General features: G+C 37.9%; 112 protein-coding genes and 5 tRNA genes (1 of these 117 running past the window's edge). 48 read left to right on the top strand and 69 right to left on the bottom strand.

Annotated features, from left to right (window positions below; translation table 11 throughout):
- From mraY to AC4IFE_RS05905, 11 genes are all read left to right on the top strand, one after another.
- A protein-coding gene (gene mraY / locus AC4IFE_RS05955) for a phospho-N-acetylmuramoyl-pentapeptide-transferase (protein WP_490755589.1) crosses the window boundary here: on the top strand, nucleotides 1-390 show its 3' end. The gene continues 852 nt to the left of window position 1, outside the view; the window shows 390 of its 1242 coding nt (coding positions 853-1242); its start codon lies beyond the left edge, outside the window; its stop codon occupies nucleotides 388-390.
- A gap of 83 nt (nucleotides 391-473) precedes the next feature.
- The gene (gene murD / locus AC4IFE_RS05950; RefSeq protein ID WP_490755587.1) at nucleotides 474-1802 is read left to right on the top strand and encodes a UDP-N-acetylmuramoyl-L-alanine--D-glutamate ligase; all 1329 of its coding nucleotides are present in this window, start codon (nucleotides 474-476) and stop codon (nucleotides 1800-1802) included.
- A gap of 70 nt (nucleotides 1803-1872) precedes the next feature.
- On the top strand, nucleotides 1873-3111 hold the full coding sequence (locus AC4IFE_RS05945; protein WP_490755586.1) for an FtsW/RodA/SpoVE family cell cycle protein: 1239 nt from the start codon (nucleotides 1873-1875) through the stop codon (nucleotides 3109-3111).
- A 33-nt stretch (nucleotides 3112-3144) separates the two neighbouring features.
- Nucleotides 3145-4254, top strand: coding sequence for an undecaprenyldiphospho-muramoylpentapeptide beta-N-acetylglucosaminyltransferase (murG, locus tag AC4IFE_RS05940; RefSeq protein ID WP_490755585.1), 1110 nt, complete (start codon nucleotides 3145-3147; stop codon nucleotides 4252-4254).
- Between the two features lie 49 nt (nucleotides 4255-4303).
- A complete protein-coding gene (gene murC, locus AC4IFE_RS05935) occupies nucleotides 4304-5677 on the top strand; it encodes a UDP-N-acetylmuramate--L-alanine ligase (RefSeq protein ID WP_490755584.1) in 1374 nt (457 codons plus the stop codon).
- 85 nt (nucleotides 5678-5762) lie between these two features.
- Entirely contained in the window at nucleotides 5763-6728 is a 966-nt protein-coding gene (locus tag AC4IFE_RS05930; protein ID WP_490755583.1) for a cell division protein FtsQ/DivIB, read from the top strand.
- A gap of 92 nt (nucleotides 6729-6820) precedes the next feature.
- Nucleotides 6821-8203, top strand: coding sequence for a cell division protein FtsA (ftsA, locus tag AC4IFE_RS05925; protein ID WP_490755581.1), 1383 nt, complete (start codon nucleotides 6821-6823; stop codon nucleotides 8201-8203).
- 117 nt (nucleotides 8204-8320) lie between these two features.
- The gene (ftsZ, locus tag AC4IFE_RS05920) at nucleotides 8321-10234 is read left to right on the top strand and encodes a cell division protein FtsZ (protein WP_490755579.1); all 1914 of its coding nucleotides are present in this window, start codon (nucleotides 8321-8323) and stop codon (nucleotides 10232-10234) included.
- Between the two features lie 94 nt (nucleotides 10235-10328).
- Nucleotides 10329-10775, top strand: a complete 447-nt coding sequence (locus tag AC4IFE_RS05915) for a GatB/YqeY domain-containing protein (protein ID WP_490755578.1) — start codon at nucleotides 10329-10331, stop codon at nucleotides 10773-10775.
- Nucleotides 10776-11237: 462 nt separating this feature from the next.
- Nucleotides 11238-11648 (top strand): BrxA/BrxB family bacilliredoxin, encoded by a 411-nt coding sequence (locus AC4IFE_RS05910; protein ID WP_034701172.1) that lies wholly within the window; start codon nucleotides 11238-11240, stop codon nucleotides 11646-11648.
- Nucleotides 11649-11753: 105 nt separating this feature from the next.
- Nucleotides 11754-13268: a GH3 auxin-responsive promoter family protein gene (locus AC4IFE_RS05905; RefSeq protein WP_490755577.1), complete on the top strand. Its 1515-nt coding sequence runs from the start codon at nucleotides 11754-11756 to the stop codon at nucleotides 13266-13268.
- Between the two features lie 131 nt (nucleotides 13269-13399).
- Here the strand turns inward: AC4IFE_RS05905 and AC4IFE_RS05900 are convergent, their stop codons facing one another.
- The 13 genes from AC4IFE_RS05900 to AC4IFE_RS05840 form a co-directional block, all read right to left on the bottom strand.
- Complete coding sequence (locus tag AC4IFE_RS05900) at nucleotides 13400-13780, bottom strand: hypothetical protein (RefSeq protein WP_490755576.1); 381 nt, start codon at nucleotides 13778-13780, stop codon at nucleotides 13400-13402.
- Nucleotides 13781-13803: 23 nt separating this feature from the next.
- Nucleotides 13804-14166, bottom strand: a complete 363-nt coding sequence (locus AC4IFE_RS05895) for a hypothetical protein (RefSeq protein ID WP_490755575.1) — start codon at nucleotides 14164-14166, stop codon at nucleotides 13804-13806.
- Nucleotides 14167-14170: 4 nt separating this feature from the next.
- Entirely contained in the window at nucleotides 14171-15145 is a 975-nt protein-coding gene (locus AC4IFE_RS05890) for an endonuclease/exonuclease/phosphatase family protein (RefSeq protein WP_490755573.1), read from the bottom strand.
- A gap of 75 nt (nucleotides 15146-15220) precedes the next feature.
- The gene (locus AC4IFE_RS05885; protein ID WP_490755572.1) at nucleotides 15221-16210 is read right to left on the bottom strand and encodes an endonuclease/exonuclease/phosphatase family protein; all 990 of its coding nucleotides are present in this window, start codon (nucleotides 16208-16210) and stop codon (nucleotides 15221-15223) included.
- A gap of 7 nt (nucleotides 16211-16217) precedes the next feature.
- Nucleotides 16218-16946 carry a rhomboid family intramembrane serine protease gene (locus AC4IFE_RS05880; protein WP_490755570.1) on the bottom strand — a complete coding sequence of 243 codons (729 nt, stop codon included), beginning with the start codon at nucleotides 16944-16946 and terminating at the stop codon, nucleotides 16218-16220.
- Nucleotides 16947-16948: 2 nt separating this feature from the next.
- Nucleotides 16949-18739: a DNA mismatch repair endonuclease MutL gene (gene mutL / locus AC4IFE_RS05875; protein WP_490755569.1), complete on the bottom strand. Its 1791-nt coding sequence runs from the start codon at nucleotides 18737-18739 to the stop codon at nucleotides 16949-16951.
- Nucleotides 18740-19198: 459 nt separating this feature from the next.
- On the bottom strand, nucleotides 19199-20026 hold the full coding sequence (locus AC4IFE_RS05870) for a YoaK family protein (RefSeq protein ID WP_490755568.1): 828 nt from the start codon (nucleotides 20024-20026) through the stop codon (nucleotides 19199-19201).
- A 34-nt stretch (nucleotides 20027-20060) separates the two neighbouring features.
- The gene (locus AC4IFE_RS05865; RefSeq protein ID WP_490755567.1) at nucleotides 20061-20555 is read right to left on the bottom strand and encodes a hypothetical protein; all 495 of its coding nucleotides are present in this window, start codon (nucleotides 20553-20555) and stop codon (nucleotides 20061-20063) included.
- Nucleotides 20556-20960: 405 nt separating this feature from the next.
- Nucleotides 20961-22361, bottom strand: coding sequence for a HAMP domain-containing sensor histidine kinase (locus AC4IFE_RS05860; protein WP_490755565.1), 1401 nt, complete (start codon nucleotides 22359-22361; stop codon nucleotides 20961-20963).
- Nucleotides 22362-22364: 3 nt separating this feature from the next.
- Nucleotides 22365-23072, bottom strand: coding sequence for a response regulator transcription factor (locus tag AC4IFE_RS05855; RefSeq protein WP_490755563.1), 708 nt, complete (start codon nucleotides 23070-23072; stop codon nucleotides 22365-22367).
- A gap of 111 nt (nucleotides 23073-23183) precedes the next feature.
- Nucleotides 23184-23660: a GNAT family N-acetyltransferase gene (locus AC4IFE_RS05850; protein ID WP_490755561.1), complete on the bottom strand. Its 477-nt coding sequence runs from the start codon at nucleotides 23658-23660 to the stop codon at nucleotides 23184-23186.
- Between the two features lie 17 nt (nucleotides 23661-23677).
- On the bottom strand, nucleotides 23678-25093 hold the full coding sequence (locus tag AC4IFE_RS05845) for an aminotransferase-like domain-containing protein (protein ID WP_490755560.1): 1416 nt from the start codon (nucleotides 25091-25093) through the stop codon (nucleotides 23678-23680).
- A gap of 42 nt (nucleotides 25094-25135) precedes the next feature.
- Nucleotides 25136-25501, bottom strand: coding sequence for a hypothetical protein (locus tag AC4IFE_RS05840; RefSeq protein WP_490755559.1), 366 nt, complete (start codon nucleotides 25499-25501; stop codon nucleotides 25136-25138).
- 27 nt (nucleotides 25502-25528) lie between these two features.
- Here AC4IFE_RS05840 and AC4IFE_RS05835 point away from each other — a divergent pair, with 27 nt between their 5' ends.
- Nucleotides 25529-25687: a hypothetical protein gene (locus AC4IFE_RS05835; protein WP_490755558.1), complete on the top strand. Its 159-nt coding sequence runs from the start codon at nucleotides 25529-25531 to the stop codon at nucleotides 25685-25687.
- A gap of 40 nt (nucleotides 25688-25727) precedes the next feature.
- Here AC4IFE_RS05835 and AC4IFE_RS05830 read toward each other — a convergent pair.
- The 4 genes from AC4IFE_RS05830 to AC4IFE_RS05815 form a co-directional block, all read right to left on the bottom strand.
- A tRNA-Leu gene (locus tag AC4IFE_RS05830) sits at nucleotides 25728-25809 on the bottom strand.
- Nucleotides 25810-25984: 175 nt separating this feature from the next.
- Nucleotides 25985-26068 (bottom strand) — tRNA-Leu (locus tag AC4IFE_RS05825).
- A 5-nt stretch (nucleotides 26069-26073) separates the two neighbouring features.
- Nucleotides 26074-26149 (bottom strand) — tRNA-Gly (locus tag AC4IFE_RS05820).
- Between the two features lie 4 nt (nucleotides 26150-26153).
- Nucleotides 26154-26235: transfer RNA gene (locus AC4IFE_RS05815), tRNA-Leu, on the bottom strand.
- Nucleotides 26236-26410: 175 nt separating this feature from the next.
- Between AC4IFE_RS05815 and AC4IFE_RS05810 the strand changes: the two genes are divergently transcribed.
- From AC4IFE_RS05810 to AC4IFE_RS05800, 3 genes are read left to right on the top strand one after another with little or no spacing between them, the layout of a single operon-like run.
- Nucleotides 26411-26788 carry a DUF3127 domain-containing protein gene (locus AC4IFE_RS05810; RefSeq protein WP_436808516.1) on the top strand — a complete coding sequence of 126 codons (378 nt, stop codon included), beginning with the start codon at nucleotides 26411-26413 and terminating at the stop codon, nucleotides 26786-26788.
- Nucleotides 26789-26847: 59 nt separating this feature from the next.
- Nucleotides 26848-27501, top strand: a complete 654-nt coding sequence (aat, locus tag AC4IFE_RS05805; RefSeq protein WP_490755556.1) for a leucyl/phenylalanyl-tRNA--protein transferase — start codon at nucleotides 26848-26850, stop codon at nucleotides 27499-27501.
- Entirely contained in the window at nucleotides 27488-28378 is an 891-nt protein-coding gene (locus AC4IFE_RS05800; RefSeq protein ID WP_490755554.1) for a DMT family transporter, read from the top strand. Before aat ends, AC4IFE_RS05800 begins: the two co-directional genes overlap by 14 nt.
- A 73-nt stretch (nucleotides 28379-28451) precedes the next feature.
- Here AC4IFE_RS05800 and AC4IFE_RS05795 read toward each other — a convergent pair whose 3' ends face one another.
- The 6 genes from AC4IFE_RS05795 to AC4IFE_RS05770 form a co-directional block, all read right to left on the bottom strand.
- On the bottom strand, nucleotides 28452-29834 hold the full coding sequence (locus AC4IFE_RS05795) for a tetratricopeptide repeat protein (RefSeq protein ID WP_490755552.1): 1383 nt from the start codon (nucleotides 29832-29834) through the stop codon (nucleotides 28452-28454).
- A gap of 356 nt (nucleotides 29835-30190) precedes the next feature.
- Complete coding sequence (gene glmM / locus AC4IFE_RS05790) at nucleotides 30191-31573, bottom strand: phosphoglucosamine mutase (protein ID WP_490755551.1); 1383 nt, start codon at nucleotides 31571-31573, stop codon at nucleotides 30191-30193.
- A 57-nt stretch (nucleotides 31574-31630) separates the two neighbouring features.
- Nucleotides 31631-32656 carry a DUF4421 family protein gene (locus AC4IFE_RS05785; protein ID WP_490755550.1) on the bottom strand — a complete coding sequence of 342 codons (1026 nt, stop codon included), beginning with the start codon at nucleotides 32654-32656 and terminating at the stop codon, nucleotides 31631-31633.
- Between the two features lie 221 nt (nucleotides 32657-32877).
- Entirely contained in the window at nucleotides 32878-34911 is a 2034-nt protein-coding gene (gene feoB, locus AC4IFE_RS05780; RefSeq protein WP_490755548.1) for a ferrous iron transport protein B, read from the bottom strand.
- Nucleotides 34911-35165, bottom strand: coding sequence for a FeoA family protein (locus tag AC4IFE_RS05775; RefSeq protein WP_490755546.1), 255 nt, complete (start codon nucleotides 35163-35165; stop codon nucleotides 34911-34913). Before AC4IFE_RS05775 ends, feoB begins: the two co-directional genes overlap by 1 nt.
- A 135-nt stretch (nucleotides 35166-35300) precedes the next feature.
- Entirely contained in the window at nucleotides 35301-36218 is a 918-nt protein-coding gene (locus AC4IFE_RS05770; RefSeq protein WP_490755545.1) for a GLPGLI family protein, read from the bottom strand.
- Nucleotides 36219-36465: 247 nt separating this feature from the next.
- Here AC4IFE_RS05770 and AC4IFE_RS05765 point away from each other — a divergent pair, with 247 nt between their 5' ends.
- Nucleotides 36466-36963, top strand: coding sequence for a DinB family protein (locus tag AC4IFE_RS05765; protein ID WP_490755543.1), 498 nt, complete (start codon nucleotides 36466-36468; stop codon nucleotides 36961-36963).
- A gap of 63 nt (nucleotides 36964-37026) precedes the next feature.
- Here the strand turns inward: AC4IFE_RS05765 and AC4IFE_RS05760 are convergent, their stop codons facing one another.
- Nucleotides 37027-39702 (bottom strand): hypothetical protein, encoded by a 2676-nt coding sequence (locus tag AC4IFE_RS05760; RefSeq protein ID WP_490755541.1) that lies wholly within the window; start codon nucleotides 39700-39702, stop codon nucleotides 37027-37029.
- A gap of 416 nt (nucleotides 39703-40118) precedes the next feature.
- On the opposite strand from AC4IFE_RS05760, the gene AC4IFE_RS05755 reads away from it, so the two are divergent.
- Complete coding sequence (locus AC4IFE_RS05755) at nucleotides 40119-41000, top strand: cupin-like domain-containing protein (protein ID WP_490755539.1); 882 nt, start codon at nucleotides 40119-40121, stop codon at nucleotides 40998-41000.
- Between the two features lie 32 nt (nucleotides 41001-41032).
- Here AC4IFE_RS05755 and AC4IFE_RS05750 read toward each other — a convergent pair whose 3' ends face one another.
- The 15 genes from AC4IFE_RS05750 to AC4IFE_RS05680 all read right to left on the bottom strand — a co-directional run bounded on the left by AC4IFE_RS05750 (nucleotide 41033) and on the right by AC4IFE_RS05680 (nucleotide 52291).
- A complete protein-coding gene (locus AC4IFE_RS05750; RefSeq protein WP_490755537.1) occupies nucleotides 41033-41443 on the bottom strand; it encodes a hypothetical protein in 411 nt (136 codons plus the stop codon).
- Nucleotides 41433-41714: a hypothetical protein gene (locus AC4IFE_RS05745; RefSeq protein ID WP_307211833.1), complete on the bottom strand. Its 282-nt coding sequence runs from the start codon at nucleotides 41712-41714 to the stop codon at nucleotides 41433-41435. The genes AC4IFE_RS05750 and AC4IFE_RS05745 overlap by 11 nt, the downstream gene beginning before the upstream one ends.
- Nucleotides 41715-41856: 142 nt before the next feature.
- Entirely contained in the window at nucleotides 41857-43581 is a 1725-nt protein-coding gene (locus AC4IFE_RS05740) for a M14 family metallopeptidase (RefSeq protein WP_490755535.1), read from the bottom strand.
- 175 nt (nucleotides 43582-43756) lie between these two features.
- Complete coding sequence (locus AC4IFE_RS05735) at nucleotides 43757-44506, bottom strand: metallophosphoesterase (RefSeq protein ID WP_490755534.1); 750 nt, start codon at nucleotides 44504-44506, stop codon at nucleotides 43757-43759.
- 1 nt (nucleotide 44507) lies between these two features.
- Nucleotides 44508-45050 (bottom strand): RNA 2'-phosphotransferase, encoded by a 543-nt coding sequence (locus tag AC4IFE_RS05730; protein WP_490755533.1) that lies wholly within the window; start codon nucleotides 45048-45050, stop codon nucleotides 44508-44510.
- A gap of 10 nt (nucleotides 45051-45060) precedes the next feature.
- On the bottom strand, nucleotides 45061-46002 hold the full coding sequence (locus AC4IFE_RS05725; protein ID WP_490755532.1) for an ADP-ribosylglycohydrolase family protein: 942 nt from the start codon (nucleotides 46000-46002) through the stop codon (nucleotides 45061-45063).
- Complete coding sequence (locus AC4IFE_RS05720) at nucleotides 46002-46688, bottom strand: SIR2 family NAD-dependent protein deacylase (protein WP_490755531.1); 687 nt, start codon at nucleotides 46686-46688, stop codon at nucleotides 46002-46004. Before AC4IFE_RS05720 ends, AC4IFE_RS05725 begins: the two co-directional genes overlap by 1 nt.
- A 4-nt stretch (nucleotides 46689-46692) precedes the next feature.
- Entirely contained in the window at nucleotides 46693-47199 is a 507-nt protein-coding gene (locus AC4IFE_RS05715) for an O-acetyl-ADP-ribose deacetylase (RefSeq protein WP_490755529.1), read from the bottom strand.
- 6 nt (nucleotides 47200-47205) lie between these two features.
- Nucleotides 47206-47847: a DUF4291 domain-containing protein gene (locus tag AC4IFE_RS05710; protein WP_490755527.1), complete on the bottom strand. Its 642-nt coding sequence runs from the start codon at nucleotides 47845-47847 to the stop codon at nucleotides 47206-47208.
- A 45-nt stretch (nucleotides 47848-47892) separates the two neighbouring features.
- A complete protein-coding gene (locus AC4IFE_RS05705; RefSeq protein WP_490755950.1) occupies nucleotides 47893-48384 on the bottom strand; it encodes a macro domain-containing protein in 492 nt (163 codons plus the stop codon).
- 56 nt (nucleotides 48385-48440) lie between these two features.
- Nucleotides 48441-49511, bottom strand: coding sequence for an adenylosuccinate synthetase (locus AC4IFE_RS05700; protein ID WP_490755525.1), 1071 nt, complete (start codon nucleotides 49509-49511; stop codon nucleotides 48441-48443).
- Between the two features lie 3 nt (nucleotides 49512-49514).
- Nucleotides 49515-50369 (bottom strand): hypothetical protein, encoded by an 855-nt coding sequence (locus tag AC4IFE_RS05695; RefSeq protein ID WP_490755524.1) that lies wholly within the window; start codon nucleotides 50367-50369, stop codon nucleotides 49515-49517.
- 2 nt (nucleotides 50370-50371) lie between these two features.
- Entirely contained in the window at nucleotides 50372-50707 is a 336-nt protein-coding gene (locus AC4IFE_RS05690) for a hypothetical protein (RefSeq protein WP_490755522.1), read from the bottom strand.
- A 71-nt stretch (nucleotides 50708-50778) separates the two neighbouring features.
- Entirely contained in the window at nucleotides 50779-51327 is a 549-nt protein-coding gene (locus AC4IFE_RS05685) for a prolyl hydroxylase family protein (RefSeq protein WP_490755520.1), read from the bottom strand.
- Between the two features lie 286 nt (nucleotides 51328-51613).
- Nucleotides 51614-52291, bottom strand: a complete 678-nt coding sequence (locus AC4IFE_RS05680) for an NUDIX hydrolase (protein WP_490755948.1) — start codon at nucleotides 52289-52291, stop codon at nucleotides 51614-51616.
- A gap of 139 nt (nucleotides 52292-52430) precedes the next feature.
- Here AC4IFE_RS05680 and AC4IFE_RS05675 point away from each other — a divergent pair, with 139 nt between their 5' ends.
- The gene (locus tag AC4IFE_RS05675) at nucleotides 52431-53063 is read left to right on the top strand and encodes a DUF1579 domain-containing protein (RefSeq protein WP_490755519.1); all 633 of its coding nucleotides are present in this window, start codon (nucleotides 52431-52433) and stop codon (nucleotides 53061-53063) included.
- 97 nt (nucleotides 53064-53160) lie between these two features.
- The gene (locus tag AC4IFE_RS05670) at nucleotides 53161-53370 is read left to right on the top strand and encodes a hypothetical protein (protein WP_034724485.1); all 210 of its coding nucleotides are present in this window, start codon (nucleotides 53161-53163) and stop codon (nucleotides 53368-53370) included.
- Between the two features lie 36 nt (nucleotides 53371-53406).
- Here AC4IFE_RS05670 and lepA read toward each other — a convergent pair whose 3' ends face one another.
- The 6 genes from lepA to AC4IFE_RS05640 all read right to left on the bottom strand — a co-directional run bounded on the left by lepA (nucleotide 53407) and on the right by AC4IFE_RS05640 (nucleotide 59382).
- A complete protein-coding gene (gene lepA, locus AC4IFE_RS05665; protein WP_111953921.1) occupies nucleotides 53407-55203 on the bottom strand; it encodes a translation elongation factor 4 in 1797 nt (598 codons plus the stop codon).
- Between the two features lie 292 nt (nucleotides 55204-55495).
- Nucleotides 55496-56524 (bottom strand): hypothetical protein, encoded by a 1029-nt coding sequence (locus AC4IFE_RS05660; RefSeq protein WP_490755517.1) that lies wholly within the window; start codon nucleotides 56522-56524, stop codon nucleotides 55496-55498.
- A gap of 84 nt (nucleotides 56525-56608) precedes the next feature.
- Entirely contained in the window at nucleotides 56609-57652 is a 1044-nt protein-coding gene (locus tag AC4IFE_RS05655) for a hypothetical protein (protein WP_490755516.1), read from the bottom strand.
- Nucleotides 57653-57755: 103 nt separating this feature from the next.
- Entirely contained in the window at nucleotides 57756-58271 is a 516-nt protein-coding gene (locus AC4IFE_RS05650; protein WP_490755514.1) for a hypothetical protein, read from the bottom strand.
- A gap of 7 nt (nucleotides 58272-58278) precedes the next feature.
- Nucleotides 58279-58812, bottom strand: coding sequence for a hypothetical protein (locus AC4IFE_RS05645; protein ID WP_490755512.1), 534 nt, complete (start codon nucleotides 58810-58812; stop codon nucleotides 58279-58281).
- A gap of 18 nt (nucleotides 58813-58830) precedes the next feature.
- Nucleotides 58831-59382 carry an RNA polymerase sigma factor gene (locus AC4IFE_RS05640; protein ID WP_034701130.1) on the bottom strand — a complete coding sequence of 184 codons (552 nt, stop codon included), beginning with the start codon at nucleotides 59380-59382 and terminating at the stop codon, nucleotides 58831-58833.
- 190 nt (nucleotides 59383-59572) lie between these two features.
- Between AC4IFE_RS05640 and AC4IFE_RS05635 the strand changes: the two genes are divergently transcribed.
- From AC4IFE_RS05635 to porW, 4 genes are all read left to right on the top strand, one after another.
- Nucleotides 59573-60322 carry a Rossmann-like and DUF2520 domain-containing protein gene (locus AC4IFE_RS05635; protein WP_490755511.1) on the top strand — a complete coding sequence of 250 codons (750 nt, stop codon included), beginning with the start codon at nucleotides 59573-59575 and terminating at the stop codon, nucleotides 60320-60322.
- The gene (locus AC4IFE_RS05630; protein WP_490755509.1) at nucleotides 60312-60830 is read left to right on the top strand and encodes a KdsC family phosphatase; all 519 of its coding nucleotides are present in this window, start codon (nucleotides 60312-60314) and stop codon (nucleotides 60828-60830) included. The genes AC4IFE_RS05635 and AC4IFE_RS05630 overlap by 11 nt, the downstream gene beginning before the upstream one ends.
- Before the next feature lie 5 nt (nucleotides 60831-60835).
- On the top strand, nucleotides 60836-61390 hold the full coding sequence (locus AC4IFE_RS05625; protein WP_490755507.1) for a Maf family protein: 555 nt from the start codon (nucleotides 60836-60838) through the stop codon (nucleotides 61388-61390).
- An 86-nt stretch (nucleotides 61391-61476) separates the two neighbouring features.
- Entirely contained in the window at nucleotides 61477-64050 is a 2574-nt protein-coding gene (gene porW / locus AC4IFE_RS05620; protein ID WP_490755506.1) for a type IX secretion system periplasmic lipoprotein PorW/SprE, read from the top strand.
- 39 nt (nucleotides 64051-64089) lie between these two features.
- Here porW and tsaB read toward each other — a convergent pair whose 3' ends face one another.
- The 8 genes from tsaB to rpiB all read right to left on the bottom strand — a co-directional run bounded on the left by tsaB (nucleotide 64090) and on the right by rpiB (nucleotide 71185).
- Nucleotides 64090-64776, bottom strand: coding sequence for a tRNA (adenosine(37)-N6)-threonylcarbamoyltransferase complex dimerization subunit type 1 TsaB (tsaB, locus tag AC4IFE_RS05615; RefSeq protein ID WP_490755504.1), 687 nt, complete (start codon nucleotides 64774-64776; stop codon nucleotides 64090-64092).
- A gap of 61 nt (nucleotides 64777-64837) precedes the next feature.
- Complete coding sequence (locus tag AC4IFE_RS05610) at nucleotides 64838-65278, bottom strand: nuclear transport factor 2 family protein (RefSeq protein ID WP_490755502.1); 441 nt, start codon at nucleotides 65276-65278, stop codon at nucleotides 64838-64840.
- Between the two features lies 1 nt (nucleotide 65279).
- Nucleotides 65280-66029: an SDR family NAD(P)-dependent oxidoreductase gene (locus tag AC4IFE_RS05605; RefSeq protein WP_490755500.1), complete on the bottom strand. Its 750-nt coding sequence runs from the start codon at nucleotides 66027-66029 to the stop codon at nucleotides 65280-65282.
- 50 nt (nucleotides 66030-66079) lie between these two features.
- Complete coding sequence (locus AC4IFE_RS05600) at nucleotides 66080-66451, bottom strand: YraN family protein (protein ID WP_490755499.1); 372 nt, start codon at nucleotides 66449-66451, stop codon at nucleotides 66080-66082.
- Between the two features lie 51 nt (nucleotides 66452-66502).
- Nucleotides 66503-67435 (bottom strand): S66 peptidase family protein, encoded by a 933-nt coding sequence (locus AC4IFE_RS05595; protein WP_490755498.1) that lies wholly within the window; start codon nucleotides 67433-67435, stop codon nucleotides 66503-66505.
- Nucleotides 67432-68118 carry a LysE family translocator gene (locus tag AC4IFE_RS05590; protein WP_111953945.1) on the bottom strand — a complete coding sequence of 229 codons (687 nt, stop codon included), beginning with the start codon at nucleotides 68116-68118 and terminating at the stop codon, nucleotides 67432-67434. The genes AC4IFE_RS05595 and AC4IFE_RS05590 overlap by 4 nt, the downstream gene beginning before the upstream one ends.
- 64 nt (nucleotides 68119-68182) lie before the next feature.
- Nucleotides 68183-70336 (bottom strand): ribonuclease R, encoded by a 2154-nt coding sequence (rnr, locus tag AC4IFE_RS05585; protein WP_490755497.1) that lies wholly within the window; start codon nucleotides 70334-70336, stop codon nucleotides 68183-68185.
- A gap of 414 nt (nucleotides 70337-70750) precedes the next feature.
- Nucleotides 70751-71185 (bottom strand): ribose 5-phosphate isomerase B, encoded by a 435-nt coding sequence (rpiB, locus tag AC4IFE_RS05580; protein WP_426048222.1) that lies wholly within the window; start codon nucleotides 71183-71185, stop codon nucleotides 70751-70753.
- 554 nt (nucleotides 71186-71739) lie between these two features.
- Between rpiB and AC4IFE_RS05575 the strand changes: the two genes are divergently transcribed.
- On the top strand, nucleotides 71740-72930 hold the full coding sequence (locus AC4IFE_RS05575; protein ID WP_490755496.1) for a phosphoglycerate kinase: 1191 nt from the start codon (nucleotides 71740-71742) through the stop codon (nucleotides 72928-72930).
- A gap of 72 nt (nucleotides 72931-73002) precedes the next feature.
- Here AC4IFE_RS05575 and AC4IFE_RS05570 read toward each other — a convergent pair whose 3' ends face one another.
- The 7 genes from AC4IFE_RS05570 to AC4IFE_RS05540 all read right to left on the bottom strand — a co-directional run bounded on the left by AC4IFE_RS05570 (nucleotide 73003) and on the right by AC4IFE_RS05540 (nucleotide 83283).
- The gene (locus AC4IFE_RS05570) at nucleotides 73003-73881 is read right to left on the bottom strand and encodes a C1 family peptidase (protein ID WP_490755494.1); all 879 of its coding nucleotides are present in this window, start codon (nucleotides 73879-73881) and stop codon (nucleotides 73003-73005) included.
- 546 nt (nucleotides 73882-74427) lie between these two features.
- The gene (locus tag AC4IFE_RS05565; protein WP_490755492.1) at nucleotides 74428-75249 is read right to left on the bottom strand and encodes a class I SAM-dependent methyltransferase; all 822 of its coding nucleotides are present in this window, start codon (nucleotides 75247-75249) and stop codon (nucleotides 74428-74430) included.
- A gap of 115 nt (nucleotides 75250-75364) precedes the next feature.
- The gene (gene mnmG, locus AC4IFE_RS05560) at nucleotides 75365-77227 is read right to left on the bottom strand and encodes a tRNA uridine-5-carboxymethylaminomethyl(34) synthesis enzyme MnmG (protein ID WP_490755491.1); all 1863 of its coding nucleotides are present in this window, start codon (nucleotides 77225-77227) and stop codon (nucleotides 75365-75367) included.
- A gap of 150 nt (nucleotides 77228-77377) precedes the next feature.
- Nucleotides 77378-77797: an rRNA maturation RNase YbeY gene (ybeY, locus tag AC4IFE_RS05555; RefSeq protein WP_490755489.1), complete on the bottom strand. Its 420-nt coding sequence runs from the start codon at nucleotides 77795-77797 to the stop codon at nucleotides 77378-77380.
- A gap of 4 nt (nucleotides 77798-77801) precedes the next feature.
- Entirely contained in the window at nucleotides 77802-79958 is a 2157-nt protein-coding gene (locus tag AC4IFE_RS05550) for a patatin-like phospholipase family protein (protein WP_490755488.1), read from the bottom strand.
- 2 nt (nucleotides 79959-79960) lie between these two features.
- A complete protein-coding gene (locus AC4IFE_RS05545) occupies nucleotides 79961-82408 on the bottom strand; it encodes a bifunctional UDP-N-acetylmuramoyl-tripeptide:D-alanyl-D-alanine ligase/alanine racemase (RefSeq protein ID WP_490755486.1) in 2448 nt (815 codons plus the stop codon).
- A 287-nt stretch (nucleotides 82409-82695) separates the two neighbouring features.
- Entirely contained in the window at nucleotides 82696-83283 is a 588-nt protein-coding gene (locus AC4IFE_RS05540) for a thymidine kinase (RefSeq protein ID WP_490755484.1), read from the bottom strand.
- Nucleotides 83284-83344: 61 nt separating this feature from the next.
- On the opposite strand from AC4IFE_RS05540, the gene AC4IFE_RS05535 reads away from it, so the two are divergent.
- The 4 genes from AC4IFE_RS05535 (at nucleotide 83345) to fabG (ending at nucleotide 87954) form a co-directional block, all read left to right on the top strand.
- Complete coding sequence (locus tag AC4IFE_RS05535; protein WP_490755483.1) at nucleotides 83345-84847, top strand: DUF8457 domain-containing protein; 1503 nt, start codon at nucleotides 83345-83347, stop codon at nucleotides 84845-84847.
- 2 nt (nucleotides 84848-84849) lie between these two features.
- Complete coding sequence (rsmI, locus tag AC4IFE_RS05530; RefSeq protein WP_223557891.1) at nucleotides 84850-85524, top strand: 16S rRNA (cytidine(1402)-2'-O)-methyltransferase; 675 nt, start codon at nucleotides 84850-84852, stop codon at nucleotides 85522-85524.
- A gap of 5 nt (nucleotides 85525-85529) precedes the next feature.
- On the top strand, nucleotides 85530-87038 hold the full coding sequence (locus AC4IFE_RS05525; RefSeq protein WP_490755482.1) for a WG repeat-containing protein: 1509 nt from the start codon (nucleotides 85530-85532) through the stop codon (nucleotides 87036-87038).
- A gap of 172 nt (nucleotides 87039-87210) precedes the next feature.
- A complete protein-coding gene (fabG, locus tag AC4IFE_RS05520) occupies nucleotides 87211-87954 on the top strand; it encodes a 3-oxoacyl-[acyl-carrier-protein] reductase (protein ID WP_490755946.1) in 744 nt (247 codons plus the stop codon).
- A gap of 94 nt (nucleotides 87955-88048) precedes the next feature.
- On the opposite strand, the gene AC4IFE_RS05515 is transcribed toward fabG, so the two are convergent.
- Nucleotides 88049-89089, bottom strand: coding sequence for a GMP reductase (locus tag AC4IFE_RS05515; RefSeq protein WP_490755480.1), 1041 nt, complete (start codon nucleotides 89087-89089; stop codon nucleotides 88049-88051).
- Between the two features lie 70 nt (nucleotides 89090-89159).
- Here AC4IFE_RS05515 and AC4IFE_RS05510 point away from each other — a divergent pair, with 70 nt between their 5' ends.
- Genes AC4IFE_RS05510 through AC4IFE_RS05500 form a run of 3 tightly spaced genes read left to right on the top strand, consistent with a single transcriptional unit; the run spans nucleotide 89160 to nucleotide 91549 of the window.
- Nucleotides 89160-89903: a prolipoprotein diacylglyceryl transferase gene (locus AC4IFE_RS05510; protein ID WP_490755478.1), complete on the top strand. Its 744-nt coding sequence runs from the start codon at nucleotides 89160-89162 to the stop codon at nucleotides 89901-89903.
- Nucleotides 89900-90133: a hypothetical protein gene (locus AC4IFE_RS05505; protein ID WP_490755476.1), complete on the top strand. Its 234-nt coding sequence runs from the start codon at nucleotides 89900-89902 to the stop codon at nucleotides 90131-90133. Before AC4IFE_RS05510 ends, AC4IFE_RS05505 begins: the two co-directional genes overlap by 4 nt.
- 12 nt (nucleotides 90134-90145) lie before the next feature.
- Entirely contained in the window at nucleotides 90146-91549 is a 1404-nt protein-coding gene (locus tag AC4IFE_RS05500) for a radical SAM protein (protein WP_490755474.1), read from the top strand.
- 99 nt (nucleotides 91550-91648) lie between these two features.
- Here the strand turns inward: AC4IFE_RS05500 and AC4IFE_RS05495 are convergent, their stop codons facing one another.
- Together AC4IFE_RS05495 and surE are read right to left on the bottom strand one after the other, a co-directional pair.
- Nucleotides 91649-92314 (bottom strand): GNAT family N-acetyltransferase, encoded by a 666-nt coding sequence (locus tag AC4IFE_RS05495; RefSeq protein WP_490755473.1) that lies wholly within the window; start codon nucleotides 92312-92314, stop codon nucleotides 91649-91651.
- Complete coding sequence (gene surE / locus AC4IFE_RS05490; protein ID WP_490755471.1) at nucleotides 92314-93084, bottom strand: 5'/3'-nucleotidase SurE; 771 nt, start codon at nucleotides 93082-93084, stop codon at nucleotides 92314-92316. Before surE ends, AC4IFE_RS05495 begins: the two co-directional genes overlap by 1 nt.
- Nucleotides 93085-93229: 145 nt before the next feature.
- Between surE and AC4IFE_RS05485 the strand changes: the two genes are divergently transcribed.
- A complete protein-coding gene (locus tag AC4IFE_RS05485; protein WP_490755469.1) occupies nucleotides 93230-95359 on the top strand; it encodes a carboxy terminal-processing peptidase in 2130 nt (709 codons plus the stop codon).
- A 50-nt stretch (nucleotides 95360-95409) separates the two neighbouring features.
- Here the strand turns inward: AC4IFE_RS05485 and AC4IFE_RS05480 are convergent, their stop codons facing one another.
- On the bottom strand, nucleotides 95410-95913 hold the full coding sequence (locus AC4IFE_RS05480; RefSeq protein WP_490755468.1) for a superoxide dismutase family protein: 504 nt from the start codon (nucleotides 95911-95913) through the stop codon (nucleotides 95410-95412).
- A 189-nt stretch (nucleotides 95914-96102) separates the two neighbouring features.
- On the opposite strand from AC4IFE_RS05480, the gene AC4IFE_RS05475 reads away from it, so the two are divergent.
- From AC4IFE_RS05475 to AC4IFE_RS05440, 8 genes are all read left to right on the top strand, one after another.
- A complete protein-coding gene (locus tag AC4IFE_RS05475) occupies nucleotides 96103-98346 on the top strand; it encodes a TonB-dependent receptor (RefSeq protein ID WP_490755466.1) in 2244 nt (747 codons plus the stop codon).
- Between the two features lie 82 nt (nucleotides 98347-98428).
- Nucleotides 98429-99079, top strand: a complete 651-nt coding sequence (locus AC4IFE_RS05470; RefSeq protein WP_490755464.1) for a hypothetical protein — start codon at nucleotides 98429-98431, stop codon at nucleotides 99077-99079.
- A gap of 130 nt (nucleotides 99080-99209) precedes the next feature.
- On the top strand, nucleotides 99210-100541 hold the full coding sequence (locus AC4IFE_RS05465) for a 2TM domain-containing protein (RefSeq protein WP_490755463.1): 1332 nt from the start codon (nucleotides 99210-99212) through the stop codon (nucleotides 100539-100541).
- On the top strand, nucleotides 100528-100830 hold the full coding sequence (locus tag AC4IFE_RS05460) for a 2TM domain-containing protein (protein WP_490755461.1): 303 nt from the start codon (nucleotides 100528-100530) through the stop codon (nucleotides 100828-100830). Before AC4IFE_RS05465 ends, AC4IFE_RS05460 begins: the two co-directional genes overlap by 14 nt.
- A 53-nt stretch (nucleotides 100831-100883) precedes the next feature.
- Complete coding sequence (locus AC4IFE_RS05455; RefSeq protein ID WP_490755459.1) at nucleotides 100884-101453, top strand: methyltransferase family protein; 570 nt, start codon at nucleotides 100884-100886, stop codon at nucleotides 101451-101453.
- Nucleotides 101454-101677: 224 nt separating this feature from the next.
- Nucleotides 101678-101974 (top strand): 2TM domain-containing protein, encoded by a 297-nt coding sequence (locus AC4IFE_RS05450; RefSeq protein ID WP_490755457.1) that lies wholly within the window; start codon nucleotides 101678-101680, stop codon nucleotides 101972-101974.
- Between the two features lie 24 nt (nucleotides 101975-101998).
- Nucleotides 101999-102274 carry a 2TM domain-containing protein gene (locus AC4IFE_RS05445; RefSeq protein ID WP_490755456.1) on the top strand — a complete coding sequence of 92 codons (276 nt, stop codon included), beginning with the start codon at nucleotides 101999-102001 and terminating at the stop codon, nucleotides 102272-102274.
- A gap of 53 nt (nucleotides 102275-102327) precedes the next feature.
- A complete protein-coding gene (locus AC4IFE_RS05440) occupies nucleotides 102328-103071 on the top strand; it encodes a LytR/AlgR family response regulator transcription factor (RefSeq protein ID WP_490755454.1) in 744 nt (247 codons plus the stop codon).
- A gap of 159 nt (nucleotides 103072-103230) precedes the next feature.
- Here AC4IFE_RS05440 and AC4IFE_RS05435 read toward each other — a convergent pair whose 3' ends face one another.
- Nucleotides 103231-104127: a hypothetical protein gene (locus AC4IFE_RS05435; protein ID WP_490755453.1), complete on the bottom strand. Its 897-nt coding sequence runs from the start codon at nucleotides 104125-104127 to the stop codon at nucleotides 103231-103233.
- Nucleotides 104128-104267: 140 nt separating this feature from the next.
- Here AC4IFE_RS05435 and AC4IFE_RS05430 point away from each other — a divergent pair, with 140 nt between their 5' ends.
- From AC4IFE_RS05430 to AC4IFE_RS05420, 3 genes are read left to right on the top strand one after another with little or no spacing between them, the layout of a single operon-like run.
- On the top strand, nucleotides 104268-105008 hold the full coding sequence (locus tag AC4IFE_RS05430; protein ID WP_490755452.1) for a glycine-rich domain-containing protein: 741 nt from the start codon (nucleotides 104268-104270) through the stop codon (nucleotides 105006-105008).
- 12 nt (nucleotides 105009-105020) lie between these two features.
- The gene (locus AC4IFE_RS05425; protein WP_490755451.1) at nucleotides 105021-105377 is read left to right on the top strand and encodes a hypothetical protein; all 357 of its coding nucleotides are present in this window, start codon (nucleotides 105021-105023) and stop codon (nucleotides 105375-105377) included.
- Nucleotides 105378-105387: 10 nt separating this feature from the next.
- Entirely contained in the window at nucleotides 105388-106188 is an 801-nt protein-coding gene (locus AC4IFE_RS05420) for a hypothetical protein (RefSeq protein ID WP_490755449.1), read from the top strand.
- Nucleotides 106189-106334: 146 nt separating this feature from the next.
- Here the strand turns inward: AC4IFE_RS05420 and mnmA are convergent, their stop codons facing one another.
- Nucleotides 106335-107522: a tRNA 2-thiouridine(34) synthase MnmA gene (gene mnmA, locus AC4IFE_RS05415; RefSeq protein ID WP_490755448.1), complete on the bottom strand. Its 1188-nt coding sequence runs from the start codon at nucleotides 107520-107522 to the stop codon at nucleotides 106335-106337.
- 117 nt (nucleotides 107523-107639) lie between these two features.
- Between mnmA and AC4IFE_RS05410 the strand changes: the two genes are divergently transcribed.
- Entirely contained in the window at nucleotides 107640-108167 is a 528-nt protein-coding gene (locus AC4IFE_RS05410) for a hypothetical protein (RefSeq protein ID WP_490755447.1), read from the top strand.
- Nucleotides 108168-108379: 212 nt separating this feature from the next.
- Here the strand turns inward: AC4IFE_RS05410 and AC4IFE_RS05405 are convergent, their stop codons facing one another.
- Nucleotides 108380-110908 (bottom strand): ATP-dependent Clp protease ATP-binding subunit, encoded by a 2529-nt coding sequence (locus AC4IFE_RS05405; RefSeq protein WP_490755445.1) that lies wholly within the window; start codon nucleotides 110906-110908, stop codon nucleotides 108380-108382.
- A 152-nt stretch (nucleotides 110909-111060) separates the two neighbouring features.
- Here AC4IFE_RS05405 and AC4IFE_RS05400 point away from each other — a divergent pair, with 152 nt between their 5' ends.
- The 4 genes from AC4IFE_RS05400 to AC4IFE_RS05385 are packed head-to-tail and all read left to right on the top strand — an operon-like array spanning nucleotide 111061 to nucleotide 113820.
- Entirely contained in the window at nucleotides 111061-111285 is a 225-nt protein-coding gene (locus AC4IFE_RS05400) for a uroporphyrinogen decarboxylase (protein ID WP_111954019.1), read from the top strand.
- Complete coding sequence (locus tag AC4IFE_RS05395) at nucleotides 111285-112379, top strand: glycosyltransferase (protein ID WP_490755443.1); 1095 nt, start codon at nucleotides 111285-111287, stop codon at nucleotides 112377-112379. The genes AC4IFE_RS05400 and AC4IFE_RS05395 overlap by 1 nt, the downstream gene beginning before the upstream one ends.
- Nucleotides 112380-112426: 47 nt before the next feature.
- Nucleotides 112427-112846, top strand: coding sequence for a SufE family protein (locus AC4IFE_RS05390; protein WP_116010450.1), 420 nt, complete (start codon nucleotides 112427-112429; stop codon nucleotides 112844-112846).
- Between the two features lie 2 nt (nucleotides 112847-112848).
- The gene (locus AC4IFE_RS05385; RefSeq protein WP_490755441.1) at nucleotides 112849-113820 is read left to right on the top strand and encodes a glycosyltransferase family 9 protein; all 972 of its coding nucleotides are present in this window, start codon (nucleotides 112849-112851) and stop codon (nucleotides 113818-113820) included.
- A 224-nt stretch (nucleotides 113821-114044) separates the two neighbouring features.
- Here the strand turns inward: AC4IFE_RS05385 and AC4IFE_RS05380 are convergent, their stop codons facing one another.
- The gene (locus tag AC4IFE_RS05380; protein WP_490755439.1) at nucleotides 114045-115175 is read right to left on the bottom strand and encodes a hypothetical protein; all 1131 of its coding nucleotides are present in this window, start codon (nucleotides 115173-115175) and stop codon (nucleotides 114045-114047) included.
- Nucleotides 115176-115268: 93 nt separating this feature from the next.
- Nucleotides 115269-115343 (bottom strand) — tRNA-Val (locus AC4IFE_RS05375).

Genomic DNA, 115343 nt, shown 5'->3' with positions numbered 1-115343 from the left:
TTTGCAGTAGCCATGGTAGGTGCCGTGATCGGGTTCTTTTGGTACAACACCTATCCGGCCCAGGTTTTTATGGGCGATACAGGAAGTCTGATGCTTGGAGGCGTGATTGCAGTTTTAGCCATCATTTTAAGAAAAGAACTTCTGATTCCGGTTTTATGCGGGATCTTCCTTATTGAAAATATATCTGTCATGCTGCAGGTTATCGTTTTCAAATACAGAAAAAGAAAATATGGGCTGGAATATGCTCAAAACAATAGATTTTTTAGAATGTCACCATTACATCACCATTATCAGAAAGGAGGATTCCATGAGAGTAAGATCGTGAACAGAATGATCATCATTGGTGTAATGCTGGCTATTGTATGTCTGATCACATTAAAAATGAGATAACCAATCATTTAAATATTGAAAAATTTAAGTATTTAAAAATTTTTGAATCCTTTAAATCTTTCAATCATTAAATCAAAATAGATATGAAAATAGTTGTTTTAGGAGGTGGAGAGAGCGGATGCGGAGCTGCTTATTTAGCAAAAAAACAAGGTCTGGAGGTTTTTCTTTCAGACAAAGGAGCTATTAAGGATAACTATAAGCAGTTTTTAGCCGATAATGAAATTGAATTTGAAGAAGGAAACCACAACGAAGAAAGAATTTTAAATGCCGACTGGATTGTGAAAAGCCCGGGGATTCCCAAAAAGGCAGAGATCGTTCACAAAATTCACGAAAAAGGAATAAGACTTTCCTCTGAAATTGAATTTGCCTCAGAATTTACCGACGCCAAAATTATTGCCATTACAGGAAGCAACGGAAAAACAACAACAACTTCCCTGATCTACTACATCCTGAAAAATGACGGACTGAATGTAGGACTGGGAGGAAACATAGGATACAGCTTTGCAAAACAGGTGGCCGATGAAAACCATGAATATTATGTTCTGGAAGTAAGCTCTTTCCAATTGGATGACATCCAGAACTTCAGACCTTATATTTCCTTGCTGTTGAATCTTTCTCAGGATCACCTGGACCAGTACAACTACAATTATGAAGAGTATGCTTTAGCTAAATTCAGAATCGCGGAAAACCAGGAAAATGATAATTTCTTTATCTATAACAAAGATGATGAAATGAGTAAAACCATTCTTGAAAAGCTGGAAATAAAAGCAAAAATGATCCCCTTTTCCACAAAAGAAAAACTGGCCGAAGGAGGTTTTATTAATGATGATGAAATCGTGGTGAAAATGAAGGACGAATTCTCAATGAAAATTGACAAGCTTTCCCTTCTTGGAAACCACAATGTAGCCAATAGTCTGGCCGCGTCAATAGCCGGTAAAATATTGGAAATCAATAACGAAAGCATCAGAAACTCATTAATGACTTTCCAGGCAGTAGAACACAGGCTTGAATTCGTAACAGAAGCCAATGGTGTGAAATACATCAACGACAGCAAGGCAACGAATGTAAATGCCACCTATTATGCCTTAGAAAGCATGAAAACTCCAACAGTTTGGATCGTAGGAGGATTGGATAAAGGAAATGATTACTCAGAAATTGAGGACCTCGTTAAAAGAAAAGTAAAAGCAATTGTCTGCTTGGGAATAGACAATACGAAGATCATAGACTTCTTTAAAGACAAAAAAGAATTCATCTATGATACTTCAAGCATGGAAGAAGCTGTGAAAATATCGAAATCACTGGCAAAGAGCGGAGATACCGTTCTGCTTTCCCCATGCTGCGCAAGTTTTGACCTCTTCAAAAGCTATGAAGACAGAGGAAAACAATTTAAAGAGCAGGTATTAAAAAATTAATAGTTAAGAATGAATAGTTAATAATTTTTGAAAATCTTCATTATTAATTTTTCATTTTTCATTCAATAACATGGACGAACAGAATACAGAAAACAGAATTGAATTGCTAAAGGGCGATAAAGTACTTTGGATGGTCATCCTTGTGATCTCCATTTTCTCTATTTTCCCGGTATATTCTGCAAGTTCAAATCTGGAATATATCGTTAATAACGGGACCACAACCGGTCACGTGATCAAGCATATGTTCTTTGTAGTTCTGGGCCTAGTGATCATGAGAGTAGTTGGAATGGTGAAATATGAGTACATTGGAAAGCTCAGCAGTATCCTGCTCGGCTTAATGATTATTCTGCTCGTTGTTACCATGTTTACGGGACAAACCATTGACGGGGCCAGTGCTTCGAGATGGCTGAAAATCCCGGGAACACCCATCTCATTCCAGCCTTCGTCATTTGCGTTTTTAATGCTTATCATTTATCTATGCAGATATCTGACCAAGAAAATAACCCGGGAAAGACTTCCTATAGAGAACATAATGTATATCTTCGGGCCAATCCTTCTGGTATTTGTGCTGGTAGCAAAAGACAACGGTTCTACGGCATTGATGATCCTGATGGTTTCTGTGATTGTCCTCATCATCGGGCAGCTTCACTGGAAATACATTGCAGGCTTCATCTCTTCCTCATTTGTAGCCATTGTCCTGTTTCTGATTATTGCATTAAACACCAACCTCATCGGTGGAAACCGTGTGCATACCTGGATGAGCCGTATCGAAACATTCACATCCAGCAAAGCGAAAACAGCCGATGTAGATGATGAAAGCGTAAAAGCTAAAAACTATCAGGTAATGCAGGCCAAGGCCGCGATTGTCCATGGCGGGATTACCGGAATGGGACCTGGAAAAAGTGCATTGAAGCAAATGCTTCCACAGTCCGCCTCCGACTTTATTTTTGCCGTGATCGTAGAAGAATACGGACTGATCGGAGCCGCTTTCCTGATATGTCTGTATCTTATCATGATGATCCGGATCGTAATGATTGCCAGCAAAATGCCCGCCTTTTTCGGGTCGCTGCTCGTGCTCAGTCTCGGGGTAATGATCTTCATACAGCTTTCTGTCAACATTGCAGTAGCCGTTAATCTGATCCCGGTAACGGGACAGCCATTACCATTGATAAGTTATGGGGGAACTTCCATGCTGGTCACCTATCTCCAGCTTGGAATTATTTTAAATATAAGCTCAAGAATCCAGATATATGATGAAGAAGGAATGGGCAAAAAACAGAGTGTAGCAGAAATTAATGATATCGCTTAATACAAAATAACCGGTATCAATAAGATAATAAAAATGAACAAAAAACTGAAAGTAGTATTATCCGGCGGCGGAACAGGAGGACATATCTTCCCGGCAATCGCCATTGCAGATGAGATCAAAAAGAGATTTCCTGATACAGAATTTTTGTTCATAGGAGCCAACGGAAAAATGGAAATGGAAAAAGTTCCGCAGGCAGGTTATAAAATCGAGGGCATTGATATCGCCGGAATCGACAGAGGAAATATGTTATCAAATTTAGGACTGCCTTTCAAAATTTTGAAAAGCTTATCTAAATCGAAAAAGATCATTAAGAATTTTTCACCCGATTTTGCAGTGGGGACAGGGGGATTTGCAAGCGGACCGGCTTTATATGAGGCCAGCAAGCTGGGAATTCCAATCTTTATTCAGGAGCAGAACGCTCACGCAGGGGTAACCAACAAAATCTTAAGTAAGAAAGCTAAAGCAGTTTTCACAGCTTATCCAAAAGTGGAAGGCTTTCCTTCTGAAAAAATAAAATTCCTGGGTAACCCTATTCGTGAGAATATCATTACAGGAATGACGGAGACCACTCTGGCAAAAGAAAAAATGGGGCTGAGCAAAGATAAGCTTACCATCCTTTCAGTAGGTGGTTCTTTAGGATCCAGAACACTGAACAATGCGTGGAGATCCCATTTAAATGAAGTAATCACAAAAGATTATCAGCTGATCTGGCAGACAGGAAAGCTTGATTATAAAGATATTATAGAGGAAACAAAAGATACCGACAGCAGAAACATCCAGATCCTGGAATTCATCAAAGATATGGAACTGGCCTACTCTGCCGCTGATATCATTGTTTCAAGAGCCGGAGCCATTGCCATTTCAGAGCTGGCAGTAGCTAAAAAGCCGGTTCTTCTGGTACCTTTCCCATTTGCAGCGGAAGACCACCAGACCAAAAATGCTATGAATCTGGTAGATAAAAACGCTGCCAGAATGGTAAAAGATTCTGAAATGCAGGAAAAATTCTGGAATACACTGGAAGAGATCTGCAGCAGTGAGAATGTAAGAGGTGAAATGTCTCGGAATCTGGAATATTTTGCCAAACCTAATGCAGCAAAGGAAATTGTAGACGAGATATTTAAAACTGTAAAAAGTACAATGTAAAATGTATTATACATGAATACATTTTACAAAATACATTAATACAAAAGGAATGAAAATTTTAGAAACATATCAAAATTATTACTTCGTAGGAATCGGAGGTATCGGAATGAGTGCTTTGGCACGCTATTTCAATGCTTCCGGTAAAAAAGTGCTGGGTTACGACAAAACGAATACCAAGCTTACAGACCAGTTGATGAAAGAAGGAATTGATATTGTTTTTGAAGATCTTATTGACGAAAGAATAACTGCGCTTCAACCAGAAAACACTCTGGTAATCTATACTCCCGCCATTAAAATATTGAGAATATTAGATTATTTTAACCAGAAGCAGTTTCAGGTTTTAAAACGTGCTAAAGTTCTGGGCCTGATCACAGAAAATACAGATTGTATTGCTGTAGCAGGAACCCATGGAAAGACAACAACCTCTACTTTGGTTTCACACCTGTGTAAAGAGGCCGATCTTCCGTTTTCATGCTTTTTAGGAGGTATTTCCGAGAATTTCAGATCAAATTTTTTATATAACGGTACGCAATATTCTGTAGTAGAAGCAGATGAATATGACAGAAGCTTTCTGAACTTATCGCCTGACTGGGCCGTAATAACCTCAACCGATGCGGATCACCTGGATATTTATGGGGATAAAAGCCATATTGAAGAAGGTTTCAAACAGTTTGCAGCCCTTGTTCCGAACGACAGACAGCTTTTTGTAAGAAAAGGACTGGATGTTGGCAGAGAGCATAAAACCTATGCTGTTAATGAGGTGGCAGATTATTATTCAGACAATCTGCGAATGGAACACGATAAGATCTATTTTGATTTCCATACCCCTTCTGAAACCATTAAAGATTTCGTGTGGGAAATCCCGGGAATCCATAATGTGGAAAACGCTACAGCAGCACTGGCAATCCTTCACAATTTAGGCGTAGATTTTGAAACGCTGAAAAAGGCTATTGCCAATTTTAAAGGAATTAAAAGAAGATATACAAAGCATATTTATTCAAATGGTAAAATTTACATCGATGATTATGCCCACCACCCAACGGAAATCAATGCGGTAGTAAGCTCAATCAGAACATTTTACCCGGATAAGAAACTCTTGGTCGTTTTTCAGCCGCATCTTTTCAGCAGAACAAGAGATTTCGCTGACGGATTTGCAGAAAGTTTAGAGAAAGCAGATGAACTTATCCTCCTCGATATTTACCCTGCAAGAGAGCTTCAGGAGAATTTTGAAGGAATAACTTCTGGCTGGCTGCTGGAAAAAGTTAATTTAGATAAAAAAGAAAGATCGGACCTATCCGGTGCTTTTGAAAAAATAAAAGAAAAAGATTTTGATATCCTTCTCACCGTAGGCGCAGGAAATATTGATACCCTGTATGATCCTATTTGTGAATGGATAAATTCTTCTGTACAAAGTAAAATGTAAAAAGTATTAATGTACAGAAACCATTTAATAAAGTAACTCATTAAAATACAATAGTACACTGTACTTTTTACATTGTACAAAATATATGAAAAATAAATACAGAATATTAAAAATTGCTGTCACGGTGATCATCCTCGGATTACTGCTGAGTTTCTCATTGAAGAGATTCAGCGGCCAGAAGATTACGGACAATAAGATTTCTGTAAAAATGAACGAAAAAACACCCGTATACTTCATTGATGAAAAAGACATCCGGGAAATTGTAAAAAAAGAAAACCCTTCCGGAAAAGTAGGAGACCTGAATATTCCGACACTTGAAAAGAAGATCAATTCACTTCCGGCCGTAGACAGTGCCAATGTCTATTTAAACTTAAACGGAAAACTGTACCTCGACATCAAGCAGAGAGTTCCTGTTTTCAGATTGAATAAAGAAGGAAGAGACTTTTATGTTGATGAAAAAGGGACCGAATTCCCCATTTCCAAAACCTACTCGCATCCATGCATGCTGGTAACAGGAAATGTAAAACCGGAAGAGTATCAGAAACTGGCCGAACTGGTTGAGAAAATTGATAAAGATGATTTCAGTAAAAAATTCTTTATCGGGATCTCAAAAAGCAAAGAAGATTATAACCTTCTGACCAGTGATGGAAATTATAAAGTGGAAATAGGAGATCTGGATAATATTGAATTTAAAGTAAAAGGTCTGAAAACCTTTGTAGAAAAATATCTGGTTTTCCAGGATCCCCAAAAGTACAGCATGGTTTCTGTAAAATACCAGAACCAGATTGTAACCACCTTAAATCCTTATTTCAAAGAAAACGACAGTATTCTGAAAGCCGGAAATATGGAACTGGCGAAGGCTCCGGCCCTGGCAGCAGTTAAAAAGCCTGACCTTCTGCCTAAACCTGCAGAAACAAAGAAAACAAAAACATCTTCAGTTAAACCGAAGGAAAAAGCAAAGCCAAAAACTACAGTCAAACCAAAGGAAACTAAAAAGCCAGAGAAAAAGCCAGCCGCTACAAAGCCTAAGGCAAAAGTAAAAATAGAGTAAAAAAGTCCTGATGGACAATTTAGCATAAAAACCGGAATAAGCCCCGGTTGAAAACAAGGAAAAAAGTAGAAAAAAAATCAAATCGACATAAAATGGAAAATCAAGAGTATTCAGTAGGTCTGGACATCGGGACAACGAAGATTGTCGCGATTGTCGGAAGGAGGAATGCGCACGGGAAGATAGAAGTTCTCGGGGTTGGAAAGGCCAAAAGTCTTGGAGTTCATAAAGGAATTGTGAATAACATCTCACAAACCATTAATTCAATCAAGGCAGCCGTTTCTGAAGCACAGTCCAGCGCAGGAGTTCCTATCCGTAAAGTGACAGTAGGTATTGCAGGAAAACACATCCGTTCTCTGCAGCATTCCGACTATATCATGCGTGAGCATCCGGATAAATTTATTACAGACGACGACATCGAAGCACTGAAAGATCAGGTAAAAAAGCTTGTTATGCTTCCCGGAGAAGAAATTATCCATGTTCTTCCACAGGAATATAAAGTGGATTCCGAAGGTGAAATTCAGGAGCCGGTAGGAATGCACGGAAAACGCTTAGAAGCTAATTTCCACGTGGTAGTAGGACAAATGGGCAGCATCAGAAACATCGCAAGATGTGTAAGAGAGGCCGGTCTTGAAATGGAAGCCCTTACCCTGGAGCCTCTGGCATCTTCAGAAGCCGTATTAACCAAAGAAGAAAAAGAAGCTGGTGTTGCTATTGTAGACATCGGAGGTGGTACTACAGATATTGCCATCTTCAAGGATAATATCATCCGTCATACCTGCGTAATCCCTTACGGAGGAGGAATTATTACCGAAGATATCAAAGAAGGATGTTCCATTATAGAAAAACATGCAGAACAATTGAAAGTAAAATTCGGTTCTGCTGTTCCGGAATTAGAAAAAGACAGTACATTTGTCACTATTCCTGGTCTTCATGGAAGACCGGATAAGGAAATCTCTCTTAAAACCCTCGCACAGATCATCAACGCCAGAGTGGAAGAGATCCTGGAAATGGTAAATACAGAATTAAAAGCTTACGGGGCATTTGAGCAAAAGAAAAAGCTGATTGCAGGGATTGTCCTTACGGGAGGCGGATCCAACTTAAAGCATCTTCGTCAGCTTGCCAATTATACAACAGGTTTTGACAGCAGAATCGGTTTTGCAAACGAATATATTGCCAATGATAAAAACCAGTACCTGAAAGGCCCGGAATTTGCTACATCAATCGGCTTGCTGATGGAAAGTTTAAAGATCCGGGACAAAAAGCAGGGATCAGAAACAGAAGAGCCTGTTCAGCAAGAAGTTGCTAAAGCAGAAACGGCTCCGGCACAGACGGAAACCGTTCAGCACACTCAGCCGACAGCAATAATTCAGGAGCAATCCATTGTGAGCGAACAGCAGGAAAACAGAAGGGCGAAACTGACTTTCGGGCAGTCCCTTATGGAAAAAGTTAAAAAATTCTTTGAAGAAGTAGAGTAAAATATAAATGATAGAAGATCATTGATAATTGATAAATAAAATGCACAGCTTATTGCCCGCGCCATTTATCACTCATCAGTTATCATTCGTCAATCATCAATTATAAAAAGCATAGTTATGGAAAATATAGGTACACAAGGATTTTCATTTGATTTGCCAAAAGGAAATTCATCCATCATAAAAGTAATCGGTGTAGGCGGCGGCGGAAACAACGCCCTGAAGCACATGTACGAGAAAGGTATTTACGGAGTAGATTTCGTAGTCTGTAATACCGATGCCCAGACTTTAGACAATAACCCTGTTGCCAACAAAGTACAGCTGGGGACTACCATCACAGAAGGTCTTGGCGCCGGAGCAGATCCTGAAGTAGGGGAAAAATCCGCTATTGAAAGCATCGAAGAGATCAAGGCATCCATGGGCCAGAATACCAAAATGGTTTTCATTACAGCCGGAATGGGCGGTGGTACCGGTACCGGAGCTGCCCCGGTTATTGCCAAAGTAGCCAAAGATATGGGAATTCTAACGGTAGGTATTGTTACAGTTCCTTTCAGCTTTGAAGGTAAAAGAAGACTTGAACAGGCCGAAATAGGTCTTGAAAAGCTAAGAAATAATGTTGACTCACTGATTGTGATCAATAATGATAAATTAAGACAGCAATTCGGAAACCTTGGCTTCAAACAGGGATTCTCAAAAGCCGATGAAGTTTTAACCAATGCCGCAAAAGGAATGGCAGAGGTTATTACCGGTTATTTTGATGTAAACATTGACTTTAGAGATGCTAAATCTGTCCTTCAGAACTCCGGTACGGCTTTGATGTCTACAGGTATCGCTTCAGGAGAAAACAAAGCAGAAGAAGCTGTTAAAAAAGCGTTGGATTCTCCGTTGTTGAATGACAACAAGATCACTGGGGCTAAAAATGTCCTTCTTCTGATCAGAAGTGGTGCAGAAGAAGTAACCATGGATGAAATCGGGGTAATTATGGACCATATCCAGAAAGAAGCCGGAAATACCGCTGATATTATCTTTGGGGTAGGTGCTGATGAGGAATTGGGAGATTCTGTAAGCGTTCTTGTTATCGCTACAGGTTTTTCAAATGACAGCAAAAGATTTGCCGGACCTACTGAAAAGATCAGAATTAGCCTTAACGACAGTTTAGAGACTCCGAAAGCCTCTCCTTTTAAAACAAGAGAAGAAAGAGATGCTACTTCTGAAACAACACGTGATTTCGGAGGAAAGCATACGTTCAGACTGGATGACGAAGACAATGACTCTCCTCAGTTCGGTATGACTTCTTCTGAAAAAAAAATGATTATTAAAGAAGAAGAAATTAAGACAGATATAAAATTCTTTGATAAAGAGGAAGATACACAGAATAGCTGGAGAAATGAACGTGAAGCAGAAGAAGAGTCTTACAGCCTGTTCTCTCATGATGACGAAGAAGGAGAAGATCCCAATGATCTGGAAATTGAATCTTTTAAGTTTGATTTTGATGCCAGAAAAGATGAAACTCCATCTACACCTGCAACCCGTGCTTTCTCAGATGAAAAGCCTGTTGAGTTCAGTTTCTTTGTCAACAATCAGCCTTCATCCAATGAACCTAAAACAGATTTCGGTCAGCCAAAAGCAGAGTTTACAGCTCCTGCCAGTGCTGTAACAGAAATTCCAGTTCAGGCAGTTGAAGCTATCTTCCAGACAAGACAGGAAGAACCAAAAGCTGAAACAAAACCAGCTTTTGAAGAAAAAACAGAAATTGAAACGCCAAAACCAGCTGAGTCAGAATTCACCTTTGTGAATAAAGCGGTTGATCAGGAAAGAATTTCAGAGAGAAGAAATAAATTAAAAGAATTCAATTCACGCTATCAAAGTTTTGACAGCACAAGCGAATTCGAATCTGTTCCTGCTTTCAAGAGAAAGAATATCGCCATCGACGGAACCAATGCATCCGACCAGAATATCAACACGTATCTTTCTGATAACAACGGATCCATGCAGGTAAGAGAAAACAGATTTTTAAATAAAGATGTAGATTAACTGCTATAAGCAATAAGCCGTAAGCTATAGGCCACCATTGTGGATGTCTGTTTAAAAGCTTATTGCTTATTGCCTAAAGCTTAAAGCAAAAACCATGAGTTTAGAAAATACTATAAGCGAAGCGATTAAAACAGCTATGAGAGAAAAAGACAGGGTTGCTCTGGACTCTCTGAGAGCTGTAAAAGCTCAAATTTTAAATCTACAGACTGAAGCGAGAGGCGTTGAAGTTTCTGCGGAACAGGAAATTGCTATCCTGCAGAGAATGATCAAGCAGCGTAAGGATTCTTTCGAGCAGTTCGCGGCACAGGGAAGAAATGACCTTGCGGAAGTAGAAGAAGCTCAAATGAAAGTAATTGAGAAGTTTCTTCCTGAACAGCTCAGTCCGGAGGAACTTGAAACAGAAATTAAGAATATTATTGCCCAAACCGGAGCCGAGTCTGCCAAAGACTTAGGAAAGGTGATGGGTGCCGCTTCAAAAGCATTAGCAGGAAAGTCAGACGGGAAAAGTATCTCCGAAATGGCTAAAAAGCTTCTTTCTTAGAGTTACGGGTTTCGGGCTTCTGGGTTTTTATTGTAAAAACTTGTTTCTCGTAACACGCATCTCAAAACAACAAGGATATCCAACCTTTGCATATCGATTTGATTAAAGAATCCCGGAGCGCTGGCGCTCCGGGATTCATTTTTGGATATTCATACTATTAATTCAGTTTATCATCATTCAAAAACTGAATAGATTCTCACATAACTCCTGAAATCAGGTCGTATTAAATAATTTGTGAGCTCGAGGGAAAGCAGTAAATGTTTTTTTCATGGTCAGTTGTTTTCAGAATCATTTCAAATTTAATAAATATTTGTCGTTATTCATAATTTTATTTCATGTTTTTTTCAATATTATTGAAATATTAATATTGTATTAATTTTTTATGACTAAAGCGTTGATAGTTTTTATATATTGACCAGACGCAAAGAATTGTTTAACTTTGTACCGATAAAAACAAAATATATGTATCCAACAGATTTAGTGATGCCTATGAAGGCAGAACTTACAGATAAAGGTTTCGAAGATTTAACATCTCCAGCGCAGGTAGAAGAGGCTTTAAAACAGCCGGGAACTACTCTATTGGTAATTAATTCGGTATGCGGATGTGCAGCAGGTGCAGCAAGACCGGGAGTTGTATATTCTTTGACAGGAGATAAAAAACCGGATCATTTAACGACTGTTTTTGCAGGATTTGATACGGAAGCTGTAGCAGAAGCAAGAAAACACCTCGCTCCATTCCCTCCAAGCTCACCATGTGTAGCTCTTTTCAAGGATGGTGAACTAGTTCACATGCTGGAAAGACATCACATCGAAGGAAACCCTGCAGGCGCAATCGCAGCCAATCTTCAGGCAGCTTTTGATGAGTATTGCTAAGAAATAATAAATCTAAATACTGAACCGTTACATAATTTGTAGCGGTTTTTTTATTTAACACGATAAAAATTCTCTAAAAATCCAAATATTATTATATTTGTTGGAATGGCAACAAAGGCACTTTTCAATACTGTCGTCAATTGGTTTATCCGCCAAAGGATTGATCAGATTCAGAATTTCATGGATCATCCCATTGAAACCCAGAAAGGTATACTCTTTTCGCAGCTGTTTCATGCAGAAGACACTGAATACGGCAAGACATACGGCTTTAATTCAATTTCGAGCTATCAGGACTTTAAAAACAAGGTTCCGATCGTTACTTATGAAGATTTTGAACCTTATATTGAGAAAGCAAGACAGGGCCATAAGGATGTAAGCTGGCCGGGATACATCAAACATTTTGCAAAATCATCGGGAACTACAAATGCAAAGAGCAAATTTATCCCAATTTCTGCAGAAAGCCTGGAATATTGCCATATGAAGGCAGGAAAGGACATGGTTTCTATCTATGCCAACAATCATCCGGAAAACCAGCTGTTCACCAATAAGAACCTGCGTTTAGGAGGAAGCTCTGAGCTACATGCGGACTTTAATACCAAATTCGGCGATCTTTCTGCTATTTTAATTGACAATCTTCCTTTTTGGGTGGAGATCACCACAACGCCCAGTAAAAAGGTTTCCCTGATGTCTGAATGGGAAAGCAAACTTAAAGCGATCACTTCAGAAGTAAAAAATGAAGATGTAGGAAGTATCCTTGGAGTACCCAGCTGGATGATGGTTCTGCTCCAAAGAGTTTTAAAAGAGACGGACAGCAGAAATATTTCTGAACTGTGGCCTAATTTAGAGGTCTTTTTTCACGGTGGAATCAGTTTCAAGCCCTACAAGGATCAGTACAGGCAGATCATCGGGAAAAAGATCAATTACTACGAAATTTACAATGCTTCCGAAGGCTTCTTCGGGATACAGGACAGATCTGACAGCGATGAGATGCTGCTGATGCTGGATTACGGTATTTTTTACGAGTTCATCCCGATGGACCAGTTTCATTTTTCCAATCCGAAAGTTGTAAGCCTGGAAGATGTTGAAGTCGGGAAAAACTATGCCATGGTGATCACTACCAACGGAGGCCTGTGGAGATACCTGATTGGCGATACCGTTGTGTTTACCTCAACCAATCCTTTCAGAATAAAAATTACGGGGAGAACCAAACATTATATCAACGCATTCGGAGAAGAGCTTATGATCACGAATGTAGAATCTGCCCTGTCCAAAGCCTGTGAAGTTACCGGAGCAAGCATCACCGATTTTACAGGAGCTCCTGTTTTCATGAAAGAAAATGAAAGCGGCGCCCATGAATGGATCTTCGAATTCAGCCGGCATCCGGATGATCTGGAACGTTTTACCGATGCTTTTGATCATCATCTAAAAACGATCAATTCCGATTATGAAGCCAAAAGATACAATAACCTGACGCTGAAAAGACCAATTGTTCACAGTGCAAAACCTAATCTTTTCTACCACTGGCTACAGTCTAAAGGAAAACTCGGCGGCCAGAATAAAGTCCCGAGACTAAGCAACGACAGGGAATATATAGATCCTTTGCTGGAGCTTAATAAATAGAAATATAAAGTTATTTTTCTATTTGGGCTTCATTTGAACAATAACTTACTACTACCATCTTTTTAAAGAATATACCGCATAAAAAACGCAGCCAAAATATTTGACTGCGTTTTTCTTTATTTAGTATTTCATTATTTATTCAGGTCTTCCTTCAGCTTTTTTGCTCCTTCTTCTACTTTAGCGGCTCCTTTTGCAGCAGCATCTTTTACATCCTGGCCCACTTCTTTAGCTCCCGCTTTGATATCTTTTCCGGCCTTATTAATGTCTTCTTTAGCTTTTTGGGCAGCATCGTCTATCTTATTTCCGGCTGCATCCACTTTAGTCTTAACATTTTCTTTAGCCTTATCTATTTTAGCGGTATCTATAACAGCAGTAGGTGTTTCTGAAACTGTAGTTGTAGTCGTTGTTACTGATCCGTCCGCACTTTCAACCTGTTCTGTTTTAGTCGTTGATTTTGAGCATGATACAGCAAGTACTGCCACTGCAGCTGCTGCTAAAATTTGTTTTTTCATAATTGTATATTTTTTTAAATGTATTATTCTGTTTTTGTTCCGTTGGCTGGTGGGTTGTCAGCCGTTTTCTTTTTCTTCTCTTCTTCGGTCTTTTTTTTGTCCTCTTCCTGCTTTTTCTTGTTTTCTTTCTCAAGATCTTCTTTCAGCTTCTGTTCCTCTTTCTGAAGTTTTTCGGCCTGTTTTACAGAGTCCTGATATTTCTGTGAGGACATTCTGATCTGGCGGACAATATCTATTGATGTTGCTCCCGGCGAGAATGAATCCACCGCTGCCGTATCATAGTTAATTTTCATATTCTGCTCAGCAGCGAAACCCGGAGTTTCTTTCTTTGAGCAGGCCATTAAAAACAATGATACCATAAAAACTGCAGACAGTAAATTTTTCATGGAACTAATTTAGCAGAAATTCTGCAATTACAGGATAATGATCCGATAATTTTACAGCATGATCCACTTTATAGCTTAAAGGAATGATCGATTTTGATGTAAAGATATAATCGATCCTAAGCGGAACTTTATAGTCATGAAAGCTGGTAGAAGCACCATTTCCTACTGTAACAAAGGCATCCTGCAGGTCTTTTCCCAGGTTATAATATTCATAGGAATTAGGCACCGAATTAAAATCACCCGCCAGAATAACCGGATAAGGTGAAAAATCGATTACTTTTCTGATCTTTCTGATCTGGTCCTCATGAGCTTTAAATGTTGGCGTCATATGAGAGAAGAGATCGGTGATTTTCTCTCCTACCTTTGCAAAACCGTCAAATTTAAGCATTGATTTGTGCAGCCTGAAAGGCTCCAGATAAACCGTGACCACTCTTATGATCTTTCCGTTAATATCTACATCGGCATAGAAAGAGTTTCCTCTTGCTTTATCTTCAATCAGCTGTTCCTGTCTTAGGATTTTATGTTTTGTTTTAAGAATAACCGATGGATATTTTATCATATCACGCTGTATCGCTCTGTTGGTGTCCTTTTCCTGAACAAGAATAATATCTGCGTCCTGATCTGTAATGTACTTTTTCACCTTGTCCCAGCCAAAATCTCCGTATTTTACATTAAATGTAAGAACTTTAATATCTCTGATCGACTTTAAGTTTTCTGTTTTAGGCGAAAAATTTACCCATCGTCTTACCGGATTATAAAAAAGAAGCGCGCCCATTACAAAAGCAATAGCTATTTTCTTTCTTTTAAAAATCCAGACCAGTGTCAGTAAGACATATATTAAAATCAGATACGGAAACCCAAGGGAAAGAAGGTTAAGACTGCCTAAAAAATTAGGCGGAATCCATGCATTACCTAATGTGCAAAGGAGCAGCACGGCAACAGCAATATGTATAAACAGCAGTAATTGACTCAGCTTCATGAAGTAACGGTCTAGGGTACATTTTTTTCATCAAAAACCTTACCAAGGCTGTTACTTTAACTAATTTTATGATTATTAGCGGCTTATTGAAAATGTGGCTACCACCGGATAATGATCTGAAAGCTTTATAGTCCGGTCTACCTGATAGGTAACAGGCAGAATAGATTTCGAAGTAAAAATATAATCTATTCTTATTGGAAATTTATAGTCGTGAAAGCTTGTCGCGCTGCCTTTTCCCGCTTTTACGAAAGCGTCGTCAAGCCCTTCAGATAAGTGATAATATTCGTAAGAATTGGGAACAGAATTAAGGTCTCCCGTCACCATCACGGGATAAGGCGAATTATCAATAGCTTCTTTGATTGCTCCCACCTGGTCCTGATGTTTTTTGAAAACCGGAATAAGTCTTTTAACAATATTTTTCAGCTTTCTTTCATCCTCTTCTTTTACCCCATCCATTTTGATCATCCCTTTTTCAAATTTAAACGGCTCTAAATAAATATTGATAAAACGGTATATTTTACCTCTAATTTCAATATCTGCCTGGGAAGCATAGGCATTATTACTTTCATAATCGCTCTTGATCAATTCTTTGGAGTCTATAATTTTATGTTTTGAAAAGACTTTAAGAATCCCATTATTATTAATTGCATTCATTCCATTAACAGAAACTTTTTTACCGGCCTCCTGCAGCATAACGACATCTGCATTGGCATTGTTCAGATATTTCTCAATATCAGAAGCTCCTATTAATCCTCCTTTGATATTAAAAGTTATGATCTTCAGATCTGCTGTTTCTTTTTTATCAGAAGAAAAATTCACCCATCTTTGTACGGGGCTCAAAAAGATAAGACCGGCCAGCATAAATACAAAAGTTCTTTTTTTCCAGCTGAAAAGCCAGAAAAGCGTAAATACGGCGTAGATAGCAATAAGGACAGGGAAGCCTAAAGAAAGCAGATTGAACCACGGAAATATTTTAGGCGGAACATAAGCATTCATAAAGGTACAAAGCAGCAGGAACAAAACGCCTACATGCAGGATTAATATAATAAGACGGAAGACTTTCACAAATATTCTAATTGAATCTATACAGATGTTTCTTCCAGATCCTTGCAAGAATCCAGCCAACTAATGCTCCTCCGACATGGGCGAGATGGGCAATACCACCACCGTTTCCTGAAACACCCAGATATATGGACACCACAATGACAATCGGCATCAGGTATTTTACCTTGATCGGAACCGGAATAAACATCATCATGATTTTTGAATCAGGATAAAGGGTTGCAAAAGCGGCCACTACTCCGAAGATAGCTCCGGAAGCACCAACCATAGGCGTTGCCACAATCCCTTTTAAACTCTCCAACAATTCTTTCTGTTTAAGAACTGATGCTGCGTCTCCGCTAAATCCTACACTTGCACCTGAAAGATAGGCGTTGACATTGAATCCGAGTTGCTGCAGTTCATTGGTAAGCTGTTGTACTTCAACAAAATTCCATAAATTGAAAAGGAAAAATGCTCCTAAACCACTTAGAAAATAGAGTATTAAATATTTTTTATCCCCTAAGGTCTGTTCCAGGATAGGCCCGAAGCTATACAAGGTCAGCATATTAAACAGGATGTGCATGATGCTTCCATGCATAAACATGTGAGTAATAACTTGCCATGAATGGAAAAACGGTGAAAAAGGATAAAAACCGGCAAGATAGCCGATGACCTGATTTCCAAGAAAATATGTCCCAATGAATACGATAACATTGATAATGATAATATTCCTGGTAATGGGTGGTATATTGTTGAACATTTTTAAAATTTGTTTTTAAAATCATTAAACGGAACTTCATAAAAGCATCTTTTGCCATCCGGCAGAAATTCCGGAAAGCCTAAAGCTGTAAAATCTTTGATCACCTGCTCCGCATCTTTTTTATAGATAAAATCAAACCTTGATTTTGAATGCATTTTATTCCACTGATTAAGATAAAACTGCATAAATTCTTCTTCGGTTTTATATTCCAGGATCTCAAAAAGGTTCTCCAGGAACTTCATCGCCTGGGTTTCTTTCAGTCCTTCCGGAAGTGCATCTATCCTCAGCACGCTTTCATGTGCAATTTTCATGTCAAACCCAAGTTCAGGAAGAAATTTTTTGAAAGAATTGTATTTATTCTTTTCTATTTCATTCATATGATACTCCAGTGAAAACAGAAGCGTGTGGCTGTTTGGGTTAATATTGGCTTTTTTTGATGTTTTATTATTTTCCGAAACTATCAGCCTGTGCATTCTTCCCAGATCCAGCATCAGGGTTACATCACCTTTATTGAACAGCCAGTAGCCATTCGGCAGTCTCATGAGGTCTTCATCAAAATCTTCGTCTTCAAATAAATTGATCTTTGAAGGCTCTGCTGTAATATTCTGATGGTACATTTCCGTCAGGTTCTGGATCTCTTCGGGACGTACATTTCTTTCTTCAATAAACGGATTGTAGTCCTTGTCTACTATAATTTCAGGCATTTTGATCACACCACCTCCACCGTTTCCTTTGCTCGGAAAGGGTTTGTTCATCATCGCATCCATTTCCGGATCTTTATCAAAATCAAGGCTCGGAGAAACATTGTAAATTCCCAGGGATCTTTTAATGGTGGAACGGAGAAGGGCAAAAATAAGGTGCTCGTCTTCAAATTTCACCTCTGTTTTCTGAGGGTGGATATTCACGTCTATTTTTTCCGGATCCATTTCAAGATATAGGAAAAATGTAGGCACATAGCCCGGCAGAAGCAACCCTTCGAAAGCTTCCTGAACTGCTTTATTGAAATACGGACTCCTGAAATATCTTCCGTTCACAAAAAGAAACTGTTCGCCTCTGGATTTTTTAGCACCTTCCGGCTTCGCAACGAATCCGTGAAGCTTACACCAGATAATATCTTCTTTAATGGGAATCAGCTGTGGCTGCAGTTTACGTCCGAAAACATCCACAATGCGCTGCATCTGGCTTCCTTTTCTTAATCTGAAAACAGCCTCATCATCATGAAACAGGGAAAATTCCAGGTTTTCATGAGCCAGGGCAACACGTTGGAATTCATCAATAACATGCCTGAATTCAACATTATTATTTTTAAGGAACTTTCTTCTGGCCGGAACATTGTAAAACAGGTTCTTAACCAGGAAATTAGACCCGTCGGCAGTCTGTATCGGGTCCTGAAACTGAAAAACGCCGCCCTCAATATAGATATTCGTACCGATCTTGGCATCATTCTGCTTTGTTCTCAGCTCAACCTGAGAAACTGCAGCGATAGAAGCCAATGCCTCGCCCCGAAATCCTTTTGTAACGATCTTAAAAATATCTTCTGTTCCTTTGATCTTTGACGTAGCATGCCTTTCAAACGCCATTCTGGCATCGGTCTCAGACATTCCTTTACCGTCATCCACCACCTGGATCAGGTTTTTTCCGGCATCTCTGATAATCAATTCTATCTTGGATGCTCCTGCATCAATAGCATTCTCCAAAAGTTCCTTCACTATGGACGCAGGTCTCTGCACCACTTCTCCTGCCGCGATTTGGTTGGCTACATGATCCGGTAAAAGCTGAATAATATCTGACATAAAACGTATAATCAACTTACAAAAATAGTCAATGGAAACGGGAATTAAAACAATAAAACGGTGAATTAAAATTTAATTATCAACATTTTAATCACATTTCCTTATACTGTATGGCTCCAATCGTTTTAAAAAAGTTGGTGAATGATGGGGTAAATAAGGCTGTTATTTTTTAACGCAAAGTTTTATTTGGAGAACTTATGATTTAGAGAAGAGCAAAGGCTGTAGCTACGCCACTGATTAAGCTATAGGGTAATGTATCCGCTTAATCGAATCAATCTTTGATTGATTCTCTTCTTTGCAGCCTTTAAATGAACGGTTTCAATAATAAAACTTGCGTTGAAAAAATTTAAACTTCTTTTCTCTGAAACTCCTGAATAAAAAAAACACCCCTTTTCGATAATTGAAAAAGGGTGCTTCACAGCTAGTTTACAAAAAATTTGATATGTATTTATTTATTGTTTATTCATCAAAAGCAAGTGTTCTTTTTTCTTTCTTTTTGGGAGTGCCGTGGACTTTGTCGTACAGATAAGCCAGCACAGTAGGCTTTTTATAGATTCTGCTGTACCGGTATTTGGTATTAAAGTGCCTTATATGAATCTTATAGGCATCATAACCAATCACCACTAAAAGACAGATACTGATCACATAAAACACCCTGAATTCAAGATAATAATAGGTAAGCCCCGAGAACACAGCTCCCAAAACATAGGCCGCCATGATGCTCATAAGCAGTTTTGCCCTTCCGATCAGCTCTCCATTCTTTCTGTATCTTTTCTGGGTAAACATGGAAAGCAGGATTCCAAGGTCGGTGGTAGTACCCGTAAGATGGGTCGTTTTCACTGAAAAATTGGATATACTTGCTGTAAGCCCATTCTGAAGCCCGGTGGCAAAAAGCATCAGCGCCACCAGATATTCAGTTTCCTCCAGTGTTTTCTGGTAATAAAACTGTCCATATATCCCCACAAACAGTAAACATATGATTTCCAAAGCGATGGGCATGGAATGGGCAAAATATTTACTCTTTTTATTGAAGTTGATCACTATGAAATTGGACATAAAGCTTCCGAAGAAGAACAGGAAGATCCATGCTCCCACCACAGCCACCTGGGACCAGTTTCCTTTACTGATCTCAGCAGCCAAGATGGCATAATGCCCGGTTACGTTTGATGTGAAAGAGAGAAATATTAACAGAGAGGCGATATTTATAGTCCCTGCAGTGAATGCAGTCAGCGTTCCCAATCTGATATTGTCTCCCAACGTTCGGCTGTTACTATAATTTCTTAACATTTTTTGTTGTTTATATTGTTGTGTTTTCTTTTTCTCAGACTTCTACAAAGACCTCAGCCAATCTTCCTCTTTCCGGAAGCCGCTCAGTGATTTCCACTTTAATTTCCCGAATCTGAAGTGTTCTGCATTTTTTAATGTAAGGTACTATATCAAACTTTCCTTCGCCTTTACTCTTAATAGATGGCGAGTAGTAAGCCTCTTCAATATTCTCTGCCTTTACATAATTATTGAATGTTCTCTGAAAGCTTCCTGTGAAAATATCGCAGATGATCTTATTAACCAGATGCGGATATTTATTCCTGATAATTCCATAGGCATCACAGAATTCCTGCGGCCTGATCTTATTAAAAATGGTGCTTTTTGTGTTGAACAGAAGGTCTCTAATGGAATCCCCGCCATCATATCCTGAAACGAGAAGAATATTATACCGGTTCTGATCTTCCGATGCTTCTTTCTCTTTCAGTACTTTTTTTAATATATTGAGTGACTCCAGAGAATAATCCGTTGCGATTAAGATTGTTTTGGTCATATCTTTTAGATTTAGGTTTGTTGTCATATTTCGATGATACAAAACTAAAGCGGCAAGATTAGAAGCTCTTTGGAATGGAATTAAAATGTGATTAAAGAGATTAAAATGAGATTAGAATATTGTTAACGCCCGTTAACATAAAGAAATCACATTAGAACAGCCAAAGACAGAAAATGGCTGAACATCAGGATTGCAGATGTCATATTTAGACAAAAGACTTTAAGCATAAGACTGAGATTAAGAATGTGAATGGTGAATTTTGCTTCGCAAGTGAATAGTGAATTCATGTGATAAGAAACAAGAATCAGGATACAAGACTTCAGATAGATACTCAATAACCAGCAACCAGCAACACTCTCAAACCCTAAAACACTTCGACCCTCAAACCTACACCTCAGCCTTAGCTTAACTTTCCGGTCTCGTACTGTAGAAATTAGGAAACCGCATCTGTACGGTGGTTCCCTGGTTTTCGTGAGAACTTACTATCAGTTCGCCGTTGTGCATTCTTACAATATTTCTTGCCAGCGGAAGTCCTATTCCGTAGCCTTCATAATTTTTGGTATTGGAAGCCCTGAAGAAAGGATCATAGATTTTATTCATCTCTACCTCCGGAATCCCGATTCCAAAATCTTTTACAATGATATAAACATCTGTGTCCGTGGCGCCCAGGGAAACTTTTATCTGCTGGAAATTAGAATATTTACAGCCGTTATTGATGATATTGGCTACCGCAAGATGCAGCAGCTGTTCGTTGCCCTGCACTTTTAATTTTTTAGGATTATCAGGAAGCATACTGATATCCAGATAGATATTATTTCTTGAATCAATCTTTCTCAGAGTTTCAATTACATCCCAAAGCAGCTGATCGATTCTTACTTTATCAATTTTCTGGATTTTACCATCGAAGCCGGTCTGAGCAATCATCAGCAAGGCTTTGATCTTTTTATCCAGCTTTTCTGCTTCATCAAGGATAATCTCAAGCGTTTCTTTGTATTCATCAGCTGTTCTGCCGATAGAAAGAGCTACATCCGCTTCTCCCATGATCGAGGTAAGGGGTGTTCTCAGCTCGTGGGAGACATTCCCGATCAGGTGGTTTTGGGTTTCAAATGAGGTTTCTATCCGGTTCAGCATTCCGTTGAAAGTATCTATCAGCTCATTAAGTTCCTTATTATCCGGCTGCGGCTCCAGTCTAAGGTGAAGATTTTCTGAGCTGATCTCTTTTACCTTACCGGTAATTTTTAAGATGGGCCTGAATAAAGTTTTGGACAGATAAAAAGAAAAGATCATACTGAAAAACAGGGACAGCACAATACAGGTAATCAGCGTTCTCTTTAAAAACCCCAGGTAATAGATTACATAATGGTTCTTGGCAGAAGCAATGGCAATATAGTCTTTATCATCATACTTAAAGGTCTGCCCGATATAATAGAATTCTTTGTCATTATAATTGGCCTCGCCTTTTCTGACAATACTTTTGAAAAAATAGTCCGGAATGTGAACCTCCTGTGAGATCTTCCTGAAATTGGAATCCGCCGGAACCGCAAAAACATAATCTCTTTCCATGGGAAGCTCCTCATCATTGAGACCGTTGAGAATATAGTTTTCGGGAAGATCAAGATGATCCTTGCTCTTTTCGATCTGAACAATGGTTGTTGTGCGGATCTTCAGCAATTCGTAAAACCTCTGGTGTGAAAAGTTGACAATAGAAAAATAAACCAACCCGCTGAACAGCAGAATGATGGCAGTAAATACCAACATCAGGAGCACCATTGTTTTGGTCTGATTTGTGACAACTTTATTAAACATCCATTAAGGTTTTTTCAGTACATACCCCATTCCTATCACGGTATGGATCAACTTATTATCGTCCTGGTTATCCAGTTTTTTTCTCAGATAATTTACATAAACATCTACGACATTGGTCCCCAGCTCATAATTGACACCCCACACCGCATCCAGAATTTCTGCTCTGGAAATTACTTTTTCAGGGTTATTCAGAAAGTACAGCAGGAGTTTATATTCTGTGGAAGTCAAAGAAATTTCCTCGCCGGCGCGGGTCACTTTCTTGGTATAATCATTAACGATCAGGTCTGAAAACTGGAACACATACTCATTGTCAGGCTCCGGTTCGGCAGTTTCGGGGAGACTTATTCCATTGCTCCTTCTCAACAGTGATTTTACCCGGGCAACCAGTTCAATGAATTTGAAAGGTTTTACGAGATAATCATCGCCGCCACTTTCCAGCCCCAATACAATATTTTCGGAGGTTCCTAATGCCGTTAAAAACAGAATCGGTACATGCTGGTTGGTTTTCCTTATTTCTTTGCAGACATCCAGCCCATTCATTTCCGGCAGCATAATGTCCAGAATTACCAGATCAAAATCGTTGCCCTGTACCAGCTGCACACCCGTGCGTCCGTCAAAGGCTACGGAAACTTCGTACCCGTTTTCCTGCAGTCCCTTCTTTATAAAAGACACTACGCTGGTTTCGTCTTCGATGAGGATAATCTTTTTCATTGAAATAAGGAATTTCACAAAAATAGGGAAAAAGAGCGAATAGCCATGAGTGAAAGCGAAACTGTAAGAAACCTTAGAACAGCAATGCCTCCTTATTGAATTTTAGTCTTTTTAAACATTCAACTCCAGCAGCATCTGTGTATCACAGCGGTTATAAGCTGAATCAGAGATCGGCATGTGTTTAAAGCCAAGCTTTTCATATAATTTTATTGCAGGAACGAGTACAGAGTTTGTTTCAAGAGAAATACTTTCTGCATTTAGCTCCCTGGCTTTATCTACCAAAGCCTGGCCTACCAGATATCCTATTTTCTTTCCCTGGGCTTTGGGGCTCACAGCCATCTTTGAGAGCTCAAATCTAAGAGGCTCATCAGATATTTTCACTAAAGCACAGGTTCCGACAGCTTCATTATTCAGCAGAGCAAAAACAATATACCCTCCTTTATTTATAATATGCTCTTCAGGATTATCCAGCAGCTTATAATCCCCTGCTTCCATGGTGAAAAATGTTTTGATCCATTCTTCGTTTAAAGCCTTGAAGGCTTCTTTATACTGAGGATCATAGGCTATAATTTTTACTTCACTGTTCATTACTATAGTGTTTTAGTTTAAATTCTTTTCTTTACCATTTTTGCCAACTTTTCAAGGTCACTTTCTACCCTGTCCGTCCATTCCAGGGCATAATTCAGGCGCATACAATTCTGGTACTGATTGTATTGGGAAAACATTCTTCCGGGGGCAAAGCTTATTTTCTGGCTCATTGCTTCATCGTAGAGATCTTCCGTACAGATTCTTTTATCCAGTTCCAGCCACAGCATAAATCCTCCTTTCGGTTCCGAAATTTTAGTATTGTCGGGAAAATACTGCATCACTGACTTCTGAATCTGAAGATAATTCCCATACAGCTTATTTCTGAACATCCTCAGATGGTGGTCATAGCGGCCGTGTTCAAGAAAATCGGCAATCACATCCGGATACAGGGACGGACTGCACACGGTCTGCACCAGCTTCTGCCGGATTACCTTTTCTTTAAACTTTCCGGGAGCCACCCATCCCACACGATAACCCGGTGCGAGTGTCTTAGAAACCGATCCTATCCACATCACAAGGCCTGCCTCATCATAAAATTTACAGGGTTTGGGCCTTTCTGATCCGAAATACAGGTTTCCGTATATATCATCTTCGATCAGAGGAACATTATATTCCGTGATCATCCTTACCAGCTCTTTTTTATTCTCATCGGGCATCTGAAAGCCCAGCGGATTATTGAAATTTGTCACAAAACAGCAAGCGGAAAGCGTGGGCAGTACTTTTTTCAGAGCATCCAGATCTACCCCGTAAATAGGATGGGTAGGAATTTCCACCACCTTCAGACCCAGTTGCTGAATGGCCTGAAGCACCCCAAAATAAACCGGGCTTTCCACCGCTACGGAATCTCCCGGCTTCGTCACCGCCATCAGGCAGGTATATACTGCATTCATGGCCCCGGAAGTGATAACCAGATCATCTTCTGATATTTTCCCTTCCAGCACCAGGGCCCATTTGGCAGCTTCACGACGGAGGTATTCATTTCCCTGTACCGGCTCATAATCTGTACCGCTGTCATTCTTTCTCTTGATCACATTAATCATGCATTTCTTAAGCTTCGCCAGGGGAAGGAAACTTTTCCCGGGAATTCCTAAAGCAAACTGAGTAACATCTGTCCCGTCAATGGTTCCGAACACCTTATCGATAAGAACCTCAGCCGTATTCTCTCTCTCCGCCACTTTCATAGGCGCGACAGATGGCAGCGCCAGCTTTCTCTGGGAACTCTGGCTCACAAAATAGCCATATTTAGGCCGTGATTCTACCAAGGACTGGCTTTCCAGCTCCATATAAGCCTGTTTTACGGTATTCAGGCTGACATTATATAGTTTTTGTGCACTTCTTAATGAAGGCAGCCTGTCTCCCAGCTGCAGCGTATCACTTTTGATCTGCTCGGTGACAGATTTTGCTATTTTAAGATAGAGAACGTCTTTTGACATAAAGCCCCGGTTTTAAGTAAATGTACAACTTTATTGAAGTTTTTAACCCATATTCAGCCAGCTAATCATTCGGCTGACACTGCTTTTCAGCTGTTCTGCGTTCCGGAAATTTGCTGAATTATTTTTATTAAAATAACGTTCTGCCTGAAGATGAAAATCTTTTTTTTCGAAGTCTGCAAGATCACCTTTCCCATAGATCTTAAATGTGACCTCTCCTTTTCCGTTAATGATCAGGCTTGCAAAGCCCAGAATCTCATTCCTTTTTTTAGCCAAAAGAAAGGGTATTCCAAAATCACGGTTCAATCTGGGCAGATTCTGTGACTGCAGAAAAATATTTTTCAGAGACTGCATATCTGAGATATAGACGTCGGCATACTGAACCTGTTGGTTTCGAATAATAGTTTCCATAATACTCTGTTTTAGTATAACAAAATTATGGAGTATTCCATTAAGGATACAGATACAGAAGTTAGTATTATCCTGGGTACAGATTGGATAAATCTATCTAAAATTGCAGGAGATACAGGCAAAGGCAAATTTAAGCAGACAGCACATGGATACTTTAATCCGGAACCAATGTATGGTTATAAATAAAAAACTCTCTGTAAATAATACAGAGAGTTTTTTCGCAAAGTGCGGATGAAGGGACTCGAACCCCCACGCCTCACGGCACCAGATCCTAAGTCTGGCGTGGCTACCAATTACACCACATCCGCCGGTTATAATTCTTTATGTAAAGAACCTATTCCTTTTATGGCTACAAATATAAAACATTTTGCCTTAAAATAAGAACTAAAAAAATATAATACTTACAAACAATGATAAATAAACGATTTCTTACAAACCTTTAAACATAAAAAAACTCTCCGTTGAGATCAACAGAGAGTTTAGTACCCCGGGCGGGACTTGAACCCGCACGTTCTTACGAACACAGGATTTTAAGTCCTGCGTGTCTACCAGTTCCACCACCAGGGCAGGTGTGGAGCGAAAAACGGGATTCGAACCCGCGACCCCAACCTTGGCAAGGTTGTGCTCTACCAGCTGAGCTATTTTCGCATAGTGCGGATGAAGGGACTCGAACCCCCACGCCTCACGGCACCAGATCCTAAGTCTGGCGTGGCTACCAATTACACCACATCCGCTGGTTTGTTTTGCTTATTTTAAAGAGCTTGTTTCGTTTTTGTGAGTGCAAATATAGGACTTTTTCCATTGTCTCCAAACTTTTCAGAAAAAAAAATTAAAATTCTCACATTTTTTTTCAGGTCCTCCAATTATTACATTTCATTTTCTTACTTTTACAACGTTAATAATTACAATATGGAATTACAAGGAACGGTAAAGAAACTTTTTGATGCTCAGACATTTGCAAGCGGCTTTCAAAAGAGAGAGATGGTTATTTTAACCCAGGAACAGTATCCACAGCCGATAAACATAGAATTTTTGTCTGATAAGATCAGTTTATTAGATAACCTTAAGGAAGGTGAAAATGTAAAAGTGGGAATCAACATCAGAGGAAGAGAATGGGTTTCTCCTCAGGGTGAAACCAAGTATTTCAATTCTATTACAGGATGGAGAATAGAAAAGGTTATGGATAACGGATCCGAGCCTACACAAGCTTCTCCTTCTCAATCTGCATCCCCTGTTTCCAATGAAAACCCTTTCGCTGGTGACGATGATGATGATTTACCTTTTTAATTAAAAAATAAGATCAAATATAAATCCTGCTTTCTCAAGTAGGATTTTTTTCCAAAAAAATGGTCCGATTAGACGAAAACGAGATTTCATTCCCCGATCCTGAACTTTATGACGGTCACGACGGGCCGGTTGCCTTTGGAGGAGACCTGTCTACAGAAAGGGTTTGGTTCGCCTACCAGTTGGGGATCTTTCCGTGGTACAACCCCGGAGAGGAAATATTATGGTGGTGCCCGGATCCAAGATTTGTTCTGTTTCCTGACGAACTGAAAGTTTCCAAATCGATGCGGAAAATACTGAACAGGGAGGTTTTCACATTTTCTGAGAACAAAAATTTCAGGGAAGTGATCCGAAACTGCCAGCAAACCAACAGAAAGGGACAGACGGGAACATGGCTTTCGGATGAGTTAATGGAATCTTTTATTCAGCTTCATGAGTATGGTTTTGCCAAAAGTATTGAGGTATGGCAGAATAATGAATTGGTCGGCGGCTTTTACGGCCTTCAGATTGGGAATGTATTCTGTGGTGAAAGTATGTTTGCGAAAGTAAGCAATGCTTCTAAGGCAGGTTTTATACATTTTGTGGAGAACAATAAAGATAATATTGATCTCATTGACTGCCAGTCCCATACCGAGCACCTGGAAAGCTTAGGTGCAAAAATGATTTCTAAAAAAGAATTTTTAAACATCTTACACAAAAACAATGAACGCAGATAAAGAAAAGTGGATCCTTCTTATTGTATTAACTGTTATCTGGGGCTCGTCTTTTATTTTGATCAAAAAGTCTCTTGAGCATTTCAGTCCCTATCAGGTGGGAGCACTCAGGGTTCTGATTGCCGGAATTATTTTAATGCCGGTCGCAATTTCAAAATATAAACTGTTTCCCAAAAAGCATTTGAAATGGCTTATTCTGGCTGCATTTACAGGAAATTTCATTCCTATGTTCCTCTTTCCGATTGCGGAAACTGAAGTGAGCAGCAGCATTGCGGGGATCATCAATTCTATGATGCCTATCTTCGTGATCATTGTGGGAGCGCTGGTCTGGAAATTTGAAACCACCAAAAGACAGATTGTAGGAACATTAATCAGTTTTGCCGGAGTATGTCTCCTCGCATTCGGAGGGGACGGAGAAGGCGGAAAGTTTAAACTGATCCCGATATTGCTTTTACTGTTGGCTACATTATGCTATGCATTAAGCACCACAACAGTGAAATCTAAGCTTATGGATGTTTCTTCCACAATTTTATCAGCATTCGTTTTCTCATTTGTGTTATTTTTCCCGTCTCTGATTGCTTTAACATTCACAGGATTCTTTTCAACATTCAGCTTTAATCAGGATAATATGCTGGGGCTGATGTTTGTAGGTTTATTATCCATCTTTGGAACCGGACTGGCTATGACCTTAAATTACAGGCTGCTGAAGGTATCTACGCCTTTATTTGCTTCCACTGTAACTCTGCTGATGCCTATCGTTGCTATTATCTGGGGCTTTTTAGACGGTGAAAAGCTGAGCTTCTTACAGTTTGTGGGGGCAGGAGTTATTATTGGAGGACTGATATTTTTAAGGGCTAAAACAGCGGTTATAAAAAAATAGATATTTTACTGATATCAACTAAAAATCCTGCATTGCTGCAGGATTTTTTATTTATGATTGTTACTTTAAACCATTAAGAATTCTTCTTCTTCACTTTGGCTTTGACTTTCTTTACCTCATCTTTGATGAAAGGATATTTTTTCTGCATATCCTGAGCAAGTGATGCATCAATTTTTAAAGCTTTCTGAAGAGATTCTGCTCCTTTTTCCGGGTTTCTCAGGTTGAAATAACAGTTGCTGAGCTGATAGTAAAGCTCTGCCCTGTCATGTACCCTTAAGGCATTATTCAGAATAGTTACCGCCTCTTCATATTCTCCAAGAAGCATCAAAACTTCTGAATAAGCGTACCAGTTATAAAACCTCGAAGGCTCTGCATCTACCAATTTTTTCAGGCAGGCCAGGCTTTCTTCAAATTTTCCGGAATCAATGAACAGAAACGCCAGTCTCTTTTGATAATCAAGATTACTGTCATTCAACTGGGTAGCTTCTTTTGCAAAATGCAGGGCTTCTTTCATCCCGCCCATTTCTTCATAGAGATAAGACTGTTCCATCATTGCAAGATAAAACTGCGGATCTTCTCTCAAGGATTTCTGGAATGCATTTAAAGCCATTATGGACTGTTTCTGTGCTTTATAGCATAATCCTATCTTATAAAACGTAAATGCTTTGGTATATTCAAGTTCAAGCATTTCCTCATAGACTTCTACGGCCTTCTGGTATTGCTCCAGGGCTTCATAACAGGCTGCTTTGTTAGCATAGACTCCTACAGAGCTTGAATTGATGGCCAAAAGATAATCGTATCCTTTTATCGCCTCTTCATAATTCTTTCTGTTGAAGTAAAACTGTCCGTATTCAAACCATGCTGTTTCGGAATAGGCAAATTCATCTAAATATTCATTAAGAAAGGCAATAGCCTCCTCGCTCTTATTCAGGTCGCTGAAGCAGATCATACAGTTTTCGAGAGAATACTCATCCATAGGATCTTCTTTCAGAGCTTTTCTGTAGTGTTTAAGGGCGTTAAAGGGATCTCCCAGGTTAACATATTCGTCCGCAATAAAGTTATGAAGGAAGTTTTCTTCTTCCTGCAGTTCTAAGGCTTTTTTGCAGATGTCAATGGCTTTTCTGGGGTTTCCCAGGTTCGAATAATACTTTGCATAGCAGACCATAAAGTCTGTATTCTCCATAGATGAGCCTTTCAGCTCGTCAATGAGTTCTTTCGCCGTATTATAATCTTCCCATTCCAAAAGGATTTCAAGTCTTTTGATCTTGATATCCAATGAATTGGGATGGAGCTTAAGGCCATAGTTAACAGCATTGTCTGCGTAGTTAAAATCTCCCAGCTCCAAATAATAAACAATAATGTCTTCCAACTCTTCGGTATCGAAGTAGAATTCATCATTATTTTCCATCATTTCCTCGAACTTTTTTACAAGTTCATTTCCAAAATACTCTTCCAATAGTGTTGTCTCTGTCGGCCCGATGTCTGAATATGCTTACAAACCTCGGCAAACTTTTTAATTAATAATAACCTCTGAAACTGAAATTCAAATGTTTATGCAAAGTTGCAACTTTTTTTTGAATTAATTTTTCATAAATTTCTATATTAAAGATAGTAAAAAAAGAAAACAGATAAAAGGATTGTGGATAAAAAACGGAAATTGTGGTTAAATAGTCATAACGGTTCATTTTCACCGCGAATCTCAAAATTCAGGACCTGTTTATTTATCTGCTTTCGTTTCTTTCTTCCGGACTATTTAAAAAGAACTCCGGCAAAAAAAGAACGGAGCATTTCTGTTCCGTTCCTGTTTTTATTTTAAATTAAGCTTCTAATTTTAGCGATGATATCATCTCCAAGCTTATCTGCTTCTTCCTGTGTATAAGCCTCTGTATAGATTCTGATAATCGGTTCGGTATTTGATTTTCTAAGGTGTACCCAATTGTTTTCAAAGTCTATCTTAACTCCATCAATGGTAGAAACCTCTTCATTCTGGTATTCTTTTTCCATTTTAGCCAGAATATCATCTACATTGATCTCCGGTGTCAGCTCTATTTTCTTTTTGCCCATGAAGTATTCCGGATATCCGGCTCTTAATTCCGAAACTGCTTTGTTTTCTTTGGCCAGATGAGTTAAAAATAAAGCAGCCCCAACTAAAGAATCTCTTCCATAATGAAGATCTGGATAGATAATTCCTCCGTTTCCTTCTCCACCAATCACGGCATTTTTCTCTTTCATCAGGTTTACTACGTTCACTTCTCCTACAGCACTTGCAAAGTATTCTGAATCGTGGCTTCTGGCAACATCTCTCAAAGCACGGCTTGAAGAAAGGTTTGATACGGCAACTCCTTTTTTATGTTTCAACAGATAATCTGCTACGGCAGCCAGGGTATATTCTTCCCCAAACATTTCTCCTTTTTCGTCAATTAAAGCTAATCTGTCCACATCCGGATCTACAACGATTCCCAAATCTGCATTTTCTTTTTTTACAAGCTCACAGATATCTCCCAGATGCTCTTTCAAAGGTTCAGGATTGTGTGGAAACTGCCCGTTCGGTTCGCAGTATAATTTAATGGTCTCGCAGCCTAATTTATCCAACAGCATTGGAATTGCAATTCCTCCTGTAGAATTTACGGCATCGAGAACGATTTTGAATTTTTTAGCTTTAATGGCTTCAACATCTACCATCGGAAGATCCAAAATCTGCTGAATATGGATATCAAAAGCGTCATTTCTTGTTTCATATTTTCCAAGATCATCTACTTCCGCGTAGTTGAAGTCTTCACTTTCAGCAAGAGCCAATACTTTTGCGCCGTCATCTCCGCTGATGAATTCTCCTTTAGCGTTCAACAGCTTAAGAGCGTTCCACTGCTTGGGGTTGTGGGAAGCGGTCAGGATAATTCCCCCGTCTGCATTAAGCTCAGGAACCATTATTTCTACCGTTGGTGTTGTAGAAAGTCCCAGATCCACTACATTTATTCCCAATCCCTGCAGGGTTGCTGTTACCAGTGAGGAAACCATTTCCCCGGAGATTCTGGCGTCTCTTCCTATAACAAGAGTTAAATTCTTTTTATGTTGTGTATTCTGAAGCCATGTTCCAAATGCTGATGCAAATTTCACGACATCCAGAGGGGTTAAGTTATCATTTACTTTTCCGCCGATCGTTCCTCTGATCCCGGAAATAGATTTTATTAACGACATTCTTTTTTATTTTTTTAATTGGTTTCAGAAACAAAGATACTTAAAAGACCTAATAAGTTATAGGATGGGAATTTTTTTCTGAATCTTGTCATAATTTCTTTTGATCACCTTCGGTGGTGGAAACCGATACCCTATGTAAAGCAAACCGTACAGGTTATTGTTTTGTACATTCTGGTTATTATTTTCATTGTAAGCATATGCGTTTACATTAAATTTTCCTCCGAACAGAAACCGGTCTGTATTATATCCTATATGAAGTCCGGCAGCAAACTTCAGAGTGAGATACTGTGTATTTTGTTTATTGAATTTGGATCCGTCATCATGAATATCCCAGCTGTTGGAAAACATTCCGCCCAGTCCCAGTGAGATATTGGGCGCAATATTCACTCTTTTTCCGGCACCCAGTACCCAATTGTAAAAGTAGCCCATACTGGCTCCAAAGCTGTACTGGGTCTCTTTACTTTTCTGTCCGTTTAAAATATCTCTGAATACAGAAAGGTCATAATCTACAAAAGGAACCCAGCTCCCACGGCTTTCTTTCTGCCATTCACCCTGTGTATAAATGCTTTTCAGTGAGAAATTATCCTTAAGTACATAGGCTGTTGACCCTCCAAAACTCTGAATTCTCAGATCCGGAAACTGAAGATACGGGTCTTTCCCTTCTTTCCATTCCGGGAAAAAGTCGCTCATATTTTCCATGTAAAACCCTTTTACATTTTTATAATAAACAGTCTGGATAAACTTTTTAGGGAAAAACCTGAACCTCAGGTCTGCATAAGAATTGTTTCCTTTGAGAGCATCATCATTATTACCCGGAAGGAAACCTGGTGTAAATGAAACAGTTGCACTTATAATCCTATAATCTATAGAAAATGAGGCTCTTGTTTTGTTGTTGATTGAAAAGATGGTTTCTAAAGGATTATCCTCAGAACCCTCTGAAAAAACATATTTTTCAATATTGGTGTCCAGATTTACACGGACCATTATCTGGTCTGCATAGGACTTGATTTTAGTGGTATCAATCTGGGCATTTGCCCAAACGGTTATAAGAGAGAACAGGAAGACTGCTGATTTCAGGCTCAAATCGAAAAGGTTTTTAGTTTAGAGCATGAAATTATAACATTTTTTTCAATTATAAGCTTAAAAACAGCATCAGGAGCAACCGCAGTCTTTGTCGCAGCCGGTCCTTTTGGAACTGAATTTTTTCGGTGCAAAGTTTTTTCTGAGTACCTTGAATAAGGAGTAGCAGGCGAACGCAACGATCAGTATGATAATTATGTACTGAAAAATTAATGAGGTATCCATTATTTTAAAATCTGATATGCTATCAACGACACAAAATATGCCAAACCGGTCATCATCACAACCTGAAAGCCGGTCCATTTCCAGCTTTTGGTTTCTCTGTAGACTACTGCAAGTGTGGAAACACACTGCATTGCAAATGCATAAAATAAAAGCACGGAAATTCCTGTTGCGAAGCTGAACACTTTCTCCCCGTTAGGCTTTACGTCTCTTCTCATTTTATCTATTACTTTCACTTCAGGGGCATCATCATCCAGGCTGTAGAGCGTAGACATTGTTCCCACGAAAACTTCTCTGGCTACAAAGCTTGTGAGAATTCCCACCCCCATTTTCCAGTCATACCCAAGGGGCTCAATAAGAGGTTCAATTCCTTTACCCATTTTGGCCAGATAAGAATGGTCGAGTTCTACGTTTGTCGCTACAAACTGATTAGGAGCCTGTTTGGGTCCAAAGTAGCTTAAAAACCATACAATGATGCTTACAATAAAAATAATCTTTCCCGCTCCTGTAACGAAGTCCCAAACCTTACCCAGCACCATCTTAAGATCGTATCCGAAAAGAGGCTTTTTATAGGTGGGTAAATCCATTACAAGGTAGGTCTTGTCTTTATTTTTGATAAATCTTTTCAAAACTGCTGCTGAAAACAATGCAACCAGGAAGCCCAGCAGGTACATTCCCATCAATACCAGTGCTTTATATTTAATTCCAAGGAATGATCCGTCGGAAATAATCAGCCCGATTATGATGCTGTATACCGGAAGTCTTGCGGAACACGTCATAAAAGGGGTAACCAGTATGGTTAACAGTCTTTCTTTTACATTTTCAATATTTCTTGTAGAAATCACAGCAGGAATAGCACAGGCCGTTCCTGATACTAAAGGAACAATACTTTTCCCATTCAGTCCGAAAGGTCGCAGCAGCCTGTCCATCAGGAATACCACTCTCGCCATATATCCTGAATCTTCCAGTAAGTACAGGAAATACAATAAAATGCCAATTTGCGGGGCAAATACTACAATTCCTCCAATTCCGGGAATAATCCCACTTGAAATCAGTGAATTGACAGGCCCTTCCGGCAGGTGTTCTCCTGTAAAAGCAGCCAGCCATGAGAAGGAAGCATCGATCCAGTTCATGGGATATTCTGCAAGAAAGAAAACACTTTGAAAAATAATCAGAAGGATAAAAAGAAAAACAACATAGCCCCAGAATTTGTGAACCAGCACTTTATCCAGTTTTTCTGTTAAAAGCTCTTTGAACTGGGCTTTTTTAGAGATTACATCTGCTAATATTTTATCTACATTCTGATATCTTCTCACGGTCTCCTGAACCTGTAGCCGTTTTGGAACCAGGCTTTTGGAGTCAGGCTGGTTAAGAAGGTCTTTTATTGATTCTATTCTTCCGAGATCGGAACCTAATGAAATACTCATCCAGGCTTTATATTCGTTGTCAAGCCCTTTGTGGGCCGCAATTTTCTGAATAAAATCTTTATGTTCGTTTGGCGTTTCGAAGGTGATATTTTCTGCTTTTTTAAATCCATCCTGCAAAACAGATTCTTTAATCTTATCTATTCCAATCTGCTCTTTGGCATTGGTCTGAATAATTTTAATCCCCAGAGCATCAGAAAATTTCCGGATATCAATGCTAATCCCTCTTCTTTCTGCCTGATCAATCTGGTTGACCACCAGGATCATAGGAATACCAAGATCCTGTATCTGCTGGAAAAGAAGCAATCCTCTTTTTAAGCTTAATGCTTCAAGAATATAGATAACACCTTCATAGTTTTCCTGCTCATCAATAAGAAATTTGGAAAAAATAGCCTCGTCTTCCGAACTTGGATAAACGCTGTACGAGCCCGGCAGGTCGATCACCTCAACCTCCTCATTTTTATAGGTGTAGTTTCCGGAATGGCTCGCAACGGTAACTCCTGCATAGTTTCCGGTCTTCTGTTTTTTATTGCACAGTGCATTGAAAACCGTAGACTTTCCTACATTAGGATTCCCGACTAAAAGGACCTTTTTTTTCTTATTTTCCTGCATTAATTCAATTCTTCAACAATGATATACTCTCCCTCCTCTTCACGAAGAGCGATGCGGCTTTTTTCTTCCCCAAATTCCACGTACATGGGACCATTGAAAGGCGCCTGGTACAATATCCTGAAAATGGTTTCCGGTAAGAGTCCCATTTCTATAATCTTGTTTGGCATCTTCAGGTAATCGTTATCATACCCTAGAATCTTCCCCATCTTGTTTTTAGGAAAGCCACTTAATTTATGTAAGTCAATCTCTTTCAAAGCCGGATTTTTTGTAAGGGCAAATATACGCTATTTAAATTTAATCTAAATAACGAAAAGTATGAAAGAAATCAACCCAAACACATTGCTGTATCTGGGTTGATTTTAAAAATATAATTTAGTTGATATGAATGCTTATTTTTTCTTTTTATCCTGCTGTGCTGATGATATTTCTATCGGATTATCATTGGCGTTATAAAAGTCTTTGTACTGCTTCTCCTGTTTTTTCACCATATCGCCCACTGTACCATCCATTCCCGGAACTGTTTTAGAAAGCATTTCCTGAGTCATCATCGGTCTTATGGATGCAAAAGGGTCTTTTTTGAAATCATTGAATGTTTTTTCAAACTTGTCTCTCGGCAATTCATTTACTTTTCCTCCTTTCGCCTGCATCAGGTTTTCGATGTAAGAGTATTCTGTATAATCCTTTACTTTTTTATTTCCCTGTAAAACCCAGGAATAATTTTTCTGATCATCTTCGATTTTAACGATCAACCCTGGAAGTCCGAAGAATTTGTAAGGCCCATCCTGAAAAGGCAAGTCTGTACTGAACCATGCTGTCCATTTTCTTCCTCCGAATTCAGTCGTCGCTCTTTGAGTGTTATATTCTCCAATTTTCTGCTTATCGTTAAGGATATTCCAGTTAAATTTTAGGTCTTCGCTATATCCTATATTGCTTGGTGTAAACCCGTTTGCTATCTTATCCACATACTGCACTTTCATGCCTGGATATGATTTGTATATTCTGGCTGAAATTTTAGGGGTTTTAATGGTTTTCGATAAATCTTTCATCGTTCCTGCCTTCTGCATGGCCTCAATTTCAATTTTAATGATAGAATCCTGCGAAATCACTGTATAATCCTGATAAATGGATCTGTTTTTATCTGTAATATCCAGGATCGTAATTACTTTATCCATCTTGGCAGAATCCTTCTTCGGTTTAAAAGTCAGTTCATAGAAGAAACGGTTTGCTGTCTCTTTTGATTCTTTGGCATCCTGTGCCGATGCTATGGCAAAAAGAGCAATAAAGAATACAGAAAATAGATTTTTCATTATAATAACGTTTACTAATTAGTTATCAGTTCATGAAATATGTTACAGCTTTTTTTAAGAATTTTATTTTAATTGCAACATGTCGCTGATTATCAAAGGTATATAAAACAGCTATACTATTACAGTTTACCAGACTTTCTAAAGGTATAACTGGTAAATCTGATCCGCTATGAGATAAAATTATGATTTCCTTAAAACATTTTCTACTCCAAAAGCCTTATCTTTAAGTACTTAAAAACAAAATAGTATGGACACTTTATCACAATTTAAAGATGAGCTTGAAGCAGAGTACCAGACGACCCGAAAATTTTTCGAAGTTTATCCTGAAGGAAAAAACGACTTTGCACCTCATGAAAAAAGTATGAAAATGATGCCTCTTGCCACTCATATTTCTGAAATTTTCGGATGGCCGGACGTGATGCTGAAAACTTCGGATCTGGATTTTGCAAAAGGAGATTTTCAGCCCAAGCATCTTTCTACAAAAGAAGATCTTCTGCAGACTCTGGACGAAAACTTCAAATCTGCGGAGAAGGCACTTGAAAATGCTAAAGAAGAAGACCTGAACGAAACATGGGCTTTAAAAAATAATGGCCATGAAATAGCAAAATGGACCAAATATGGCTCTATCCGCCATTCTTTAAACCAAATCACGCATCACAGGGCGCAACTCGGGGTGTATTACAGGCTGAATGATATTCCGCTTCCGGGAAGCTATGGTCCATCCGCAGATCATCAGAGCTTCTAGCAATGTGGACGAATATATCTCAAAAACAAAAAAGCCAATCTCGCTGAGATTGGCTTTTTTGTTTTATTTGAAATTGAATTTTACGGTAAACATAACCTGGCTTGGGCGGAGCTGATATCTTGTAAATGTAATGTTTGTGGTATTGATATCATATGTCTCGAATACTTTTTTGTTGGCTATATTCATCCATTTAAGTTCAAAATCAATTTTCTTTTTTGCCCAGGTAAACTGATATGAAACGTCATAAAATCCGTTGTGGTATTTTTGATCGGCTGCATTGGTATTTACCTGATCCCAGTTGAATCCGATAGTATGATCTTCTACCGGATAGAAGAATGCCCCAAGGTTATGTGTGAACCCGGTTCTGGTAGCATTGGAGTTTATCTTTCCTGTACTGGTTTGTTTTGTTCTGGAAATACTTGCATTATAATCTATGCTCATCCAGCTGAAATAAGTATTATTGAATTTGATTCCGTATGCCTGGCTGTTGTTGTTGTTTGTAAAAGAATTATTATTCAGGAATGCATCAGATTTTGCTGTATTGTTGCTGTAGCTGAGAGAGGCATTTGTTTTGAACTTTGGAAAGTATTTTCCCACTTCTACACTGTAGCCATTATTTAATACATGATTATCCTGTTCTATATACTGCATTACGGTGTAACCTGCTCCATTAATTAACGGGTTTGAAATCAGGTTTCTTTTAGCATCTGAAAATCTGTAATTGATGTTGAAGAATAAATTATTCAAAGGGTTTCTGTACTCCAATCTGGTTCCTGCAGATTTATTATTATTCTGCGGGATAGGATTATTGATGTCCATTGCACTGATTCCGCCTGGGGAGGTCATTAAGAATCCTGAATAAGCCGTATTTATTTCTCCAAAATTGTTATTAATATTGGCATTTACCGAAGCTTTCCAAAAGGAGGCAAAAGTATACTGTGCAAAAACACTAGGCTCAAAAGTCACTTTATTGACATCTTTAGCAACATTTCTTAATGGATCTTTGGCTTTAATGTTATTAGAATTTACAGGAAAATTGGCATACAACATCCACGAATCATTTTTATAGTTTACTCCCAGGCTTCCGTAAGGTGTTGCCGTAGTATATGTAAGATCATTACTATAGGCCGTAGGAAGTGCTCCTGATGTTATAATATTTGATAAATCTGAAACTAAATCTGTTGTTTTAAAATTAAATCCAATTTCCGGAGTAAACGTCCATCCCTTTTTAGAAAACCCGATATTGGCAGAATGATTTGCTTCAATTGTTTTAAGTCTCAGGTTTTGTTTCGCAAAATTCTTAGGTTCAGGCGTGAATCCGGGAATATCCAGATAAGAGGCAGGGGAAACTTTCAGTGTCTGATTATCGGTCTGATAGCTTACAAAAGATAAAAGATTCACCATTTTTTCTTTCCATGGAATAATTGTGCTCAGGGAATTCTGGAAAGATGTTGTTGGAGACTCTATTGCTTCATCGCCGTGTCTTTTCACACCGTTTGCTACATCCGTTCGGTCAACCATTCCTCGGTCTGCATTCCAATACTGAGAAAAACTTGTGGTGTTTTTAAAGAATCCTTTTTTGGCATTTTTTGTAAATATTAATTCTCCTTTTGCCTTATCGGTGTAAAAATTATTAAAAATATTTACAATATTGGAGCTCCCCCCAAAGTAATCTGTCTGGCTATAAGATTCTCTTTCAACTGCATTATTGGTATAGTTGGCATTGGCTTTAAGCTCCCACTCTTTCTTTTTGTCTATATTGGTAAGATAATTTGCCGACAGGTAATGCACGTTGTTCATCAAATATCTTTTTACCGGAAGGTTGGGTGTGCTTGCATTCTCTACATTCAGCCAGTCATTTTGAGAGGCATTAATTCTTCTTCCTTCGAACCTGCTTCCAAAAGCTAAGATATTCCCTTCATTCTCCACCTGCTCACCCATATTGTTGGTTTTGTAATTCACCACCCACTGGCTTTTCTGTCCAAAAAACATTGGTGTTAACTTAACATTCCATAGCCACGGATCTCCAAAGCCTGTCCCCACTTCTCCTCTTCCGGTCATGGTAACAGAGTTTTTTAACTTGATATTGATCGCGGCCTGATCGGAAGGCACTTTATCCTGAAGAATTTTTACCGGCTGGTGGTTTTCAAGAACTTCCACTTTCTGTACTGCATCTTTGGGAAGCGAGTTGTTGATCGTTCCATATCCGCCTTCCATCAGATCTTTTCCGTTAACATAGAATTTGTTGATGGCATTTCCCTGGTAAAGAATCGTTCCATCTTTATTGACTTCAATCCCGGGAATTTTTCTCATTACATCCGCAAGTGTTCTGTCGCTTTTACTGTCAAAAGCCTTAAGATCATAGGCAATGGTATCTCCTCTTGCCGTAATCATCTTTGTTTTCAGCTGGACTTCTTTTATTTCTGTGGCTTCAGACTGCATTTTGAAAGTAAGAGTCTGGTCGCTGTTGCTGATCTGTTTTGTCAGGGGTTTTTGGTTGAACGCTTTTACTTTCAGATCCACATTGGGTTCTGCAGATGTAAATGTCACTTTGTATTCTCCTTTGGAATTGGTGATTCCATATGCCAGAATAGCATCTTTGCCCGGTTCTTCTATGGTAACACTGGCACTGGGAATCGCAGATCCGTCTTCATCGGTAATTTTCCCCGACACTGTTTTCTGTGCAAAGGCGAGCACGGTGAAAAAAAGCATCAGAAATAAAGAAATCTTTCCTCTCATAATTTATTATTTGCTTAATTAGTTTGTCGCTTGTGTTTTTTGTTACACTTTTATAAAGATGTATTTTAATGATAAAGGTTAAATGTTTAACACTATAAATTTAGTGATATTTTTATAAAGCCGATCTTTTTTATAAGTTATTTAAGACAACAGTATGTAAATTTCATTTTGATAATTTGTTTGGCTTACCAATTCTTTAAAAACTGAACGCAAAATCTGAACTTGATTTTAATCTTATCTTTTATCCGGTTATAAATAATAATGCCTAATATTGAGAAAAGTCCAAGAGAAAGCCTGCTTTTAAATTTTTTATTTAGTCTAAATAGTCAAAAATGATTTGAATCATAGATTAAAAAAAACTTAAACACTGATTCATATATATTTATTTAATAATTTTGTAACATAAAATTTATAGAATGGGAATTATTTTAAAGCCTATAGATGTTGTAGATGATATTACTCAGGAAGAGTTTACGGAAAAATATCTAAAGCCCAGAAGGCCCGTTGTCATTAAAAATATGGCAAGAAATTGGCCTGCTTACCAGAAGTGGACCATGGATTATGTAAAGGAAGCAGTAGGTGATGTGGAGGTTCCTCTTTATGATTCTAAAAAAGCCGATCCTGCCGCTCCCATCAATACGCCCACCACAAAAATGAAGTTCGCGGATTATATAGACCTCATCCAAAAGGAACCTACTGATCTCAGAATTTTCTTTTTTGATCCTATAAAACATGCTAAAAAATTACTGGAAGACTATATCTCTCCAAAAGACCTGATGGGCGGTTTCCTTGATAAATATCCGTCTATGTTTTTTGGCGGGAAGGGTTCTGTAACGTTTCTTCATTTTGATATTGATATGGCGCACATTTTCCATACCCACTTCAACGGAAGAAAACATGTGAAGCTGTTTGAATATAAGTGGAAAGAAAGACTGTACCGACTTCCTTATGCAACATATGCGCTGGAAGATTATGATATCGATAATCCTGATTTTGAAAAATATCCCGCACTGGATGGTGTAGAGGGCATTGAGTGTTTTCTTGAGCATGGCGATACGCTTTTCATGCCTACCGGATGGTGGCACTGGATGAAATACCTGGACGGAAGTTTTTCTATCTCATTGAGAGCCTGGGACAAATCCTGGGCGGTAAAGGCTCATTCTTTATGGAACCTTACCGTACAGCGTAAATTTGATGATGTAATGAAGTCCAATTTCAAAAAGAAATACATGGACTGGAAGGAAAAGGTAGCTGTTAAACGGGCAGAAATTGCTTTAAAAAGGGGCTTACCAAGATAAAACAAAAGACGTTTCCAATTGAAACGTCTTTTTTATTGTTGTGCACTTACAAGTAGCTCTTCCATATTTCTTGTCACTTCATTACAGGAAAAACAGGCTTCTTTTCCATCCTGAGAGAACCATCTGCACCGGGACCGGATCGGGCAGAAGAGAGGTTCTGTTTCTTTATGGAAATCCAAATTCTGAACTTTCCGGGAAAGTGAGCATTTAGATTCTTCTTTATTCCATTGTGCGCAGCCTTTTTCGACACATTTACCTGTAAAACGGAATCTCTGCTCAAGACTGTTTTTATCTTTATTCTGCCGGAGAAAATCTTCTGTGACGGTAAGCGGTGTGATAAACTGTACCTTCCCGTCCTTGTTGACCACCCCGAAAAGCTGTGCCCCAACTTTTCCTATATAGCTGGGACACATCTTTTTTGAGGTATTGAAATCAGCCTCCATAGCTTTTGATTTGAGACTGGATGTCTTTCACCTGGCTCTGAATATCAATTCCCGGCTTGAAAATAATGATCCCCCAGGGAAACCAGTCTTTTATCTTCATCGGTCTTAAGAGCCCCCTGAAATCTCTGTGAGCACCAAAAGCCTGGGTATTATCAATCTTTGAAAGCTCAGAAAGAACTACATTCTGAATTCCTCTGTCAATGTTTTTCAACTGTTCATCCGAAAGGTCTACTCCTTCCAGTGAAACGAAAAAATGCTTTTTAGTTGCCATAACTATAGTTTTTATTGGTTTTATAAAGCAAATTTCGTCCGAATAGGTGCTAAAATTATCAGGAAAAACACCCTTTATGCGAGCGTGAAAAACCTGTAAATTCAACATTGACAATCAACATTTTAAATCAAATTATACCAATCTATAAGATTCTGTAAACAGGATATTGTCTGAATGTTTTTTCTTCGAAATAAGGAGAATTTCTGTAAATCCAATCGAGTTGGGCTGTTCCGTCATCAGCAAATTTTTTATCGGATGATTTTTTAGCTTCAAAAGCATCTTTCAGCTTTTTATCTGTCTTTAACAGTTCTGAAGCGGTGTCTTCAAAAATATAGGCGGAATAATATTCTTTCTGTGCCAGGATTCCATCAAAAAAATTCCAGTTAAAAAATGAGTCTAATGCCTCAGGTTCAAGGGTTTCAATGATATATTTTACACCAGGCTGATCTGTTGGAATTAAATAGTCACCTGCCGAAAAAACCAAATTTCTTTTTGCAGTTTCCACACTGGTATCATAATGAAGATAATGTCCTTCGTAAGGATTTTTCACTGTTTTAAAGTCTTTGATTTTATAAGACTCAACCATTGCCGTACTGTCTTTTTTAAGAGCAGTCATAAGGATCTTATTCCTTTTCAGTTCTTCGATCACACGGTATTGGGATTGCGGAACCACATAATATTTCGGGATCCTGATATACCCGGTAGGAACTGCTGTGGTAAAAAGCTTGATCTTCTTGGTAAAAGGCTTGTTTCTGTCATAATACAGCCTTGGCTTTCCGGAAATATCACTCGCCTTGTATTTTCCTTCATATCCTTTGAAATCCATTGTAGAAAATTGGGTTGAATCTATCTTCCAGCGTATTCCGTACTGTGCTCCTGCTTTGTACTGTTTCAAATTTTCAAGACGAAGCTGTTTTATTCGTTTATACTCTTTGTCTAAATTCTGAAGATTCACGAGCATATATTTATATGTCGCATCCACTCTTTCATCATAAGGCTTCAGCATATGGGTTTCAGGAACGGTTCCCAACGAGTTAAACAGCGATGTGTAGCCTGTAGAGTATCTCGGTGAATCTTCGAAAGCGGCAAATCCTACATCGGGAATGTCCCCGTGAATATTGACATAAGGAGTACTTTCGTACCCTAGTTTTTTCATGTCCTGCAGGTTTTTAGCCTGATAATCATTATAGAAATAATTTCCCAGCGTATTTCCCAGGCGCTCCTTAAAGGTTGAAATATAGGTAAAAGTATACTGATAGTCAGCCCCGTTGCTCACATGATTATCAATAAAAACATCAGGCTGCAGCCACTGGTAAATTTCCTGGAAGCTTCTGGCGTTTTTTGAATCTGCTTTGATGAAATCTCTGTTCAGGTCATAGTTCCTGGCATTTCCCCTGAACCCGTATTGTTCCGGCCCGTTCTGATTGGCTCTGGAGTGGGAACCTCTGTTCAGCATTCCACTGACGTTATAGGCAGAAATAGCAGCAATGATAAAGTTCTGCGGAGCTTTTATTTTCCCGGTCGCAAGATCGCGCATAAGCATCATGGTAGCATCAATTCCGTCCGGCTCACCCGGATGAATCCCGTTGTTGATAAAAAGAATGGCTTTATCTTTTCTCAGTTTTTCCACATCTTTCTCAGAAAAAGGATTGTAAATCACTACATAAATAGGTTTTCCATTATCATCCTCTCCTTTTTTAAGATATTGGATGGTATTGAAGCCTTTAGCCAGATTCTGATAATAGCTGTTCATTTCATCATAGGTAACCGTTTGGTTTTTATTTCCCTTTTCAAAAGGAGTCTGAAATGAATTTTGGGCAAAAAGCAAAGATGTGCTTAGGAAAATCAGGAGGTATTTCAGTTTCATTGAAGCAGTTTTTGATCTTCAAAATTACTTAATGATTTTGTTTAAGCTTTTATTTTTTATCATAAAAGGCACAATTTTTTAGAATTAACTGTAAGATTAAAGGTTTTCCAAATTATTGTGCCTTCCGGAGTGTTTTTTTCTCTTGCTGATTTTGCAGACTATGCGGATTTTTTAGTTATGGGATATTGATGATGTCCGTATTCCTCCCCTTTTCATCAGGATATAAAGAAGGAAGCGGATCGCTCTGCCAGAATTCTTTGGTGTCAATATCCATGATTGACAGGAGGCCCGTGAAAGCTGCTCCGGTATCGAGATTCCAAACGTTGGCCTTATTGACGGGGTGATTGATTCCTATATCTAATGTTGGGGTGTGCCCTATAAATATCTCATTGTACAAAAGCAGTCTTTTCGGATAGAGTTCTGAATTTCTAGTTAATTTTTTATCCATTGCGACTGCCGTTTCCCAAAGGGTTCTGTCCCAGCGGTAATTGCTGGAATAGACTTCCTTTTCAGGTCCGTGCATAGAGGAATAGCCCGCATGAATAAACAGCCGGTTTTGATCACCTACATGATAGTTTTTCATCCTCTGAAAGAATTCAAGGTGTAAAGCCAGGTCTTCCAATGAGTAATCATTATAACTTTCAACGGTGCTTTTTCCACCATTGAAAAGCCATACATCCGGTCTTTCTCCGAGGGACAGCCAATCCTCGCACCAGGCATCGTGATTTCCTTTGATAAAGATACATTTCTGCTTTTGGGAAAGCTCCATCAGAAACCGGATAATCTGAGAAGATTCGCCCCAGCCGTCTACATAATCGCCCAGAAAAATAAGCTGGTCTTCTGCAGTAACTTCTGCTCTTTCAAAAACCTGTTTCAGTGCTTTAAAACCTCCGTGGATGTCACCAATAACTAATGTTCTGCTCATTTTACTTTGAAATATATTTAGCATCAACAAAGTCTGTCAGCCATACTCCGTTTGCCGAAAGATAGAAAGGGATGCCCTCGTCATGCATTTTCTTTGTTCTGATGGTCAGAATAACCGGTTTTCCATGGCGCATTCCTACTTTCGTGGCCGTTTCTTTATCTAAGCTTAAATGAACATGCTGACGGCTTCTTTTTTCAATTCCTTTTGCCAGAATGGAAGAAATATTGGCTTCTGCTGTTCCGTGATACAGAAAATCGGGTGGCTGTACCGGTTTCAGTGCCAGATCTATATCAATTGAATGTCCCTGGCTGGCTCGGATCCTGGTTTTATCTTCATTAAAAGCAAAGCGTTTTTTATTATTGGTTTCTACCACTTCTTCCAGCTCTTCAAAGCTGAAATACATTCTGCCTTTTGCAGATTTTGTAATCAGCTCATCCACTTCTGCCCACCCGTTTTCATCCAGTTTCAGCTGAATGGTTTCGGGTTGATGTCTCAGAATAAGGCTTAGAAATTTGCTTATTCTTTTATTTTCTATTTCGTTCATGATAAGTGTCTTAATTCATCAATTTTTTCTGAAACTTTTCACATAAAGCTTCAATATCATCTTTTCTGACAAGCCCGGAAACCCACTCTTCCGGAATATTTTCAAACCCATAGTAAATGCCTGCAAGTCCTCCAGTGATAGCTCCGGTTGTATCGGTATCTTCTCCTAAATTTACAGCTTTCAAGACGGCTTCAGCAGAGGTTCCTGAGTTTAAAAAACACCAGAGGGAAGCTTCTAAGCTGTGAAGGACGTAACCGCTGCTTTTAATTTCTTCTTCGGGATAAGCTGAAATATCATTTTTTAAAACTCTATTAAATAACTCTATCTCTTTTAGGTTAAAGCCATGATTTTCTGAATATTCCAAGGCTAACTCCTGCATATACCTATAGGCTTCTTTTCTATTTTTCCCCTTGATCAGTTCTATAGCAAAAATAATGTAAATAAAGCAGGCAAAAACAGAACGGAAATGTCCATGCGTAATTGCCGAAACCTCTTTTACTGTTTGATATACTTTCTCAATATTTTCTTCATCTTTAAGATAATAAGCTAAGGGAAGAGTTCTCATCAAAGAACCGTTCCCATTATCTTCTTCAAAAATATTTCCTGAAAATCTTGCACTTTCTCCTTTGATCAACCGTGCAATGGAATGTCTTGTAGTCCCTCCAATGTCAAAAAGCCGCCCGTGAGCCGTCCAGTGCCCATACTTGTTCCATTTTACAAAACTCTGCCCGATGTTCTCCAGATTATAGCCTTTTGTAAGTTCATCAGCAATACACAGCGTTAATGAACTGTCATCACTCCAGGTGCCTTTTGGCTGGTTCCAGGACATATATTCCAGATAGCCCGTAACAGGAGATCTTTTTAAATCTTCTCTTTTCTTAAACTCAACAGGAACTCCAAGCGCATCCCCGATGCACACACCAAAAATTCCGCCTTTTACTCTATTTTCCATCAGGCAAGGTTTACGAGTTTATCAAAAAGCAACTCCATTCCTCTTGTTGCCGATTCTTTCATCACTACGGCTCTTTGTCCGTATCCGAATCCTGTTTCGTTAGGATTGATCACCACCAGCAGACAGTCGTCTTTGATCTCATGGATCAGTCCTGCTGCCGGATATACCTGCAGAGATGTCCCGATAACCACTAAAATATCCGCTTCCTTGACCTTTTCCTGCGCCGTTTTGTATAAAGGAACATCTTCCCCAAACCAGACGATGAATGGTCTTAGCTGAGCCCCATCTTCTGCTTTATCACCCATCCGGATATCGCCTTTCTGCTCATAGATCAGATTTTTATTATTACATGAGCAAGATTTGAACAGTTCTCCATGAATGTGAAGAATATTTGTAGATCCGGCTCTTTCGTGAAGATCGTCTATGTTTTGGGTAATGATCTGAACCTCAAAATATTTTTCCAGCTCAGCCAACAATTGATGGGCTTTATTGGGCTGTACTTCATGAAGCTGTCTTCTTCTCTGATTGTAAAATTCAAGAACCAATTCCCTGTCTTTTCGCCATCCTTCCGGACTTGCCACATCTGTTATATTATGATTTTCCCAGAGACCATCTCCGTCCCTGAATGTTTTTATTCCGCTTTCAGCACTGATTCCTGCGCCGCTTAATATGGTTAGTTTTTTCATTGGTTTAATCTAATAATTTTTTGTAAATCATTTCATTTTCGTCATCAAAGCAGACAAAAATTACTTTCTCGATATTCTCTGACTGGAAATTTCTTACTGTTTCTACAGCAACTTTTCCGGCCAGTTCTTTTGGAAATTTATAAATCCCCGTACTTATGTTAGGAAAAGCGATGGTTTTAATACCCAGGCCTTCTGCCAGTTGTAAGGAATTTTTATAGCAATTTGAAAGAAGTTTTGACATTCTTTCAACATCTCCGTTCCAGACAGGCCCTACAGTATGAATGACATATTTTGCCGGAAGATTGCCTGCTGAAGTAACCACAGCTTCTCCTGTATTGCATTTTCCCTGACGGTTTCTGATCTGGATGCACTCTTCCAGGATCTCCTTACCACCCGCACGATGAATAGCTCCATCCACTCCACCACCTCCAAGCAGTGATGAATTAGCAGCATTAACAATTGCGTCTGCTTCGATCTTTGTGATGTCTCCTTTTATCAGTTCAATGTTCATCGCAAATTAGTTCAGATTTAATCTTAACTTTTTATTTAAACTTTCATCGCTGAACAGCAGTGGTCTTTCCTCAGGAATGATCAGATTATCCAAATCATCATGTAAAACAAACTGATATTGTTCTTTCACAAAATCTGAAATGTTTTCGATTAAAAGAATATCTTCATGAGCAAAAGAACGGGTAAATTGATTTCTTAAACCAATTTGTATTGCTCTTCTCTCTAACTTGTTCCCAAAAGGATCGTGATCCGGATCCCATTGTAAACGAACAGAAGATTCTTTCACCTGGTCTTGCCATTCTTTCTGAGAAATTCCCAAATGATCATTGTAAGAAGAATAGACCGCATTTTCTAAATATCTTTTGAAAGCAGACATTTTTAAATGAATTGCCAAAACACATTCTTGTCCCTCTTTTGTGCCCCAGCCATTTCGATACATCATCCAAAGAAAATTAGGTTTTATCCATGTCATTCTTTCCAGACTAAATTCTCCACCAAAATATTGATTTTCAAAAGCAAAAACTCCAATTTTCTTTCGGTAAGACTGATAGACAATGATTTTATCGTCATCGTATTGGGCCATGAGGTGATGTCCTTTTTGAGGCCAATATTGTAGTTGTTCTTTATATTTTTTTAGTTTTAGTTTCATTATATTTCTTCAAATGGCTTTATTTTTTCTTTTTCTTGATAAGCTTTAACCATTTATTTTTTGTTGTTCAAAATCATAAACATATACCGATACATCATGTATGAGCAATGTTTTTTCAATAATCGGTTCAATCTCATCCCATTTTCCTCCTGCCAAACCGCATCCGATTCTGGGCATATGCACTTCTGCATTAAGTTTCAAGGCCTCATGAACTAGTTTTTCCAGACATTCTTCTACAGCATCATATCGTATTGGCGGAACCCCGTTTGAATGAGTCATAATTTTATGCTGCCCGATCATGTTACAAAACCAGATATCAGGTTCAACCCTAACGACCTGCATTTCACCAAGATTAAAATTTTTCCCACTTTTAAACCACTCTCTATACGCTTTCTCCGGCTGCTTCCATTTTTTTGAAACTGCGACAACAAATCCTTTCCCCCAACCTCCAACATCATTACAGATATGAGTGATGATTTTATTTCCTTCTGTCTGAGGGTTGGTGGCATCTCCTTTTAAATAATTTATCTTTTTCATCAGTTTAAAATCTATCTGGCTGGTTTCTGTCACTAAATATAAAACCATTATTCCGTTTAAAAAATTTGTTTAAAGTCTTTTGCAAAGGGAGAATAGGACCCGTAAACTTTATCAAATTTTGTTTTTAAATTTTCTATTTTAAATTGCTCTTCGGACTGATCAAGACACGTTATAATCAAGTTTTTTTTGGTTGTTGTGGTATAAGTTCCGTCCAAAAGAAGTGCATAATTCAACAGATCATAGTCTAAATCTCCAAATCGAAGCTCTTTCTGATAATCATTGAAGACACACGTTTCCTCTTCGTTATTTTTAAGCACCAGTTCTTTTTCATTACTCATCCAGCCGTTTCCGTGACGGGTGGAATACATCCTGGTCACGTAATACATTTCAATATCCTCAATTTTCAACAGCCTGCAGATCTCAGAAGCATTTTTTGAAGTGGTATGGGCATACGTTACATTGGGAAATACCCCGTGATCCATGTCCAGAAGGATTCCCTGGCTGCCTTCAAAAATTAAATTTTCAAACGAATCCAGATAGGTATAATCATCTATTTTCCAATCTATTTGATCTACCGCATTCAGAAAATCCTGAATTGCCTCTTCCTGCTGATCGTTTTCCATAAAGCCATAATAATAAGCTATTCCTTTTAATTTTTCGATCAGCATCCCTCTTGGGGCTATTAAATCGGCAGCAAATAGTTTGTAAGGACTTTCGTGTCTTTTCATGGTCGCTCCAATCCCTTTTCCGCAGGTTCCGTGCTCCAGGTTTTTCGTATTGTTCCTGTTGTGCCAGACGTCAAATGGGGTGGTTACTTTGGCCAGTGGATGAATATGCAATTCAATGCTTCCTCCTTTTTCCATTAACTCCTTTCTCTCATTCAGTAAAAATACCGGATGAATGGTACAATGCTCTGTAAAATAAGAGGGCAATCCCCGAAGTGCTCCACTTGCAAAACTGGAATGAATATGCTTTTTATCCCCAATCATTACTGTATGTGCTGCCTGCTGGCCTCCTGAAAACCTTACGACAACAGACTCCGGGTTTTGCTGTGCCAGAAAATCCGTAGTGATTCCCTTTCCTTCATCACCAAAACCCAAGCCTATTACTATTTGTGCCTTTTTCATGACTTAAAACATTTGAATATGATCCAACCCTCCTCTGTCTGTTGATCCGAAGGTTTTATTTTTAAATGTATTGCAGATAACTCCTTTTATTACATCCGGGATTTCTCTGTGATCAGCTATCGATAAACAGTTTTGCCCTAACAATTCCTTCCAGCCTTTATCCGCTCTCATGGCCTGATCGGAATGCACAACATTGATGTGATACACTTCGTATCGCTTTCTCGCTTCTTCCAAGAGTTCAAAATGTGTATAGGTATGCTGGCCGGCTCCCATTATTTCTCTGATTGCTGATGCCGGAAGTGTTTTTAAGCAAGGTTCATCGCCTACGGTAAACAAAATTCCTTTCTGGTTTCTCTTCTCAAACGCGTCCGTTCTGGTATGGAAAGCAGCAAAATACCACGCCATAAGATAACTTTCTCCTGCATTTCCGCCGCCTCCGGATTCAATATAAGTCCGGGTAAGCCACATATCCAGTTCTTCATCTCCTGACTCAAACTGCCCGACCTGTAAAGGATAAGCATCACATTCATGATCTCCGATTCCTAAGAATAAAAGTGCAGGATCCGGAACACCGCCCTGAATAATTCCGCCCATTAATTTAGGCAAGCCTTCCTTAATCAGTTCGTGGGGAATATGTCCCATACTTCCTGTTACATCCAGTCCTAAGATGATAGGAACAGAATTGGGGTGTACGGAAGAATCTCTCGATTCTCTGAAAGAAATACCTTTAGGATTCATAGATTCATGTGCCCTTCTTTTTGCATTTTGAGTGAAAATTTCACTTGCGGATTTAGATCCGTAACCAGCTTTTCTTGCTCTGTCGAAACGAGCGTCCATATCATATCTTGTACTTCCCATGACTAAAATGTTTTACCAAATAAATATTCGAATCTCTTTATTGCAATTTCTAACTGAATATTTAAATTTCTGATTGTTAATGAATATTCTATATCTTTCTGAACAAATGCCTCGGGCTGAAAGTCTGCAAATGTGAGGCTGTTCCTGTCTAAAGGACTGATATCAATGAGGCCTTCCTGTTCTCTCTCCAGTCTCTTTATTTTCAGTTCTATATCCTCAACCCTGCGCCTGTAGATCAATTCGGAATCTGCTCCGATGATGCGGGCACGGTCTTCTCTTATCTGATCATTATTTCTCTGTAATGACTCGATGAATCTTGGTTTTAGTTGGTCTTCCATCTTTTACTTATTTTGTGTTATTTTCACACTAATTAGAACAGACATAGTAATTCATATCCTATTACAGATTATTACTTATTGAAATACATTACATCGGTTCTCAAAACATATTTCTGTCCGCTGATCAGAGTTTTCCCCTCATGCCTTAGTGGATGGTAAAAAACCAATGCTGATCCTTTCTTTGGGGCTACTGTGAATAAATTTTCAAATTCTGTTTCTCCTCCTTCGAAGTCATCATTCAGATAAACCATGAAAGTGTAGAAACTTTTTTCATGTTCATTGCGGATATAGCTTCCGTCTCTGTGCATTTTGAATCGTTGCCCAGGTGAATATTTATAAACCCTGAACATTTCATTAAAACCCTGAAGTTTATAGTTCTCATGTTTTTGGGGAAGAAGTTCTGCCGCCTTTCTGAAAAGATTTTCTGCCAAAACATTGTCAAAAATCATCAGCCTGTCATTATTTCTGATTCCTTTGCTCATCATCTGCCGTCCATTCATATTGATCTTAGCTTCTTCAAATTCTTCTCCTTCTGCCATTGCCATATATTCATCACAGGCCTCGGAAGTCAGAAAATCTTCGATCAGAAATATCTGTGGGTGGAGTTCTGTTTTTTCCATGATATTATTTTATGTTTGGCTATTGTGTTATTCTTACACAAATGTAAAACAATATAAATTTATGAACAAAATTTATTTGCGTTATTTTAACACTAAATATTTAAACTGCTGATTATCAAATAAAAAAAATAAATATTTCAAATCCAATTTGAAACACGAATGACACTAATGTTTTCACAAGTAGCACAAATACACATTAAACTAAAATACTAGTTTAATTTATTTAAAAGAGGAAATAGGAGATTTCTGATATAAATTTATACGAGGATCTGTATTGAATGGAAAGTTATTTGATCTCGAAATAGAATCCTTCTTTTTCAAGCTCTTCATACTTCTCCTGGTTGAAAGTAAAAAGTTTTCCTGGTCTTCCGCTGCCTTCTTTTTTAACATGGTCTGTTTCATTAAGCAGACCATAACTCATGATCTTTTTGCGAAAATTTCTGCGGTCTATGTCACGTCCAACAATAGTTTTGTAAAGATTTTCAAGGTCAGAAAATGGAAACTCTTCATTCAGAAGATTGAAGCCGATAGGCTGGTACTGAAGCTTGGTACGGAGTCTGTTTAACGCAATATCAATAATGGATTTATGGTCGAAAGCAAGTGCCGGAAGTTTATTTACACTGAACCACCGGGCATCTTCTGCATCAGAGTCTGCAAACAGTTCATGATAGGATGGGTTCACAAGGCCTAAATAAGCCACAGAAACTACTCTATTCCGGGGATCCCGGCCAACGTTACCAAAGGTATAGAGTTGTTCCAGAAAATCAGGTTTTATACCTGCTTCTTCGTGAAGTTCTCTTTTTACTGCATCATCCAGGTTTTCATCATCCAGAACAAGACCACCCGGGAGTGCCCACCCTCCTTTGAAAGGATCAATCTTTCTTTTAATTAAGAGAATCTGAAGATCCTGCTTATCAAAGTAACCGAAAATAACAGCATCGACAGCTACTTTAATATCCTGAATTTTTTTTGGAGATCCCATAATTTAGTTTGCGTTATGAATACACAAAGGTAAGGTTTATAAACGACATCAAAAAAAAGAATTGCAGAATAATAAAATTAGCTAACTTTATTCACAATAACCTACTTAAAATTAAATGATTATGAAAAATCTATTGTTATTATTTTCAATGGTCTTTCTTTTGACTGCTTGTGAAAAAGGAAAGCCTGTAAATGAAAAAGGCCCAGCCAAAACAGATTCTGCAGAATGGAAGCCCGTGGATTCTGCTGCTGCAACGAAAGCCTGGATGGAATATGCCACTCCTGGTGAAATGCACAAAATATTAGCATTATATGACGGAAACTGGACCGGAGCGACAACAAGCTGGATGGAGAATGGTGCAAAACCCATAACCAGCCAGTCTGAATGCACCAATAAAATGATCTTCGGTGGCAGATATCAGCACAGCACCTACAAAGGAAGCTTTATGGGAATGCCGTTTGAAGGGATGAGTATAATGGGCTACGATAACACTAAGAAAAAGGTTGTAAGCACCTGGATTGATAACATGGGAACGGGAATCATGCATGCGGAAGGAGACTGGAACCCTTCTAAAAAGTCTATTGAACTGAAAGGTAAAATGACAGATCCGGCAAGACCTGGAAAAGACTGTGATTTCAGGGAGGTTTACACTTTCACTGATGCCAACAATCATACTATGGAAATGTACGGCCCTGATTCTAAAACAGGGAAGGAGTATAAAACCATGGAAATAAAATTCACCAAAAAGAAATAAAAACCGGAGAAACCACTTCTATAAAACAGTGATTTTCCTTATAGATTTCATGACAGATAGGCTCAACTTTGGTATAGAAAATAAAAATTATACCATCATGAAAACATTATTAAGAGCCTTTATCGTGGTCATTATCATCATAGGAGGAGTTTTGATCATTGTTGTGGGGAAAAAGCCTTTCCCGGAACCTGAATGTCTCGTATGCGGGATCAATCTTATCAGAACATTAGGCATCGCCGAAGTGATTCTCGGACTCGGAGCTTTGGTAATACAAGCCAATCTCACGGAGAAACAGCGAACTTTCTAAAATAAAAGACCGGTAAAAATTACCGGTCTTTTTATATTAATCATTTAATTTCAATACTGCCATGAATGCTGACTGAGGGACTTCTACCCTTCCGATTTGCTTCATTTTCTTTTTACCTTCTTTCTGCTTTTCAAGAAGTTTACGCTTTCTGGAGATATCTCCTCCGTAACATTTTGCGGTAACGTCTTTTCTCAGTGCTTTGATGGTTTCTCTGGCAATAACTTTCGCCCCCAATGCTGCCTGAACCGCAATATCAAACTGCTGCCTAGGGATCAGCTCACGAAGCTTTTCACACATCTTTTTACCAATATAATAGGCATTACTGTCGTGGATCAGTGAAGAAAGAGCATCTACCATGTCACCATTGATCAGAATATCCATTTTTACCAGTTTAGAGGAACGCATTCCTATCGGAGAGTAGTCGAATGAGGCATACCCTTTAGAAATAGATTTCAGGCGGTCGTAAAAGTCGAAAACAACTTCTGCCAAAGGCATATTGAATGTTAATTCTACCCTGTCTGCCGTTAAATAACTCTGGTTAACAATCTCCCCTCTTTTTTCAATACAAAGCGTCATTACAGCACCCACGAAATCGGATTTTGTAATAATAGAAGCTTTTATATAGGGTTCTTCAACTCTATCCAAAAGATTGGGATCAATCATTTCTGATGGGTTGTTGATTAGAATTGCTGTTTCAGGATCTTTTTTAGAAAACCCATGATATGAAACGTTGGGAACTGTAGTAATTACGTTCATATCAAATTCTCTTTCAAGACGTTCCTGTACGATTTCCATGTGAAGCATGCCCAGGAATCCGCAACGGAAACCAAAACCAAGTGCTGCCGAACTTTCCGGTTCGAAAACCAGAGAAGCATCATTCAGTCTTAATTTTTCCAGTGAGAATCTTAATTCCTCAAAATCTTCAGATTCAATAGGATAAATCCCTGCAAAAACCATTGGTTTTACTTCTTCAAAACCATCGATGGCAGCAGCGGCAGGATTCACAAAAGAGGTAATGGTATCTCCTACTTTTACTTCTCTTGCATCTTTAATTCCAGAAATAATATACCCTACGTCTCCACATTCAATCGTTTTTTTCGGAACCTGCTTTAGCTTTAAAGTTCCTACTTCATCAGCACCATATTCTTTTCCGGTAGCAAAAAATTTGATTTTCTCGTTTTTAGAAATACTTCCGTTGACTACTTTGAAATAAGCTTCAATCCCTCTGAACGGGTTGTAAACAGAGTCAAAGATCAATGCCTGTAACGGAGCATTGGGATCTCCAACCGGGGCAGGAATTCTATTGACAATCTGCTCAAGCAAATCATGAACTCCCTCTCCTGTCTTTCCCGAAACTCTAAGGACATCTTCATATTTACAGCCTAAAAGTCCCATAATTTCGTCGGTAACTTCTTCAGGGTTTGCTGATGGAAGATCTATTTTGTTCAGAATTGGAATAATCTCCAAATCATTTTCTAATGCCAGATAAAGATTACTGATGGTCTGCGCCTGGATACTCTGTGCCGCATCTACAATAAGAAGTGCACCTTCACAGGCAGCGATAGAACGGGAAACTTCGTAAGAAAAGTCTACGTGTCCCGGGGTATCAATAAGGTTTAAGATATATTTTTCTCCTTTATATTCATAATCCATCTGGATGGCGTGAGACTTAATGGTAATCCCACGTTCTTTCTCCAAATCCATATCATCCAGGGTCTGAGACTGCAGCTCTCTCTGAGTAACTGTATTAGTATACTCCAAAAGACGGTCTGCCAAAGTACTTTTACCGTGGTCAATATGAGCGATTATGCAAAAATTTCGTATGTTTTTCATTTAAGAACGTTGTAATTTGCAAAGATAAAAAAAAGCGAGACAATTCCTCATTCTTATTTTGTGGTGTGAAATTAATTTAAAATATGCTTAAAATGATTCAGTTTTCAGGAACTTTTCCTGTTCTCTGCACTGTTCCTTTTCGGGTTTTTGGCGGCTTTGCCGCCGCCAAAAACCCGAAAAGGAACTCAGACAAATGCTGCGATCAGGGCTGGCGTTGCAGAATTACTTTTCCAATCCTACAGAATAAAAAATAAAGTAAAAGAGAAACAAATTGTTCCTCTTTTTATCTGCCTTATTTCGGTTTAACGAAATTTTCAGGTAAAATATATTCCCCTGTAAGCTTATCAATTCCTATTCTGTAATACGAAGCATTCTGTTTGCGGATTCTTGCAGCTGCAACGTCTATTATAGCTACAATCAAACCTCCAATAGCACCTCCTGCACCTGCCCCTACAATAATCGGTGTACTGCTATACTGCGGAAAAATTTCTTCCTGAGATGCCATTATAAAAATTCCGTCATTATCTTTTTCAATTTCAATAATACTTACCGGCGTTTTCTTGTAAGCAATTCCGTTATCAATTATTGCATAAACATCTTTGCCAAGATTATCGTAACCATCAACTCTTTTCACTCCTTTAATTACACCATCTTTATTCTTCCTTACTGCAAATTCTTTAGCTGGTTTTTGTTCGGCAAATGATTTATAATCTTTATAAACACCGTCTGTAAAAGTTTCAGAACTATAAACTGACAACTTTTCGGGTATTATTTTTTCATAATTTACAAGATCGGTTTCAAAAACAGGAACACTGAGCCCGGTTTCAGCGTATGAATCTTTGATAATATCGGCTAATTCTGATGATATTTTAGCCGCTATAGCTCTCGTAATATATGCATGATCTTTCTGTTGATAATCTTTTGAAATTGTACGTTTTTTTAAAAAATAATATTTATCATTTCTTTTTAAAAAAGTGGACATTTTCATTTCCAGATGTCCCATAGCTGATCTTTCAGTAGGTATATCATTAACCTTTAAATTTTCCAGCACAAGAAAATATTGAATATTTCCCTGTATCTTATTATCTTCTAAAAACCAATCAGAAAATAATTTTTCCAAATCATCTTTTTCAAATTTTACCTCGAAAGGATCTTTTCTGTGAGAAACTATTCCTATGTTTTTATCTTCCCTCCTGTCTAGCAAAGTAAGAGATTTGGCAAAATGATTTTTATCTTTTATGCTATTTCTGAGCTCTATAAATTGGTCTTTTTGAGCAAAAACAAAACTAGAAAATAATAGAAATAATAATTTTTTTTTCATTTGTTTTTTTTAAGTTCGTTCGTAAAAATATAAATTAGTTTAACAATTAAACGACTCCACAAAAAATTTGTAAGAGCAGCTATGTTATTCCTCTGAGAAATCGTATTCTCCTGTCTGTGGATCGATATAAATTGCAAACGCTCCACTTTTCCTCTCCTTATTTTGCCTAAACCCCCGCTCAAAAACCCCTACAAGACCAACAGCAAGGCCTCCATACATCCCTCCTTGTCCTGCACTAACGCTTAAAAAAACAGCAGAATTTTGAGCCGGAAGAATATAACCCCTGTTGCTTACCAGATAGAATCCTCTGTCATTTTTATTAAGCTCTAAAAACCCCGAATACGTTTTTTTATAAGCTTTCCCATTTTCTACATAAATGAACATTTCATTGGCCGAGATTTTATTTTTCTTCCCGTTTTCTTCTTTTATCGCTCTTAAGACTGCTCCTTTTTCATTTTTTTCAAAAACATAATTTCCCGGTTCAGGAATCTGATTCATAAATGAAGTATGATTTAAGTAAATTCCATCTTTCAGCTTTTCATTTTTATACGCTTCGGAATTGGCTTTTACAAAAGACTCATAATCCGTAAGAGCATCTATTGTTACAGAATTTTCTTTGGGTTTCAGCGTATATGTTTTCTTCATAAACATCGCAAAAATAACCGGAATATTTTTCACCATTATATCCGAAATATTCTTACTTCTGAAACTATAAACCGTATCTTTTTTATATAAAAATTTATAATGATCTCCTTCTTTCAGAAAAGTCTGGGCAGAAAACTCTAGATCTCCTTCCGTTTCCTTTCCTACTGTTTCTCCCAGATAAGTTTTAAGCTTTTTAAGAACTAAAACCATTTCATTTTTCCCGCCTTTATGGTTACTTTCTGTGTACCATTGACTTAAGAAATTATTTATTGGAGTGGGAAAAACAATTTCTTTCATTTCTTTACCGTCTCCGAAAGGCAGCTCTCCTATTTTTTGATCTTCTCTTTGATCAATTACTTCAAGAGACTTATAAATATTCCCTTTTGGATTCGAAAGATTTCCTCTTTCTTTAATGACCTCCTGAGATTGCGCAAAAGAAACTGTTGAAACAAAAATTAAAGCGATCTGTAGTATTTTTTTCATTTAGCAGAAAGATTTTATCAAAAATATGAATTTACTTTAAAAACTAAACGGCTCTCACAAACAATTGTCTGTAAGAGCCGTCCAACATTAAAAAAATAAACTATTATGGGTATTGTTTGGGCTTTGCCATACTATTACTGCGTCCGCTGTGAGGTTTTCTTTCATTCATTTTATCTCTCATCATTCCCTCAGACTGGAACAGTTTCAATACTTTTTGGCAAGGAATCACCTGCTGCATCTTGTCAGCATATTTCTTTCTGCTATCAAGCAGTTTCTGTCCTACTTCGAAACTCTGCTGAAGCTTTGCTTTGGCTTCATCATCAGATAATGTTTCAGGGTTGAAATCAGGGTTAAACTGGCTTTTTATCTGCTTCTGATTATCTAAATACTCATTATATAGCTGAGTAAATTCTGTTTTATCACTGGCATCAATTTCGAGATTTTCCACCACCATATTGTTCCTGAACTTCTTGAGAAGTTCTTTTCTCTCTTCAGGAGAAAGATTGTTTATTACCTCCTTTCTTTTTTTAGGGTCCATTTTTTTCCAGTCATAATCTGAATTTTGGGCATTCAGGCCAAAACCATAAATAATAAAAAGTATAAATAATATCTTTTTCATCTTTCTTTTAATTATATAAATCTAAATAAACGTCCTGAGTTGAGTTGCTTGCCAGTTCTGATATTTCAGAATTGGAAAACGAATCCAGATATTCATTCATTTTAATCTCTTCTTTTTTTGTGGCAGCTTTTACCGGCTGCGGAGCTGTTCCGTTTTCTATATCCTTTTTAGGAATGTATGAAACTGTTTTAGTTACCTGATTGCTAATTGTTTGATTATTATTTTCAACAGAAGTTAAATCAGCTTCCAGAGTTTCATAGGCACGTTCGCTTTCTGACTTAGGCTGCTGACTGTTAACGGCTAATGTTTTTGAACTCAACACCTCCGTCGACGGATCATTGTCAGAATTAAAAACATACGTTGCCCCGAATATCAAAGCCAATGATGCCGCAGCAGCATACATCCAGTTCAGCTTGAAAACCGGTGCCTTTTTATTCGCTTTCACTTCGTTCATTACATTATTCTGGATATTTTCAAATAAATGATCCGGAACTTTGTAAATATTCTTACGTTCTAGTTTTTCTATATCGAACTCTTTCATCTCTGTTTAATCAAAAAATTATCTCTCGTAATTTTCTTTAATATACTCTTCTATTTTCTGTTTGGCATAATGATAATTGGTCTTTAAAGTCCCCACAGACATATCCACAATTTTTGATATCTCTTCATAGGGCAAATCATCATAATACCGCATCATAAATACCAGTTTCTGCTTTTCGGGCAGGCTTTGTATGGCGTTCTGGAGCAGCAGCTGTATTTCTTCTGCATCTCCTTCCGTATTGTCGGCCACCAGATTCTGCATATAATACTCCGGATCTTCATCCGTTTTTTGCATTTTCTTCAACTTGTTGACCTGTTGCAATGCTTCGTTTGTAGCAATCCTGTAAAGCCAGGTATACAGCTGGCTGTCATTTTTGAACTGGTGAAAATTCTGATAGGCTTTAATAAAAGTCTCCTGCAACGTATCCTGAGCAAGATCTCCATCCACAATAATTCTTCTGATGTGCCAGTACAACCTGCTTTGATAAGCATCCATCAAGGCACGGACTCCTTTTTCCTGGGTCCGTGGATTCTGCATCAACGAAATAATTTCCGCGTCCTTAATCTTCATAAGATGCTTTCACTGTTTTGGATTACAAAAATAGCCGAAAGTTAAATTACTAATCCAATTTTCGGTCCAAATATTTAAAATAATATCAGATCGTTACACCGTGAACCTTACAGACTGGTAAGAGCCCATATTCTTTCACAAACTTCCGGAGCCCTGCATCCGTCTTCCTTTAAAATCTTATCTTTGTTAGATGCAAACTGTAATATTAGGTTCCGGAAATGTAGCTTATCATATAGCAAAGGCTTTTAGCCTGAAAAATATACCATTAAAGCAGATTTTTGGAAGAAACGGCGAAGAACTGAAAAAGATTTCTGAGGAACTGAATGTTTCTTATTCTACTGAGCACCTTCAAGATGCAGATCTTTACATCATCTGTGTAAGCGACAATTCTGTGGAAACCGTTTCCCGGCTAATCACAAAAAAAGACTGTCTGGTTGCCCATACTTCGGGATCTCTTCCCAAGGAAATCCTGAAAGGAACGTACAGGAAATCAAATTTTTATCCTTTGCAGACGTTTTCAAAATCTAAAGAACTTGATTATGAAAAAATTCCGTTCTTTATTGAAGCTGAAAATGAGCTGGATAAACAGCTTCTTTTTAAAATTGCTTCCAAAATATCAGATAATGTGATGGAAAGCAGCCACGAGAAAAGAAAATATATCCATCTTACCGCGGTTTTTGCCTGCAATTTTGTCAATCATCTTTTTGCGAGAGCAAAGGAAATTTCGGATTCGCAGGGAATTCCATTTAATTATTTTCTGCCTTTGATTGATGAGACGGTACAGAAAATTCATGAGATCGAACCTAAAGCTGCACAAACAGGACCGGCAGTAAGAAACGATGTGAGGGTGCTGGAATTGCATGAACAGCTATTAAAAGATGAAAGTCTTGAGATTTATAAAACAATGAATCATTCTATTCAAAAAATGTATGAGCTATAAAGAGAAATTAAAAGATATTAGGGCGTTTGTATTTGATGTAGACGGAGTCTTTACAGATGGAAGTGTTTATCTGCTTCCGGGCGGAAATATGTGCAGGGTAATGAATGTCCTGGACGGCTATGCAGTAGTTAAGGCATTAAAAAACAATTATTTAATCGGAGTAATTACTGGCGGAAATGATGAAATGGTAAAACACAGGATCAATTATCTTGGAATAGAGGATTATTATCCAAAATCACACAATAAGATGGTTGATTTTGAAGATTTTAAGAAGAAATACAATCTTAAAAACGAAGAGATCCTGACCATGGGAGATGATCTTCCCGATATCCACATCATGGAAAATTCTGCTATTTCAGCATGTCCTGAAAATGCCGTTCCCGAAGTAAAGGGAATATCTGATTATATTTCTGCCAAAAAAGGAGGAAGCGGGGCAGTACGCGATGTGATAGAGCAGGTGATGAAGGTCCAGGGAAACTGGCATGATGATAATACGCAATCTGTATAAAACTTATGAAATTACTTTTAGCATCCCAGTCACCAAGAAGAAAAGAACTGCTTTCAAACCTGGGCTTCGATTTTGAGGTTGTAAAAATAGACTGTGAAGAAATTCTTCCCGGGAATATCAAAATAGAAGAGGCGGCAGCTTATCTGTCGGAATTAAAGGCAGAAGCATTCAGAGCATTAACCGATGATGAAGTACTCTTAACCGCCGATACTGTCGTTGCAATAGATAATAAGATCCTTGGAAAACCGAAAGACGGGAATGAAGCAAAGCATATGCTGCAGTTACTTTCAGGAAAAACTCATCAGGTTTATACAGGAATCACTATAAAATCCGTTAATAAAACATGGACTGAAACTGATGTTGCGGATGTAGAATTTGATGAAATTACCAATGATGAAATAGAATATTACGTTCAAAATTATAAACCTTTCGACAAAGCAGGCAGCTATGGTATCCAGGAATGGCTGGGCATGGCAAAGATCAGCAAAATGAGCGGAAGCTTTTATACGATCATGGGACTTCCTACCCATTTGGTTTATAAAATTTTGAAAGAAATATAAAATATTATTCATTACAAAATTTTGTTATTTTTACAAAATCATCAGCTGCTTATAATAAAAAGCAGATAAGAGAGTTATATTGAATAATGAAAAAGAATATTTTATTCCTTTTAATCATGTGTATCGTTGCTTCCTGTGCGACCAAGACCAAAAAGCCGGAACAGCGATCAAAATTCTTGAAAGGATTCAACACATATTATAATACCCTTTTTAATGCAAAAGATGCGTTAAACAGTGAATTCACGAGCAGAGATAAAGGACATAAGGACAATTTTTATGCGCCTTATATTCCTATTCTTACAATTGAAGATCAACCTTTGGGAAGTGATCTGGGCCAATCTGCCGCCTTCGCTGAAAATTCCATGAAAATGGCTGAAGTAAACAGGTCTTCTTCTGAAAGGGGAGCACCTGGATTGCCTCCCAGAATACCTGGCGCTCAGGGATCTGCAAATCCGGAAATGCCTGACGAGCTTCAGAACAAAGGAGCTACAACTTTAGAAATTGCCGAAGCAAAGGCTCAGAAAGCAATCAACAAATATTCTGTTATCAGAAATGGTGAAGAAAAAAATAAGAAGATCTTTGATGCTTATATGATCCTTGTACAATCCAGGATTTACCAGAATAAAGCCGTTCAGGCCCTGGATGCCCTGAACTATGTTTTCACCCATATGAAGGATGACAAGAGACTTCCTTTGGCTAGAATTTATCAGGGAGTAGCATATGCACAGATCAAAGATTATCATAAAGCCAATGAAACTTTCGCCCAACTACAAGGGGAGGACATCAATAAAAGTTATGCCAAGCTGCTGAGCATCTATCATTCCGAAGCCCTTCTGGATGCAGGAAAGCTGGAGGAAGCCGGAGCTGAGCTGGATCGAGCTTTTGAGCTGAATTCCGACAGAAAACTGAAAAGCAGGATAGCTTATCTGAGGGGACAGGTTTTTGAAAATCTTGGACAAAATGATAAAGCCCGTGAAAGCTTCACCCAGGCTTACAAATATGCCAATGATTTTGAATTTGAGGTGAAATCCCAAATTGCAATTGCCAAAACATTCAATGGTAAAGGAGATTATAACGGAGCTAAAAATTATCTGGAAGGCATCAGTAAGAAAGGAACTTACGGTTCCAGAAAGAATGAATTTTACTATGCTTTGGGTTTAATGGCCAATAAGGCAGGAAAGAAAGATGAAGCTCAGGAATTCTTTAAAAAGTCTCTGTTTGAAAAAGTCTCAGATCCTCAGGTAAGAGGTCTTACATACTACGAAATAGGGAAGAGCTACCTGGAAAAAAACGACTACATTGGCGCCGGAACTTATTATGATTCTGCTCTTACGGTGATGACCTATGAACCTTCCAAGATTCTTATAAAAGATCAGTCTGAATATATCAAGAAGATCTCCAAAAACTATTATCTGATTAAGAAAAATGACAGTATTCTTTCTTTGGCAAAGATGAATGATGCCCAGAAAACTGATTTTTTCTCGAAGTATATCGCCAAATTGAAAGCTAAGGAAGAAAAAGAAGAACAGGAGAGGATACGTGCAGAAAGAAGTAAAGGTTTTGATTCGGGGGATTATAATGCTAATTCAATTTTTGCCAATAATGCCAATTCTTTTGAAGATTTCGGGGTTACCACCAAAGGCTTTTATTTCAGCAATACAGGAACAATAAGCAAAGGGTCATCTTCATTTAAGCAGATCTGGGGAGACCGGGCGTTAGCTGATAACTGGCGTTATTCTAAAAAGATGGCGACTATTGAAGATATGAAAAATGAAGCTCTTGGCGTGACTTCGGCACCGAATCCAAGACGTTTTGAGCCGACTTATTATATTGAACAGATACCTACAGACCAGGAAAAACTGGGTCAGTTAAAAAAAGACAGAGACACAGCTTCCTTAGGTTTAGGAGTGATGTACCAGAATTATTTCACAAATACGCCTTTGGCAACAAAGACATTATACGACCTTGTTGATGTAAAACCTGAGGAAAAAGTAATGCTTCAGGCTCTTTATGAAATCTTTGCAATGAATTACCAAAAGAATCCCCAGGCCTCTGAAAGAGCAAAACAGATCCTTTTGACCGATTATCCTTATACTTCGTATGCTGAATTTGCAAGAAACCCTAAGAACAATTCATTTGTGAAATCATCAGAAGATGTTGAAAATGAATACAAAAAGGCTTACGCTCTCTATGAAGCTGAAAAGTTTGCGGAAAGCCGCGATATTATAGATCAGACGATACAGAAGTATCCCAAGGATGCCCTTGTTCCGAAATTTCACCTGCTGAATGCTTTCAATACAGGAAAAACGAGCGGAAAAGAAGTCATGATCCTTCAGCTTGAGCAGATCGCACTGAACTATTCTAAAACTCCGGAAGGCATAAAGGCGAAAGAAATGCTTAATTATCTGAAAAGTGAACTTTCTTTCCAGGCAACAGATAATAAAGGAAACTCTCTTCCACAGCAGCCACAAATGCCGGTACAGCCTGTACAGAATATGAATAACAATATTCCTCAGAATCCTACAGGAAATGATAAAAACGCCCAGCTTCAGCAGTTTATACAAGATGCTGATACCGATCCTAAAAAACCTAAACAGAAATTGAAGAAGGATAAGGATACAGAAAAAAGCCCTGATGCGGTTCCGGCAAAGCCTAAATAAAATAAAAAAGCGAAGAGTAGATCTTCGCTTTTTTTATGGTCATATAGAATCTGACGATTTCTTTTTCTTTACTCCATGGAAGTCTTTGAGATAGAAAGGTTCAAAGTAGGCAATGTCTTCAACCTCGTTCTGAGCAATCTTTTCTATGGTCCTTTTGATCAGGTATTGTGCAGAAGGGTAGACGTCATCCCTAAACTCTGCATCCGGGAGATTTATGATCTCTTTTGTTTTCTTTGCCCCGTCGCCCACAAAAAGCACTTTTTTGTCTTTAAATTCCTCGAAAGAAGTTTCATCTAAAATTTTGGCTTCGGTTGGCGAAAGTTCTGTTCCTATTTTACCGTCATAAACGGCTGTATAAACCTCCATTCTCCTTGCATCGATCAATGGCACTATATACTCGTAGTTTTTGTCTAAAAAAGGCTCTATCATACTTTCTAAAGAATTCACCGCAATTAACGGAACCTTTAGCCCATAGCAGAAACCTTTTGCAGAAGATGCCCCTATTCTCAATCCGGTATAAGAACCAGGTCCTTTACCCAATGAAACAGCCTCGATATCTTTCATGGTGAGGCCTGCCCCTTCCAGTGCCCATTCTACAAAGGTATGAAGGCTTTCAGACTGTTTATAGTTTTCGGAAACTTCTTCACAAAGGCACAGGAGCTTTTCATCGTCTGAAATAGCTACAGAACAGTTTTTGGAAGAGGTTTCAAGGTATAATACTTTCATTTCCTTATTTTAAGCTAATTAAAAATTGCAGAAAGCGAAGTTGCTTTAAACTTATGCAAATTTATGGCTTTATTTCGATACTCTGCCGGCTCCAGAGTTTCCACACAGCATTCTTTTTTACCCAGATCTCCAGCAAAGCCAGTCTCATTTCGAAATCCTGATTTTTATATGTTCCTAAAACATTTATTTTTCTCCTGATACTTGCTATATTTTTATACCTTTTGATCTCGGAGAGTTCTGTTTGCCGGATGTCTTTATAATTCACTTTTTTTGATGAAAAATCTTTTTTGAAATCTTCAAAGTTCTGTACCCAGCCGTTGGAATGGCCGAAAGACACATCCGGAAGCAAAAGATCAATTACTCTTTCATCATTATTCTGCAAATAGGTATCCAGCAGTTTAATATTCTCAAACAGATTGTTATCTTTTTGAAGGTTGCCTGCATTTTGACCATTCCAGAAAGTCAGTGAAAACAGCAGTATAAAAACTGATATTTTTTTCACCTTACTTTCTGTAAATCGTTCTCGGCTCACTCTGCGCACTAGGGTAGATGGTCATATCTGAAACCATCACATGTTTTGGTGCATTGACGCAGTAAGCAATAGCATCAGCAATGTCTTCAGCTTTCAATGCTTCATAACCGGTATACACGGTAGCCGCTCTTTCACTGTCTCCTTTGAATCTGACAAGAGAGAAGTCGGTCTCTACCGCACCTGGCTGAATATTGGTCACTTTGATCCCAAATTCTGTAAGTTCCAGGCGCATTCCTTCAGAAATTACATCAACTGCCTTTTTAGTTGCACAGTAAACGGTTCCGTTGGCGTAAGTCTGCCTTGCAGCGACTGAACTAATGTTTACAATATGCCCGGAATTACGGTCTTTCATAGAAGGAATAATCATTTTGGAAACGTATAACAGCCCTTTTACATTCCCATCGATCATAGAATCCCAATCATCTGTCTTTCCGGCAGAAAGAGGATCCAAACCGTGTGCATTTCCTGCGTTATTGATAAGAACATCAATTGTTTTCCATTCTTCAGGCAGGGAACTGATTGCTTTTTCCACCTCTTCAAGATTCCTTACATCAAAATTTAAACTAAATATTTCAGTAAATCGAGAAAGTTCGGTCTTCAAGGATTCCAAAACTTCATTTCTTCTTCCACAGATAATGATTCTGTTTCCCTGTCTGGCCAAAAGCTCTGCCGTAGATTTTCCTATTCCGGAAGTGGCTCCGGTGATGAGTATTGTTTTCATTGTATTGTAAAATGTATAATTATACAAAGCATCTTAATACTTTATACTTTTTAGTTTGCATCCAATGCTTCAAAAGCATCCGTTATATGTTCAATTGTGAGTTTCTTTTTTTCATCGGCAAGAACAGAGATAATATCAAATCTCACTTCATTGTTCCTGCTAAATTCTTCAAGGTAATGGTTAGCGGCCGTAACGATAGACTTAATTTTTGTTTTCGTAACCGCTTCCTGAGGCAGCATAAAAGCATCTGTAGAACGTGCTTTTACCTCAACAATAATGATCAGACTTTCTTTTTCAGCAATGATATCGATCTCTGCTTTCTGAAAACGAAAATTTTTCGTAACAATCCTATAGCCGTTCTTCTGGAGATATTCAGCGGCAAGATCTTCTGCTATTTTACCGAAATCATTATGAGTCGCCATCTTTTTTGAGTTTGAGAGTTTGAGAATAGGAAAGCGTGGACCCCTTTGATATCAATTAAAACTTAACTTTACCATATCTCCGACCTTGATATTAGCTTTTCCTCCTATAATCAGAGGTCTGTTATCTTTAATGTGCCCATTCGGAAATCCGAAAACGGCCGGGAATTTATATTTTGAAATTCTGTCAGAGATTAGTTTATAGGCAAATTCATCGAAGCTTTCCTCATAGCTTTTATTCTCTTTTTCATCTCCCATATTGGTCATTCCACCAACGATCAATCCTTTTATTTTATTAAAAACTCCGGCTAATTCCAGAGTCATGATCATTCTGTCCAGAGCATAAAAGTTTTCACCGATATCTTCAATGAATAAAATTTTATCTTTGAAATCAAAAGAATATTTTGTTCCCAAAAGAGCGTAGATCAGGGCTAAATTACCTCCGACCAAATCTCCTGCACTATTTCCTCTTTTATTAAATTCATGAGATTTTAATGTATATTCAGGACGTTTTCCTTTTAAAATATCAAAAATCAGATCATAACTTTCATCTGTAACTCCAAAGCTGGAGGTTTTCATGGTTTGTCCGTGAACAGAAGCAAAACCTTTTTTCAATAAATAGCTTTGAATAACGGTATTATCAGAATAACCAATGTACCATTTCGGGTTTTCTGTAAAGTTTTTCAGCTTTAAGTGCTGAATCAGATGCTGACATCCGTAGCCTCCCCGTGAGGCCCAGATTGCTGAAATATTTTTATCATTTAAAGCCCAGTTGATATCTTTAATTCTTTCCTGTTCTGTCCCTGCATAATTATATCCATTTGAATATTTAGTATAAAGGTGCTCGCCTAAAACAGGCTCAAAACCTTTGCTTTTAATCATTTCTATTCCTTTTTCAAGCTGGGAAGCATCTACAGCTCCGGCAGGGGAAATAACCGCTATTTTAGAACCTTTTTTAAGGGGTTTTGGAAATATTATTTTTTTCATTCTGTTTTTTGGTACTTGATTTCTTTTTTCTCAGCTTCTTCCAAACGCCTGTCGAACTGGTTGAATTTCTTAAAGCTCTGCAGAAAGATGAAGAAACTGAAAACAATAAGAATCCCGCCAACGATTCTTCTGATCTGGTTGGCAAGCTTCTGGGTAAGTTTATCGTGAAATTGTTTTGCTAAGAATATTTTCGCCAGGTCGATACACAAATAGGTACCGATGACAATGCTCACATAGAGTATAAAACTGCTTGTATCAGGGTACTGGTTTCTTACGGAGATAACCGTAACCAGCCAGAAAAGAATAACCCCTACATTTAGAAGATTAAAGAAAAAACCATTGAAAAACGTTTTAAAATAGTTTTGTCCAATGATCTTTTCTTCACCGGGCATATGCATTTTGGTCCTGGTGACCATCATAACGATCCCGTATACAAAAATAAGTATAGAAGTAATCCTGTAAAATCCGGGATGCTTATCTATTAAAGTAACAATATCTGCACTTGCATAATATGCAGCAACAATGCATAATAAATCTGCCGTAATGACTCCAAGGTCCAGTGCCAGAGCATGTCTTGGCCCTCTGGTGAAGCTGGTCTCAATTAAAAGGAAAAAAATAGGTCCTATAAAAACCAGGCTCAGCATAAATCCTAAGACAATAGCAGATAGTACAAGTTCAAACATTCAATAGTATTTTAAATGAAAAAAATTTCATCCCATTAATACAAAGTTAGACTTTATGATTTAATTAATCAACAATCTTAAAGTCTAACTGTTTTTGAATAAGGTTCGCTTTTACTACTTTGATCCGAACCTGATCTCCTAACTGATATTTTTTGCCGGTTCTGCTCCCATACACCGCATGGGTCTTCGCATCATAAGAATATGAGTCATCTACCAGATCCCTTAATTTGATTAATCCTTCAGCCCCGTTTTCAGGAATTTCAACCCAAAATCCGAATTCTGCCACCCCTGAAATAACCCCTGTAAATATTTCTCCAAGATGTTTTTCCATAAATTTCACCTGCATAAACTTGATGGAGTCCCTTTCTGCATCAGCAGCCAGTCTTTCCATAGAACTGCAGTGCTTTGCCTTGTCTTCCAGCTCCTGCTTGCTTGGAGACTTTCCTCCATCGAGATAATGCTGTAAAAGACGGTGGGCGAGAAGGTCAGGGTAACGTCGGATAGGAGAGGTAAAGTGACTGTAATATTCGAATCCTAAACCATAATGGCCGATAGGCTCTGTAGAATATACCGCTTTGCTCATACTTCTCATGGCCAGTGTTTCGATCATATTTTCTTCTCCTTTCCCTTTAACATCAGCAAGAAGCTTGTTCAGGGATTCTGCAACTTTTTTGGTGTTGTCAAGGTTCATTTTGTATCCGAAAGTAGAAACAAAATCTCTTAATGCTTCCAGTTTCGCAGGATTCGGATCATCGTGGACCCTGTAAATAAAGGTATTGTTTGTAACACCGCCCTTACTGTTCAATGATACAAATTCAGATACTTTTTTATTGGCTAAAAGCATGAATTCTTCGATCAGGTGATTGGAATCTTTACTTATTTTAAAGTATATTCCGATCGGCGAGTTGTTTTCATCCAGATTGAATCTTACTTCACTTCTGTCAAATGTAATAGCCCCGTTTCTTACACGTTCGTCACGCATAATTTTGGCTAACCTGTCAAGGGTATTTATTTCCTCTGCAAGGTCTCCCTGGCCTGTTTCTATACGCTCCTGAGCTTCTTCGTAAGTAAATCTTCTGTCTGAATGAATCACAGTTCTTCCGAACCATTGTTTCTGGATCTCAGCTTTATCATTCATCTGGAAAACTGCAGAGAAAGTATATTTATCTTCATTAGGGCGAAGTGAGCATACATCGTTACTCAAAACTTCCGGAAGCATAGGAACCACACGGTCTACAAGGTATACCGAAGTCGCTCTGTTATAGGCTTCATCATCCAGAATAGTTCCCGGAACCACATAATGTGAAACGTCTGCGATGTGTACACCGATTTCCCAGTTTCCGTTTTCCAATTTTCTGATCGAAAGCGCGTCATCAAAATCTTTTGCATCCTTAGGGTCAATGGTAAAGGTACAGATATCACGCATATCCCAACGCTTTGCAGCTTCTTCATCGGTGATCCTTCTGTCAATTTTATCTGCATCGAGCTCAACTTCCTGTGGAAATTCATAAGGAAGACCATATTCTGCAAGAATAGAGTGGATCTCTGTTTCATGCTCACCGGGAGCTCCCAATACCTGGATGATTTCTCCTTCAGGATTCTTATCACCGGGCTTCCATTCTGTCATTTTTACCACGACTTTATCACCGTTTTCAGCACCTCCGAATTTAGATCTTGGGATAAAGATATCCGTGTGAATGGATTTTTTATCACAAACCACAAATCCAAAGTCTTTATGGGCAACCACCTGAAATGTTCCTACAAATTCAGTTCTTGCTCTTTCCAGAACTTCCAGTACGGAACCTTCCAGTTTTTTTCCTTTGAAATGATAGGTCACAATCAGGACTTTATCACCCTGTAATGCATCTTTCACATTTTTGGAATGGATAAAAATATCATCTTCCACACCTTCTACATTAACATAGGCATTTCCGGATTGGTTAAAATCAATGACTCCTGTTAAAGTTCCTGCAATCTTCAGATTCACGATATATTTTCCTTTTTCCACTTCCTTGATCTTTTCAGAACCCTGAAGTTTGTGAAGGGCCTGAATTACCAGTTCTCTCTGGCGGGGATTTTTATACTCTATTCCGTCTGCAATCTGCTTATAATTATAGATTTTAGACGAATTGGCATTCATGAAACGCAGGATCAGTCTTCCGATCTCTATGAGTTTCTGTTCGTTTTTATGGCTTATATATTTACCTTTTCTTGGCATTTTTAATGTTATTTAATTGTTATTATTGTAATAATCTGTTTTTGAAATATCTGTAACTGCAGAGTTTTTAAATTCAAAATAATAGGACTTCTGTTTTATTATTTTTACCTCCGACTAATAGACATTTGAATAAAATCACTTTCAGGATTATTACCTCTTTATGGATACTGTCTTTATATTTTACTATTAATTCAACAGCATCAATTTTCTTTCCAATTTATTTACAATGGAAACTTAGTCTGTTAAAATTACTATAAATATGGAGAAGAGAGAGAAAACCTTTAAATAAATATCTTTTAAATATTTCAGGTTATGTATGGAAATAATAGACTGGTAAATTTCTATTAGCTGCTGCAAAGATACAAAATTAAAAATAAATAAGGCCTGCAATTTGATTTACAGGCCTTTATATATTTAGCAAACAGCAATTTTATCAACTCTGTTTTGGTGTCTTCCACCTTCAAAATCTGTGGAAAGAAATTTCTCTGCAATTTCTATAGCCACTTCCTTAGATATAAATCTTGCCGGCATTGAGATCATATTGGCATCATTATGCTGTCTCGCCAGGACCGCAATCTCCGGCATCCAGCAAAGCGCACATCTGATCTTCTGATGTTTGTTCGCTGTGATCTGAACTCCGTTTCCGCTTCCGCAGATCAATATTCCCAATTCGTTTTCACCATTTTCCACAGATGTTGCGGCAGGGTGAACAAAGTCCGGATAATCCACACTGTCTGTGGAAAACGTGCCAAAATCCTGAACATCAAATTGTTCCGAAAGATAGTTCTTAACAATCTCCTTGTATTCATAGCCTGCATGGTCTGCAGCAATAGCTATTTTTCTTTTCATAATACCTGTATTAAGTCTTTTTAGATTTTATTTCATGACAAAGGTAAGAATAATAACAAAGTCTGTTAGTTAATCCATGGTAATTTGTGAAAAGGTATGTGAATAACTGTGGAAAACTTTTTCCAACTTTCTGTTTTTAAAGATGAATTTATTTCGTAATGGGAAATGTATTTGAAAATTTTAACCACAACTTTCAAAATGTTTTCTCCACTTAATCCAAAGTTTTTCCATAATAAAATAACTAATAATGGATTTGTGGCAAACTTACTCACATCTGTTAATAAGTCTGTGAAAAGACAGATTTACAAGATATTACAATGTGAATTAAATATGAATTGAATAAAAATTATTTGTTACCAATTATTTCGATAAAACTTATCCCCGAAACTAACAATACTCAACAACAACTACATTATTCTTTTCTTTTAAAGAGAAAAAATTGTTGATTAGTGGGTGATTGGGTTGGGGGAAAGTTTTCAGAAACTTTTGTTTTATTGGTTCTTTTGAAAATGTTTAAAAGCTTACATTTGTGAAACGAAAATTCAAAGATACTTATGAAAACAATCAATGATTTCAATTTTAAAGACAAGAAAGCTCTGGTAAGAGTAGACTTCAATGTTCCGCAGGATGATCAGCTAAAAGTAACAGATAATACAAGAATCGCCGCTGTAAAACCTACAGTAGAAAAAATTCTTAATGATGGAGGTTCTGTAATTTTAATGACCCATCTTGGGAGACCTAAAGGCGAAGTAAAAGATGAATTCTCTCTTAAGCATATCGTAGATGAAGTTTCCGCTGTTCTAGGAAAGGAAGTTAAGTTTGTGGATGAATGTATCGGGGAAAAGGCTGAAAAGGCTGCTTCTGAGCTTCAGCCTGGTAAGATCTTATTGTTGGAAAATCTTCGTTTTCATAGTGAAGAAGAGAAAGGTGATGCAGGATTCGCTGAAAAGCTTTCAAAACTTGGGGATGCTTTTGTAAATGATGCATTCGGGACAGCTCACAGAGCACACGCTTCTACAGCAGTTATTGCTCAATATTTTGAATCAACTAAATTTTTCGGTTTATTGATGGCTAAAGAACTTCTGGCTATTGATAAAGTATTAAGAAAAGGAGAGAAGCCTGTAACTGCAATACTTGGAGGATCTAAGGTTTCAACTAAAATTACCATTATAGAAAATATACTTCCTGCAATAGATAATCTGATCATTGGTGGAGGTATGGCGTTTACTTTTATTAAAGCTTTAGGCGGAAAAATTGGGAACTCACTGGTAGAAGAAGATAAGCTTCCTTTAGCTCTTGAGATTCTAGGAAAAGCTAAAGAAAATAAGGTTAAAGTATATCTTCCTTCTGATGTTATTATTGCGGAAGCTTTTAATAATGATGCGGAAAGAAAAGAAGCAGATATCTATGCTATTCCTGAAGGATGGATGGGACTTGATGCAGGTCATAAATCAAGAGACCAGTTCAATGACGTATTGCTGAATTCAAGAACAATTCTTTGGAACGGACCGATCGGAGTTTTTGAAATGTCAAATTTTGCGGGCGGAACAGTTGCTCTGGGAGACAGTATTGCTGAAGCAACAAAATTAGGAGCTTTCTCTTTAGTAGGAGGGGGAGACAGTGTTGCGTTTGTAAAGCAGTTCGGTTACGATGATAAAGTGAGCTATGTTTCTACAGGTGGAGGAGCGATGCTTGAAAGTCTGGAAGGGCTTGAGCTTCCAGGTATTGCTGCAATTAATAATTGATAGATTAATAATTTATATATATAAGAAAAACCAGCTATCAGCTGGTTTTCTTATTATAATCTTTGTTTATTTTTATTGTACATAGGCTACATAACATTCATTGATGGCTCCTTTAGTTGTTTTTGCAAAAAATGAGTAATCAATCCAAAAATATCCGTTACTTCCCCAGGAAGAACCCCAAGAATTTTGCACTTTAAAAGCTTGTTTTGCATCATCATATCCTATCACACAAATTGCATGTCCTCCATAAGTTTTTCCTGAATGTGATTTCCAAATCCATCCTGTAGAACCCATATTATAGAAACTCTGATCTACAGTTACTGCTATAATTATTGGAAGTTTCATACTTAATAACGTTTTTATATTCGTTAAATCACTTTTATTTACAGTAGCCCAACTAGTAAGTGTATGTGTGCTTGCTGCCTGTTTCTGCGTAGTATTAGGCTGTGTAGAACATTCAACATCTGTATAAGGCATTTCTGCCCAGCTGCATACCCCTTGATTTTTTATTAAATCTAATCCGGAACTAACATAAGATCCTCCTGAACAGCTGCCTATTTTTATCTGATTATATACATATTCCGGGCTTCTTGGTTCGGTAACACCTTTAAAGTTATATTCTAATGCACTTGTTGCTGCATATGCTGTTGCCCAGGCAACACAAGATCCTTCTGAGCCCTGGTCTCCAATTGCTGAGCCTGTTATGGTAAAGCTTGATGGTAAAGTAGCCAGTGCAGAAGTAGCGGTTTTCCCTAGATATTTTATAGTTAAGGCATTGACATCAACTTTTTGAAATGATTCATATGTTTCCTGATCAACAAATTTTGCACCTAAGGAATACATTTGAGTAGATTCGGGATTATTAGCCAGATCAGTTTCTTCTGAAGAATTGCTACATGAAGAAATTGAAAGCATTCCTAATGCTACAATAAAAAATTTTAGATTTTTCATAATATGATATTTTAAATAATTCATATAAATTTAATATTAATTCGTTAATATTTATTAATAAATGATGTTTTTATTTGATAAAATGTATATTTTACTTAAATTAATAACATTAATATTAATGAATGATTGTTTATAATTTAATATGTTTAAATTATTTTTTAAAATATCAGATAACTAGAATATTTTTAATATTAATTAATTTTATAACAGAAACTGTATTTTATCTGTTACCCATTAAGTATTATACCCATAAAAATAAGATTTCAGTAACTCAGTAAAAATTTTATCTTCAGAATATAGATACAAAAAAGATATTGTTATAACCAACTCTATGAAATTTAATTTATAGAAATAGGGGAATTAAAATTATAATTAATTTGGATTGTTTTCAGATCAAGAATTTGAATTCAAGAAATTGGTTTATTAAAACAAGTAATCTTTAAATGAATAAAAAAAATAAAACTCTGGAAATTTTCCAGAGTTTTTGGTTTTTTATCTTGAAATTGGTGAAAATTGACCTTCAGAAATAGCTCAAAAATCGATTTTCTATTTTTTTTCGATAATGTATATCAAACTTGAAAATTCGTTGGAAAAAAGTGCCTTTACATTGGAAATCGTTCCGTAGACCACTGCTTTTAACCAAAAAAGAGGTGATTTTTTATATTTTTCGCTTAGCATGGAGATGTAAAATGAGTCAAGTACTAAAGGTTTGATTTTTCTCATTTTCCAGTTCGGTTTTCTGGAAATTAAATTTTCCATACCACTTTTTGAAAAATGATAAATATGTCTCGGTACATCATAAGCTGCCCAATATTCTTTGTAATGTTTTGCATCATAAGAAGTAGGGTTGGGAACGGCTATAATGAGAAGTCCTTTATCTTTTAATTTTCTGTGAAAAATTTCAAGCATCTCATCCTGGTTTTCTACATGTTCGAAAACATGCCATAAAGTTATGGCATCCAGGCTGCGATCCTGAATAATCTTGATATCATCAATTACAGTGGCTTTGGATATTTTATGGAGGGCTGCTTTTCTGGCATCGGCATCAGGCTCAAAGCCAAAGGTTTCAAAATCATTTTCTATATATTTTATAAATTCTCCGGCACCGCAACCATAATCAAGAACCTTTGATCCTTTTTTTATTCTGTCTGTGAGAATATTCTTTTTGTATTGCAGATTAAAAGACTGTAAGAATTTATAAAGCTTTTCTTTAAAACTTCCTGAATCCTGATGATGGGAAATATAATCTTCGCTTTCATAATATTTGGAAATATTGGATGGAATAGGGGAGGTTTTGAAAACCCCTTTCGTTTCTGTTTCTTTTATTTCAAATATTTCCTGTGAAAGAAAATGATCCTTTATTCTCATGAAATGATATCTTGATATTTTAAAAATAAGGGAATTTATATAATATATTTTAAATCCATAAACACCCTTATTTTTGCTTTTAATTTATAAATGTTTCACGTGAAACATTTTTGTTTTAACGTCCTAAATAGACCAGTAAAACGTTTATATCGGCTGGAGAAACACCACTTATTCTACCTGCCTGTGCAATAGTCTTCGGTCTTACATTAGACATTTTCTGTTTTGCTTCTGAAGAAAGACTGGAAAGGCTCTTATAATCAAAATCTTCCGGAATTTTTATATTTTCCAGACGGTTAAGTTTAGCTACATTTTCTTTTTCCTTTTCAATATAGCCTTTGTATTTGATATTAATCTCCGCCTGTTCTCTTACTTCATCATCATATTTTGAAGAAAATTCTTTAATAGCATCAATACTATCAAGTTTTTCTAGTGTAATATTCGGTCTTGTAAGGAATTGTGCCGCTCTGTAAGCCTGATCTACTGGATTACTTTCAATGGTTTCCAATATAGGGTTAATAATGCCCGGCTTTAAAGAAGTTTCTCTTAAAAACTCTTCAAGCTCCTGACTCTTAGTGACTTTCGTTTGCATTTTCCTTAATCTGTCTTCTTTGGCAAGACCTAAATGATAAGCTTTTTCTGTAAGCCTGATATCTGCATTATCCTGTCTTAATAAAAGTCTGTATTCTGCACGGGAAGTAAACATTCTGTATGGTTCTTCCGTACCTTTTGTAATCAGATCATCAACCAGAACTCCAATATAGGCTTCATCTCTGTTCAGAATAAAATCTTCTTTTCCGTGTACTTTATTATGTGCATTGATACCGGCAATTAAACCTTGTCCTGCAGCTTCTTCATATCCTGTAGTACCGTTGATCTGGCCTGCAAAATATAAATTGTCGATCAGTTTTGTCTCTAAAGTATGCTTTAATTGGGTAGGAGGGAAGTAATCATACTCAATGGCATAACCGGGACGGAATACTTTTACATTTTCAAAACCAGGAATGTGCTTCATAGCTTTGATTTGTACGTCCTCCGGAAGAGAAGAGCTGAATCCGTTTACATAGATCTCCACAGTTTTCCATCCTTCCGGTTCTACAAAAAGCTGATGTCTTGTTCTTTCTGCAAAACGGTTGATTTTGTCTTCAATACTTGGACAGTATCTTGGTCCTAAACTTTGGATCGTACCATTAAACATTGGGCTTCTGTCGAAACCTTCACGAAGAATATCATGTACCGTTTCATTGGTATAAACGATATGGCAGCTTAACTGTTTTGTTAATTTAGGAGTATCTGTATAGCTGAATTTTTGAGGGTTTTCATCTCCTTTCTGCTCTTCCATTTTAGAATAATCCAGGCTTCTTCCGTCTACTCGGGGAGGAGTTCCTGTTTTCATTCTTCCTGCTTCAAAACCTAAGCTTACCAATTGTTCTGTAATTCCGAATGCTCTTGGTTCGCCCATTCTTCCGCCTCCCAATTGTTTATCACCAACGTGGATTAATCCATTAAGAAATGTTCCGTTGGTCAGAACAACTGATTTGCTTTTTATTTGGATTCCTAAGGAAGTAACCACTCCGGTTACTTTATTATTTTCTACAATAAGCTGTTTCACCATATCCTGAAAGAAATCAAGATTGGGTGTATTTTCTAATGCCAGTCTCCACTCTTCTGCAAAAAGCATTCTGTCATTCTGAGTTCTTGGCGACCACATCGCGGGTCCTTTGGAAAGGTTCAGCATTTTGAACTGGATGGCGGATTTATCTGCTACGATTCCGGAGTATCCTCCCATCGCGTCAATCTCTCTTACGATCTGTCCTTTTGCGATTCCTCCCATTGCAGGGTTGCAGCTCATCTGTCCGATGGTCTGCATATTCATTGTAACAAGCAGAGTCTTTGAACCAAGGTTCGCGGCCGCAGCTGCAGCTTCACAACCTGCATGTCCGGCACCTACTACGATTACGTCATATGTTTCTGAAATCATTTTTATATTGCTTATTTAAAGCCTTTAATTTTAATATTTTCTATGAATGTTTCACGTGAAACATTTTTAGAGAATGTGCTCCAGATGAGCTTTTATTGTGGCTATAATTGAACACTTTACGGATTATTCTTTAAGTGATTCTTCAATTTGTCAAGGATTTAATTCCTTAAACTTAGCCAGGTATAAATCTTCCATTCTCCGCATCTCTTTCTCTTCCGCTTCTGTCTTATCTTTGTATCCTGCGAGGTGAAGGATTCCATGGGCCAGGACCCTTTTTAATTCTTCTTCGTAATCTCTTGACAGGGTAGAAGCATTGTCTGAAATTCGCTGCAAAGATACGAAAATCTCTCCGCTTATTGTTTTCCCTTTTACATAATCGAAAGTGATGATGTCGGTATAATAATCATGCTGCAGATAATCCTGATTGATCTTAAGCAGATATTCGTCATCGCAGAAAATATAATTGATTTCGCCTAGTTTTTTTCCTTCTGAAAGAATAATATCTTCCAGCCATTTTTGATAATCTGTACTCACAGATTCCTGTAAATTTTCGTAAAAGAATTGTATCATTGTATTAAAACCAGTGTCCTAAAATAACACTGAATATGCCTTTTTGATTGTTTTTAAGTGAATGGCTAAAGTTGACCTTGATCTGTCCAAACGGAGATTTATATCCGGCAGTAAGTCCTACTGAACTATAATTTACTTTAACTGCATCTTCAAAATTGATATCATCCGAAAGATTGGCAAAACTAAAATTTCCGCTTAAAAAATAGTTTTTATTGAATTTGAACTGAAGATCATTGGAAACAAGAATTACATTATTGGTATTAAGCTGAGCAAAATAGAATCCTCCAAAACTTTTGAAATTGATCATATTCTGTTCAAAAATTCCGCCGAGTCTGTATTGGTAAAATTCCGGAAGATTGTCACCGATGGTAATGCCGCCATACAAATTAAGTCGGTAGGAAAATTGCTTTGAAATTGGAACATTAATCCTGATATCTGCTTTAACCTGTATAATTCTTTTTTCAACCTCGGACTTTAAAAGATCGATCACCTTACCTTCTGCATTGATGTAGATGCCTCTGGAAGGGAAGTCTTTGTCATTCTGGGTATCACTTTTTAGGAAAACATACGGGTTTAAAAAACGCATATACCTCTCATGCTCGCCATTTATTTCAGCTCCGAAATAATCATGGCTGATCCCGCCTCCGATGGCAAATTTATCTTTCCATACAGACTGTATAAAGGCTTCATTCCTGAACCATTCCCATTTATCCACAACATTGTTATCTATATTTTTAAGGTCAAAGCTCATACCGGAAGAGTAAATACCGAATCCAGGAATATATCCGTTATCAATAAAATAATTCAGATAATATCTCGGTTTATCGCCTACGACAACATCAAGTGAAAGGTTTGAATTTTTAAATAAAAGTCGCTTCCCTGAATAATTCAGAAGAAGACCGGTCTTGAATACTTCATCATAATGAAGCCCAACCTTTAAAAAATGACGAGCTTCATCTTCCGTGACGTAAAGCTTAAGATAGTTGGCATCATTTTCCGGAATAATATCATAGTTGATGAAACGGTAATTATTGGTAGCAACCAGTTTATCGATCTTTTTGTTGATAGAGCCGTAAGTCTGCATAGAAGGGAGTCGTAGTCCCATTTTACCCAAGACGTAGTTTTTACCGTAAATACGGCCCCCATCCAGGGAAATGCTGTCAATCTTATACACATTGGAATATATGGGATTTACACGCTCTCTAAGGCGGTCAAATTCCCGTTTGGGAAGCTGATCCAGTACAGCAGTGTATTTCATACCTTCCGCATAGCCGCTGTCAAGAATTTTTTTCTTCTCATCATAACTGGTGGCAGACATTCCCTTAAGATTCGGTTTAATATTAATATCGGTGTATTTATATTGTTTTCGGGTGTCTCTTTTTATTCCGAAGTCAATAACCTGATTCAGGATTGATATAATATTGTTTAAATCCTCTCTTTTCGACAAATCCTGATTAAGGTCCACACCGATCACGATATCGATCCCTTTGTCCTTTAACGGCTTTGAAGGATAATTTACCGTCATGGCTCCGTCTATATAAATGCTGTCGCCAATTTTTACAGGATCCATCAAAGAAGGAAAGGCAGAACTGGCCATTATTGATTGTACCAGATCTCCTTTTTCGAAAATTTCCATATTACCGCTTTCCAGATTGGTAGCAACACACATAAAAGGAATAGGTAGTTTGGAGAAATCATCAATATTGGAAACATTTTTGAAAAGTTCCTTAAGCAGGTATACGTTTCTCTGTCCTGAACTGATGGAGGAGGGAAGGGATATCTTACCGTTTTTTAAAGGAATGGACAAAAGGTACTTATCGACGGATTTATTAAAGAAAGAAGTTTCCTGCCTGGATTTCGGATCCATGATCAGAGAATAGAAATCCGTGTCCATTACGATCTTTTCTATTTCTTTTCCGGAATATCCGGAAGCGTACAGGCCGCCCACAATAGCTCCCATACTGGTTCCGGAAATGTAATCGATTTTTACTCCCAGTGAATCCAATACTTTCAGTACTCCGACGTGTGAAAAACCTTTGGCACCGCCACCGGCAAGAGAAAGGCCGATTCTTGGATTTTTTGGAATAACCAGATCCTTTTTCACTTGAGAATGGATCATCAGGAGTTGGAATACGAAGAAAAGGAACAGGAGTTTTCTCATAACTAGTCTTTTATATATATCCGTTTCACCCGGGGCGAAATGGAAGTTAACACTTCATAGGTTATTGTTTTGCAGTAGCCTGCAAACTCTTTTAAACTTGGTTTTGCATTAAAAACGGTGACTGTATCACCTTCTTTTACATTAGGAATCTGATCTACGTTGATCATCATCATGTCCATACAGATATTTCCGACAATCGGGGCCAATGTTTTACTAACGCCCACATTTCCAACCTGGTTTCCGATCAGTCTTGGAATTCCGTCTGCATATCCTAGAGGAATAGTAGCGATCTTTACTGCATGATCAGCTTTATACTTTCTGCTGTAGCCGACAGATTCGCCGGTATCAACCGTTGAGATCTGTGAAATTACGGTTTTAAAGCTGACGACAGACTGAAGCTGTTTTTGTATTTCACTACAAGGTGATTCACCAATCATTCCGATCCCGATTCTCACCATATCATACTGATGTTCCGTATAACTTGTTATTCCGGAAGAATTCAGGATGTGTCGGAGAGGAGCGTAGCCCAGTTTCTCAATCAGATAGCTTGAATTCTTTTCGAAAATCTCGAACTGTTTGTATGTAAATTCCCTTTCTTCTGGCATATCAGAAGAAGAAAGGTGACTGAATAAGCTCTGAACTTTTACATTTTTATGACTTAAAGTTTCGCTTAGCTCATCCAGTTCAAAATCTTTAAAACCAAGACGGTGCATTCCCGTCTCAAGCTTGATGTGTATAGGATATTTTTTATCATAACCTGATTTCTGTACGGCTTCATAGAATAATTCCAAAACCCTGAAACTGTAGATTTCAGGTTCAAGGTTATATTCAATAATAGCTTCGTAGCTGTGCTGTTCAGGATTCATTATTATGATAGGTGTGGTAATGCCTTTTTTACGCAGTTCTATTCCTTCATCGGCATACGCAACACCCAGGTAATCAATGTGATGGTGCTGTAAAAATTCAGAAATTTCGTAGCTGCCCAATCCATAAGCATTTGCCTTTACCATAGCCATCATTTTCGTTCCCGGTTTCAGCAGGGATTTGTGATAGTTGATATTGTGAAGAATGGCATTCAGATTGATCTCAAGAACAGTATCATGCTTTCTGAGTTCAAGAATATCTTTCAGTTTTTCGATCTCAAATTTTCTTGCTCCTTTAAGCAGGATGATCTGGTTTTCAATTTCTGTAAGATGTTTACTGTCAATTAATTCCTTAGTGCTGACGAAAGTAGAAGTTTTAGATTTAAATAAATCACTGAATTTTGATATTTCATCGCCTATAAGGAACACAGAATCAAAATTCTGGTCATTCACAAGCTCGGAAACTTCTTCGTAAAGTTCTTTAGAATTGGAATTAACGCCTACAATATCGGTTAAAACCAAAGATTTCTTAGGTTTCTTATATTCATTCAGAAACTGAAGGGCAGTTTTAAGGGAATCTAAGTCCAGATTAAAAGAATCGTTGATAACGATATTGTTTTTAATACCTTCAATAGCTTCCAGACGCATTTCTACAGCTTTTAAAGAATTGACCTTTTCGATGATCTTTTGATTATCGATATTCAGCTCTTTTAAAACAGTAATCAAAGCCAGAGCGTTCGTCAGAGTAGCTTCATCCCTCTGATGGACAGGGAAGGAGATTTCTTCATCAAAATAAACAACCGTAATTTTTTCATCCTTAGAAAGATTTTCTTTTATGAAAACCTGGTTGCCCTTCTTAAGTCCGTAAGAAATTAATTTTTTACCTGAATATAGTTCATGTATCTTTTTGTCAACCAGTGTATTGTCACCATTGTAAATAATGATTTCAGAATCTTTAAAAAGCGTGATCTTTTCATTGATCAGTTCTTCTTCAGATTCAAAATTGGCTGCATGGGCATTCCCGATATGGGTAAGAAGTCCTATCTGCGGATGGAATATATTTTCCAGCTTTTCCATCTCATGCGGCTTTGAAATTCCTACTTCAAAAATTCCAAGCTGGTAAGAACTGTTGATCTGGAGCAGGGAAAGCGGAAGGCCGATCTGCGAATTGAAACTCTTAGGGCTTTTTACAGTCGGAAATTCATTCCACAGACACTGGTAAAGCCATTCCTTTAAAATGGTTTTACCATTACTTCCTGTAATTCCGATAGATTTAAGATGAGAATTTTCGAAATGATATTTTGCCAGCTTCTGAAGGAATTCCACCGAATTTTCAACAATAATCCATGTTACATTTTTAAACTGCGGAAGCTGATGTTCAGAAATAATCACACCAATACCACGGTCAATGGCAGATTCAATAAATTTTTCACCGGAATTCTTGTGCGTATTGATTGCTATAAATGCCGTATTTTTCGTTGAATAAATAATTCTGCTGTCAAACGCTATATTTCTGATCACTACATCTTTATCTCCAATGATCTGTGCATTGGTGATGTCTGCAATTTGTTTTACTGTATAGTTCATTGGTACCCTTTCTTCTTTATTTTGAATTCATTAATGGTGAAAATCGGAGAAAAAACTGAAAATGTTATTTTTAAACCTATTTACCTTTACAAGTTAATTTATTTTTTTTGACAATCGCAATGGTGTAAAATTATTTTTCAAGGTATGGTCGTTTTTAAAGTATGGAAGATCAAAAATTTCAGCTGTCATGGCATCATTTTTAACTTCATCGGAGAAAAAATCCTATGCTTTAAGGATTGATATTGATTACTTTACGTCTTTGCGATAACTGATCTGGTGTGGTTTTACTATTTTTTTCTCAAAAGTACTTCATCAATAAAAACACGGCGGCTTACTGCTTCATAGCTTTCTGTTTCGCCAAGCTCTACCAGATCATTTCCCTGGGAAATTCTCATAGAGTAATTGGCCAGATTACCGGTTCTCTTGCAAATAGCATGCACTTTTGTTACATATTCTGCTGTAGCCATCAGATTAGGCATCGGTCCGAAAGGACGTCCGAGAAAATCCATATCAAGTCCTGCCACAACCACTCTTACACCGCTGTTGGCAAGCTGGTTGGCAATATCAACAATGCTTTCGTCAAAAAACTGAGCTTCATCTATTCCTACCACATCACAGTTAGAAGCCAACAGAAGAATTTCATTGGGATTATCTACTGCTGTACTGCGGATTTTATTCTGGTTATGAGAAACAACATCCTCTTCAGAATATCGTGTATCCAGTCTCGGTTTAAAAATTTCCACGTGCTGGCCCGCCATTTCTGCTCTTCGCAATCTTCGGATCAGCTCTTCGGTTTTCCCCGAAAACATAGAGCCACAAATAACTTCCATCCAACCACTTTGTTTGGAATGATTAATTGTATTTTCTAAAAACATTTGTTAAATTAGCCGTATATTTTTAAGATCAAAAGTAAGCAATTTTAATAAGATTCTTATTATGCAGAACATCCAAGATTTAAAGGAAAAAATTTTTTTTGAATCCAAGAATATCATTGATATTCTGGAGAAAATAAATAACGTAGATGAATTACTTTCCAAGCAGGATCTTGTGGATGAGCTTGCGAACAGGATCTCTTTTTTAAGGCTTCTGGAAAAAAATATCGAATACTTTATAACAGATAATTCACAGCAAAATTCAGAAAATCAATATGTTTCATCAAATCAGGATGATGTCCATGAATCTCATCGTGAGGTGACGGAAGAAGAAGCGATCTTCAATAATGAGTTTAATGAAATTGATGAAAATGAAGGAGATGAATACGGAGTTGCATCAGGGGATGAAGAGGAAAAATTCAACCATCAGCTTGATGAGATCGTAGAAAATGAATTCCACGAAAATATTGTAAATTTTGCAGAAGAAAACTTTGCACAGGACCACGTTGTTAGTGTTAATGAAAAAGTTTCTCACCATGATCTTACAGAGGAGGAGGCTGTTTTTAACAATCAGCTAAACGAAATTGATGAAAATGAGTCTTTCAACGTCAGCGAAAAAGTCTTTAGTTTTGTGGATGAAGAAAGAATCCTTGCTGATGCTGAACCGGATAATGATGAAGGTCTCAATGAAGATTTATTCACCAGTGATCTTACGGAAGAAGAGGTTGTTTTCAATAATCAGTTGAATGAGATTGAAGAAGATGAAGAGAATGTTTCACATGAAACGGATGCTTCAAATGATCCTGAAAACGAAGGATCAGATAATCATCCTGAAGCTAAAATCAAAGAACAAACAGAAATAATCCCAAGCATCTTTGATACGGAAATGCTGGACGAAGAAATGCTGATCGAGGAAAGCGAAGAACAGTTCAGTGTGTCCAATGTAACTGTTGAGCAGGGCGAAATGCTGACAGAAACTTCTAATGTCGAAAGCATTCTCAGCGAAATAAAAAATGATTTTCCTTCAGAACAAAAAGAAGAAACCATCCTTGCAGAGGTATACGACAGAAGGAAAATTGTTGAAATAGAAAAGCCTCTTCACGAAACAGAAAAAACAAAACCATCCTCTGATGAAAGCTTCGAAGATTTGGATGCCTATCAGCAGGAGAAAAAAATAAAATTGGCCAATATCAAAGGATTGAAGGCTGTGCAGACTCTTTTTGATGATGACCCGTTGGAAAGAGAAGTACCGAAAGCAAAGCCCGCTTCTGAAACAAAAGAAGATCAGGGAAGCATTCTGAAAACAAATATTCCAACCCATTTTATGGAGGCTGATAAGGTGAAACCTGAATTCAGACTCGATCTGAATGACAGAATTGCCTTTTCAAAAATGCTTTTTGGTGGAAGCCAGACGGATCTGAATGATACAGTGGCCCAACTTAACAGTTTCAGAAATCTGGAAGAAGCAAAAGAATATCTCAGTGATCTTTATTACGAAAGAAAGTGGAGTAAAGTAGATGAATATGCCCAGAGACTCTGGATATTGGTAGAAAATAAATTCTTATAATTTTGAGCGGAATCTTATATTTTGTTCCCACACCCGTCGGGAACTTAGAAGATATGACCTTCAGGGCTGTAAAAGTCCTTAAGGAAGTTGACTATATTTTATGTGAAGACACAAGGACGTCAGGAATACTTTTAAAGCATTACGAGATCTCCAAACCTTTAAAATCTTATCACCTTCATAACGAGCATCAGGCCACTGAAAAGGTAATTGCTGATCTTAAAAGCGGGCAGAATATTGCCATTATTACCGATGCAGGAACGCCCGGAATTTCAGATCCGGGTTACCTTTTGGCAAAAGCAGGCTCAGATAATAATATCGAAATGATATGTCTTCCCGGAGCCACAGCATTAATTCCTGCCCTTGTAGTATCTGGGCTTCCGAATAATGAATTTCTGTTTGCAGGATTTTTACCCCAGAAAAAAGGAAGGCAGACGAAGCTGAAACAGCTTGCAGAAGAGAAAAAAACCATCGTTTTATACGAAAGCCCGCATAAGATCAATACCACCCTGGAGCAGATCAAAGAATTTTTTGGAGAGGAAACAAAAGCCAGTCTGAGCAGGGAAATTTCCAAAAAGTTTGAAGAGACCAAACGCGGGACCATCAACGAATTAATTGAATTTTCTAAAAGTAAAACTTTAAAAGGAGAGATCGTTCTTATTGTCAATAATTCTATTTAATTTCATTGAAAAATTTAGTTTTCGCACTGTGTTCGTCAGTGTGTATGGCCCAGACCAATCAGTATACCAAGGTTCTTTTATCAAAAAAGATAGGGAAGGAAGCCTATTCCTATTCCGGAGGATACGGAACCGTTTATGATCCCAAAACAAAGACCAGAAGTATTGTAGATTCATTAGGAAATATAACTTTTGAATCGAAATACAGCATTTCACATATATTTAAAAACAGGTTTATTCTGACCACTGAAGAGCCTAATAATAAGACAAAATCAGCCGTCATTGACGAAAAAGGGAACCAGTTGCTCCCTCTGGATGACCAGAGTTTTAATACTCCCTGGATCAGCAAAAAACGCATTATTTCTTCAAAAGAAGGGAAAGAAGCCACATTTGATTATAACGGAAAACAGATTATTCCTTATTTCGACCGGATCCGGCTCGTAACGGAAGACCGTTTTTTTGTATTGAAAGATAAAAGTTGGTTTTTATACGATCTGGAGGGTAGGCAGATCAGCAACCGGGAATTTAAAGAAGATTATCAGTTTGAAAATGATAAAGCATTGATCATCAATGAAGATAATCAGAGTGAAATTATTGGAAAAGACGGACAAACGCTGCACAAATTTTCGGCATACATCTACAGTTTTACTTCATATCCTTTTCTGATCACAAAAAACCGGGCTACAGGAAAATACGGCTTAGTTGATATCGAAGAAAATATCCTCGCTGATGAGATCTTTGATGATGCTTCGCCGGAATATTTTGGAACAAAAGAATATGTTTATCTCAGAAAAAAGGGAAAAACAACTGTTTTTGATAAGAAAGACAAAAAGCTTTATCCCAGCAACTTTAAATATTTAACGCCGTTGTTCAATGATCTCTTTAGTGTCTACAGTGATCAAACAAAGAAATTGGGAATTGTGAACCTTAGGGGAGATATTATTGCTCCTCAGGAATATGATTTTATACAGGGCTTCAGCATTTCAGGGAAAGATTTCATTTATCTTAAAAAAGGAAATGAAGACAAATTTCTGGATAAAGACCTGAAAAGCATTTTGGAGGAAAATACCCGGATCATAGCTTTTTATCCCGATCAGCTCATCATTAAAAAACAGGACAATTATTATAGGTTTTCTGTGCTTGATAAGTCTGTTTCTGTTCTGAAAGACATCGTTTTCATTAAAGAGCAGGAACCTGATTTTTTCAATATTTTTAATCTGTACTCAAAACCGGTAGTCTGCAGGAACAGCAATAATTTGTACGGAATACTGGATGAAAAAGGAAAGGAAATTGTTCCTTTTATCTACGATGACATCATTGTATTTGAAAATTCTGAAAATGAAATTGTCGTAAAAAAGCAGGATAAATATGGGGTGGTAAATTTTCAGAACGAACCTTTGAAAGATATTATTTATGATAAATATTACTGGCAGAAGGAAGTTCTGAAACTGGATAAAGATAAAAAAACGGATATTCTTTATTTTACAAGATTTAAAAACAGCGGCAGCCGTCTTTAGAATATGATAAAAAACAGCGAAAAAATTTCACTAATTTGATGATTTGAAATGCATTGAATAACAATTTATAATATCTTTGCGGACTGCTTAATTAGTATAAAATTAAATATGCTAAATTGCCGTTTTTTAGAGACGGAAGTATTTACCAAGAATATAATTATCAAGAGATATGATGAAACTATTAGAAGGAAAGGTAGCACTAATTACCGGAGCTACAAGAGGAATCGGGAAGAAAATTGCTGAAATGTATGCTGAACAGGGTGCAAAAGTAGCATTTACCTATGCCGGTTCTGTAGACAAGGCTCAAGCATTAGAGGCGGCTTTAAGTTCTGTAACCCAGATCAAAGGATATCAGTCTGACGCATCAGATTACGATGCAGCTCAAAAATTAATCGATGATGTAATGGAAGAGTTCGGAAAGATCGATATTCTGATCAACAATGCCGGAATTACCAGAGACAACCTGTTGTTGAGAATGTCTAAAGAAGACTGGGATCAGGTAATGAGAATCAATCTGGATTCTGTATTTAACCTTACAAAAGCGGTTATTAAGCCAATGATGAAAGCTAAATCAGGATCTATTATCAATATGACTTCTGTAGTTGGGATCAGTGGGAACCCAGGACAGTCCAATTATGCAGCTTCCAAAGCCGGAGTAATAGGATTTACAAAATCTATCGCACTGGAACTGGGATCAAGAAATATAAGATGTAACGCGGTTGCTCCAGGATTTACTGAAACTGAAATGACAGCAGATCTGGATGAAAAAACCCTTCAGGCATGGAGAGACAGGATTCCGATGAAAAGGGCAGGGCAGACCAAAGATGTTGCCAATGCCTGTGTATTCTTAGGATGCGAAATGTCTTCCTATATCACAGGACAAACCCTGAACGTAGACGGCGGAATGCTGACTTAATAATAAAAACAAAACAAAACCGGTTGTACAACACTTGTACAGCCGGTTTTTATTTTTTGCCAGATCGGAAAAGAAAAATCTGCGAGAATCTAATTTAGTCTTTAAATATCTGGTTCTCCTGTTCCTGAACCCTGATAAAAGTGGTTCTCTTAGACAGTTCCTTGAGCTTGGAAGCTCCTACATAAGTACATGTAGACCGTACACCTCCCAAAATATCCTTCACCGTTTCCGAAACAGGACCCTTATAAGCTGCTTTCACGGTTTTCCCCTCTGAAGCACGGTATTCCGCTACTCCTCCGGAATGTTTATCCATGGCCGTTTTGGAACTCATCCCGTAAAACAGTCTGTATTTTTTTCCGTTCTCTTCAATAATCTCGCCGCCACTTTCATCATGACCGGCAAACATACCTCCCAGCATCACGAAATCAGCCCCTCCGCCAAACGCTTTAGCCACATCTCCCGGAACTTTACAGCCTCCATCCGCAATAATGTGTCCTCCAAGACCGTGAGCAGCATCAGAGCACTCAATAATAGCGGAAAGTTGGGGATAGCCAACGCCGGTCTTCACTCTTGTAGTACATACAGAACCTGGTCCGATACCTACTTTGATGATATCTGCTCCCACTAGAAGAAGCTCTTCCACCATTTCTCCTGTCACCACATTTCCTGCCATGATAATTTTATCAGGAAAATTGGCCCTTGCCTTCTTCACAAATCCCACGAAATGTTCAGAATAACCATTGGCTACATCGATGCACAGAAACTCGATTTTTGGGTGCTTTTCGAGGATCAGTCTTAGTTTTTCTTCATCAGCTTTACCGGTACCGGTGCTTAGGGCAATATATTGATAAATGCTTTCAGGCTGGCTGTCCAGAAACCGGCTCCATTCTTCAGGAGTATAATGCTTATGAACGGCTGTAATGATCTTGTCTTTGGCCAGCTCTACCGCCATTTCAAAAGTTCCTACCGTATCCATATTCGCAGCGATCAGGGGAACTCCTCTCCATTTCTTTTTAGTGTGTCTGAAGGTAAATTCTCTCTCCAGGTCTACTTCTGAGCGGGATTTTAAAGTAGAACGTTTGGGCCTGAACATAACGTCTTTAAAACCTAGCTTTATATCATTTTCTATTCGCATTTTGGTGAATTTATTTGCTGTTTAAAAATTAAAATTAGTAATTTACCTTAAATATACTACTTTTGACAGGATGGATTTCCCTGTTACTTTTCAGATTTTCGGTAAAACAGTTCTTGCCCATCCTGTGTTTGAAACATTGGGTATTTTTCTTGGGATGCGTTTTTATTTTTATTTAAAAAGAAAATCAACCGAAAAACTGTCTTTCAACACTTCTGCAGCGGTTCTTATCGGAGCAACGGCAGGAGCCCTAATCGGTTCAAAGCTCATCGGAAATCTTGAAAATCCTTATGTTTTATTTGAAAACTTTAGCTTTAAAAGATTTTGGACCAATAATACCATTGTTGGCGGTTTAGCTTTTGGATTGATTGGAGTTGAATGTGCCAAAAAGATAGTCGGCCACAAAGAAAGTACCGGAGATCTGATTGTTTACCCTTTAATTTTAGCCATAATTATCGGCAGAATAGGCTGTTTTCTAACGGGAATCCACGAAGAAACTTATGGTTTACCCACTACATCAATATTCGGAATGCATCTTGGTGATGAATACTTAAGGCATCCTGTTGCATTGTATGAAATTGGCTTTTTGATTGTTCTGTGGACCTGTTTAAAGATCGTTGAGAAAAAAAGAAAATATGCTTCAGGCTTTATTTTTCAGCTGTTTATGCTCAGTTATTTTACATTCAGATTCTTTTTAGATTTTATTAAGCCCAGAATCGACGTCATCGGAAATTTAGGAACAATTCAGCTGGTCTGCCTTTCAGTAATTATTTATTACATTTATAAGATTAAAAACACCAATACAATTGAATTATGAAAATACTGACACTTCTCGAAGTTGGTAATCTCGGCGGCCTGGTCGCTATGATTATAGGAATAATCGTAATTGTTTCTCTGGTTATTTCATTGGTTATTACCGTAATTGTAAAGTTTATTTATGAAGGTAAAGACGGAAGGAAATTTTCTAAAGCCCAATTTTGGCAGACGATGCTCATTTCGTTATTGATTTGTGGACTGATCAGTGGTTTTGTTTGTGGAGGAATGTAAAAAATTGAAATTATGCCGGTAAGAAACTATACGTACTACGATTATACAATCAGTCTTTGCCCTGAATGCCTGAAAAGGGTAGGTGCAAAAATAATTATTGAAGATGAAGCGGTATTTATGACCAAGAGATGCCCGGATCACGGCTTTTTCAAGACGATGATTGCTTCTGACGTTCAGTACTATAAAAATATCAGAAATTATAATAAAGCCTCGGAAATGCCTGTTCATTTCGGAACCGATGTGGAATATGGCTGTCCGTACGATTGCGGTTTATGTGTAGATCATGAGCAGCACAGCTGTCTTTCTATTGTGGAAGTTACGGACCGGTGTAATCTGACGTGTCCGACCTGTTATGCCATGTCGTCACCACATTATGGAAGTCACAGGACCTTAGAGCAGATTGAAGCCATGTTTGATACCATCGTTAAAAACGAGGGAGAGCCGGATGTCGTGCAGATCAGTGGCGGCGAACCGACGATTCATCCCGAATTTTTTAAAATTATGGATATTGCCAAATCGAAACCGATTAAACATTTGATGCTCAACACCAACGGAATCCGTATTGCGAATGATCTAGGTTTTGCAGAAAAACTGGCGACTTACGCTCCGGAATTTGAAATTTATCTTCAGTTTGATTCTTTTAAACCTGAAGTTCTGGAAGATTTCAGAGGAAAGGATTTGACGAATGTCCGCATGAAAGCCCTGGAAAAATTAAATGAATTAAATCTTTCCACGACTTTGGTTATTGTTCTTCAGAAAGGCAAAAATATCGATGAGATCGGAAAATTGATTGATTTTGCCTTAAAACAGAAATGTGTCCGCGGGATCACCTTTCAGCCCGTTGAAGTGGCCGGAAGAAACAGGGAAGACTCTGCACATGAAAAAATTACCTTAACGGAAGTAAGGCAGGAAATTTTAAATCAGTTTCCGCTTCTGAATAGCGATGATATTATTCCCGTTCCGTGTAATCCTGATGCTTTGGCGATGGGTTATATTCTTAAGCTTGAAGGGGAAACCATTCCTCTTACACGATATATCAATCCTGCTGATTTGCTGAATAATGAAACGAAAAACACCATCGTTTATGAACAGGATGCAGGGCTGCAGATGCAGCTTCTGGATATTTTCAGCACCGGAATTTCTGTAGATAAGGTTCAGCCTAAAGTAAACCAGTTATTGTGTTGTCTTCCGGAAGTTTCGGCCCCGAATTTAGACTATGACAATCTCTTCAGAATTATCATTATGAATTTTATGGATGCCCACGATTTTGACGTGCGCGCCATCAAAAAATCCTGTGTTCACATCGTCAATAAAGATTTGAAAATGATCCCTTTTGAGACGATGAACTTATTTTACAGGGATGATAAAATTAACTACCTCGAGGAATTGAGAAAAGAGGATAAAATTTTATTTTAAAAATATTTCCCACAGATTTCACAGATCTGCTCAGATTTTTATGCTCAATCATTTGTCAAATTTGTGAAATCTATGGGATAATAAAAAAGGGCAGGAAAATTACCTTTTCACGCCCCACAAGTTTATTTTTCCTCTATGGCTGAAGCCAAGCTTTTCATAAAGCATTTTAGCTCCGGTATTGCTTTCTGCAACATGCAGGAAAGGTGTTTTACCGTCTTCAAATATTTTCCCGGACACAAAAGCCACCAATTGTTTGGCCAGACCTTTTCCCAGATGATCTGTATCTGTGATCACGGCGCTTACCTCAGTCATGTCATTCATCTGCATTCTCTCGCCCGTTACCGCAACTAATTTACCTTCCTTAAAGATTCCGAAATATCGGCCCAATTCAGGCGTCCTTGCTTTAAAATAATAAGGATAAAACTTCATTACAAATGCCAGAAGTTCCGCATAGTTTTCTTCTTTAAGCTGAGTGATTTCCTCGGTCAGATCAATCTCAGCCGGGTTCTCCAGAAGATACTGATCGCACACAAGCAGTGACAGGTCAGTTTTTAAACTTCCAAGATCCGGCTGCGCCCCGAAAATCAGGAAATCATCACAGATTTTTGCATACTCAGTGATATCTTTTTCTCCTGAAATCTCTGCTGCACCGCCAAAGGAGGCTACTTCAGGGTTGTAAAATTTTGTGTCCCCAAAATTAAAGCAGAACTTTTCATGATATTCATTAAGTGAATGATAAACAGGATTATCTAGCTTTCCGTACATCAGTTGAAATTCATTACTTCCTCAAGGGTTTTCATATATTCATAAGCTGTAAGATCAAACTTTACAGGGACAATTGAAATATATCCGTTGGCCAGTGCCGTTTCATCAGCATCTTCAGAATCATCCATATTGTTGAAATAGCCCGTAAGCCAGTAATATTTTTTTCCGTGAGGATTCACTCTCTCGTCAAAGCTCTCTTCCCATTTGGCGTTGGCCTGTTTGCAGACCTTTATGCCTTTTATTTCTCCTGCAGTTAATTTCGGGATATTAACGTTCAGTACAATTCCTCTTGGCATTGGGTTTTCAAGAGTTCTTCTTACAATATTCTGAATGTATTCTTTAGCCTGGGTAAAATCAGCTTCCCAGCTGAAATCCAGGAGAGAAAATCCGATAGCGGGAATTCCTTCCACACCAGCTTCTACAGCAGCAGACATCGTTCCGGAATAGATCACATTGATTGAAGAATTAGCTCCATGGTTGATTCCTGAAACAACAATATCCGGACGTCTTGTCAGAATTTTGTCGAGAGCCATTTTTACACAGTCGACAGGTGTTCCGCTGCAGGAATAATCTGTTTGTGGCCCGTCCAGTGTTACCTCTTCGTAGCTTAAGGTAGAATTGATTGTAATAGCGTGGCCTTTTCCACTTTGGGGAGAGTTGGGCGCAACGACAATAACGTCTCCGATTTCGTTCATGAATTGTATAAGGTTTCTGATACCAGGCGCTGTGATTCCGTCATCATTAGTTACCAGAATAAGTGGTCTTTCCATAAAAAAATTAAATTTTAACAAAAATACTCAAAACTATCCGATAATTATAAATAAGGTATTAAATTTGATAGTTTGTAACAGCGAATTAATTGCTGCTACTAATTGTAGTACATATTTTAAAAAAATTAATAAATAAAGACAGTTTATGTGGAAAAATTTCAAACTGAATAAATTTTTACTCCTAATTCCATTGACAAGTCTAATGTTTTGTTTCAACTCGCCAAAGAACGATGATGAAAAGATGCAGACGATCATGGTAAGCGTAAAGAATACCCTTTCTTATTTACATTACAGCCCGAAACCCATCAATGATGCCTATTCCAGGGACGTTTATAAACATTATTTCGAACTGGTAGATCCTGCCAAAAGATACTTTCTGCAGTCGGATATGGACGAATTCAGCAAGCACGAAGCAAAGCTGGACGACTATATCAGCCAGGGCGACCTGATATTCTACAAACTTACCATCGACAGACTTTACCAGAGAGTGGATGAGATTGATAAAATCACTCAGGATATCTTCAGCAAACCGATTAATCTTCAGGAAGATGAATCACTGACGCTTGAGCCGAAGCTTAAAAAAGTACCCGCCAACAAACAGGAACAGTACAATGAGTGGAGAAAGTATATCAAATACAATATCCTTCAGGAAATTGAGTCTATGAACAGTAAGGAGGAAGCTCAGAAAGAAAAGAAGGACTCTGTTCAGAAGTATAAGCTGAAAGATACAATTAAATATCAGCCGCTTAACCAGGATCAGAAGATCAAGAAGGCTACTGATGAAGTGAAAGATCTTGTAAAAGATACCTTCACAAGATTCAAAAAGAGAAAGAAAATGGATTGGTTTACCGTGTATATGAATGCTTATACCGAGGTATTCGATCCTCATACCAATTATTATTCTCCAAAAGATAAGGAAGATTTTGATACCCAGTTCACCGGGAAAGTGATCGGGATCGGAGCTCTTATCCAGGAGAAAAAAGGGAACCTTTTCCTGGGTGCTTTAACGATAGGTGCGCCGGCCTGGAAATCTAAACAGCTTTCTGAAGGTGACAAGATCCTGAAAGTAAAATCGAAACCGAAAGAAGATGCGGTAAATGTAGTGGGAATGCTTTCCGATGAAGCCGTAAGACTCATCAGAGGGGAAAAAGGAACGCCCGTAACATTAACGGTTCAGAAGAAAGACGGAACAATCAAGGATGTAACAATGATCCGTGAGGAAGTTGCTATTGAAGATACATTCGCAAGAAGTATTGTCGTAAACTCTCCGAACGGAAAGAAATACGGATTCATCAATCTTCCAAGCTTTAATGCTGATTTTGAAGATGCCAAAGGGAGAAATGCTTCCGACGACATCAAAAATGAGATCATCAAGCTTAAAGAACAGAACATTGAAGGAATTGTCCTGGATCTTAGAAATAACGGAGGTGGATCGTTGACAGAGGTTGGAGATATTATGGGACTTTTCATGGATGCAGGACCTTATGTACAGGTAAAAGACGGAAACGGAAAGATCCAGACCCTGAAGAATAAAAATGAAACTCCGATCTGGACAGGTCCGTTAGTGATCATGCAGAATGAGCTTTCAGCTTCAGCTTCAGAGATTCTTGCCGGTGTAATGCAGGATTACGGAAGAGCGATGATTATCGGTTCTCCACAATCTTTCGGAAAAGGAACCGTACAGACCTTTGTGGACCTGAACAGGTTCTTAAATACCGAGGATGATTTCGGATCTTTAAAACTGACAATTCAGAAGTTCTACAGAATTACAGGAGAATCTACACAGAGAAAAGGAATTGTTTCCGATATCCAGATGAAAGACTTCTTTACTTACGCTGAAGTAGGAGAGCGCTATGATGATTATGCCTTGGCCTGGGATAAAATCCCCGGAACAAATTTCCAGAAACTGAACTATTTCAATATTCAGGCTCTTGAAAAAGCAAGCGCAGACAGAATGGCTAAAAACAGCAATTATCAGCTTCTGCTTGAATCTGCCCAGTGGAGAGAAAAGCTGGATAAAGAAGAGAACATCACGCTTAACATCAATAAGTTCAATGAGCTGATGAAGCAGAGAAAAGCTCAGATCGAAAAATTCAAAGCTTTAAGCAAATTTGAAAACGGCCTTAAATTCATGATGTATCCGGCTGAAATGGAAAGAGAGAAAAAAGATGAAGCTTTCAAGAAAAAATCTGAAATGTGGATCAAAAATCTTAAAAAAGATCCATACTTGCAGGAAGCAATGAATATCGTTTCCGATATGGGAAGCAAATCATAACAAAAAAATCCGCTGATAAACATCAGCGGATTTTTTATTGCAATAGAAAATTATTTAATTTCTACACATCCCACTCTTCCGCCTGCATTTCCTGTAGGCTGAGTATGGAAATCATCTGCTGATGCATGTACAATAAGCCCTTTCCCGATGATATTTTTAGATTCATCCGTGCAGCCCAGACACCATTTATTCGTTTTGAAAGTCAGGACAGCCTTTCCGGTCTGGTCAGCTGTTAAGTTTCCTATATCTCCCATGTGGAAATGCTCAGCACCCCATTTTCCGTGGTCGTCCTTAGCCGGGTTCCAGTGTCCCCCGGTAGAAGTTCCGTCGGCTGCAGAACAGTCTCCTTTTTCGTGGATATGTACCGCATGAATACCAGGAGTAAGATTCGTTACCTCAAGTTTCATCGTTACCTCTTCCCCTTTCTGGGTAAACTTTGCCGTTCCGCCCGTCTGTGTTCCGCTCTTAGCGTTTACCGTGTACGTTTTTGTCGTGCAGCATGAAGCCGCTAAAAATGCACACCCCGCCAGTAATGCTATTGTTTGTCCTTTCATTTTTAAATGATTTAAAGTGATTTAACGATAAATTTATAAAAGATTTTCCGAAACACTTTATGATTTCAGTACTATTTTCCAAACAGCATCAGAACAACTTACCATTCAGAAGCCAAAGTATGCCTTTCAGTAAAATTTATTTTAAAGAAAGCCCTGTTACGTGTTATTTTTGATCCGAAAATAAAAACTATGAAACCACAAGGAAATAAACTGTTGCTTTTAATTGCTTTTCTGTCCTTTATTGCCACATATTCACAGGTCAGGATCTCAGGGAAAGTCACTTTTAAAGGCAAAGGCATTAATGAAATAAATGTTACATTAAAAGATACTTATGATGGCGCAACTACCGATATCCAAGGGAATTTCTCCTTTGAAACATCAGAAAAAGGAAATCATATCCTGACGTTTACTCATCCGAAATACCAGGATGTAGAAAAAACGGTTATGATTGACAACCAGGATATTTCAGTCAGTGCAGAACTCAAAGAACAGATCAGTGAAATTGATGCTGTGGTAGTTTCTGCGGGTTCCATAGAAGCCAGTGATAAAAAAAGAGCCACGGCATTACTTACTCCTATTGATATTTATACTACGGCAGGAGCAGACGGACAGATTTCTTCGGCTTTAAATTATCTTCCGGGTGTTCAGAAAGTAGGGGAAACAGAAGGACTTTTCATAAGAGGAGGGACGGGAACAGAATCCAAGATCTTTATGGATGGAAGTCTGATCAATAATTATTTTTCCAGTTCTGTTCCCGGAATTGCAGGAAGAGACCGTTTCAATACATCACTTTTTAAAGGGAATGTTTTTTCAAGCGGAGGATATTCTGCATTATACGGCCAGGCTCTTTCAGGAGCCCTGATGCTGGAAAGCGTGGATCTCCCTGATCAGAGTTCGTATGATTTCGGAATTTCACCTATCTTTTTGAGTGCAGGATTTCAGAAACTTGGAGAAGATAAAAACCATTCTTTTGGTGCAACTTTAGGTTGTTCGCTTTTGAGCGTTATGCAGAAAGTTTTTAATTTCAATACAGATTTTATTGATGCTCCGCAGGGCTTAAACGGTGATTTTAATTTCAGAATTAAAACCAAATCAGGAGGATTTTTAAAATATTACGGAATGTACGATTCCAATAAAATGGGAGTGAAAACAGAAAGCCTGGAGCCGGAATATGATTTTGCGCTGGTAAGGCTTAAAGGAAAAAATACCTACCATAATCTGTCCTTCAAGCAGAAATTCGGAAAATACCTTTTAAATACAGGAACTTCTTATTCCTACAACAGATCTGACCTTAATTTTTCTACAGAAACCGGAGGGGCAGAATCAGGGAGATCTAAACTTTTAACGGATGGAAATTATATCAACTTCAAAGCTGTTCTTGAACGTAAAATTAATAAGATCAGTGCGGTAAGAGCCGGTTTTGAATTGAATAATACGAGTGAAAATCTCAACTTTGGCGAAGTACAGAAGAATTATAAAGATCTTATATCCGCTGTTTTTGCAGAAACAGATCTTGGATTCAGCAATGCATTATCTGCAAAAATAGGAGTAAGAGCAGAAAACTCTTCCTTTCTGGGAAAAAGTAATATTGCTCCGCGCTTTGCATTAGCCTACCGTTTGGCAAAAGACTGGACGACTTCCTTTGCCTATGGATTATTTTACCAGAATCCTGAAAGCAAATATATCAACGGACCTGCAGATCTTGATTTTCAGAAATCGCAGCATTATATTTTCCAGGTTCAGAGATCATCAGAAGGCAGAAGCTTGCGTTTTGAGGCCTTTTATAAAAAATACGACCAGTTGATCAAGACATTCAATATCACACCGGACAAAGAGCAGAATCAGCAGGTGCAGACGGCTCTGAACAACAATGGCTATGGGTATGCAAAAGGACTGGAGCTTTTCTGGAGAGATAAAAAGACCTTTGAAAATATTGATTACTGGATCAGCTATTCATTTCTTGATTCCAAGAGAGATTTTATGAATTATCCGGTCAGCTTAAAGCCGAATTTCGCTTCCGCACATACCCTTTCTGCGGTGGCCAAGAGATTTATTCCGGAATGGAAGCTGGGTGTCAATCTGTCCTATACCTATTCCAAAGGCCGTCCTTATTATGATATAGCAGCGAAAGATGAAAATGGAAACATGGTCAATTATATCAGAAACGAAGGAAAGCTGAAAGATTATAATGCGCTGAACATCAGCTTTAATTATCTTCCGAATCTGGGGAAAAAAGATGCCAAAGCTTTTACCGTTTTCGTATTGAGTGTCTCCAATGTTTTAGGGTCTAAAAATGTGTATGGGTACAATTTCTCAGTGGATGGCAACAGAAGCTCATCCGTAGTTCCGCCGGTCAATACCTTTGTGTTTATAGGAGCCTTCATCAGTTTTGGAGTGGACAGAACGCAGGACGCGATTAATAATAATTTATAAAATAGCAGCAACAGATATGATAAATGATCACAAAATACATAACTTCGGACATGCAATTAACTAACTAAAAAAATTGATTATAATGAAAAAATACCTATTAAGCTTTGCTTTAGCTTTTATGAGTTTAACTGCTTTTGCACAGGCAGATTACGAAAAAATAATGGCTGAAAAGATCGCCAAAACAGAAACGTGTAAAAGCCCTGAGGAATTCCAGACCCTGGCTAATGATTTCCAGAGGATCGGCAGCAAGGAAAGCTCAAAATGGCTTCCGCCATACTATGCAGCATTCTCACAGATTCAAAAAGGAAGATTGTTGATGAGAAACGGAAATATGCAGGGGCTGGATGAAACAGCTGAACAGGCGGATAAGTATTTAGCAAGTGCTCAGAATCTTGCCGGAGCGGACAATGCCGAGATCCATCTGCTGAAAAAAATGGCGGCTTCTTTAAGGATGATGGTCAACCCGGCTCAGCGCTATATGACGGATGGCGCTAAAGCAACAGAAGAGCTTGGTATTGCAGAGAAGCTTGATCCTTCAAACCCGAGAATAGCCCTTATCAAAGCAGAAGATGTCTATTTTACACCTGAGCAGTACGGGGGAAGTAAAACGAAAGGTATGGAACTGTTCAAAGAGGCGCTGGCTAAATTTAATGCCTACAAACCTAAAACAGCCCTGGATCCTAACTGGGGCAAAGCAGAAGCAGAATATTTTCTGAGCATGCAGGAAAAATAACAATGAAATTCAAGCCTTCCTTACACGGAAGGTTTTTTTTATTCCATTCGGAAAGGAAAATCGGCCTTTCAGTAAAAAATAATTTTTGATACCTTTATTAAAGACTAATTTTGAGCCAAGAAAACGGATCATGAAACGTAAAGGATTTATAATCTTACTTTGGGTATCGTTGGGAACAGCGCTATTTTTCTTCTTATTTTTTACGAAAGAGAAGAGTTTTCACAATTTTTTGATTACGCTGCTGATCTCTACCATGTATTCCTTTGTTCTGGGATGTGGAAATGCCTTTATTAATGATTTCCTCAATAAAAAGTTTCCGTGGTCTGAAACAACGGGAATGAGAACTGCATTAAGTGTGGTTTCTATCATCGCGGGTAATTTTATCCTGGTTTATTTCTGCAACTATATCAATTATGTTGAGATTCAGAAAGTGGCAACAACAGAAGCTTTTTTTTCCAAAGAATATTCCACGACAAACTGGCTTATGATCAATATTGCGCTTCTTATCTCTGCTTTTCTTCATGCAAAAAGCTTCATGGAAGAGCTTAAGAAAACATCCAGAAAAGAGGTAGTAGAACAAAAGCTCATCGCAAAATCTGCCAATGCACAGTTTGAAAGCCTGAAAAACCAGCTGGACCCGCATTTTCTTTTTAATTCTTTAAATGTTCTGAGCTCCCTGATTGATGAAAACCCAGCTCAGGCCCAAAAGTTTACTGCTTCAATGTCAAAGATTTACCGCTATGTGCTGGAACAGAAAGATAAAGAACTGGTAACGGTAGAAGACGAAATCGAATTTGCAAAAACCTACTGTGATCTTTTGAAAACTAGATTTGAAGACAGCGTAGACTTTATTTTTGATGTTAAAAAGGAAGATTACAGGAGGTATGTTGTACCGCTTTCGTTACAGCTCTTACTCGAAAACTGCATCAAGCACAATTTTGCGACCTCTTCAAAGCCTTTGATCATTAAAATATTTTCAGATAATGATACCCTGTGTATAGAAAACAACCTTCAGGCAAGAGAGCAGATGAAAGAAAGCGCAGGAATTGGGCTGGCTAACATTGTACAGCGGTATGCCCTGCTTACCAGGAAGAATGTTTTTATTGAAAAATCAGAAGATTATTTTAAAGTAAAGGTTCCGATACTGTCCAGTAAGCCAAACACGATCAGTACAAAAACGGAGGATGAGAACGGATCTTATGAGAAGGCCAGAAAACGGGTAAAAGAACTCAAAAGCTTTTACGCCAATTTAATTTCCTATTGTACCGTGATTCCGTTTTTAGTAATTATTAATCTTATGACTTCGCCGAAAAACCTTTGGTTCTATTTTCCCATGCTGGGGTGGGGAATTGGCATAGTTTCCCATGCATTTCGGGTGTTTGGAGTAGGAGAATCCTGGAAAGAAAAGAAAATCCGGGAAATTATGGATAAACAAAAAAATAGAACTAATGGAAACCTATGATGAAAATGATATCCGCTATCAGCAGGCCAAAAGGCAGGTTGAAAGGCTAAGAGGATTTTATAGGCATTTATTCTCATATATTATAGTAAATGCTATGATTGTGGTGTATAATATTAAACATCTGGAACCCGGGGAGACTTATTTCCAGTTCAAAAATTTCTTTACGGCAACGTTTTGGGGTATTGGGCTGCTGGCTCATGCAATAATCACTTTTTTACCCCATATGGGCTTTTTCAGAAGCTGGGAGGAAAAACAAATCAGAAAGCTGATGGAGAAAAAGAAGAACTGAAAAATCTCTGGGCATACATACAATTTAACTTACTTTACCTTTAATCTGAAAATATGCATTTACTCCAAGTTTTGTTTACAATCTCAATGGTTGCCTGGTTTATTACAGAGATTCTCTATAAAAACATGCTGAAATCCGGCAAAGAAGACAAGAAAGACAAGGATAAGTCCACCCTGAATATTTTGTGGATGGCCATTCCGTTTTCCATTGCAGCTTCTGTAATGGTATTTTATATGACGGAATTTCCAATGTCGAAAAGTGCCTGGATTTTATATACAGGCGAAGCTTTTATCCTTATAGGAATTATTTTTAGATTTATGATCATCAGGTCCTTAGGTAAATATTTTACTGTGGATGTCACAATAAAACGGGACCACAAGATTAAGAAAGAAGGCTTCTACAAATACTTAAGGCATCCGTCGTATGCATTCTCTCTTTTAACTTCTTTAGGATTAGGTCTTTACCTTAATAATTGGGTTTCTTTAACCCTGGCTTTTCTGCCCCCATTTTTCGCTTTCGCTTACCGTATAAAAATTGAAGAACAGGCTCTTGTGGAACAGTTCGGCGAGGAGTATATTGAATACCGGAAAAAGACCAAAAAGCTGATCCCTTTTATTTACTGATTTCCCTTTTATTGTTTGAACATAAACATCTGTAATAATCTACAAAATCTGGGTGAAACAGAAAAAGAAAGAATCATTTGCAAAACAAACCTTACGGCCCAACCAACCTTTTTACGATTCAGAAAGCATATTCTACAACTCAGTCATATAAAATTGATTGGAGCCTTATTTCTGACCTATCTTTGATTCAACAAAAAACAAATTTACCTTTTAAAATAAAAATTATGGAAACATTAGGTTACACAAAAGAAACACAGGCTTATGAAAAAGCCGCAAAAAGAGTAAAAGAACTGAAAGGATTCTACGGAAATCTTACTTCCTACTGTTTGGTTATTCCTTTCCTGCTCGTATTGAATTTGCTGACTTCTCCGGGGCATTTATGGTTCTACTGGCCAATGCTGGGATGGGGAATCGGAATTATAGCACATGCAGTGAATGTTTTCGGGATAGGCAAAGAATGGGAAGAAAAAAAGATCAAAGAACTGATGGATCAGGACACGAAAAACATAAAAACATTATAATTTAACCATAAAATTTTAACGATCATGAATTACGATAGTGCATACGAAAGAGTTACTCAGCTGAAAAAGTTTTACAAAAGTCTTCTTTGGTTTGGAATAGTAGCCGGAATTATATTTTTTGATGATGTTTTTGAAAACGGAGACTTCAATCTTTCTTTATTCGACGGATCTGTTATTCTGTTGATCTGGGGAATTATCTTAACGGTAAAAGCTGTAAAGCTGTTCCTTTTGGACGAAGAATGGGAAAGAGATATCATGGAAAAAGAGATGAAGAAAACCAAAAAGAGCATAGATTTTTAAACTGTTCATTTTTTCTCTAATTTTATTCCCTGTTAAACTAAAACCATAGCTCAATGATAAAGACTGTCATTATCGAAGATGAAAAACCTGCTTCAAGGAAACTGGAAAGAATGCTGAGTAATTTTCCTGAAATAGAGATCGTTGGCAAAATAGAATCGGTAGAAGAAGGAATTACCTGGTTTTCTGAACATGAACATCCCCAGCTTATTTTTTCGGATATCGTTCTTGGTGACGGCTTATCTTTCGATATTTTTGAGAAAATACCTACAAAAGGATTTATCATTTATACGACAGCTTTTGATCAGTATACTTTGAAAGCGTTTAAGCTAAACAGTATTGATTATCTTTTAAAACCTATTCTGGAAGAAGACCTTTCGGGAGCGGTAGAAAAGTTCAAATCATTTATCCCGGCAAGCAATACAACGGGTTCGGAGGATATCAAACAGCTGATCAGGAAAGAAAAATCTACGCTTTCAAGGGTTTTGGTAAAAATAGGATATAATCTCAAAATAGTTCAGACCCAGGAAATAAGCTGCTTTTTCAGTGAAAATAAGATCGTTTACCTTCAGACCGGAGAACGCGCTTATCCTTCAGACTTCACACTGGATGAGCTGGAAGATATTCTGGAAGAAAAGAAATTTTTCAGGGTCAACAGACAGTTTATTATCAATTCAGATTATATAAAAAATATCCATACATCACCGTATTACAAGGTTGACATGGAGTTTCAGCCACAGGAAGAGATCACAGTCAGCCGGGACAGGGTGAAGGATTTTAAGGAATGGCTGGTGAGGTAGACTGATTAGAAGTTAGATTTCAGACATCAGACATCAGACATCAGAGTGAGAGTAAGGTTAAGGCCAAAACTGGGTATTTTAACTTTAAACCTTAAACTTTGAACCCAAAACCTGAACTCTCCTCACACTAAAACCCTCAAACTCTCAAACGCATTGCAACTACCTGTAATCTATCCTGTTAGATTCAGTATCTTTAAGCTGTTTTATGATAGATTCAGGAATCTCATCGCTGTCGATAGGAAAACTGATAGAGTCGGAAATGAATGTTTTTCTGTCTGCTTTCTGAAATATTTCAAACAGGGCTATCGGCTCTTGATTAAAACTGATACACGTACTTATAAAATGCACCTCATGGAGCTTGTATTCTGGATTTTTAAGCTTTTCCTTGATATCTTTTATCCTTGAGATAAAGTGTCGCTGGCGGATGAATGTATTGCTGTTCATGATGATGAATACATAATCTGAATAAGCCGTAACCTTTCCGAAATATTTATGCTGATCGCCACCGCTTCTTTCAATGAAGTATTCGCCGGTTGTTTCAGATTTGTAGATCTCCATTGCAGAACGCCAGATCCGCTCGTCAAGGGCCTGAAGAGGATTCTCAGGAAGGTTTCTGTTGTAAGAATACCAGCAGCCGACAAGGCGATCCAAAAGAGCTGTATTCTGATTCACATTATTCATATCGATCCTGAGATCATTGAAATTGAATGCCTCCGTGTTGGAATTAATGAAATCAATATAATTGGAATAGCCTAAAACGGTAACCATTTGACTTAATTTACTAAGGTTAGGCCTGCTCAGAACAGCATTGTTATTTTGCTGATATTTCTTTAATTTATTGATAATCAAATGTTCATAGAGGTAGTTGGAGCCCAGAAGGTCAGGCTCTTTTTTGATATCTTTTTCAGAATGATCATTGATGATCAGTTCGTTAAGCTCTGCACTGATGTACGACCATTCGGTTTTCGTCACATCTTCCCAATGATTCTTCTTTAAAAAATGAAGGCTTAAAAAATTCATTAATTTCTCAAGATGCAGAATATCTTCTTTTTTCATTAGATATGACTTTATTATGCGTTAAAACTCCAATTTATAAGACTAATATAAGATATTTATAATTCTAAATAAGATTTCTGAAAGACTTTTATTTTTTAAAATCAAATGATATTTGAGTAGAAAAACAAAAAGTTAACACAATGGAAACAACAATCTTATTAAAAGACGAAACTCTTTGGAGAAGGATCCAGGGTTTTTCATTAGATGCTTCAGATGCTGATTTTCCTTTTTCGAAAAAACTGGCCAAAGAAGAACGATGGACATTAGATTTTACTCAAAAAGCCATTCAGGAGTATAAAAAATTTGTTTATCTCTGCTGTATCCTTCCCAACGGAGCTTCTCCAAGCGAAACGGTAGATAAAGTATGGCATATGCATCTGATTTATACTCAGAATTACTGGGAAGATTTCTGCCCGAATATTTTAAAAAGGAAACTCCATCATCATCCTTCTAAAGGAGGAGTTTCTGAGAAAAAGAAACACCAGAATTGGCATCATGACACTTTACATCATTATCAGGAAATCTTTCAGCAGGAGGCACCGGAAGATATCTGGACAGATCCGATAAAGGAAAATGATCAGAAGACTTTCTGGAAAAAGGGACTTAAACTTCTTGCGCTGGGCAGTCTATTATTTCTGGTGTATTCCTGCTCCGGAGGTATTTTGGGAGGTGTGATCATCACTATTTCATGCATCATTGGATTCTTCATCTTCATGGGGTTTATTTCATGGATTTTCGGAGGAAATATCAGCAAAGAACAGGATAAAAATGTCAGCAGCAATTCCGATGGAGGTTCAGGCTGCAGCAGCGGCTCCAGTTGTGGAGGTGGTGGCAGTTGTGGAGGCGGATGCGGAGGAGGTTGTGGCGGATGTGGTGGATAAAAAATAATAACTATGAAAAAAATACTGTTCTACTCAGTCCCGGTAATGATAAGCATGATCTGGCTTATTCTTACACAGCAGACCTGTAACCCGATCTCAATAAAAGGTCCTGAATTTCTGAAATTTTATTTAATTCTTGTCGTTGGTTTTTATGCTTCAGTAATGATTCTGAAATCTTTTAAAGAAAACAGCTCAAAAACAATGTTTTGCTTTATGATTTTAATTCTTTTGCTGGGCATTGTAAAACTGATAAAAGGCTTAATCATAGGAAAACCTGTCGGATATCTTATTATGATATTGATTGTCGAAGGGATAATCATCCTGTATCAGTCAGGTTTACAATCCAATATCAAATATAAGCATATTTAAAAACAATATCATGACCAGAAAATTCACGGAAGTTGAGAAAAATATTCTTTACAAAAATATTCCTTTGCAGAAGCAGGGTCATGTCGTGGGATGGGAAGCGGTTTTGTTTATTATTCTGACTATAATCCTCTTTGTATTGGGAATCAAAATAATTTTATTTGATTATAATCCTTTTTATGATAATGAAAAAGAGACGCTGGGATCCTTTCTCTATTTTATGGCCGCGTTTGTTCCAATCGGTGCAGGGTCTTTCGTAGCTGTTGCGGTTTTATTTACACTAGTGAAAAATATGATTCTGTATCCGAAGTATGGAAAATATGCAGTAGAAAAATCATTTGATGTGGCAGACATTGAGATTATTCAGGGGGAGGGATCCGAAGATTTTATCATCCGGATTTTCAATACCGGAGGCGGGAAAACAGAAATAAAAATCGATCTGAAAATAGCCGTAGAATCCTCTTTAAAAGATAATTTTCTCAAAACAATTGAAAAATACAGAATTAAAGATTCTGAAAATATCAATATTCCGTTTATGAAAGTCCTGCGTATTCTTGAAACGAAACCTTTTTCAGGAATGATACACCTAAGATTAAGTGATTTCTCTACCGATACGAAACTGGATTCCAGCCAGCTGATCTATTCTTACAATGTTTTTTTCAAGACAAAATATAATGTCATCTCCAGTTTAAAAACAAGAGAACCCCTTTTTATTAATTTCTACGGAGATAATTTTGAAAAAGAAATCAATTTTACAATGAACGATGTGGAAAGTAAAATAACTTACTATTTTGTTGAAGATTATTTGCTATAGAGCTGTATTTGGCTGATCAAGCCCGGAAAGACAAAAAAACAACCCCAAAACAAAATGCTTCGGGGTTTTATAGATATCAATTAAGATGATTTAATTTTTCTGTCTAACAACTCAAATTCGTTACAGAAATTTTCAAAAAAACTTAGTTATGCAATCACGCCGCTTCCAATAAGTTCCTCACCGATATACCAGGCTGCAAACTGTCCTTCTGCAATCGCGGACTGAGGTTCTTCAAATTCAATATAAGCCGCATTTTCAAACTGATACAGAACCGCTTTCTGTAACGATTGCCTGTATCTGAATCTTGCCATTACTTCCATGGATTCTCCATTTCCAAGCTTCATATCCTCACGAACCCAATGCAGCTCCGAATTGTCAATTTTTAATGTTTTTTTGTGCAGTCCTGGAGAACTGTGACCTTCGCCCACAAAAATAATATTGTTCTCCATGTCTCTGGATAAGATAAAACAGCTTTCTTTATGTCCGCCTATACCAAGCCCTTTGCTTTGTCCGATCGTGAAAAATTGGGCACCCTGGTGTTTTCCGATCACTTTTCCATCGGTTTTTTTATAATTGATTTTTCTGGATAAAAATTCCAGCTCTTCTTCCTTCGAAGAAAACTCAGGTTTTTCCTCAGAAAACAGAGGTGAATCCTTGAAAATTTCTACAATTTCCCCTTCTTTGGGAACCAGCTGCTGCTGTAAAAACTGGGGAAGGCTTACCTTTCCGATAAAGCACAATCCCTGAGAGTCCTTTTTGTCGGCAGTTACAAGCCCGATCTCTTTAGCAATTTCCCTTACCTGAGGCTTTGTAAGCTCTCCGATGGGAAACAATGCTTTTGAAAGCTGATCCTGATTCAGCTGACAAAGAAAATAAGACTGGTCTTTATTGTTATCCTTTCCTGCTAAAAGATGGAAAATTTCCTTTCCGTTTTCATCAAAAGTGGAATTAACCTGTGCGTAATGCCCTGTAGCCACTTTATCAGCACCTAAAGACATCGCGGTCTTCATGAAAACATCAAATTTAACTTCCCTGTTACATAGAACATCCGGATTCGGAGTTCTTCCTTTTTGATATTCATCGAACATATAATCTACGATGCGCTCTTTGTAAAGCTCACTCATATCGATGACCTGGAAAGGGATTCCCAGTTTCTGGGCTACCATCAGGGCATCATTACTATCTTCAATCCACGGGCACTCATCCTCCAGCGTTACCGAAGCATCATTCCAGTTTCTCATAAACAAAGCGACCACTTCATGGCCCTGTTGTTGCAATAAATACGCGGTAACACTGGAATCTACACCTCCAGATAATCCTACTACTACTTTCATTTTATTTCAATTTTACGGAACTCTTAACGGGAGCCCTTAGTTTGACCCGGCAAAAATACAATTAAAAAAATTCGCAAAAAAACCATAATTTTAAACATTGATAAAAACGATATTAATATGAAAAAAATTATTATTCCCATAATGCTGATGATTTCAGGATCGGTATTTTCCCAGATAACCACCAGCGCACCTGTCGCAGAAACCAACCGCTGGACTTTCGGTGGAGGAATAGGGCTGGGTTTTGGCAGCAACAGCTCATTTTATCTTCAGGCTTCTCCCAGAGTAGGATACAGGCTTACCGATGATCTTGAGGCTGGGGTGGTAGGAAGTGTTTCCTGGCAGACCTCTGATTATTACAAATCCACGATGTTCGGAGTGGGGCCTTTTGCCAATTATTATTTTGCCAGGTCCTTTTATGTAGGAGCCAATCTTCAACAGTACTTCATCAATTATAAAGACAAATATTACGATTATAAAGTGAATGATCAGGAAACGGCCCTGTATCTGGGTGGCGGTTATATGCAGAGAATAGGAGGGAATTCCTTTATGCAGATCGGGGTAATGTATAATGTACTGTGGAAAGAAAATTCAAGTGCTTTCTCCAGCGGTCTTGTCCCGAGTATAGGTTTTGTAGTCGGTCTTTAATTGGTAGATAGGATTAAAATAAATCATCACTAACTGCCACAAACATTAGTGTAAATTTGTGTGACATAAACAGAATTTAATATCAATAGAAACGGGCTTCAGCCCGTTTATTTTTTCATCTATCTCTTGGCGGCTTTAGCCAAAAACATATAAAAACAAAAAGCACCGGATTTTCCGGTGCTTTTCATATATAATAATGTCAATTATTGCAATTAAGAAGACTTTTCAGTCGTTTTTTTTGCTTTGGGAGCCTTTCCGATTAATGCATCTTTTGTATCATTAAGATCAAGAATCACCGTTTCACCTTCAGATAATTGCTTGTTTACCAGCATTTCTGCCAATAAATCTTCAATATATTTCTGGATGGCACGTTTCAACGGTCTTGCTCCAAAGTCTTTATCCCATCCTTTTTCAGAGATAAAGTCTTTTGCTTCTTCAGTTAACTCAACTTTATAGCCTAATTTTTCAAGTCTGCCATATAATTTATTAAGTTCGATATCAATAATTCTTTTAATATCATCCTGTACAAGAGAGTTGAAGATCACAATGTCATCAATTCTGTTTAAGAATTCCGGAGCAAATGCTTTCTTAAGTGCATTTTCAATCGTACTTCTTGCTCTTGAATCTGTACTTGTTTTTTTAGCTGAAGTTCCGAATCCTACACCATCTCCGAAATCTTTAAGATCTCTTGTTCCTATGTTTGATGTAAGGATAATAATCGTATTTCTAAAGTCGATTTTTCTTCCTAAACTATCGGTAACATGACCTTCATCCAGAATCTGTAAAAGAATATTGAACACATCAGGGTGAGCTTTTTCAATTTCATCCAGAAGAACTACCGCATAAGGTTTTCTTCTTACAGCTTCAGTCAGCTGTCCGCCTTCTTCATATCCTACGTATCCCGGAGGCGCACCAACCAATCTTGAAACCGCGAATTTTTCCATGTATTCACTCATGTCAATTCGGATCAGGGATTCATCAGACTCGAAAAGCTCTCTTGCCATTACTTTGGCAAGTTCGGTTTTACCAACCCCGGTAGTACCAAGGAAAATAAAAGTACCGATAGGACGGTTCGGATCTTTAAGTCCGGCTCTGTTTCTCTGAATTGCTTTCACAACTTTCTTCACAGCGTCTTCCTGGCCAATCACTTTTCCGTTCAGCTTCTCATCCATCTGAGCTAATTTATCAAGCTCATTTTTGCCGACTTTCGTTACCGGAACACCACTCATCATAGAAACCACTTCCGCTACATTTTCTTCCGTTACGGTTTCTTTTTTCTCTTTTACATCCTTATCCCACTTTTCCTGAGCTGCATTCAGTTCCATCTGAAGACGTTCCTCTTCATCTTTAAGCTTTCTGGCCTCAAGATAATCCTGAGCTTTTACAGCTTTCTGCTTCATTTCTTTGATGTCCTCAATTTTCTTCTCGAAATCAATAATTTCGGTCGGAACTTTCATGTTTTTAATATAAACACGTGAACCCGCTTCATCCATGGCATCAATAGCTTTATCCGGTAAGAAGCGGTCTGTAATATATCGTGATGTCAAATTGACACACGCCAGAATAGCCTCCGGAGTATATACTACATTATGATGCTCTTCATATTTATCTTTAATCTGATTCAGGATCTGAATGGTTTCCTCAATATTAGTAGGTTCTACCATTACCTTCTGGAATCTTCTTTCCAAAGCTCCGTCTTTCTCAATATACTGACGGTACTCATCCAGAGTGGTAGCCCCGATGCATTGAATTTCGCCTCTTGCCAAAGCAGGTTTAAACATATTTGATGCATCTAAACTTCCTGTAGAGCTTCCCGCACCAACAATAGTGTGAAGCTCATCAATGAATAAGATGACATCTCTGTTTTTTTCCAGCTCTGTCATGATGGCCTTCATTCTTTCTTCAAACTGACCACGGTATTTTGTTCCGGCCACTAAACTGGCCAGATCCAAAGTGATCACACGTTTTCCGTAAAGAACTCTGGAAACCTTTTTCTGTTGAATTCTTAAAGCTAACCCTTCCGCAATCGCAGATTTACCAACTCCCGGCTCCCCGATAAGAAGCGGGTTGTTTTTCTTTCTACGCGATAAGATCTGAGAAACACGCTCAATTTCTTTTTCACGCCCGATTACTGGGTCCAATTTTCCATCTCTAGCCAAAGAAGTTAAGTCCCTGCCGAAGTTATCCAATGTAGGTGTTTTACTTTTTGCAGAGCCTAAATTCCCTGAAGGCTTTCTCATCTGCTCAAATTCCTCTCGGTCATCATCGTCATCATAAGCACTCATTTGTGGTGTCTGCCCGGAATTTTTAAGCATTGTCTGGTATTCTCTTGAAACTCCTTCATAGTCGATGTCATAAGCTCCCAGAATATTCGAAGTAGGGTCCTCATATTTGTAAAGAATGCCTAAAAGCAAGTGAACGGTATTAATTTCATTGCTTTTGTATTGCCTGCATTCCAGCTCAGCACGTTTGATCGCATGATCTGCCATCTTAGTGAAAGAAATATTAGTAACCTCCTCAGAAATAGGATTAAGACTTGCTGTATTTAGAGTTTCAATTTTTCTTCTGATTTGTGTTAAATCCGCATTAAGGTTTTGAAGGATTTCTTTTGCAGAGTTTTCTGTTTTTATAATACCTAAAAGTAGATGTTCTGTATTAAGAAATTCACTTTTGAGCCTTTTCGCTTCGCTCTTGCTTTGTTTGAACACCTGGCTCAAACCTTGTGAAAACTTATAATCCATAATATATCTCATTAGAATAATGGCAGCGGTGCCATTTATTCATTATCTAAATTACAAATATTTTACCAAAAATCAATTAATGACTTTATGGCAGAAAAAATTTTATTATCTTATTGAAAATGATTAAGTTTGTTATCCCTTAAAAATTCCCCATGAATCCTGAAATTACTACATATATTGGTTATTCTGCATCCATTTTTATAGTGCTGAGTTTTATATTAAAAGATGTAAGAAAAATCAGGATAGTCAATATGATAGGCTGTATCTGCTTTGTCATTTATGGTATCTTCAACGGAATGCTCTGGCCGGTTATCATCCCGAATGGACTGATCTGCTTTATTCAGGTTTATCATTTACTTGCCGGAAATAAAAAGTAATGAAGAAAAAAATAATTACCTCTGCTTTCAGCAGTCTGTATACGGACCAGCGAATAGAAAAGGTATGCAGGACCTTATATGAGAACGGGTACCCGATAGAAGTAATAGGGAATGACTGGAATGGAGCGGAACAAATGGAGCGGCCCTATCCGTTTTCAAGGATACATTTATCTTCCACAAGTTTAAAAACGGCTTACTTTGAATTCAACTGGAAACTGTATCATCAATTAAAGAAAAAAGCTGATCAAAATACAATTCTTCATGCCAATGATGTTGACGTACTGCTGTCAAATTATCTTATTGCCAAAAAATTAAATATCCCGTTGGTTTTTGACAGTCATGAAATTTTTTCAGAAATGCCTGCAATTCAGGGCAAAATGTCACAAAAAATCTGGAGGTATCTGGAAAAGAAAGTCATTCCGAAACTTAATTTCATGATTACGGCCAGTGAAAGCTACGCAAAATGGTTCCAAAAAAAGTATGGAGCTGATCCGGTAGTCATTCAAAATGCGCCCAGAAGGCAGGATTTTACGATAGAAATTCCCCAAAATTCCCCAAAAATATTTTTATATCAGGGATCCATTAATCCTTTTAGGGGTATCGACAAAGCTATTCTGGCGATGCATCACCTTAATGGTGTGGTTTTTAAAATAGCAGGAGACGGGCCAAGAAAAAAAGAATATGAAGATCTTGTCAGTAAAGAAGGTCTTCAGCATAAAGTTCAGTTTTTAGGAAAATTAAAGCCGGAAGATCTGAGAAAAATAACGGTAACAGCTGATGTAGGGATGAGTATTGAAGAAAATGGAGGCGAAAGCTACTTTTATTCGCTTCCGAACAAAGTTTTAGACTGTATTCAATCCCGTGTTCCATTAGTGTTATCCAACCTCCCCGAAATGCAGAATATTAAAAATCAGTTTGATGTGGGAGAAATTATTAAAGACCATCAGCCTGAAAATATTGCCGCTGCAGTACGGAAAATACTCCAGAAGGGAAGAGAAAGCTATCAGCATGAACTTGAAAAGGCTTCTAAAGTATTCTGCTGGGAAAATGAAGAAATAAAATTGCTGAGCGTTTTTGAACAGGCATCAGAATAAATAATCTTTATAAAAATGGTATCTTTGCATTAAAAATTTGTTAAAAAATGACCATTAAAGAAAAACAGCAGGAAATCATTGAAGAGTTTGCGTTTCTTGATGACTGGGAACAAAAGTATGAGTATATTATTGATCTCGGAAAAGAATTAAAAGGACTTCCTGAAGACCGCAAAACTGATGATAATCTAATCAAAGGATGCCAGAGTAAGGTATGGATTGATGCTGAATTCAAAGATGGTAAGCTTTTTTTCGATGCAGACTCTGATGGAATTCTGCCAAAGGGGATTGTTTCTCTTTTAGTAAGCATCTACAGCGGACATTCAACCCAGGAAATCTTAGATTCTGATTTTGAATTTATTTCAGAGATCGGACTTCAGGAATTTCTTTCGCCATCCAGAGCAAACGGACTAATGGCGATGACCAAGCAGATCAAATTTTACGCAGTTGCCTATCAGCTAAAATCGTAGCAGTGACCAGAATTCTAGCATATCGTTTTTCCGCTTTTGGCGATGTCGCGATGACGGCACCGGTATTCCGGGAGTTTCTGGAACAGAACCCTGATGTGGAAATTATTATGGTTTCCAGAAAAAATTTCGAAAGCTTATTTGCTGATATTCCGAATGTTACATTTAAAGGGATTAACCTTGATGATTATAAAGGCATTTTTGGATTGAGAAGGCTGGCCAATGAGCTGATCAAAGAATTTCATCCTGATTTTATCGCCAATCTTCATGATGTGATAAGAACCAAAATACTGGATAGGATCTACAGAAGAAAAGGATTTAAAGTTTTTAAAATAAACAAAGGAAAAGAAGAAAAAGAAGAGCTTACAGATGTATGGAATCTGAATAAGGTTCAGCTAAAAAAGACTGTCGAGCGTTATGCAGATGTTTTCCGGGCGATGGGCTTTAAAGTAGAACTTTCGCATAAGCTTAGGCCGGCATCGGTACAAAAATCAGGGATTGGACTGGCTCCTTTTGCGCAGCACAGAGGAAAAATGCTTCCTTTGGAAAAATCATATGAGCTGGCGAAAATCCTTTCAAAAAAACAAACGATATATTTCTTTGGCGGGGGTAAAAAAGAAACAGAAACCCTTGAAAAATGGGAAAGTGAAATTCCGAATACCAAAAGTCTTTCAGGAAAACTGAGTCTTTCAGAAGAGCTTCAGAAAATTTCTGAACTGGAGCTGATGATCTCTATGGATTCCGCCAACATGCACCTTGCCAGCCTTATGGGGACCAGATGCATCTCAATTTGGGGAGCAACACATCCTTATGCGGGATTTCTGGGGTTCGGACAGAGCGAAAATGATGTGGTTCAGGTAAAAGATCTTACCTGCAGACCCTGTTCTGTTTTTGGAGATAAAGAATGTTACCGTGGCGACTGGGCCTGTCTTGAAGAGCTTAACATTCAGAAAATAGTAGAGGCCGTTAATTCTTAAATAACCTGAATTCGGGTTAAGACATTTCTGTTTTTAATAAGTAAGGAAGCCGGGAGCCGGAAGAGGGAAGTGCGTTGAGGCTGAAAACCCAGTTACAACCCTATAATTTATTATTCCTTTTAAAAAATGCTTCATCAAATTTTACGACAAAGTCAGAAATTGTAGGTCTGATAGTAACTTCCAGCCTCTCTCTTCAAGCTTCCAGCCTGGTATCCTTGGTTTTCTTAGCCCGAACTCAGGTTAAATATTATTTTACTCATTTCTATGGCTTTAGCGTTATCAGCATAATTCTTTTCGAGAACCTTACTCCTGATTTCATTTTCATTGTAATTTTCAGCTGCTGCTTCAATGATACGCAGACGGATTTCATCCGAAGTAATGCCTAAACGGCATAAACTCATCAGAGCAGGATCATCCGTAATATTCTGATTGATAATAATTAATCTGCTGTTATACAATGCATTAAATAATTTCACCTTCGTACCGGAATTCTGATAGGAGAGGAGAATATTAGCATGGGCATTTTCAAAAAGGCGGCAAAGATTTTCACTTGTTTCAATAGGCACAATGCTTATGTTTCCAATATTATGAATCTTCTTTTTTACATCATCACCGGCGCGGTCGGATGCCACTACAAGTTTGTGCTGGGGAAGATTTTTAAACATCCTGATGGTTTCTTCCAGTGCTTTTTTGTTGTCTGATGTACTCAGATCACCGTGAAAAAGAAAATAATCACCTTTTCCGTTCAAATGTTTGACAGCCCCGTTGCCATGAAAAATATGGATAAGCCGTGCATTTTTTGAATATGAATCTACTTCATTAAATTCTTTCTCAGAAAGGCAGAATACACTTTCAAATTCCTTTAAAAGCTTTTTCTGATAATCAGCAAACTTTAAAGATTCTATCCTGTAAACAATCTTTTTGAAAATATTTTTTTCCGATGAAGAAAGCCCTTTATAATACTCAGATTCATTATTGTGGAACCTGAGGTAGAGCTTATAGCCCTTACCTTTTAATCTGCTGATAATCTGAGTTGTTTGTAGCCCTTCAAACAATATCGGAGCTTCTATACTCATAAGATTTTCAAAAAGAGCATCAGAAGTTCTTATAGCTGCTGCAAAAGGCACGGCCGAAAGATAGTGGAAAGGGTTTTTCTTTTTTTTGTAAAAAAAAACATTTTCTGTAATGCTTTCTACCTCCTGATCGATAATTTCCGGAATGTTATCCACGAAACAGTGGAGATGAATCTTTATACCCAGATCTGACAATGCTCTGATCTTATAATACACATCAATAATGCCTCCGTAAGAAGGAGGATAAGGATAATTGAACGCTATAAGATGAAGTTCCTTCAAAAAGCAGTGTATTTATGACTGTGATATAACAAAGATAAGGATACCCGGGTGTTTTTTAAACAAAAAAATCTCCCAGTTTCCTGAGAGATTTTGTGGGCCCTGAGGGATTCGAACCCCCGACCCTCTGGGTGTAAACCAGATGCTCTGAACCAACTGAGCTAAGAGCCC

The organism is Chryseobacterium sp. UF-81, assembly GCF_058245105.1.
The sequence above is the reverse complement of the archived record's forward strand: the minus strand, read 5'-3'. Positions and strand labels throughout refer to the sequence as shown.

Coding starts and splice junctions, on each gene's coding strand:
- murD (WP_490755587.1), top strand. CDS start 474: ATGAAAATAGTTGTTTTAGGAGGTGGAGAGAGCGGATGCGGAGCTGCT.
- AC4IFE_RS05945 (WP_490755586.1), top strand. CDS start 1,873: ATGGACGAACAGAATACAGAAAACAGAATTGAATTGCTAAAGGGCGAT.
- murG (WP_490755585.1), top strand. CDS start 3,145: ATGAACAAAAAACTGAAAGTAGTATTATCCGGCGGCGGAACAGGAGGA.
- murC (WP_490755584.1), top strand. CDS start 4,304: ATGAAAATTTTAGAAACATATCAAAATTATTACTTCGTAGGAATCGGA.
- AC4IFE_RS05930 (WP_490755583.1), top strand. CDS start 5,763: ATGAAAAATAAATACAGAATATTAAAAATTGCTGTCACGGTGATCATC.
- ftsA (WP_490755581.1), top strand. CDS start 6,821: ATGGAAAATCAAGAGTATTCAGTAGGTCTGGACATCGGGACAACGAAG.
- ftsZ (WP_490755579.1), top strand. CDS start 8,321: ATGGAAAATATAGGTACACAAGGATTTTCATTTGATTTGCCAAAAGGA.
- AC4IFE_RS05915 (WP_490755578.1), top strand. CDS start 10,329: ATGAGTTTAGAAAATACTATAAGCGAAGCGATTAAAACAGCTATGAGA.
- AC4IFE_RS05910 (WP_034701172.1), top strand. CDS start 11,238: ATGTATCCAACAGATTTAGTGATGCCTATGAAGGCAGAACTTACAGAT.
- AC4IFE_RS05905 (WP_490755577.1), top strand. CDS start 11,754: ATGGCAACAAAGGCACTTTTCAATACTGTCGTCAATTGGTTTATCCGC.
- AC4IFE_RS05900 (WP_490755576.1), bottom strand. CDS start 13,780: ATGAAAAAACAAATTTTAGCAGCAGCTGCAGTGGCAGTACTTGCTGTA.
- AC4IFE_RS05895 (WP_490755575.1), bottom strand. CDS start 14,166: ATGAAAAATTTACTGTCTGCAGTTTTTATGGTATCATTGTTTTTAATG.
- AC4IFE_RS05890 (WP_490755573.1), bottom strand. CDS start 15,145: ATGAAGCTGAGTCAATTACTGCTGTTTATACATATTGCTGTTGCCGTG.
- AC4IFE_RS05880 (WP_490755570.1), bottom strand. CDS start 16,946: ATGTTCAACAATATACCACCCATTACCAGGAATATTATCATTATCAAT.
- mutL (WP_490755569.1), bottom strand. CDS start 18,739: ATGTCAGATATTATTCAGCTTTTACCGGATCATGTAGCCAACCAAATC.
- AC4IFE_RS05870 (WP_490755568.1), bottom strand. CDS start 20,026: ATGTTAAGAAATTATAGTAACAGCCGAACGTTGGGAGACAATATCAGA.
- AC4IFE_RS05865 (WP_490755567.1), bottom strand. CDS start 20,555: ATGACCAAAACAATCTTAATCGCAACGGATTATTCTCTGGAGTCACTC.
- AC4IFE_RS05860 (WP_490755565.1), bottom strand. CDS start 22,361: ATGTTTAATAAAGTTGTCACAAATCAGACCAAAACAATGGTGCTCCTG.
- AC4IFE_RS05855 (WP_490755563.1), bottom strand. CDS start 23,072: ATGAAAAAGATTATCCTCATCGAAGACGAAACCAGCGTAGTGTCTTTT.
- AC4IFE_RS05850 (WP_490755561.1), bottom strand. CDS start 23,660: ATGAACAGTGAAGTAAAAATTATAGCCTATGATCCTCAGTATAAAGAA.
- AC4IFE_RS05845 (WP_490755560.1), bottom strand. CDS start 25,093: ATGTCAAAAGACGTTCTCTATCTTAAAATAGCAAAATCTGTCACCGAG.
- AC4IFE_RS05840 (WP_490755559.1), bottom strand. CDS start 25,501: ATGGAAACTATTATTCGAAACCAACAGGTTCAGTATGCCGACGTCTAT.
- AC4IFE_RS05835 (WP_490755558.1), top strand. CDS start 25,529: ATGGAGTATTCCATTAAGGATACAGATACAGAAGTTAGTATTATCCTG.
- AC4IFE_RS05810 (WP_436808516.1), top strand. CDS start 26,411: ATGGAATTACAAGGAACGGTAAAGAAACTTTTTGATGCTCAGACATTT.
- aat (WP_490755556.1), top strand. CDS start 26,848: ATGGTCCGATTAGACGAAAACGAGATTTCATTCCCCGATCCTGAACTT.
- AC4IFE_RS05800 (WP_490755554.1), top strand. CDS start 27,488: ATGAACGCAGATAAAGAAAAGTGGATCCTTCTTATTGTATTAACTGTT.
- glmM (WP_490755551.1), bottom strand. CDS start 31,573: ATGTCGTTAATAAAATCTATTTCCGGGATCAGAGGAACGATCGGCGGA.
- feoB (WP_490755548.1), bottom strand. CDS start 34,911: ATGCAGGAAAATAAGAAAAAAAAGGTCCTTTTAGTCGGGAATCCTAAT.
- AC4IFE_RS05770 (WP_490755545.1), bottom strand. CDS start 36,218: ATGAAAAATCTATTTTCTGTATTCTTTATTGCTCTTTTTGCCATAGCA.
- AC4IFE_RS05765 (WP_490755543.1), top strand. CDS start 36,466: ATGGACACTTTATCACAATTTAAAGATGAGCTTGAAGCAGAGTACCAG.
- AC4IFE_RS05760 (WP_490755541.1), bottom strand. CDS start 39,702: ATGAGAGGAAAGATTTCTTTATTTCTGATGCTTTTTTTCACCGTGCTC.
- AC4IFE_RS05755 (WP_490755539.1), top strand. CDS start 40,119: ATGGGAATTATTTTAAAGCCTATAGATGTTGTAGATGATATTACTCAG.
- AC4IFE_RS05750 (WP_490755537.1), bottom strand. CDS start 41,443: ATGGAGGCTGATTTCAATACCTCAAAAAAGATGTGTCCCAGCTATATA.
- AC4IFE_RS05745 (WP_307211833.1), bottom strand. CDS start 41,714: ATGGCAACTAAAAAGCATTTTTTCGTTTCACTGGAAGGAGTAGACCTT.
- AC4IFE_RS05740 (WP_490755535.1), bottom strand. CDS start 43,581: ATGAAACTGAAATACCTCCTGATTTTCCTAAGCACATCTTTGCTTTTT.
- AC4IFE_RS05735 (WP_490755534.1), bottom strand. CDS start 44,506: ATGAGCAGAACATTAGTTATTGGTGACATCCACGGAGGTTTTAAAGCA.
- AC4IFE_RS05730 (WP_490755533.1), bottom strand. CDS start 45,050: ATGAACGAAATAGAAAATAAAAGAATAAGCAAATTTCTAAGCCTTATT.
- AC4IFE_RS05725 (WP_490755532.1), bottom strand. CDS start 46,002: ATGGAAAATAGAGTAAAAGGCGGAATTTTTGGTGTGTGCATCGGGGAT.
- AC4IFE_RS05720 (WP_490755531.1), bottom strand. CDS start 46,688: ATGAAAAAACTAACCATATTAAGCGGCGCAGGAATCAGTGCTGAAAGC.
- AC4IFE_RS05715 (WP_490755529.1), bottom strand. CDS start 47,199: ATGAACATTGAACTGATAAAAGGAGACATCACAAAGATCGAAGCAGAC.
- AC4IFE_RS05710 (WP_490755527.1), bottom strand. CDS start 47,847: ATGAAACTAAAACTAAAAAAATATAAAGAACAACTACAATATTGGCCT.
- AC4IFE_RS05705 (WP_490755950.1), bottom strand. CDS start 48,384: ATGAAAAAGATAAATTATTTAAAAGGAGATGCCACCAACCCTCAGACA.
- AC4IFE_RS05700 (WP_490755525.1), bottom strand. CDS start 49,511: ATGAAAAAGGCACAAATAGTAATAGGCTTGGGTTTTGGTGATGAAGGA.
- AC4IFE_RS05695 (WP_490755524.1), bottom strand. CDS start 50,369: ATGGGAAGTACAAGATATGATATGGACGCTCGTTTCGACAGAGCAAGA.
- AC4IFE_RS05690 (WP_490755522.1), bottom strand. CDS start 50,707: ATGGAAGACCAACTAAAACCAAGATTCATCGAGTCATTACAGAGAAAT.
- AC4IFE_RS05685 (WP_490755520.1), bottom strand. CDS start 51,327: ATGGAAAAAACAGAACTCCACCCACAGATATTTCTGATCGAAGATTTT.
- AC4IFE_RS05675 (WP_490755519.1), top strand. CDS start 52,431: ATGAAAAATCTATTGTTATTATTTTCAATGGTCTTTCTTTTGACTGCT.
- AC4IFE_RS05670 (WP_034724485.1), top strand. CDS start 53,161: ATGAAAACATTATTAAGAGCCTTTATCGTGGTCATTATCATCATAGGA.
- lepA (WP_111953921.1), bottom strand. CDS start 55,203: ATGAAAAACATACGAAATTTTTGCATAATCGCTCATATTGACCACGGT.
- AC4IFE_RS05660 (WP_490755517.1), bottom strand. CDS start 56,524: ATGAAAAAAAAATTATTATTTCTATTATTTTCTAGTTTTGTTTTTGCT.
- AC4IFE_RS05655 (WP_490755516.1), bottom strand. CDS start 57,652: ATGAAAAAAATACTACAGATCGCTTTAATTTTTGTTTCAACAGTTTCT.
- AC4IFE_RS05650 (WP_490755514.1), bottom strand. CDS start 58,271: ATGAAAAAGATATTATTTATACTTTTTATTATTTATGGTTTTGGCCTG.
- AC4IFE_RS05645 (WP_490755512.1), bottom strand. CDS start 58,812: ATGAAAGAGTTCGATATAGAAAAACTAGAACGTAAGAATATTTACAAA.
- AC4IFE_RS05640 (WP_034701130.1), bottom strand. CDS start 59,382: ATGAAGATTAAGGACGCGGAAATTATTTCGTTGATGCAGAATCCACGG.
- AC4IFE_RS05635 (WP_490755511.1), top strand. CDS start 59,573: ATGCAAACTGTAATATTAGGTTCCGGAAATGTAGCTTATCATATAGCA.
- AC4IFE_RS05630 (WP_490755509.1), top strand. CDS start 60,312: ATGAGCTATAAAGAGAAATTAAAAGATATTAGGGCGTTTGTATTTGAT.
- AC4IFE_RS05625 (WP_490755507.1), top strand. CDS start 60,836: ATGAAATTACTTTTAGCATCCCAGTCACCAAGAAGAAAAGAACTGCTT.
- porW (WP_490755506.1), top strand. CDS start 61,477: ATGAAAAAGAATATTTTATTCCTTTTAATCATGTGTATCGTTGCTTCC.
- tsaB (WP_490755504.1), bottom strand. CDS start 64,776: ATGAAAGTATTATACCTTGAAACCTCTTCCAAAAACTGTTCTGTAGCT.
- AC4IFE_RS05605 (WP_490755500.1), bottom strand. CDS start 66,029: ATGAAAACAATACTCATCACCGGAGCCACTTCCGGAATAGGAAAATCT.
- AC4IFE_RS05600 (WP_490755499.1), bottom strand. CDS start 66,451: ATGGCGACTCATAATGATTTCGGTAAAATAGCAGAAGATCTTGCCGCT.
- AC4IFE_RS05595 (WP_490755498.1), bottom strand. CDS start 67,435: ATGAAAAAAATAATATTTCCAAAACCCCTTAAAAAAGGTTCTAAAATA.
- AC4IFE_RS05590 (WP_111953945.1), bottom strand. CDS start 68,118: ATGTTTGAACTTGTACTATCTGCTATTGTCTTAGGATTTATGCTGAGC.
- rnr (WP_490755497.1), bottom strand. CDS start 70,336: ATGCCAAGAAAAGGTAAATATATAAGCCATAAAAACGAACAGAAACTC.
- rpiB (WP_426048222.1), bottom strand. CDS start 71,185: ATGAAAAGAAAAATAGCTATTGCTGCAGACCATGCAGGCTATGAATAC.
- AC4IFE_RS05575 (WP_490755496.1), top strand. CDS start 71,740: ATGAAAACAATCAATGATTTCAATTTTAAAGACAAGAAAGCTCTGGTA.
- AC4IFE_RS05570 (WP_490755494.1), bottom strand. CDS start 73,881: ATGAAAAATCTAAAATTTTTTATTGTAGCATTAGGAATGCTTTCAATT.
- AC4IFE_RS05565 (WP_490755492.1), bottom strand. CDS start 75,249: ATGAGAATAAAGGATCATTTTCTTTCACAGGAAATATTTGAAATAAAA.
- mnmG (WP_490755491.1), bottom strand. CDS start 77,227: ATGATTTCAGAAACATATGACGTAATCGTAGTAGGTGCCGGACATGCA.
- ybeY (WP_490755489.1), bottom strand. CDS start 77,797: ATGATACAATTCTTTTACGAAAATTTACAGGAATCTGTGAGTACAGAT.
- AC4IFE_RS05550 (WP_490755488.1), bottom strand. CDS start 79,958: ATGAGAAAACTCCTGTTCCTTTTCTTCGTATTCCAACTCCTGATGATC.
- AC4IFE_RS05545 (WP_490755486.1), bottom strand. CDS start 82,408: ATGAACTATACAGTAAAACAAATTGCAGACATCACCAATGCACAGATC.
- AC4IFE_RS05540 (WP_490755484.1), bottom strand. CDS start 83,283: ATGTTTTTAGAAAATACAATTAATCATTCCAAACAAAGTGGTTGGATG.
- AC4IFE_RS05535 (WP_490755483.1), top strand. CDS start 83,345: ATGCAGAACATCCAAGATTTAAAGGAAAAAATTTTTTTTGAATCCAAG.
- fabG (WP_490755946.1), top strand. CDS start 87,211: ATGAAACTATTAGAAGGAAAGGTAGCACTAATTACCGGAGCTACAAGA.
- AC4IFE_RS05515 (WP_490755480.1), bottom strand. CDS start 89,089: ATGCGAATAGAAAATGATATAAAGCTAGGTTTTAAAGACGTTATGTTC.
- AC4IFE_RS05510 (WP_490755478.1), top strand. CDS start 89,160: ATGGATTTCCCTGTTACTTTTCAGATTTTCGGTAAAACAGTTCTTGCC.
- AC4IFE_RS05505 (WP_490755476.1), top strand. CDS start 89,900: ATGAAAATACTGACACTTCTCGAAGTTGGTAATCTCGGCGGCCTGGTC.
- AC4IFE_RS05500 (WP_490755474.1), top strand. CDS start 90,146: ATGCCGGTAAGAAACTATACGTACTACGATTATACAATCAGTCTTTGC.
- AC4IFE_RS05495 (WP_490755473.1), bottom strand. CDS start 92,314: ATGTACGGAAAGCTAGATAATCCTGTTTATCATTCACTTAATGAATAT.
- surE (WP_490755471.1), bottom strand. CDS start 93,084: ATGGAAAGACCACTTATTCTGGTAACTAATGATGACGGAATCACAGCG.
- AC4IFE_RS05485 (WP_490755469.1), top strand. CDS start 93,230: ATGTGGAAAAATTTCAAACTGAATAAATTTTTACTCCTAATTCCATTG.
- AC4IFE_RS05480 (WP_490755468.1), bottom strand. CDS start 95,913: ATGAAAGGACAAACAATAGCATTACTGGCGGGGTGTGCATTTTTAGCG.
- AC4IFE_RS05475 (WP_490755466.1), top strand. CDS start 96,103: ATGAAACCACAAGGAAATAAACTGTTGCTTTTAATTGCTTTTCTGTCC.
- AC4IFE_RS05470 (WP_490755464.1), top strand. CDS start 98,429: ATGAAAAAATACCTATTAAGCTTTGCTTTAGCTTTTATGAGTTTAACT.
- AC4IFE_RS05465 (WP_490755463.1), top strand. CDS start 99,210: ATGAAACGTAAAGGATTTATAATCTTACTTTGGGTATCGTTGGGAACA.
- AC4IFE_RS05460 (WP_490755461.1), top strand. CDS start 100,528: ATGGAAACCTATGATGAAAATGATATCCGCTATCAGCAGGCCAAAAGG.
- AC4IFE_RS05455 (WP_490755459.1), top strand. CDS start 100,884: ATGCATTTACTCCAAGTTTTGTTTACAATCTCAATGGTTGCCTGGTTT.
- AC4IFE_RS05450 (WP_490755457.1), top strand. CDS start 101,678: ATGGAAACATTAGGTTACACAAAAGAAACACAGGCTTATGAAAAAGCC.
- AC4IFE_RS05445 (WP_490755456.1), top strand. CDS start 101,999: ATGAATTACGATAGTGCATACGAAAGAGTTACTCAGCTGAAAAAGTTT.
- AC4IFE_RS05440 (WP_490755454.1), top strand. CDS start 102,328: ATGATAAAGACTGTCATTATCGAAGATGAAAAACCTGCTTCAAGGAAA.
- AC4IFE_RS05435 (WP_490755453.1), bottom strand. CDS start 104,127: ATGAAAAAAGAAGATATTCTGCATCTTGAGAAATTAATGAATTTTTTA.
- AC4IFE_RS05430 (WP_490755452.1), top strand. CDS start 104,268: ATGGAAACAACAATCTTATTAAAAGACGAAACTCTTTGGAGAAGGATC.
- AC4IFE_RS05425 (WP_490755451.1), top strand. CDS start 105,021: ATGAAAAAAATACTGTTCTACTCAGTCCCGGTAATGATAAGCATGATC.
- AC4IFE_RS05420 (WP_490755449.1), top strand. CDS start 105,388: ATGACCAGAAAATTCACGGAAGTTGAGAAAAATATTCTTTACAAAAAT.
- mnmA (WP_490755448.1), bottom strand. CDS start 107,522: ATGAAAGTAGTAGTAGGATTATCTGGAGGTGTAGATTCCAGTGTTACC.
- AC4IFE_RS05410 (WP_490755447.1), top strand. CDS start 107,640: ATGAAAAAAATTATTATTCCCATAATGCTGATGATTTCAGGATCGGTA.
- AC4IFE_RS05405 (WP_490755445.1), bottom strand. CDS start 110,908: ATGGATTATAAGTTTTCACAAGGTTTGAGCCAGGTGTTCAAACAAAGC.
- AC4IFE_RS05400 (WP_111954019.1), top strand. CDS start 111,061: ATGAATCCTGAAATTACTACATATATTGGTTATTCTGCATCCATTTTT.
- AC4IFE_RS05395 (WP_490755443.1), top strand. CDS start 111,285: ATGAAGAAAAAAATAATTACCTCTGCTTTCAGCAGTCTGTATACGGAC.
- AC4IFE_RS05390 (WP_116010450.1), top strand. CDS start 112,427: ATGACCATTAAAGAAAAACAGCAGGAAATCATTGAAGAGTTTGCGTTT.